Source organism: Flavobacterium maritimum (assembly GCF_040049085.1).
Classification (GTDB): domain Bacteria; phylum Bacteroidota; class Bacteroidia; order Flavobacteriales; family Flavobacteriaceae; genus Flavobacterium; species Flavobacterium maritimum.
Map to the genome: position 1 here is coordinate 57,672 of NZ_JBDLZY010000005.1, position 105,138 is coordinate 162,809.

Genomic DNA, 105,138 nt, shown 5'->3' on the forward strand with positions numbered 1-105,138 from the left:
GTTTTTTTTATACGACTCAAAAACTGGTAGGTACTGGTATGTATTATCGAACAATATTTTTTAATTTTGGTTTTCACATTTGACAAAAAAACAATGAAATTAAAACGTATATCACATTTAATAATCGATTCTATAATGGAATTATTTGGGACAATGCCTGATGGGGAAGTTGTGAATTCCTATGAATTAACGAATAAAAAGGGAGCAAAGTTGAAAGTTATCAATTATGGTGCTACCGTTACATCCTTAAAAATGCCATTGAAAAATGGAGAAATGGTTGATGTGGTTTTAGGTTTTGACACTTTAGAAAATTATATAAACTCCTTTGATTTAGCGAGTGCACCATATCTTGGAGCTACTGTTGGCCGCTATGCCGGCCGAATTAGCAATGCTGTTTTTAACCTGAATGGAGAAACCATCCATTTAGATAAGAACAACAATGGGCATTCTTTACATGGTGGAAAGAATAATTTCAGTCAAAAAGTTTGGGAGGTAAAAAATCTAAAAGAGGGTTTCAGTCCATCTATTACTTTTAGCTGTTTAAGTCCTGCCAATGAAGGGAACTACCCCGGAGATTTGTCTGTAGAATTGACCTATACTTTATCTGAAAACAACGAGTTAATCATAGAGTATAATGCGCAAACAACCGAAGATACGGTACTGAATTTAACCCACCACAGTTATTTTAATCTTGATGGTCATGATTCAGCTGTCTCAGAACAGGAATTAATTGTGAATTCTGATAAGATGTTGGAAACTACAACCGAAAATATCCCAACTGGTAGGGTTATAAATTTAGAAAATAATGCTTTTGATTTTAATCAGCCCAAACCCTGTCCTTCAAAAATAGACAATACGTTTGTTATAGAAAAGAAAAACGAATTGGCAGCTTCACTCTTTAATAAAAAGAATAATTTGCGAATGTCGGTGTATACCAATCAACCGGGTGTACATATTTATGTTGGGGGTAATTGCTTCAATGCCATAAAAGGGAAAGAAAATGCAGATTATCATTCTTTGAGTGGTATTTGTTTTGAAACCCAAAATTTCCCGGATGCACCTAATCACGATCATTTTCCATCTTCGGTTTTAAGAAAAGGGGAAATTTACTTTCACAAAACCATTTATAAATTTCAATCTTTCTAGTATGAAAAAATACATTTCAGTTTTGGGATTATTTGTTCTGCTGGGAATGTTTTTTTCTTGTTCAAGCAGTGACACAAATGAAGTGCCTGTTGTTGAGCCGCCAGTTGCGGAAGATACTTTTATTAGAGCTGCAGATATTTCTTTTTTACCTGAGATAGAAAGTTTAGGTACCATTTTGTACAATAACGCTAAAGCGGAAGGGATGCTGACGACCCTGAAAAATGCAGGTTGTAACACTGTCAGAATTCGTCTTTGGAAAAACCCTGTCGGCAGTCATTCAGGTATGGCTGAGGTAAAAGCATTGGCACAAAGGGTAAAATCAGCCGGAATGAAAGTATGGTTGACGGTGCATTACTCAGACACATGGGCCGATCCTGCCGTTCAAACTACACCGGCCGAATGGAAAAATTTATCATTCGCTGATTTGAAAACAGCGGTTGCAGGCTACACATCAACTATTATATCAGAAATTAATCCGGATATTATTCAGATCGGAAACGAAATTAATAGTGGATTACTTTGGCCAGAAGGACATTTAATTAATCAGGAAACACAATGTCTCTCAATACTGGCAACGGCAAGTGCCACGATTCGTTCTAAAGCGCCGAATGCTAAAATAATGATTCATTACGCAGGTGTTTCTGCTTCAGATACCAACTGGTTTTTTAATAAACTTAAAACTATCGATTACGATTATATAGGATTGTCGTATTATCCTATTTGGCACGGAAAAGATTTGACAGTCGTAAAAACTACTATCAATTCATTAGGGAAAACTTTCAATAAAAAAGTACTGATCGCCGAAACAGCTTATCCGTTTACGCTAGGGTATAATGATTGGACGAACAACATTATGGGCCTAGAGTCGCAATTGGTTTCAGGTTATCCGGCGACTCCTGAAGGTCAAAAAAGTTTTGTGTTAGCGATTAAAGAAATAGTAAAATCATCTGCATACGGACAAGGTTTTGCGTATTGGGGAGGTGAATGGATTTCTTTCAAAGGCAATGAAGCTACAAACGGTTCTACTTTCGAGAACCAGGCTTTTTATGACTTTAATAACAAAGCATTACCTGTTCTGCAGGCCTTTAATAACTAATTGAGCTATGAAAAACAGACCAATACAATTCCGATTCGTTTTAATATCCATAATGGTATTGCTAATGTATTCCTGCGGTAATACCAAGAATATTAACCAATCTTCCCCAAAGAATTCTTTTGCAAAAGGAGCTGATGTAGGATGGTTACCACAGATGGAAGCTACAGGATACAAATTTTATGATACTGATGGTTCCCAAAAAGACTGTTTGCAATTATTGAAAGACAGAGGAATGAATACCATTCGTCTTCGTGTGTGGGTAAATCCAAATGATGATAAAGCTAGCGGACACTGCAGTAAAGAAGAAACAGTTGAGATGGCTTTATGTGCTCAAAAAATGGGAATGCGTATCATGATTGATTTTCATTACAGTGATTCGTGGGCAGATCCCGGAAAACAATTCAAACCAAAAGCATGGGAAAACCATTCTTTTCCAGACTTGTTAAACGATGTGTACAGTCATACTTACGATGTTTTGAATGCATTGAAATCGGCTGGAGTAACACCGGAATGGGTGCAAGTTGGTAATGAAATTCCGGGAGGCATGATGTGGCCGGAAGGCAGTACATCAAATTGGGGACAATTAGCACAATTGCTTAATAAAGGATATGAGGCGACCAAAGCAATTGATAAATCAATCAAAGTAATCGTTCATCTGGATGAAGGAAATAACAGTGAAAAATTCAGAACTTTTTTTGACAATGCAAAAGCAAATAATGTAAAGTATGATGTAATTGGAATGTCCTATTACCCTTTTTGGATCAAGAAAGACTATACCGAAACTATTGCAGATTTGGCAAATAATATGAATGATATGGTTTCCAGATATAATAAGGAAGTGATGGTTGTAGAAGTAGGTGGTGAATATGACAAAGTGCAAAACACCTATGATATGTTGGTCGCAACAATTAAAGCGGTAAAGGCCGTACCAAATAATAAAGGCTTGGGTGTTATTTATTGGGAACCACAGGGAGAAAAAAGTTGGAGTCAATACTCGTTAAGCGCTTGGCAGTCTGATGGAAAACCTTCGCCGGCTTTGGATGCGTTTAAAGAATAGTTTTGATTAGTGAAACTTAATTGCATAGATATTAAATAATTATATAGGTTTAAAAATGAAGAAACTGATAAGTATTCTCGTTATATTTTTAGCATTTACACAAATGGCTTTGTCTCAAACACGAGAGGTTAAAGTGTTAGATACCAATTGGAAATTCCAAAAAGGTGATTTTGATGGGGCGTATAAAGTAAATTTTAATGATTCGAAATGGGAATCCGTAACCGTTCCGCATGACTGGGCAATTTACGGGCCTTTTGATAAAAATGTAGATATACAGAATGTGGCCATTGTTCAAAACGGAGAAAATATAGCTACCGAAAAAACTGGACGAACAGGGGCTTTACCTCATATTGGAACAGCGTGGTACCGCAATACATTTACATTGCCTAAAGATTCAAAAGGGAAAAAAATACTCTTGCTTTTTGAAGGTGCAATGAGCGAACCTCAAGTGTATTTAAACGGTAAAAAAGTGGGTGAATGGGCGTATGGCTACAGTTATTTTTACTTTGATGTTTCCCAATTTATTCAAGAAGGAGCCAACACATTGTCGGTAAAGCTAACAAATAAAGAATTTGCTTCACGTTGGTATCCTGGTGCTGGTTTATATCGAAAAGTAAGTGTTATTATAAAAAACAACGAAAGCATTGAGCAATGGGGGCAGTTTGTAACCACTCCTTTTATAAGTGAAGATGTTGCCAAAATAAATATTAAAACTAAAGCTTCTGGCGAAAACAGCCGTTTAGTCACTACTATTTTTGATGCTGACGGGCACAAATTAAATTCAGAAGAATCGACTATTCAATTCGGAAAGGAATTCGATCAAAATATAAAAGTTGAAAAGCCAAAATTGTGGAGTCCCGAAACCCCTTATTTGTATAAAGCGGTTTCGCAATTGTATGTTGGAAAAGAACTGAAAGATGAGATTTCCACACGTTTTGGAATTAGGGAAATAAAATACGAGGCCAATAAAGGCTTTAGTCTTAATGGAAAGGTAACCAAATTTAAAGGAGTTTGCCTTCACCACGATCTTGGTCCCCTCGGAGCTGCAGTAAATAAAGCTGCATTGCGCAGACAAATGGTGATACTAAAAGATCTCGGCTGTAATGCGATACGCAGTTCACATAATATGCCTTCTTTCGAGCAGCTTGAGTTGGCAGATGAAATGGGTTTTATGTTTCTAGCTGAGAGTTTTGATGAATGGGCAAAGCCAAAAGTAGAAAATGGTTATCATCGTTTTTTTGAGGATTATGCCGAAAAAGACATCGTGAATTTAGTGCAGGCAACAAGGAATCATCCTTCTATTGTGATGTGGAGTTCTGGAAATGAAGTACCCGATCAATGGGGGGAAGCTGGTGTAAAACGAGCCAAGTGGTTGCAAGAAATTTTTCATAGAGAGGACCCAACACGTCCGGTAACTGTTGGTATGGATCAAGTAAAAGCGACTATGGAATCTGGTTTTGGAGCGCTGCTGGATATTCCGGGATTGAATTACCGTGTGCATTTATATGATGAGGCGTTTAATAAATTTCCGCAAGGGTTTATTTTAGGTTCAGAAACAGCTTCGACTGTTAGCTCCAGAGGGATTTATAAATTTCCTGTGGTTCAGGAAAAAAACAAACAGTATCCAGATTTTCAGTCTTCCTCTTATGATTTGGAAGCCTGCAGCTGGTCTAATGTACCTGATGAAGATTTTGTGCTTCAAGATGATAAACCTTGGGTAATTGGCGAATTTGTTTGGACTGGTTTTGATTATTTAGGAGAACCGACGCCTTATGACGAAAGCTGGCCGTCTAGAAGTTCTTATTTTGGAATTAACGATTTAGCCGGTTTGCCTAAAGACCGTTATTATTTATACCGAAGCCGTTGGAATGCGAAGGAATCAACTCTTCACATCTTACCACATTGGAACTGGGAAGGACGTGAAGGAGAAACAACTCCCGTTTTTGTATATACGAGTTACAACAGCGCTGAACTTTTTATAAATGGCAAAAGTATGGGAGTGCAGAAAAAAAATAAAAATACACCTCAGAATCGCTATCGTCTGATGTGGATGGATGTGAAATATGAGCCAGGAACGGTAAAAGTTGTGGCTTATGATGACAATGGTAAAGCTGTTGCTGAAGAAGAAGTGCATACTGCCGGTAAGCCTTATCAAATTGTTCTAGACGCGGACAGGAAAACAATCACCGCCAATGGAGAAGATATATCCTTCGTAACAGTATCTGTAGTTGATAAAAATGGAATTCCTTGTCCTACGGCAACTAATCAGTTAAAATTTAAGGTTACAGGAGCGGGTACTTACAGGGCTGCCTGCAATGGCGATGCCACTTCACTCGAAATGTTTCATAAAGATACCATGAAACTTTTTAGCGGAAAATTGGTAGTGCTTGTAAAATCTACAACAACAGCCGGTGATGTAAAACTTGAAGTAAATGGTGCTGGGCTTAAGAGCGGTAAATTAAACTTGGTATCTACAAAATAATAAAAAGCTGAAGATGGAATCACAACCATCATCCTTGAAACAAAAAAATTAAAAACAAACATACAGCTTAGTGCTGCAACTGAAAATTTACAAAAGGGTACTCTTTTAATTCAAAAACAATGAACGATATTTTAATTAAAAAAACAGTCTCTTTCTTTAAAGAGAGTTTTGGTTCTGAACCAAAAAAAATTGTTCTTTCTCCGGGAAGAATTAACATCATTGGTGAACATGTCGATTATAACGACGGTTATGTTTTGCCTGCGGCGATTGACAAAATCATTTGTTTTGCTTTCGAAAAAAACTATACCAATACATCAAAAATAATTGCCATAGATTTGGATGATTCTTTTGAAGTTGATCTTACAACTGACATGGAATTAACCGATAATGTTTGGACAAACTATTTGCGCGGTGTCATCAACCAATTGAAAAGTAAGGGTTTTAAATTTGACGGATTCAATTGCGTTTTTAGCAGTAATATTCCTGTTGGTTCGGGATTGTCTTCCTCTGCAGCACTGGAATGTGGATTTTTGTTCGGAATCAACGAGCTTTTTGACCTGAAAATAAAACCGGTTGATATTGCCTTAATGGGGCAAAGCGCCGAGCATTGGGTAGGAATCAATTGCGGAATTATGGATCAGTTTTCGAGTGTCATGGGACAGGAAAACAAAGTGATAAAAATTGATTGCAGAACTTTAGAGTATGAATATCATGATGCTGATTTTAATGAGTATTCTTTGATTTTATTTGATAGTAATGTGAAACATTCGCTTTTTTCTTCGGCTTATAATACCAGAAGGGAAGAGTGTGAGGAAGGGCTTTCCATTCTAAAAAATAATTTCCCTGAGATAAACAGTTTTAGGGATTGCACAGAAAGTCAAGTACTCAGTGTAAAGGATAAAATGAGCGAGAATGTATTCAAGAGAAGTCTTTTTGCGGTAAAAGAGATTAAACGCGTAACCCTGGCTTGTGAGGCTTTGGATAAAGGCGATATTCAAACTTTAGGCAAATTAATGTTTGAAACGCACGAAGGATTATCGGTGGATTATGAAGTGAGTTGTGCGGAATTAGACATGATTGTCGATACACTTAAAAAGGAGGAAGCGGTAGTAGGTTCCCGATTAATGGGCGGCGGTTTTGGAGGTTGCACAATCAATTTGATTAAGAAAGGACACGAAGAGCGAATCAAAGAGCAACTTAAGGCACTTTATTTCGATACTTTTGGAATAGAATTAAAAATTTATGATGTTAAAATCGGAAACGGAACATCATTATATAAACCTGTAGGGTAAATAATAATTTTAACCGAAGGAACGCAAAGGCTTTTTTTTGAAAAGCGCAAGGAACGCAAAGCTTTGCGACCCTTGTGGGATATAAATAATAAGTAAAAATCATTGCGCGCTTTGCGGTAAAAAACATAAAATGAATAAGATGAAAAATTTTGATATCAACGAAGATCCACACAGACGTTTCAATCCATTGATTAACGAATGGGTTTTGGTGTCTCCGCACAGGGCAAAAAGACCTTGGCAAGGACAAAATGAAAAAATTCATACGGATGCGCTTCCACAGTACGATCCTACCTGCTATTTGTGTCCGGGGAATGTTCGTGCCAATGGGGAAACCAATCCAAACTATGAATCGAGTTTTGTTTTTGATAACGATTTTGCGGCCGTAAAACAAGAACCCATTTTGTTTGAAGAAGAGTCTAATCCTACTTTTTTCAAAGCAAAACCAGAACGCGGTATTGCCAGAGTGGTTTGTTTCTCGCCTAGGCATGATTTGACTTTGCCAGAGATGGAACTTCCCGCGATTGAGACCATTATCAGAACATGGCAAAAAGAATACACCGATTTAGGAAATGTAGACTACATCAATCATGTGCAGATTTTTGAGAACAAAGGAAGCGTAATGGGATGCAGCAATCCACATCCGCACGGACAAATATGGGCGCAATCTTCTTTGCCTACCCAAGTGGAGAAAACACAAAACAGTTTGAAAGCCTATTTCGAAAAGAATCAAAGCAATCTGTTGCAGGATTATTTACAGGAAGAATTAAAACTGAAGGAGCGTATCGTGATTGAGAATGATCATTTTGTGGCTTTGGTTCCTTTTTGGGCTATTTGGCCGTTTGAAACGATGATTATCAGCAAACGTCATATCTTGAGAATAACCGATTTTACTCCGGAGGAAGTTTCGGATTATGCTGCTATTCTTAAACTAATTACGATAAAATACGATAATCTTTTTGAGACTTCGTTCCCGTATTCTTCTGGAATTCATCAAGCACCAACGGATGGGGAATTGCATCCGGAATGGCAATTTCACATGCATTTTTATCCACCTTTGTTGCGTTCAGCTTCTGTAAAGAAATTTATGGTGGGTTACGAAATGATGGGAGAAGCACAAAGAGATATTACACCGGAGAAAAGTGCTGCCGTATTGAAAGCACTGTCGGACGTACATTATAAAAACAAATAGGATGAGTAAGATAGTTGTTACAGGAGGTTTAGGTTTTATAGGATCTCATACCGTTGTGGAATTGCAAAATCAAGGTTTCGAAGTAGTGGTAATCGATAATCTATCCAATTCTTCGATTGAAGTTTTAGATGGTATTGAAAGAATCACAGGAAAGAAACCTGTTTTTTCAGCCATAGATTTAAGAGAGAAAAAGGATGTTCAGAGTTTCTTTAAAGAGCATGCTGATGTGGCAGGGGTTATTCATTTTGCCGCTTCAAAAGCAGTAGGGGAAAGTGTCAAAGACCCATTATTGTATTATGAAAATAATATTGCGTCACTGGTTTATATTTTACAGGAATTGCAGCATAAACCAGAGGCGAATTTTATATTCAGTTCTTCTTGTACGGTTTATGGTCAGGCAGAAGTAATGCCAATTGCAGAAACGACACCTATTCAACCGGCTATGTCGCCTTATGGAAACACCAAGCAAATCGGAGAGGAAATTATTACGGATGTCACTAAAGTAAGTGGCCTGAATGCGATTTTACTTCGTTATTTCAATCCGATCGGTTCACATCCCTCTGCTGAAATTGGGGAATTACCTATTGGAGTACCTCAAAATTTGGTTCCTTTTATCACTCAAACCGGAATGGGCTTGCGAGCAGAATTATCAGTTTATGGAAATGATTATCCAACGGTTGACGGAACCTGTGTTCGTGATTATATCCACGTAGTCGATTTGGCGAAAGCCCATGTAATCGCCTTACAGAGGTTATTGGACAAAAAGAACGCAGAGAAATTAGAAATTTTTAATTTGGGAACAGGAACAGGAAGTTCGGTGCTGGAAGTGATTAACGCTTTTGAAAAAGTTAGCGGACAAAAACTGCCTTACAAAATTGTTGACAGAAGAGAAGGAGATGTTATTTCGGCTTACGCCAATACTGACAAAGCGAATCGTATTCTGGGCTGGAAAACACAATCAACTCTGGAAGAAGCCATGGCCAGTGCCTGGAAATGGGAACAAAAGGTTCGAGGAAAGGAATTGGTTTAAGAAAAAAGCTGTTAAAGGTAATGAAATCAGTTGATGAGGTAAAAAACAGTTGTGAAATCAAGCCCTAAATTAGGGACTTTTTGGCTTAGTTTTTAAGATTTAACTGATATAATGAGAATAAATGTAAAAAACACATTTATAAATGGTGTAAATAAATATTTTTATTTTACTTTTGACTTTAATAATTCATAAAATAATAATAAAATTAAAACACATATCATATTTTAAAACTAATTCCATTTGGAATTATATAGTTTCCTAAGAATGTTGATGTGTAGTTTTAAAGAATAACAAATAAAAAAACGGTGCAATTGCTTTATTAAAACAATGATAATACACGACAATCCCGTATTCATTAATATATTAATTTTCTAAAAAACCAAAAGAACCATGAGCCAAAACCTTGCTTTTGCAGATTATGCAGTATTTATTATCTATTTTATCGTGGTATCCGTTTATGGATATACCATCTATCGCAAACGTGAAAAAAATGAACACGACGCCAAAGCTTACTTCCTGGCAGAAGGAACACTGACATGGTGGGCTATTGGAGCTTCATTAATCGCTTCTAATATTTCTGCTGAGCAGTTTATCGGAATGAGTGGTGAAGGATTCTTTTTAGGAGTTGCAGTTGCCGCTTACGAGTGGATTGCTGCTATAGCCTTGATTATCGTGGCCGTTTGGTTTATTCCTGTTTATTTAAAAAACAAGATTTATACCATGCCTCAATTTTTAAAAACAAGATATAACGAATCGACCGCTTTGATTATGGCTGTTTTCTGGTTGTTCTTGTATGTGTTTGTTAACTTGACTTCAATTTTATATTTAGGAGCTGTAGCCATCAATGGATTAGCAGGCGGCGAATATTTGCACGCTATCATGATCGGTTTGGCAGTTTTTGCCTTATTAATCTCTTTAGGAGGTATGAAAGTGGTTGCTTATACAGACGTAATTCAGGTTGCCGTTTTGATTATCGGTGGATTGGTTACCTCTTATATTGCTTTGACTACCGTGGGACAATACTTTGGTGTGGGTCAGGACGCTATTGCAGGTTTCAAAGTATTGATGAGAGAAGCTCCGGAGCATTTTAAAATGATTATACCGGAACCAACGGCGACTTCTTCTCAAAATGATATTAATAAGTATTTAACTTTCCCGGGAATGATGTCTTATTTGGCGGGTATCTGGATTATCAACCTTAACTACTGGGGATGTAACCAATACATTACTCAAAGAGCTTTGGGAGCAGATTTACAAACAGCACGTACAGGTATTTTATTCGCTGGATTCTTGAAATTATTGATGCCGCTTATTGTTATGTTACCGGGTATTGCTGCTTACGTTTTGTATGAAAATGGACATTTACCTCAATTAGTTGGTGGAAAAGACGGAGCGTATTCTGCGATGTTAACCTTCCTTCCTACAGGTTTGAAAGGTTTGTCTGTTGCCGCTTTAACTGCAGCTATTGTTGCTTCGTTAGCTGGTAAAGTAAATAGTATCTCTACTATTTATACATTAGACGTACACAAAAAATACATTCAAAAAAGTGCTACTGACAGAGCTCAGGTAAACATCGGAAGATATGCCGTTTTCGCAGCGATGCTTTTGGCTGTTTTATTTACTTGGAATGACTTGTTAGGAATTGGTGGTGTAGGTGGATTCACTTACATTCAAAAATATACCGGATTTATTAGCCCGGGTGTATTTGCCATGTTCTTCCTTGGGATGTTCTGGAAAAGAACTACAGGTACTGCTGCAATAGTAGGGGTAATCGCCGGTTTCTTATTATCGGTTTTATTCAATGAATTTGCACCAGCTTTATTTGGAAATGAAACATTATTGTACACGGCTTACGCTAATGGAAAAGGTGGATTCGAAATACCATTCCATATTTGTATGGGATTGTCATTCATGTTTACAATGCTTATAATGATCGCGATCAGTATGGCAGGACCAAAAGTGAATCCTAAAGCATTCGAATTGGATACAGAAATGTTTAAATTAAAACCTCAAACGACTGTATTAATCGTAATCACATTGCTAGTTATTTTTGCATTGTATGCTAAATTCTGGTAATAGTTAGTAATTAATTTGTTTATTAAAAAGTGTGAAACTGAATTCGTTTGGTTTCACACTTTTTTATGATATAACGCGCCCGTTCCCTGGGGGATTTTGCGCTGAAAATTCATAGTTAAACTAAATATTTAAATCTTGTTAATGCGAATCAGCAGTTTAAATGGGTTGTTTGGAACTAAATATTGGTAGAAAAATAATTTCATCCGTATTTTTGTCCCGTTAGGGACTAAACGACTCTTCTCAATATCGCACAAAAAAGATTTCCAATTCTTGTTCGCATGAATAACATAAGTCTATGAAATCGACATTAACAACAAGTCTGCAAGCAAACATTAAAAAGGCGATAACATGCAGTACCCATAATAAATAAATTTACAGATATGAAGCTAATACGATTTGGAGAATCGGGAAAAGAAAAACCAGGTGTTTTAATTGGAGACAAACGAATAGATGTTTCCTCTATTGTTGCCGATTATAATGAAGCTTTTTTTGATAATGACGGTTTATCGCAACTAAAAGAAGAACTAAAAAACAGTGCTTCATTCCCTGAAATAAGTAATGAAATTCGGTTAGGGTCGCCTGTGGCAAGACCATCCAAAATTGTTTGCATTGGTCTTAATTATGTGGATCATTGCGAAGAAACGAATGCTCCGATTCCAGACGAGCCCATTATCTTTTTTAAATCGACAACCGCTTTGTGTGGACCAAATGATAATCTGGTAATTCCAAAAGATAGCCAAAAAACAGATTGGGAAGTGGAGTTGGCTTTTGTCATTGGTAAAAAAGCCAGTTATGTTTCAGAAGCCGATGCGATGGATTATATTGCCGGTTATTGCTTGCATAATGATTATAGCGAAAGATCCTATCAGCTGGAACGTGGTGGTCAGTGGACAAAAGGGAAAGGATGTGATACGTTTGCACCGCTTGGTCCCGTTTTGGTAACACTAGATGAGGTTGCTGATGTCAATAATTTGTCAATGTGGTTAACCGTAAATGGTAAAAAATATCAAGATAGTAATACCTCAAATTTGATTTTTAAAATTCCTTTTTTGGTTCATTATCTAAGTCAGTTTATGACCCTTTTACCGGGAGATGTGATTAGTACCGGAACTCCTCCAGGAGTTGGTTTGGGAATCAAACCAGAACCTGTATATGTTAAAGCTGGAGATGTAATCGAATTAGGAATTGAAGGTTTAGGGAGTAGTAAACAATTGGCGGTTGCTTATTTGTAAACGCAGAGGATGCGTAATTTCTAAAGAAGAAAAAAAATCTGCCGAATCTGCGTAGGAATAATTTTGGGGAAAGAATGCGATGCGTTTTCAGAATTCATAAAAAAGACCCGATAGTTCATTTAAACTATCGGGTCTTGCCGTTAAATGGGATTTATACCCAAAAATATTTGTTTAGACTAAAACTCAAAATTGAATCCTTTCTTGGTCAGCTTGTCATAAATTTCAGGGTCGAATTTATACAATTGAGCTGCCCTATGGGAAACATCTTGTTGTTTTTCGTCTAACGGAACTAACAATTTCATGTGTAGAATCTTTCTGCGGAAATTAGATTTATCCATCTCTATCCCTAATATTTCTTCGTAAAGATGCATGAGTTGCAATAAAGTGAATTTTTCTGGTAACAGATTGAAACCTATTGGCGCCTGACGCACTCTATTTCGCAGGTGCTGTATGCTGTAAGCAAGAATTTCATTATGGTCGTAAATTAAATCAGGTATTTCATTGATTTTATACCATTTTGCATCAGATGCCGTAAAACCGGCCTTAATATTATAGTCTTCTCTTTTTACTAAAGCATAATATCCGATGGTAATTACCCTTCTCAACGGAAAACGGTCTGGTTCTCCAAAAGCTTTTAGCTGCTCCAGGTAAATATTGTCCATTCCGGTAAGTTCTGCCAGCAAACGGTGCGCAGCATTATCGGTACTTTCTTTCTTTTTAATCCAACCTCCAGGAAGTCCCCATTTTCCTTTACTGATACCTTCAGCATGTTGCACCAAAAGTACTTCAAGAATTCCATTGTCAAAACCAAATATAACGCAGTCGATAGTAATGGCATTCATGGCAGATTGCTCTACAATTTGTATTAAATCCCTGTCAATTATTTTATCCCCCATAGCCTTACAATATTTAGTACTAAATTAATATTTTTTCAAAGAGTAGAATCGTGTTCAATAAGATATTTGTAAAATAATTGTGATTAAACCAAATCCTAGCTTCGAAATTCTGATTATTTTTTATTTTTTAATTTATTTATTTTCAATACGTTGAAATTCAATATTTTGAATCTTTTATACCCGCAAAAAACCGAATAAAAATCCTTTTTTCACATAGTATATTAATAAAAATATTTTCCATTTTTTATTGATTACAAATATTTAATTACAATTTTTTGTTAATATGAAAAATATGTTTTATACTTGTAGTCAAATTAACCATAACGTTATGGTTTGTTTGACCAAAAGTACAAAAAACAACAAGAAGTTAATCATATAATTACAAGAAGATGTATTTTTTAGGAATTGATTTAGGAAGCTCGTCTATAAAATTATCAGTATTTGATGCTGATAAAGGAATTACCGTTGCGGCGGTAACTGTTCCTGAATTTGAGATGGATATTGTGGCTCCTAAATTCGGCTGGGCAGAACAAGATCCTGCTAAGTGGTGGGAATATGTAAAAACTGGAATTCAATCTATAGGATCAAAACAGCAGATCGATTTAAAAAAGATTGCAGGAATTGGAATTGCCTATCAAATGCATGGTCTGGTATTAACCGATGAAAATTGTAATCCGGTTCGTTCTTCTATTATTTGGTGCGACAGCAGAGCAGCTAGTATTGGTAATGAAACCTATGACCGTATGGGTCAAGAGTATTGCCAGCAACAAATACTTGGAAGTCCTGGGAATTTTACAGCTTCCAAATTAAAATGGGTTCAAGCCAATCAACCTGAAATTTTTCAAAAAGCGGCATTCATGATGTTGCCGGGCGATTTTATTGCTGCCAAACTTTCAGGCAAAGCACAAATAAGTACTTCGGGGGTATCGGAAGCCGCTTTATGGAATTTTACCAAAGGTGGTTTGGCGACTGAAGTATTGCAAGCCATGGGACTTTCTGAAAAAATGATTCCTGAAATCGTGCCCAACTTTGGGTATCAGGCTACTGTAAGCGCTGATGTCGCGTCGGAATTAGGACTTAATCCGAATGTAAAAATAACCTATCGTGCCGGTGATCAACCTAATAATGCATTGTCTTTAAATGTTTTAAAACCAGGAGAAATTGCTACAACGGCAGGTACTTCTGCGGTGGTTTATGCAGTAAGTGATCAAGATATATATGACAAAGAAAACCGCATTAATACCTTTTTGCACGTAAATAATACTGAAGCTCAAAAAAATAATGGGGTAATGCTTTGCATTAATGGTTCCGGAATTTTATACCAATGGTTACGTAAAATAATGTCGGTTGGAAGCCCCGATTTAATTGCATACGAAAAATTAAATGCTGAAGCTGCCAAGGTCAAAGCAGGTAGCGAAGGCTTGCGATTTTATCCTTTTGGTAATGGGGTGGAACGTATCTTCAATAATAAAAATGTCAATTCCGGCATTCAAAATTTAAACTTTAATATCCATCAGTCGGGCCACCTTATCCGATCTGCCTGTGAAGGAATTGTATTTGCCATGAATTATGGTTTTGACGTAATGAAATCTGTGGGAGCATCAGGTAATGTAGTGCGTGCAGGAAATGCAAACTTGTTTCTAAGCCCTGTCTTTAGGGAAATTTTCACCAATACAACTCAAACGGTTTTGGAATTATACAATACTTCCGGGTCTGAAGGAGCAGCGCGTGGAGCAGCCTATGGTTATGGCTATTACGATTCGCTTGACCAAGCTTTTGAAGGCCTAAAGTGCATCGAACGAATCGAACCAAATCCTGCTTTGACTTCACAATATCAGGATATATATCAGGAATGGAAAAATCATATTAATATCGAAATATAATGAATACTACAAAACAAACTTATTTTAAAGACATTGATACCATAAAATTTGAGGGAAGAGAAAGTGATAATCCGCTTGCTTTTAAATGGTATGACGAAAACCGTGTGGTAGCAGGAAAAACATTAAAAGAACATTTGCGTTTTTCTATGGCCTACTGGCATACCCTATGCAACACCGGAGGAGATCCTTTTGGTAGTGCAACAGAAACTTTTTCTTGGAATAAAAACGAGAACGCTATTCTAAGAGCGCAGGATAAAATGGATGCCGCTTTTGAATTTATGAGCAAATTAGGGATGCCTTATTACTGTTTTCACGATGTAGATGTTGTGGACGAAGCACCAACTTTGGCAGAATTTGAAAACCGCGTGCAAGCCATGGTAGAATATGCCAAACAAAAGCAACAGGAATCAGGAATCAAACTCTTGTGGGGAACTTCAAACCTGTTCAGTAATCCACGTTACATGAATGGGGCTTCAACCAATCCTAACTTTGATGTGCTTGCTTATGCTGGTGGTCAAGCCAAAATTGCCATAGATGCAACGATTGCTTTAGGAGGTGAAAATTATGTTTTTTGGGGAGGACGCGAAGGCTATATGAGTCTTTTAAATACAGATATGAAAAGAGAGCTGGACCATATGGGACAATTCTTGACTACTTGTAAAGATTATGCACGCAAACAAGGTTTCAAAGGAACTTTTCTTATTGAACCAAAACCAATGGAACCGATGAAACATCAATATGATTTTGATGCCGCGACTTCATTAGGATTCTTGAATAAATACGGATTGCAAGATGATTTCAAATTGAATTTAGAAGTGAATCATGCTACTCTTGCTGGTCATACCTTCGAACATGAATTACAGGTGGCAGTAGATGCAGGCATGTTGGGAAGTATTGATGCTAACCGTGGAGACTACCAAAATGGTTGGGATACCGATCAATTCCCTGTTGATGTGTATGAAATTACACAAGCTATGTTGGTGATTTTGGAAGGTGGCGGAATTCAGGGTGGTGGAATCAATTTTGATGCTAAAGTGAGAAGGAATTCAATCGATTTAGAAGATAAATTCATATCACATATTGCCGGTATGGATGTTTTTGCCAGAGGTCTTATTTGCGCAGATCATATTTTACAAAATACAAATTATAAAAAATTACGCCAACAGCGTTACGAATCATTTGACAGTGGCAATGGAGCTAAGTATGAAAAAGGAGAACTCTCTTTGGAAGCGCTTAGTGAATTGGCACGTGCTAAAGGAGAACCACAAAGGATAAGCGGTAAACAAGAATTATTTGAGCAAATTATTGCAAATGCCTATTAACCTTAAAACTATTATTAACTAAACAAATTAACCAATTCCTTAATTATTATGAAAAGAAAATATTGTACTTCGACAATGCTTCCCTTTTGTATGACAATCCTGTTGAGCATTTTCATGATGCAATCAGGTTTTGCGCAACAGCGAACCCTTTCTGTAAGCGGAAAGATAACATCTAGCAGTGATGGCATGGGTATTCCCGGCACGAGTGTTATTGTAGAAGGGACTAACAGCAGTACCACCACAGATTTTGATGGGAATTATAAAATCGATGTAAAATCAGATGGCGCTTTAAAATTCAGCTTTGTGGGTTATAAAACGCAACGTATTTCAGTAAACAACAGAAATTCAATCGATGTTGTTATGCAAATTGAAACAGCTGATCTTAAAGAAGTAGTAGTCATTGGTTACGGAACTCAGAAAAAGAAAGTTTCCACAGCTGCCACTTCAGTTGTATCAGCCAAAGATATTCAAAATGTAGCCAGTGCAGATGTTGTTAATGCTTTGCAAGGACAAACTTCGGGGGTTAATGTTACTTCTACTTCTGGTCAACCGGGAGCAGGAATGGTCATAAACATCCGTGGTGTCGGGACAGCAGGAAACAATTCACCGCTTTATGTGGTGGATGGAGTTGTGGTAGATAACGGTATCGGATACTTGGATCCTTCCTCTATTGAGAGAGTCGATATCCTGAAAGATGCAGCTGCGGCCTCTATTTACGGAGCAAGAGCTGCCAATGGTGTTGTATTGGTTACAACCAGAAAAGGAAAAGACGGAAAAATGAATGTGGCTTTAAGCAGCTATACAGGTTACCAACAAATAGCAAAAAGATTAGATTTATTGAACACGCAAGAGTACACGACTATTGTGAATGAATCACGTGTAAATTCAGGCTTATCACCTTTGTACACACCGCAACAAATTGCTGCTTTCCCGAATCATGATTGGCAAGACGATTTGTTTAATGAAGGTGCGATGAAACAAAATCACTCTTTAATGATTACTGGCGGAGATAAAAAATCAACTCTTGCCACAGGATTATCTTATTATGGTCAAGACGGGCTTATTGGTAGTCAAACCAATCAATCCAAATACGAGCGTATTACTTTCAATGTGAATTCAACTTCTGAGGTTATCGAAGATCATTTAAAAATTGGAGAGAATTTTTCTTATGCCAATATCGAAAGCAGCGGTGTTTCTGATGATGGAATTTACAGTAACAGTATCAGAGGATTTTTAAATGCGGCTCCAATAGATGCAGCTTATGATGAAAATGGTGATTTTGCACATTCTGTTATTTCATCAGATATCAGCAATCCTTTAGGGTCTTTGTATTATAATAATTTCAATGAAAACAAAATTGACCGTTATGTAGGTAACATTTTTGCAGAAGCAAAATTTTTGAAAAACTTTACATTCAGAACCAGTTTTGGTGTTGATATTACAAATAGCACATACCGTTCTTATGTTCCGGTTTATTCTCTTTCTTCAAACACAAATAACACCGTATCCAATGTAACACAAAGTGCAAATAAAGGATTGGGTTGGTTATTCGAGAATACTTTACAATACAAAGCGTCTATCAATGATGCACATCATTTTGATGTATTGGTAGGTACATCTGCTAAAGAAAACACTTCAGAATACATGAGTGCTACTGGTAAAAATTTGAATTTTGATGATTTTGCACATGCTTATTTGAGCAATGCTACAGACCAAACTTCAAATACGGTATCAGGAAGTCGTTATGACTACTCGATTCAATCTTATTTTGGACGTTTATTATACGATTACAATAATAAATATTTGTTCTCAGCTACAATACGTAGAGACGGTTCTTCGAACTTTGGACCAAATAATAAATATGCAGTTTTCCCAGCGTTTTCTGCTGGTTGGAATGTTGACCGTGAAAGCTTTTTCCCAGAAAACAATGTTGTCAAAAGTCTTAAAATTAGAGCGAGTTGGGGACAAAACGGAAATGACCAATTTGCGGAACAATTTGCTTATATGTCAACAATAAGTTCTTATGATAAGAGCTACCATTTTGGTACAACTGATGAAACATTACAAGTTGGATCTAGTCCGGATGCGCTTTCTAATCCAGATTTAAAATGGGAAACTTCAGAACAATTGGATTTAGGTTTTGATCTTACTTTGTTTTCTTCTTTGACTTTCACATTTGACTACTATGACAAAACGACCAAAGATTGGTTAGTACAAGCTTCGGTTCCGGATATTGCAGGAGCTACAGCGCCTTTTATCAATGGTGGTGATATCAATAACAAAGGGTTAGAATTTGGTTTAGGTTACCGAACAAATTTTGGAGAAGATTGGACTTTCTCTGCAAATGCCAATGCATCTTTCAACGAAAACGAAGTAATTCGAATTGCGAATGCAGAAGGAATTATTCATGGGGATACAAACTTGTTGTTCCAAGGTTTGGATGAGATGAACAGAGTAGAAGTTGGACAACCGATTGGATATTTCTACGGATTAAAAACAGACGGAATTTTTCAAAATGCATCTGAACTTACTTCTGTTCAGCCTAATGCACAACCGGGAGACGTTCGTTTTGTTGACTTAAATGGTGATGGAAAAATTGATGCTAATGACAAAACTAAAATTGGGGATCCAAATGCTGATTTCACATATGGTTTCAATTTAGAAGTTTCTTATAAAGCTTTTGATTTCTCTTTATACACTTATGGTGTGGCAGGAAGCCAAAATGCTTTTGGAGTTCATGATTATACCCGTGCTTATAATAACTACACGACAAGTATCTTAGACAGATGGACTACTGAAGGTACTTCAAACTCAATTCCAAGAGTTACTTATGGTACAGATCCTAATGGAAATTATACTAAATTCTCTGATTTATATATTCAAAATGCTGATTTTTTCAGAATTAAAACGGCTACTTTGGGTTGCGATTTGACAAAATTGACAAACAACCTTGGGTTCTTCAGCAAATTCAGACTTTATGTAGCGGCAAACAACTTGTTTACGTTTACACAATACCAAGGAATGGATCCTGAGATTGGATTTGGAAACTCAAACCAATCATGGGCAAGAGGTATTGACGTAGGATACTATCCACAGCCTAGAACATACATGATGGGTCTTAATGTTAACTTTTAAAAAATGATAACGATGAAAAAATATATAAAATTATTTGCAGTTTCGACCTTATTCGTACTAGGGGCATGTTCCGATGAATTTTTGGAAAACGAACCTTATACTGAAAAAGTAACCGAGAATTTTTATAAAACGCCAAAGGACGCCTATGAAGGACTCGTGGCAATTTATGACATCTTACAACGTGAAGCGTATGGCGGGCCTTTATTGATCAGTGAGCAAGCTTCGGATGATTGTTTTGGAGGATATGGAATTGCTGATGGTCAAGGAGATTTAGAATGGGACCGTTTCTTATATGTTTCAGACAAAGACATGAATAAAGAGGCTTGGAAAACACCTTACCAAGGGATTTACAGAGCGAATATTCTATTAGAAAATTTAGACAAAGTAGATTGGGGAACAGATACCGCCCTTAAAACAAAATTCGAAGCAGAAGCCCGTTTTTTGAGAGCCCATTTTCATTTTCAATTGGCTAAAATGTTTGGAGATGTGGTAGCGCTGGACAAAACACTTACTTCAAACGAATTGTATTCTCCGAGAGTTGCTCCAGAAGTAACCTATGCTTTAATTGCTAACGATTTAAAATTTGCTGCGGATAATTTGGGTAATGAAAACTACTCGCAAGCAGGAAATGCGAATTACGGGCGTATTACAAAATGGGCTGCGGAAGCATACATAGCGAGAGCTTTTTTATTCTACACGGATTATTATGGTAAAGAAGATTTAGCAGGTGTTATCAGCAAAGCAGAAGCAGTAACTTATGTAAATGATGTGGTTAGTAATAGTGGCCACGGACTGGTTGCTGATTTTTCTCACTTGTGGCTTGCCGCTTCTCTGGAAGACTTTGCAGGCGAAGATAATACCGAAATGGTTTGGGCGATTCGTTTTAACGGATCGGGTAAAGGGGATTGGAATCTTCATGAAGGAAACCGTTTCCAAGTACTTATTGCTCCTCGTGGAGGAAGTATAGGACGCTACGCAACAGGATGGGGTGGTGCTACGGTTAACCCGGATTTGTATAATGCTTATGGAGTAGGAGATACTCGTAGAGACGCTACAATCATTGATTTCGAAGGAGAAGGTTTAGATTTTGATCCACTGACCAGAGAGCAACGTCAATATACAGGTTATGCTTGGAAAAAATATTGCCCAATTACCAATGAAGCAGGGACAGCAATTGTGGAAGCCAATGGTGGGAATTTCCAAATAGATAATTACCAGGATTTAGCTGTAATTCGTTTTGCGGATGTACTCTTAATGGCTGCGGAACTTAATTTAGGAACTAATGACGGACTTGCTCAAACTTTGCTTAACAGAGTGCGTGACCGTGCTTATCAAGATGCCACACACCGTGTGACAGTTTCTAAAACAGCTATTATGAATGAGCGTCGTTTAGAATTAGCTTTAGAAGGACAACGTTATTTTGACCTGATCAGACAAGGTACTGATGTGGCTAAAGCGGCTATTGATAATGTGGATAGTGATTCTCAGTTTAATGTGACTTTCAGAACAGAAACATTGGGTTGGTTCCCATTACCTCAATCTCAAATCATACTTTCAAACGGGACGATGTCACAAAACCCTGGTTGGTAATTTTAACTATTAAAAAGGAAAACTATGAAATCGCCTCTCACATCAAGTTTGCGCAAGCAAACATCAATAAATAAAAGGGCGATACCATATATGACCACTAACAAATAAATTTAACATATATGAAACGTAAACTATATGCACTTGTAGCAGTAATAGCGCTAGGGACACTATTTTCCTGTGAACCTGTAGAAGATCGTAATAGCCTTCCTGAGTTGACATTAACTCCAGAAACGCTTAAATTTTCGGTGGTACAAAATCCAGAGAAAAACAACGAAGTAAAATTGACAAATTTAGACCCTACGGTTATTCCGTATTGGTCCTATTCTGATGCAAATGGAGAATTGGGGCATTATAATACGAATGAGCAAATACTTTTTTTTCCATTTGCAGGGACTTACACGGTTGACTTTACTGCATTTACAAGAGGAGGGGCAGTATATGCAGATCCTGTAACAGTAACAGTAGATCAGAATGATCCAACCTATTTTAGCGATCCTACATGGGCAAAACTTACCAACGGTGAAGAGGGGAAAACCTGGGAGTTAGATATGAACGACCCTATTGCTTGGGCAGCTTTGAATTTTGTTGGTCCGGCACCTTACTCAGGAGACTGGTGGTGGATTCCAGGATCGTATCAAAGTTGGTCTATGGCAATGAAAGATTGGGGTGAAATGACTTTTGATCTTAATGGCGGATACAATGTGAAAGTGGTGCAAACAGCTTTAAACAGTATGGAGCAAACTACTAAAACTGGGGTTTTTAATTTAGATATAGCTAAGGATGCATTAGTTTTTAGTGGAGGACCTGAATTACTTTACGGTGGAGATTATCATCCGGATGTAAGTAACTGGACAAGTATTAAAGTTATTGAGATTAATGACAATCAAATGCGACTTTCAGTAGTTAGAGACCAAAGTAGAACGGGAGAAGGAAATTGCCAAATTATTTTTAATTACAAAGTAAAGCCAGTTTCAAATTAGATTAATTTGTGAATGAAATTTAAAATTAGGTTAGTTATTTTAAGTTTTTAAACAAGGTTTGCGTGTCGAGAGTCAGTTTGTTTTTTAAGACGCAACTGCTCTCGATACCATTTCCTTAAAAGGAATAAGTTTAAAAGCGAGAATGAGGCTTATCGGATAAATAAAACTTAACATACCGGTAGGGAGAGCTTTGCTCCCGGTGCACTTATCGGTATATTTATAGTATTTCACAAATCATCTATAAACTATAAAAAAATGAAATATTTAAGCAATTTTATACAAACGTTGGCACTGTTGGGAATAACAATCTTAGTAATGTCCTATACTGGAAAAGAAAAGGAAACTATATTCAATTCCAGAAAAGTGGCATTCAATTCGGGTTGGAATTTTCATTTGAACGACAGTATAAAAGACAAGGATACCATAAATGCTTCTACTGAATGGAGAACACTAAATTTGCCACATGATTGGAGTATTGAAGGTAAATTTGATGAAAAAAGCCCAGCAGGTTATGGAGGTGGTGCTCTGAATGGCGGCTTAGGATGGTACAAAAAGACTTTTAAAGTAGCGCTTGAAAACAAAGAAAAAATTACATCAATAGTATTTGATGGTGTTTATAGAAACAGTGAAGTTTGGATTAACGGACATTATCTTGGCAAACGTCCAAATGGATATATAGGTTTTCAATACGACCTTTCTCCGTATCTGAATTATGGAGATAAAAGCAATGAAATTATCGTCAAAGTTGACAATTCAAAACAGCCTAATTCACGTTGGTATTCCGGATCGGGAATATTTAGAAACGTATGGTTGGAAACAACAGACAAACTCCATGTTGACCTATGGGGAACTTATATTACGACGCCAAAGACCAGCTCTGAAAGCGCAACCATTAATCTTGAAACTACAGTAAAAAACCAATATGCAACTGCAAAAGATGCTCTGGTGATTACTACAATATACAGCAACGGTAAAAAAATCACCTCGGTTAATCAAAAGATTAGCATCAATGCCAATGCAACTCAAACCATCAAACAAGAAGCAACGGTTAATAATCCAATACTATGGACTGTAGAAAAACCGGAATTATATACGGCTGTCACAGAAATTAGTTTGGATGATAAAATTGTGGAGGAATACAAAACCACTTTTGGAATTCGAGATTTTAAATTTGACCTTAATAAAGGATTTATTTTAAACGGAAAACAAGTCAAAATTAAAGGTGTTTGTTTGCACCATGATTTAGGACCATTGGGATCGGCGATTAATACCAGAGCCATTGAACGCCAATTGCAAATCATGAAAGACATGGGAGTAAATGGTATAAGAACCTCTCACAATCCTCCAGCCTCGGAGCTTTTAGATCTTTGCGATAAAATGGGTTTCATTGTCATGGACGAAGCTTTTGATATGTGGAAAAAAGCAAAAACCAAATACGATTACAGTCTTGACTGGGATCAATGGCATGTCAAAGACTTGGAGGATCAAATTCTTAGGGATCGCAATCATCCGAGTATATTTATGTGGAGTATCGGAAATGAAATTCCAGAACAATGGAGCGATGAAGGCGTAGTAATAGCCAAAGAATTGGCCGCCATCGTAAAAAAATTAGACACTACACGTTTGGTTACTGCTGCAATGAATCCGGCCGTTAATATGGATATTGATGCGGTCACTCTGCAATTTGAAAAGTCTAAAACCTATTTCAATAAATTAGCAACTTCGGGAGCTTTGGATATTATTGGTTACAATTATGCCCATCAAACTTTTGAACACCATCAAAAAAATTTCCCTAATGTACCTTTCATAGCAACCGAAACCACCTCGGCCCTAGAAACCCGTGGATATTACGATGCCGTTTCGGATGTCATTAAGAAATGGCCGGTAAGATGGGATCTTAAATTTACGGATGGAAATCCTGGCAATACAGTATCTGCTTACGATCAGGTTCAGGCACCTTGGGGTTCTACCCACGAAGCGACTTGGAAAGTGATGAAAAAACACGATTTCCTTGCGGGAATGTACATCTGGACAGGCTTCGATTATATTGGTGAACCAACACCTTACGAATGGCCGTCAATCAGTTCTTATTTTGGGATTGTAGATTTAGCCGGTTTCCCAAAAGACGTTTATTATATGTACCAAAGTGAATGGACTGATAAAACGGTGCTGCACCTTTTTCCACATTGGAACTGGACAGCAGGTCAAAACGTGGATGTTTGGGCATATTACAACAATGCCGATGAGGTGGAGCTTTTTCTTAACGGAAAATCATTGGGTACCAAAAAGAAAGAAGGAGACGATTTGCACATTATGTGGAGAGTTCCGTTTCAGGCAGGAACTTTAAAAGCAATTTCTCGTAAAAATGGTAAAACAGTTTTAGAAAAAGAAATCAAAACAGCTGGAGCTCCTGCAACTTTAAAATTGTCCGCAGACAGAAAAACAATCAAAGCAGACGGGAATGATTTGTCTTTTGTAACGGTTGATATTACCGATGCAAATGGGGTGCTTTCGCCAAATGCCAATAACGAAATTCAATTTTCATTAAAAGGGAACGGAAAAATTGTAGGTGTTTGTAGCGGTGACCCAGTAAGTCATGAATCCTACAAAGGCGACAGACACACAGCTCTTAACGGAAAATGCCTCGTTGTAATTCAGGCAGGAGAAAAAGCAGAAAAATTGGAATTGACAGCCAGTGCCAGTGGTTTGAAAAGCAGTACAACAATAATTACGGTTAAATAAAGAGATGTTCAAACCCGATAGGTTTCTAAAATCTGTCGGGTTTGGCAAATCAACTAAAAAATAAAAACTAACAACGATGAAAAAACGACAATTAATACCACTTTCCATATTCATGGTGTTTGGCCTTTTTGTAACTCCTAAGGGGTTTGCCCAAATACAAAATGCAGATGTTTTGAATGCACCGATCGATATCAGTAAAGATTTTCAGAATTATCTGAACACCTTTTATTTTGCTGATGAACTTACCAATTTTGACCCTCAAACAGGAAAAGGAACAGTAAAATACATTAGGAATACTTATCAAACCCGCCAGGCTTTTAACAATATGATGATGAAACCGGGGGTAGTTCCTGCCAATGAGTTTCCGGCGACCGAATATGCGGTTTCTCCCGAATTGCCTTTCCAAATTCAATTTGTTTCAGACCGAACTTTGAGAATAAAAACTACTTCAGGACCGCAATTTCGCCCTGAAAAAGAATCCTTAATGTTGGTTGATGGAGTGGCTCCTAATCACCCGGAGTTATGGAAATATTCTAAAATTGAAGGCGGTTATAAATTTACCAGCAAACATGGCTCGGTTGAAATTCAAACAAAACCTTGGCACGTAAAAATTTACGATGAAAAAGGGAAATTGTTAACCGGTACATTACACGATTCCGATTTTAAAAATACCTACACACCAACACTTCCATTTTCCTATGTGCGCAGAAACAGCGATTATTCCAGAAGCATGGGAGCCGCGTTCAGTTTAGAGCCGGACGAAAAAATATTTGGTTGTGGGGAATCATTCACCCAATTCAATAAACGCGGACAAAAAGTGGTTTTATGGACAGATGATGCCAATGGAATCCAAAACGAAACCATGTACAAACCTGTTCCGTTTTATATGAGTAGCCGTGGTTATGGGGTGTTTATGCATCATTCTACTCCTATCACTGTTGATTTTGGAAGATATTACGCTAGTGCCAATGAAATGTATATTGGTGATGATGAAGCCGATTTGTTTTTCTTCATTGGTGAACCAAAAGAAATATTGGATGAATATACCAATTTGACAGGAAAAGCTGCAATGCCACCACTTTGGTCATTTGGTTTTTGGATGAGTCGTATCACTTATTTTTCGGAAAATGAAGGGCGTCAAGTAGCTAAAGATCTACGTAAATATAAAATCCCAACTGATGTCATTCACTTTGATACTGGCTGGTTTGATGTGGACTGGAGAAATAATTATGAATTTTCTAAAGAGCGTTTCCCGGATGCAGTGAAAATGATGTCGGATATGAAAGATGATGGTTTCCATGTGTGTTTATGGCAATTACCATATTTTTCTCCAAAAAACACCTTGTTCAATGAAATCATGGACAAAAACCTGGCGGTAAGAGACCGTAAAGGAAATTTGCCTTATGAAGATGCTGTTTTGGACTTCTCGAATCCAGCGACAGTTATTTGGTATCAAGCCAAATTGAAACATTTATTTGACCAAGGAGTTTCTGTATTCAAAGTGGATTTTGGAGAAGCTGCACCACCAGACGGAATTTACAATTCTGGTCGTACTGGTTTCTATGAGCACAATTTATACCCATTGCGTTACAACAAAGCTGTTGCCGAAATTACCCAAAAAGAAAAAGGATATACTTTAATCTGGGCAAGAAGTACTTGGGCAGGTAGCCAAAGGTATCCATTACATTGGGGTGGTGATGCCGAAACAACGAATGGTGCAATGTCAGCCGAATTAAGAGGAGGACTGTCATTAGGATTAAGCGGATTCAGTTTCTGGAGTCATGATGTAGGAGGATTTGCAACCAAATCACCTGAGAATTTATACAGAAGATGGGCACCGTTTGGGATGTTAACCTCACATGTGAGAAGTCATGGTGAGCCTCCAAGAGAACCTTGGTTGTACAGCAAAGACTTTTTGGAAGGATTCAGAAACGCCGATAATATGCGTTACGAATTAATGCCTTATATCTACGCGCAAGCCAAAGAAAGTTCTCAAAAAGGATTGCCGATGATGCGTGCTTTATTTTTGGAATATCCAAATGATCCAGGCGCTTGGTTGGTTGACAATGAATACTTATTTGGATCCAGCATGTTAGTCGCTCCTTTATTCGAAGAAGTAACCGAAAGAGATGTTTATCTTCCTGCGGGAACTTGGATTGACTACCAAACTAAAAAAGTATACCAAGGCGGATGGCACAAAATCAAAGCAGGCGATATTCCAATCGTAGTTTTGGTTAGAGACGGTTCAGCAATTCCTCATATTGGATTGGCACAGTCTACAAAAGACATGGACTGGAGCAAATTAACTTTAAAAGTGTATGCTACAGATGCGACGACAACGGCTACTGCAAAAGTATTTTTGCCAGAAGGAGATGCAGTACAAACGGTTACAGTTTCTAAAAAAGGAAACAATTTTGAAACAACATCAAATCCATTAACTGGAAAAACCACTTTCAAAACCGAGTGGATAAAATAAATGAGTTGAGTTAGGTTAGTTTTTTAATCGGGGATTTAGAAAAGTCTGGCCCCCGATTAATTAAAATGAATCAAGCCATAAAAATAAATTACAATGATAAAGAAACTAATACTTCCCGTTCTATTACTATCCATAAGTATAAGTAATGCTCAAGGCAAAAAAACAAAAACCTACGAACTGGCTTCTCCCGAAGGGAAAAACAAAATTCAGTTTCAACTGGTGGATAGCGCACCAAAATATGCGGTTACTCATGGAAAAACTCAGGTGATTACGCCATCCGATATGGGTTTTATGCTTAAAAACAATGATGATTTAAGCAAAAATTTTGAGGTTGTTAAAGTTGAGAATTCCACTTTTGATGAGACTTGGGAACAGGTTTGGGGAGAAAAGAAAAAAATTAGAAACCACTACAATCAAATGGTGGTGAAATTGCAACAAAAAAACAAAGAAAAACGTCAACTCGAAATTCAGTTCCGTGCTTTCGATGACGGTGTTGCCTTTAGATATGTGTATCCTAAACAAGGGACAAAAGACAGTATTTTTATCATGGATGAAAAGACGACTTTTAATCTGAAAGAAGAAGGAAAAGCATGGTGGATTCCCGCTTACAGAGAAAATCGTTATGAGTACTTGTATCAAAATTCAAGTATAAATGCCATAGACACTGTTCATACACCATTGACAATCGAAAGCAAAAGCGGTTTGAAATTGAGTTTTCATGAAGCAAATCTGATTGATTATGCCAGTACAACATTGGTGAATAACACGGGAACACAATTAAAAACTGACCTAGTGCCTTGGGCAGATGGAGTTAAAGTTCGTGTCAAAGATACCTTTACTTCTTCTTGGAGAACCATCCAAATAGGTGAAAAATCAGGTGATTTAATCGATTCTTATTTGATTTTAAATCTGAATGAACCGAACAAAATGGGGAATCCATCTTATGTAAAACCGTATAAATATTTCGGAATCTGGTGGGCAATGCACATCGGGAAATATACTTTTTGGGAAGGGGATAAACAAGGAGCAACAACCGCTCATGCAAAAGAATATATAGATTTTACTGCCAAAGAAGGTTTACATCATTTATTGATCGAAGGTTGGAACAAAGGTTGGACACCTGCTTGGTATGAAAACCGTATGCACATGTTTAGTTTTACACAACCTGCTGATAATTTTGATTTGGAAAAAGTGGTTGAATATGGTAAAGAAAGAGGTGTTGAACTTATAGGATATCATGAAACAGGATCGAATTTAATTAACTATTTGAAACAAATTGATGAAGGTTTTGCTTTGTACAAAAAATTAGGAATTCACACGGTGAAAATTGGACACGTGGGTTCAAAATTAAATATGAAAGAATGGCACCATGGACAGTTTGGAGTAAACTATTTCAGATATGTTTTGGAAAAAGCTGCACAATATGATTTGGCCGTTTTCTATCATGAGCCAATAAAAGATACAGGAGAAAGAAGAACCTATCCAAATATGTTGGCCAGAGAAGCTGCTCGCGGACAGGAATACAATGCATGGAGCGAAGGAAATCCGCCAAATCACGTAGTTATTTTACCATTTACAAGAATGTTGTCCGGGCCAATGGAATATACACCTGGGGTTTTGGATGTTGAAATCAAACAAGGTTATCCGGGGAAAAGAGTACACGGTACAACTGCACAACAATTAGCAATGTATGTGTGTTTTTATTCGCCAATTCAAATGTTGGCTGATCTTCCAGAAAATTATAACGTTCCTGCTTATCAATTCTTAAAAGATGTTCCTGCAGATTGGAGAGACACCAAGGTGTTGAATGCAGAAATTGGTGAATACCTAACCACAGTTCGTAAAGATATAAACAGTGAGGATTGGTATTTAGGAAGTATGACTAATGAAAAAGGCAGAGAATTGACAGTTTCATTATCATTCTTAGATCCAAAAGCAACTTACGAAGCTCAAATTTATGCTGATGCCGAAGGAACCGACGAAACACACAATCCATCAGCGGTTGCTATTTCCAAAAAAACAGTAAAAGCCTCGGATGTATTGAAATTGCATTTGGGCGGGGCAGGAGGAACGGCCATCCGATTCAAAAAACTTTAGAGTTTGGGCGTGCCCCAAGGGTCGGGCTGTACGTTCCCGCTTTTTTATTGTCCCATAAAAAATGGGACAATAAAAAGAGCTCCACTGCCATCCCTCACGCAATTCTGCATTAATCAAGACTATTTGTGTTTTCAAAAAGATACCTAGCCAGTAATTAAGATGAAAAATTTTATATTTTATTTATTCTTTATATTATCTGTTGTTCCAGTTTTGGCACAAAAAAAACAGCAATACCCTTTTCAGAACTCCAATTTGGAAACTGAAAAGCGTATTGACAATCTGTTGTCGTTAATGACTTTGGAAGAAAAAGTGGCGGTATTAAGTACCAATCCTTCCGTTCCCAGATTGGGAGTCGTTGGCACAGGACATGTCGAAGGATTACACGGTTTGGCTTTGGGAGGTCCTGCCGGTTGGGGAGGAAAAGGAAAAGAACCAATTACCACAACCACTTTTCCGCAAGCTTATGGTTTGGGAGAAACTTGGGATGTCGATTTGATTCAGAAAGTCGCACAAGCGGAAGGTTACGAAGCACGTTATGCGTTTCAGAAATACAATCGCGGAGGCCTGGTCATTCGGGCCCCAAATGCCGATATTGCCAGAGACCCACGTTGGGGACGCACCGAGGAAAGTTACGGAGAAGACGCTTTTTTTAATGGAACGATGACCGTCTCTTTTGTAAAAGGACTTCAGGGGAATCATTCTAAATATTGGCAATCGGCTTCTTTGATGAAGCACTTTTTGGCCAACAGCAACGAAGATGGCAGAACCTACACTTCATCCGATTTTGATGAGCGACTTTGGAGAGAATATTATTCCGTTCCTTTCAGAATGGGGATTGTCGAAGGCGGTTCGCGTGCCTACATGACGGCTTACAACAAAGTAAACGGAATTCCGGCAATGGTACATCCAATGCTGAAAGAGATTACAGAAAAAGAATGGGGGCAAAACGGAATTATCTGTACCGATGGCGGTGCTTTCAAGTTATTACTTTCCGACCATAAATATTATGCCGATTCGTATTTGGGAGCGGCTGCAGCCGTAAAATCTGGAATCAATCAGTTTTTGGATGACTATAAAGAAGGTGTTGATGGCGCTATTGCAAAAGGCTATCTCAAAGAAAAAGACATAGACGAAGTGATTAGAGGTGATTTTCGGGTGATGATTAAACTGGGAATGTTGGACGCGACGGAAGCCAATCCCTATGCGAAAATAGGAACCGGCAAAGACACTATTGATCCTTGGAAATCCGATGCCCATAAAAAATTGGCATTGGACGCAACCTTAAAATCCATTGTTTTATTGAAAAATGATCCTGTCAAACAGTTATTGCCTTTGGAAAGAGAAAAAATCAAAACCCTTGCTGTAATTGGCCTCCATGCCGATGAGGTACTTCTGGACTGGTACAGCGGAACACCTCCCTATACGATTACTCCTTTGCAGGGTATTAAAAATAAATTGGGTTCGAATGTCGAAATTTTATACGCCAAGAACAATGCCGACGGAAAAGCAGCCGCAATTGCCAAAAAAGCAGATGTGGTTATTGTAATAGTGGGGAATCATCCGGTTTGCAATGCCGGTTGGGCCGATTGTCCCGTTCCGAGTGAAGGAAAAGAAGCTGTCGATCGCCAGTCTTTGACATTGGAACAGGAAGATTTAATCAAAATTGCATATCAGGCCAATCCCAAAACGGTAGTAGCGCTTATTAGCAGTTTTCCGTATGCGATTAATTGGACACAAGAAAACATTCCCGCAATTGTGCATTTGACACAAAATAGTCAGGAATTGGGAACTGCTTTGGCTGATGTTTTGTTTGGGGATTATAATCCTGCAGGCCGATTGACACAAACTTGGGTAAAAGACATTACGGATTTACCTGATTTATTGGATTACAATATCCGCAACGGAAGAACCTACATGCATTTTCAAGGAAAACCTTTGTATGCTTTCGGTCACGGATTGAGTTACACCAGTTTTGCGTACAATTCGATAAAAACAAACAAGGAAATTTTAGAAAAAGATGCAGCCCTAACAGTTTCGGTTTCGGTTACCAATACCGGAAAACGAGATGGGGAAGAAGTAATACAGTTGTATGTGAAATCAATCAATTCGACTATTCAACAACCCATAAAAGCATTGAAAGCTTTTCAAAGAGTAGCATTAAAAGCAGGAGAAACCAAAACAGTTGCCCTGACTTTAAAAGCTAAAAATTTAGAATATTGGAACACCAACAAACAACAATTTGAACTCGAAAAAGGACAAATTGAAATACAGGTAGGAAGTGCTTCCGATGCAATTCACCTGACCAAAAAAATAACTATGAAATAATTGCAATGAAAAAATATTTATTAGTACCAATTATTCTATTATCGCTAATCAATGTCCCATTGTTTGGTCAAGATACGAATTGGAAATTAGTTGCTGCAGATCGAATTATAAAAGTCGATTATAATAAATCAGCGGGGGAACTGAATACCATGTTCAAAGAGTGTATAGGAGCAGGAAGAGCCAATGAAGGATTGCGTGCCGATTGGCAACAGCAACTGGCAATGGTCAAAAAAGAATGCGATTTTAAATACATTCGGATGCATGGTTTGCTAACAGATGACATGGCCGTTTACCGTGAAGACAGTAAAGGAAATCCAGAATACAATTACCAATATATTGATGCTTTGTATGATTTTATTTTGAGCATCAAGATGAAACCTTTTGTAGAATTAGGCTTTATGCCTTCGGCTTTGGCAAGTGGCAACCAAACTATTTTTTGGTGGAAAGGAAACGTAACCCCTCCCAAAGATTATAAAAAATGGGAAGACTTAATTCGCAACTTAACACAACATTTTACAGAACGTTATGGTGCCGATGAAGTAAAAACCTGGTATTTCGAGGTTTGGAACGAACCTAATTTATCCCCAGGTTTTTGGACGGGTACTCAAGCCGAATATTTCAAACTGTATGATTATACCGCAAGAGCCATCAAAAGTGTAAATGCAGCTTATAAAGTGGGAGGTCCTGCAACAGCCGGAGCTGCCTGGGTTCCTGAAACCATCGAATTTTGCAGTAAGAATAATGTGCCTTTGGATTTTATTTCGACACATACTTACGGAGTGAAACAAGGTTTTTTGGATGAGTTCGGAACTTCGGGAACCGTATTGAATAAAGACGATTCGAGTGTTAGTGGAGAGGTGATCACTTCTCGTCAGCAAATTTCAAATTCGGCTATGCCAAAATTGGAATTACATTATACCGAATGGAGTTCGTCGTATACACCGGCTGATCCAATCCATGACAGTTACCATTCGGCTGCTTATATTCTTCAAAAACTAAAACAAGTGGGGAATGCCGCAAACTCCATGTCGTATTGGGTTTTTACCGATATTTTTGAAGAGCCAGGCCCACGATTTACACCTTTCCATGGAGGTTTCGGATTGTTGAATACACAGGGAATCAAGAAACCAGCGTATTTCTCCTATTATTTGCTGAACAAATTAGGAAAGACAGAACTTCAAAACAACGACACTTCCTCTTGGGCAACCAAAAATGCAAAAGGAGATGTACAATTGCTGTTTTGGGATTTTACCCATACGCTTCCAGATGCTTCCATCAACAATCAGCAATACTACATTAAAGACTTGCCATCTAAACCAAAAGGCAGTGTAAAAATTGAAGTAGCAGGATTACAAAAAGGAAAATATAATTTGGAAATATACAAAGTGGGTTACAAAGTGAATGACGTGTACACCGATTATTTGGGTATGAATAAACCAAATCAGTTGACATTGCAACAAGTAAATACCCTTAAACAAAAAAATAATGATGCTCTGATTGCAACGGAAAAAGTGACAGTCGATTCTAAAGGGATGTACAGCAAGGATTTTAATATAAATGAAAATGATGTTTTACTGCTGAATTTTGTAAAGCAGTAACGGCAATTAAAAGCGCACGGAAAGTGTTTCAGACTAAATCCTATTTCACTAAAAAGAACAGTAAATAAATATATTAACACCCAGAAATTATCGATTTTTTAGAAACCTTAAAATCGTTAAAGTCTAAAAATCTAACTATCTAATTATGAAAAACAAATTAATATACCTGTCAGTGGCAATGGTTTTTGCGGTCTTTACTTCTTGCAAGAATGAAGTGAGTACTGATTCAGGTTCAGTTGAGCCAAAAGTCTATGAAGGAAAAGAAATAAGTTCAGAATTTGATGCTGAAATTGATAAGTTGATTGCTCAAATGACAATTGAGGAAAAAATTGGAATGCTACATGGCAATAGTATGTTTACCAGTGGTGGCGTGAAACGCTTGGGTATTCCTGAATTAAAAATGGCGGATGGTCCATTAGGAGTTCGTGAAGAAATTTCTCGTGATAGCTGGGCTCCAGCAGGTTTAGACAATGACTTTGCTACGTATTATCCGGCCGGAGGTGGGTTGGCTGCTACCTGGAATGCTGATTTAGCGTACACCTTTGGTAATAGTGTCGGTCAGGAATTGCGTGCCAGAGACAAAGATATGTTGCTTTCGCCTGCGATTAATATTATCAGAACGCCGCTTGGAGGGAGAACATATGAATATTTAACCGAAGATCCATTTTTGAACAAAAAAATCGCGGTGCCTTTAATTGTTGGTTTACAGGACAATGATGTTATGGCTTGTGTCAAACACTTTGCGGCCAATAACCAAGAAACCAATCGTGATTTTGTCGATGTACAAATTGACGAACGTACCCTTCGTGAAATTTATTTGCCGGCATTTGAGGCTGCAGTAAAAGAGGCTAAAGCATATAGTATCATGGGAGCTTACAATAAGTTTAGAGGAGAATATTTATGCGAGAACGATTATATGCTAAACAAAGTATTGCGCGACGAATGGGGGTTTAAAGGGGTTGTGGTTTCAGACTGGGCAGCTGTTCATACGACAGTAAAAACTTTAAAAAACGGACTGGATATTGAAATGGGTACACCAAAACCTTTCAATGAATTTTTCTTGGCCGATAAACTAATCGCTGCTGCTAAGGCCGGTGAAATTTCAGAAACAGAAATCAATAAACATGTAAAAAGAATTTTACGTGTTTTGTTCCAAGTAAAAGCAATGGGAGGTAAGGATCGCGCTAAAGGTAGTATTGCAACCGAAGCACATTACCAGGATGCCTACAAAATTGCATCAGAATCAGTGGTTTTGTTAAAAAACGATAACAATGCGTTGCCTTTAAAATTAGATGGAGTGAAGTCTATAGCTGTAATTGGGAATAACGCAACCAAGAAAAATGCCTTGGGCGGATTTGGTGCTGGGGTTAAAACCAAAAGAGAAGTCACACCTTTAGAAGGTTTAAAAAATAGATTGCCGGGATCAATCAAAATTAATTATGCAGAAGGATATTTAGAGCGTTATGATGAAAAAAATAAAGGAAAATTAGGAGATATTACCTTGAACGGCCCTGTAACTATTGACCAATTAGATCCAACTAAATTACAAGAAGCTATAGATGCTGCTAAAAAATCAGATGTAGTAATCATTTTTGCGGGTTCTAACCGTGATTATGAGACCGAAGCTTCTGACCGCAGAAACTTAAAGTTACCGTTCGGCCAAGAAGAATTGATTAAAAAAGTAATAGCAGTGAATCCAAAAACCATTGTGGTTATGATTGCCGGAGCTCCTTTTGATATTCAAGATTTAAGTAAAAAAACCTCGGCTTTGGTTTGGAGCTGGTTCAATGGTTCTGAGGGAGGAAATGCCTTGGCAGATGTGTTGTTAGGAAAAATAAATCCTTCAGGGAAATTACCTTGGACCATGCCTAAAAGCATTAACGATTCACCGGCTCATGCTACAAACAGTTTCCCAGGAGGAACTTCAGTAAACTATAGTGAGGGAATTTTGGTGGGTTACCGTTGGTTTGATACTAAAAAAATTGAACCACTTTATCCTTTCGGATACGGATTGTCCTACACCACTTTTGCTTTCGATAATGCTAAAACAGATAAAAAAGAATATGCAGCAGAGGAGACAATAGCCGTTTCAGTAACAGTTAAAAATACCGGTAAAGTGGAAGGGAAAGAAGTGGTGCAATTATATTCATCAAAATCCGATTCGAAAATTACCCGTGCTGACAAAGAGTTAAAAGGTTTTCAAAAAGTAATGGTTAAAGCAGGAGCTTCAGAAACGGTAACGATTAAAGTTCCTGTAAAAGAGTTGGCGTATTATGACGTAAAAACTAAAAAATGGATTGTGGAGCCAGGAAATTACACTTTGAAATTAGGAAGTTCTTCCAGAGATATCAAAAAAGAAGTTGTTGTGACGATTAAATAGATACTAAGATACTGAGATTCTAAGTGACTAAGACTTAAGGAGTCAATTTTAAAAATGATAAAATAATTATAAACGAGGAATTAATATACTGAGTTAAGAAAATAGCATATGACTTTTTTTAAACTTAGAATCTTAGTCACTTAGAACCTTAGTATCTAAATAAGAGTATTGAAATATAACAACTAACCAAAAAACTAAAATTGTGGAAATGAAAAAAACAGTAAATAGTCGCCTACTCAGTGTTCTTTTATGCTTAGCTTTTTTAGGTATTTGGGCCTGTAGTTCTGATTCAGGTACAGAGGAGGAAAAACCGGCAGCAATAACGCTTATTGCAGATACCAATAAAATCGATTTTCAGAATAAAGGAAATGTTGCCAATGTAAAGGTTACTACTAATGCAAATGCTTGGACGGTTACTACTTCGGATGCTACTTGGATACAATTGAGTCAACTCTCAGGAGGTACCGGAACAACGACATTCAATATAACTGCCTCGGAGAATACCACTACAGCAACAAGAACCGCAATCATCACTATCAGTTCTAACCAAGCGGCTTCTGTAAAAATTACCGTTTCTCAGGTTGGAGCTACTCCAGTTGTCAGTTTGTACCCAAGTTATAATACGAATCCTCTTCCCGCTGATGCAACAGGAATGAGTAGTAGTGCGACAGCTTTGGCTGCCAAAATAAAATTGGGCTGGAACATTGGGAATACGCTAGAAGCTACTGGTGGGGAAACCGCTTGGGGAAATCCAAAGGTTACCAAAGCATTGATTGATTTGGTTAAAGCCAATGGTTTTAATGCGATTCGAATTCCGTGTTCTTGGAACCAAAATTTAGCAAACTCAACTACTGCACAAATAAAACAAGAATGGCTGGACAGAGTAAAAGAAGTGGTTCAGTACTGTGTCGATAATGATATGTATGTGATTGTAAACATACATTGGGACGGTGGATGGCTCGAAAATAATGTTACCGAAGCTAAAAAAGAAGCAAATAATGCCAAACAAAAAGCATTTTGGGAACAAATAGCGACTCATTTACGTGGCTTCGATGAACATTTACTTTTTGCCAGTGCCAATGAACCAAACGTAGACAACGCAACTCAGATGGAGGTTTTAACATCTTATCATCAAACGTTTGTTGATGCGGTTCGTGCCACTGGAGGTAAGAATGCCAATCGCACATTGATAGTTCAAGGACCGTCAACAGATATCGAAAAAACAAACAAATTAATGTTGACTTTGCCTACTGATAAAGTAGCGAGTCGTATGATGGCTGAGGTTCATTATTACACACCTTATCAGTTTTGTCTTTTGGACAAGGATGCTGATTGGGGCAAAATGTTTTACTATTGGGGAGCGGGTAATCATTCAACGACCGATACCGCAAGAAACCCTACTTGGGGAGAAGAAGCAGATTTAGATAAACTTTTCACATCAATGAAAACTCAATTTGTTGACAAAGGAATTCCGGTTGTTCTTGGTGAATTTGGGGCTATTCGACGTTCTGATTTAACAGGTGATGATTTGGCTCTACATTTAGCATCAAGAGCTTATTTCTTAAAATATGTTGTAAAACAAGCTAAGGCTAATGGTCTGATTCCGTTTTATTGGGATGCGGGTAATATGGGAGTAAATACGATGTCTTTGTTTGATAGAACCAATAATACGGTTTATGATTTGCAAGCATTAACTGCTTTGCAAGATGGATTGAAGTAACTTCAGAGTTGCTCAATTGCAGGGATTTTAAGTTTGGTAAGAATAAGTATCTTAGAGTCTCAGTAACTTAGAGGCTTTTTAAAAAATAAAAAAATGAAAAAAAGTATTGTATTTCTTTTTCTGATTTCTTGTTTAATGGCAAATGCGAATGTCCGAATGCCTTTATTGTTTTCGGACGGAATGGTTTTGCAGCGCAACAAAGAAATTCCGGTTTGGGGTTGGGCTGATGCCAATGAAAAAGTTGAGGTCCATTTTAACAAACAAACCAAAACCATCACAACTGATGCAAGCGGAAAATGGATGGTAAAATTAGATTCCGAGAAAGCAGGAGGACCTTTTGAATTAACCATTACAGGTAAAAACAAAATCGTCATAAAAGATGTTTTAGTGGGAGAAGTTTGGATTTGCAGTGGACAATCGAACATGGAATTTCAAATGTATAAAACGATGAATTCCGAAAAAGAAATTGCCGATTCTGATTATCCAATGATTCGTCATTTTGGTGTTGCACAAGATTTGAGTGGTTCGCCAAAAGAGGATTTAAAAGAAGGTAAATGGGTAATTTCTAATAAAGAAAATGTAAAAGATTTTACAGCTGTTGGTTTCTTTTTTGCCAAAAAATTATATGCTGAGTTAAAAATCCCAATCGGAATCATCAATACATCTTGGGGCGGAACTTGCGTAGAAACTTGGACTAGCCGTGAAGCATTCGAAAAAAGCGACGACTTTAAAGCAATGATTGCTGAAGTGCCTTCGGTAAATATGGATGCGATTTTTGAAACTTACAAAAAATCACTTTTAGACAATATTCAAAAAATTCAAGGTTTTGAAGTAACTGATGTCAATCAGGACCAATTTAAAAATTCAGATTTTAAAGACGCCAACTGGCCGGAAATAAAAGTGCCTTCTCTTTGGGAAAATCAGCAAATTGGAAATATTGATGGGGTGGTTTGGATGCGAAAAACGATTGTTTTGTCTGCGGAGCAAGCCAAAAAAGAAGCCGTTTTGTATTTGTCCAAAGTTGATGACGAAGATGTAACCTATGTTAATGGTGTGCAAGTTGGAACCAACAATATTTGGGAAGCAAAAAGAATTTACAAAATTCCTGTTGGTGTTTTAAAAGAAGGATCAAATGTAATTGCGGTTCGAATTGGAGATTATACTGGCGGTGGCGGAATATATGGAGACCCAGCCGATTTGAAAATTGATTTCAAGGATTCGATTGTACCGCTAGAAGGACTTTGGAAATTTAATGTGGTAAATGTGAAAATTTCGGTTTCGCCAAACAGTTATCCTTCATTACTGTACAATGCAATGGTCAATCCATTAATTCCGTATGCTTTTCAAGGAGTTTTATGGTATCAGGGCGAAGCCAATGTGTGGAGAGCCAAACAATACAAAAAAGCTTTCCCTTTGATGATTACTGATTGGAGAGCCAAATGGAATCAGGGTAATTTTCCTTTTTACTTTGTGCAATTATCAACTTTCAATGAGTTCAATGGGAATAGTAAAGTAGGCAGCAGATGGGCAGAACTTCGTGAAGCGCAAACCCAAACTTTGCAATTACCAAACACAGGAATGGCTGTGACAACCGATATTGGTAATGCAAAAGACATTCATCCTACCAACAAACAAGATGTTGGGAAACGCCTGGCCGCTATAGCTCTGAATAATGTTTATGGTAAAAAAAGGGTTTATAGCGGACCCATGTATAAATCAATGGAAATCAAAGCAAACCAAATTATCCTCACTTTTGACAACACTGGAAGCGGATTATCAAGTTCTGATAATGGTGAAAATCTAAAAGGATTCGAGATCGCTGGTGCCGACAAAGTTTTTTATTCCGCGAAAGCGATTATCAAAAATAATACAGTAATCGTTTCCAGCGAAAAGGTGTCAAATCCTGTTGCGGTTCATTACGGTTGGGCAGACGATGATACGGATATCAACCTTTTCAATAAAGAAAAATTTCCTGCATCACCTTTCAGAACGGATGATTGGGACATGATTACAGCAAATGAAATCTATAAAGTCAGTAAGTAGTTCAGACCTAATCTGACAATTAAATTATGAAAAAACGTATTCTTTTATTTATATTTTCTTTGTCGCTTGCAATTAATGCACAGCAACAAAGCGGTAAGGTGGGCAATGGATTGTACCAAAATCCAATATTTGCGGGAGATTATCCAGATCCATCAATAATCAGGGATGGAGAAGATTATTATATTGTGCATTCCTCATTCAATTATTATCCGGGATTGCTAATCTGGACTTCCAAGGATTTGGTGAACTGGAAACCCGTTACGCATGCTCTTAAAAAAAGTGTTGGATCGGTATGGGCTCCTGATTTGGTAAAATACAACGATAAATTTTACATCTACTTTCCGGCAAACGAAACCAATTATGTCGTGTGGGCAGATGCTATAAACGGTCCATGGAGTGATCCGATAGACTTAAAAATAGGCAATATTGATCCGGGACATTTTGTTGATGAAAAGGGTAGTCGATACCTTTATTTTAGTAATGGGAATTATGTTCCGCTATCCAAAGATGGACTTTCTGTTGCTGGTGAAGGGAAACATGTTTATGATGGGTGGAAAATCCCAACAGACTGGTCTATTGAATGTTTTTGTATGGAAGGACCAAAAGTTGTAAAGCATGGGGAGTATTACTATCTTACTGTTGCCGAAGGTGGAACTGCAGGTCCGGCAACAAGTCATATGGTGATATCCGCAAGATCCAAATCGCCTTTGGGACCTTGGGAAAATTCACCATATAATCCGATTATCAAAACAAAAGACAGTTCCGAAAAATGGTGGTCGAAAGGTCATGCAACGTTAATTGATGATGCTAAAGGAAATTGGTGGATGGTTTTCCATGGTTATGAAAATGGGTATTATAATATGGGGCGTCAGACGCTTTTGCAACCTGTAGAATGGACAAGTGATGGTTGGTATAAAAGTCCTGTAGGTATTAAAACCGAAGAACCAATTAAAAAACCAGCCGGTCAGATGGTGCAAAATAATTTTTCACTTTCGGATACTTTTTCGAATAAGGAACTTAAACTTCAATGGCAATTCTTTAATGAATATGATGCTAAAAGATTTAAATTTGTTAAAGGTGGATTACAAATTAACGGAAAAGGTAAGAGTATAGGTGAAAGTTCACCACTATTATGCACTCCTTCCGACCATTCCTACACCGCTGAAGTTGAAGCCGAAATAGAAGGTGACGCTACAGCAGGACTTATCCTTTTTTATGATAACAAGCTTTATACAGGTATAGCTGCTGATAAGGAGAATGTGTTGGCAATTCTTAGATCATGGCAATTTCCTACTCAAAAAGGGCTAAACAAAACACATCTGTTTCTTCGCTTGGAAAAGAAAGAACAACTGGTGAATATGTTTTACAGTATTGATGGTAAAGAGTGGGTAAAAATTGAAAATTCTGCAGAAGTTTCCTCATTCAATCATAATGTGTTGAGTGGTTTTATGAGCCTTCGTTTAGGTCTTTCTGCTGTTGGGGAGGGTCAGGTTACTTTTAAAAATTTTATCTATAAGCCTGAAAATTAAGTTACATTCAATTCATTTTTTAAAGTTATAATAGTCATATATGAACTCAAAAATTTCAAAAGAACTACTCATAGTTTTCGGTTTTTTCTTATTTAGCATAAATATGAAAGCGCAGTCTAGTCATGTCCTCTGGTACAGACAGCCAGCCGATTATTTTGAGGAAAGTCTGGTTTTGGGTAATGGAAAGATGGGAGCAACTGTTTTTGGCGGTGTCAATTCAGATAAAATTTATTTGAATGACATCACACTTTGGTCAGGAGAACCGGTAAATGCTAATATGAATCCGGAAGCGTATAAAAACATACCCGCCATTCGTGAAGCACTGGAAAATGAAAACTACAAGCTGGCCGACGAATTAAATAAAAAAATTCAAGGCAAGAATTCCGAATCCTACGCGCCATTAGGAACTATGGAAATTAATAATCATAATGCCGGAACGCTTAGCCATTATTATAGAGAACTGGATATTTCGACTGCAATTTCTAAAGTCAGTTATGAAATTGATGGAGTGAAATTTACCCGTGAATATTTTGTTTCGGCGCCAGACCAAATTATGGTCATCAAATTAACAAGCAGTCAAAAAGGAACCTTAAATTTTGATATTAAGTCGAATAGCTTACTAAAATCTAATGTTGAGGTAAAAGATAATATACTTGCCATGAATGGTGTTGCGCCAATTCATGAAAATCCGGGGTACCAAGTTGTCCCTTCGTTTCTTTTGGAAAAAGACAGAGGAACCCGATTTACAAGTTTAATGAGAATCAAAAATACAGATGGTACAATTGTAAGTTCGAATACAAGTTTGGGTTTGAAAAACGGTACGGAAGCCATAATTTATGTGTCAATTGCAACCAGTTTTAATGGTTTTGACAAAAATCCTGCTTCTCAGGGACTAAACGACAAGGCCATTGCAGAAGAAAATTTAAAGAAAGCATTTTCAAAATCATTTGAGAAATTAAAGCAATCGCACATTACGGATTATCAAAAATTCTACAATCGGGTTAGTTTAGATTTAGGAAAAACTACCGCTCCCAATTTACCTACAGACGAACGTTTGTTGCGTTACGCAGATGGTAAAGAGGATAAAAATTTGGAAATTTTATATTTCCAATATGGACGCTATTTGCTTATCAGCAGTTCCAGAACCAAAGCAGTTCCTGCCAATTTGCAAGGGCTTTGGAATCCTCATCTCAACCCGCCATGGAGTTGTAATTACACAATGAATATCAATCTGGAAGAGAATTATTGGTTGGCCGAAAACACCAATCTTTCAGAAATGCATTTGCCACTTTTGAGTTTTATAAAAAATCTTTCAGAAACCGGTAAAGTGACTGCCAAGACTTTTTATGGGGTCAATGGTTGGGCGGCAGCACACAATTCAGATATTTGGGCGATGACGAATCCAGTTGGGAATTTTGGAAAAGAAGACCCAAGCTGGGCGTGTTGGCCAATATCTGGAGCTTGGTTAAGCACACATATTTGGGAACATTATGTTTTTAGTCAAGATAAAAACTATCTGCAAAACGAAGGATATCCTATCATGAAAGGAGCATCTCAGTTCTTTTTAGAGTGGATGATTACAGACAAGAACGGATATTTAATCACATCCCCATCAACTTCTCCAGAAAATAAATACATAGCTCCTGATGGTTTTATTGGTGCCACGATGTATGGCGGGACTGCTGATTTGGCTATGATACGAGAATGTTTTGATAAAACCGTTAAAGCCTCAAAAGTTTTAAATGTCGATGCCGAATTTAGAGCGAAACTAGAAACAGCACTTTCAAAATTCTATCCGTACCAAATTGGTAAAAAAGGAAACCTGCAAGAATGGTATTTTGATTGGAATGATGAAGACCCAAGGCACCGTCATCAATCACATTTGTTTGGACTTTTTCCAGGTGACCATATAACGCCATTAAAAACACCTGAGTTGGCCAATGCTTCCAGACAGACTTTGGAGATTAAAGGAGATGAAACAACAGGTTGGTCTAAAGGCTGGCGTATTAATCTTTGGGCAAGGCTTTGGGATGGCAATCGTTCTTATAAAATGTTGCGTGAGTTACTTAGGTATGTTGACCCGGATGGAAAGAAAACAGAAAAACCAAGAAGAGGAGGGGGGACTTACCCTAATTTATTCGATGCACATCCGCCGTTTCAAATTGATGGGAATTTTGGGGGAGCTGCAGCTGTTGCAGAAATGCTGGTTCAGTCGAATGAGAACGAAATCAGATTGTTGCCTGCTTTACCGGATGCTTGGGAAACTGGAAACGTGAAAGGGATTTGTGCCAGAGGAGGATTTGAGATTTCGATGGAATGGAGGAATAAAACGCTAAAGAAAGTTACTGTATTTTCTAAAAACGGTGGAAAATCAATACTGATCAGCGGCGATAAAAAACAGAACATCACTTTGAAAGAAGGACAAAAAATGGATATTCTTTGGTAATTTTTTAATCGGTTAATTTATGCAAAAAGTGTGAGGAGCAATCTTCGCACTTTTTTATTGGAGATATATTCATTTTTGTAAAAATTATTTTTTAGTAGTTAATTTCGCTTGTTTTTAAGTGTAACTATCAAGTTTACAACTTCTTAGTTTTGTTGTGAAGGGTGTTGGCGTCGATACAATATTGTCATTTTTTAACCTTAAACGTTTTCGTAAAAGGTAAAATAGCACACAAATTGGAAAAAACTGTACCCTATAGTGCCTGCCAGTTGCGTTAATTTTGTAAAAGAAATAAAGGATTATAAATATAAAGAAGAATGATTATGAAAAAGATTTTAAAATTTAGTTTGATAGTAGTTGCAGTGTTAACAACGATGAACATAAGCGCTGCCGAAGGAGATATTTCACTTTTTGTAAGAAAAGGAAAGGGTAAGAAAGTGAGTTTCGCTATGAGTGAAGTTAAAAATATGAATTTGTCGATCTACGATTCTAAAGATAAACTTATTCATACTGAAATTGTAAATTCAGATAAAGCAATAAACAGAACTTATGATTTGGCTGCTTTACCAAATGGAACCTATTTTCTAGAAGCGGAAAGTTCTTCGAAAGTTGTGAGATATGCAATTACGGTTGCAGGAGAAACAGCATCTTTGTCCGCAACTGTTTCTTCAGAAGTTTTCAAACCGGTTTTGATAAACAAAAATGGAGCAATTTCACTTAGTATCCTGAACTTGGATAAATCACCAGTTACCATCAAAATATATGATATCTATGATAACGAATTGTATACCACTACTGTATCGGATGAGCAGGTGATACATAAGTTTTTTGATATTAAAAATTTCCCTAAAGAAAAGTACACCTTCGTAATGTCTTATGATAACAAGGTTTTTTCAAAAATAGTAACTTCGAAATAGTTATTAAATTAATTGATTGATTGTAGTAATTGAAACAGCTCCTTACAGAGCTGTTTTTTTTGTCTATGTATTTCCTGTAATTTTATCCATTACCCAAGCGGTATGCGCGCCCGTGAAACCGGTAGAAGGATGGGAACTATTACCCAATAGGTGTTCTCTCATTTGTTTTACATGATACAGTTGAATGTTTTCCGGATGTTCAATAGTTAGGGCTGTCTCTCCAAGTTCATTAGAAAGTATGATTGGATCATTGTCAAAAATGGAGAAGGTTATTTTGCCTTTGCTGCCATAAATAGTTACTTTGTCTTCCCTTTCAAAGCAACCAAAGTTCCAACTCCCGGTACCCGTTATTCCTGATTCGTGCAACCAGCAGGCAGTCGCTGCATCTTTAGCAGTATACAACCCTTGTTGATTTAGACTGATCCCGTTTACTTCTTTTATAGGTCCTAAAAGATGTGTAAATAAGTCCAAACCATGACTGGCCAGATCATCAAAATACCCGCCAGCAGCAATTTGCGCATCTGTTCTCCAATTATAATCTCCTGATAAATCTTGAGCAGATGTTGGCTTGCTCAAATGCCAGCTGATGTGTCTTACATCTCCGATACTAGCTGTTTCAATCCATTTTTTTACTTGCTCGAATCGCGGAAGACTGCGTCTGTAGTAGGCAACAAATAAGGGGATTTTTTTTGCTGCAAATGCTTCTGCAATAGCCAGACTATCGCCGTAATTTGGAGCTAAAGGTTTTTCGATACAACAGATTTTTCCGGCGGCAGCGACTTTAAGTCCGTAGTATTTATGCACGTCTGGAGGGGTAGCAATATAAACCGCATCAATTTCCGAATCATTAATTAAATCATCGGCATTTGTGTAATATTTGCTTATTCCGTGTCTTTTGGCGTAATCTTTTGCTTTTACAGGATCTCTTCGCATTACTGCTGTGACTGCAAATCCGTCTGTTTTCTGATATGCAGGACCACTTTTTACTTCCGTTACATTTCCGCATCCAATGATTCCCCAACGAATTATTTTTGTATTTTCAGTCCTATTTGCCATTTTCCTTATTTTTTTGTCAAACTTATTTGTAGATAAACCACATCCTAAAAGTCAGAGTAAAATTAATTGTTTATTCACAAAGACACAGCCTCTCATCTGTGGTATTTAATAACAATTGGAAGTAAAACAACTTTACGTTTTAGTCACAATCATTGCTATCACAACTATTTTTGGTTGCCCAATTCCGTAAAATCACAAGAAAAAATATCGTCAAATCGGAATTGCATTAAAAAAAACACCTAAATATCCGACTCTGTAGAAATTATTATTATTTATTTTTAAAAATGCAATCCATTTATTTGTAGAGTTTTAAATAAACTTAATCAATCAATAATCTAAAACACAAAACGAAGAATCAATTTTTTGGCATGTTACTTGGATATCCCTAATCAAATAAGTAAAAAAGCGAAAGCCGAAAAGCTCAAGAGTAGGCAAAACTCAAATTATATTGATTATGAAAAAAATTACCCTTTTAGCAGCTAGTATCTTTCTTTTTGGAGGTGTTGTAGCAAATGCAACAGAAAAAAATAATTTTTCTCATGAGAGAAGAATTCCTGTTGATTATAGAAATGCTGAGCCAATTGTGTTCACCGAAAGAGGAATTGAATTCTTTGTGTTTCCTGACGGACAATTTGATTTCAATACACGCCCATCAACGGGTAATAATAGTGACATGTATTATAAATCAAACAGAAGAAATAATGTAAATAAAAACTACGGTGCACCCTCCAATTTTCGAAACAAAAATTATGGTGTAAAAGTGGAACATGATGATTCCGGTAAAGTAAGACGTATTGGAAATGTATTTATCAACTATGATTCTAATGATAGAATTAAGCGAGTGGGTTCAGTATATATGAGTTACAACCGTTATGCTTTAGAACAAGTAGGTGGATTGCAAATTATCTACAACCGCCGTGGTCAGATTGTTGATATTATTGGATCGGTAAAGGGAGGCAGAGGTTATGAATATAACCAAAATAACGATGATTGCAACGATTATGGATATGGAAATGACCAAAATTCAAATAATCAAGAGGATCAATATTATTATAAAACTACTGCCCCAAAAGTAAAAAAAGAAGACACTAGAGTAACAGGAAGTGTCGCTATCAGAATAGAGAAAAGAATTTAATTTGTTTTTAAATGGTTGGTAAAGAAAATCCCGTCTCGTTCTAAAAGGAGGCGGGATTTCTATTTGAAGTTATTTTTGTTTTAGTCGCAACCGTTGATGTCGCAACTGTTTTCGCTAGTGGTATTCACCAAAGTAACTTTCGAATCAAAATTACCTTCTTGCCACACTTTTTCCAGAGTTTTTACAAAGGTTTCTGCATGTTGTGCCCCTGAAATCGCATATTTATTATCGAAAACAAAGAAAGGTACTCCTTGAACACCGATTGCTTGCGCTTCTTGTATATCTTGTCGCACTTCATTTGCGTAGGCGTTCGAATGCAATACTTGGGAAACTTCTTCTGTATCAAGTCCTACAGCAACTCCCAACTCGCTTAATGTGTTTAAATCATTGACGTTCTTACCGTCAGTCAAATAAGCTTTAAACAATAACTCTTCTAATTCATTTGCCAAATCGTGCTTTTTTGCCAATTGCAATAAACGGTGTGCATGAAATGAGTTGGCCAAAATTGCGTTTTCAAAATGAAAGTCCAATCCTTCTGTTTTGGCATTTTGGGTCATATTATCAATCATATTTTTGGCCCAGTCCGTATTTTTTTGATATTTATCGGCTAAATGTTCGATGATACTTTCTCCAGGTGTGGCTACGAAATTGGCATCCAATTGAAAACTTTTCCATTCTATGGATACAGAATCCTTATGGTCGAAATTTTGCAAAGCTTCTTCTATTCTTCTTTTTCCTATATAGCAAAACGGACACATAACATCCGACCAGATTTGTATTTTTAATGTATTCTCCATTTTTATTTATTTAATTAGCAATGAAATCATTTGTATATACAAATGTAGTAAAAACAGATGAGAACAGATCAGGCATTATATTTTTATTAGGAATTGGCAGTTACTTAAAAGAAAGATATTTTTATATAAAAAAACCATCAATCCCAATAGCTATCGGGACTGATGGTTTCAATATGATTTAGAAAAGTTCTTATCCCAATAAGTCTAATACTAAAGAAGGGAATAATCCTAAGATGATATTCAAGGCAATAGATACAACTGCAACCGCATAAATCAAGAAAGGTTTTCCTTTACGTTCTTCGTTTGGCTCTTTGGTGTACATTGCTAAAATCAGTTTGAAATAGTATCCAACACTTATGATAGAGTTGATCACCGCAATAATTACTAAAGCGATATAACCATCTGCAATCGTTTGGCTAAACAAAACTAACTTAGCGAAGAATCCTGCGAAAATAGGGATACCTGCCATAGAAAGTAAAGAAGCTGTAAGGATAGCTGCCAATAATGGGTTGGTTTTTCCTAAACCGTGGAAATTAGCAATATCTTCATTGTCTCTGTTTTTGCAAACGTATAATATCACACTAAAGGCGGCAATACCTGCTAAAGAATAAGCAGATGTGTAATACAATAAACTTCCCGCTGATGTAGATACACTCAATAAAGTCATCAACATAAATCCGGCATGAGAGATTCCTGAAAAGGCTAACATACGTTTTACGTTGGTTTGTCTCAAGGCCATGATATTACCAACAGTCATCGATGCAATAGAAATAATAACGGTGATGTTTAAGAAAGTCCCTAATAGATCTTGGTTTTCAAGAGACGGAATTAAATTCAATTCTGAAATTAATTTAAAAAGGGTAGCTATAGCAACTACTTTTGCCAAAGTACTCATCAGAGCTGTTGTTAGCGCTGGAGATCCTTCGTAAACGTCTGGTGCCCAAAAATGGAAAGGAACAGCAGCTACTTTAAACAGCATTCCAACAGTTAATAAAATCATTCCTATTGGGAACCAAATTGGCAATTCAGCAGATAATGAGCTTTCACTAATTTCAACAATATCAAAAGTACCCATAGCGCCATACACTAAACAGATACCAAATAGTAATATACCTGAGGCAAAAGAACCCATCAAGAAATATTTCATTCCGGCTTCGTTGCTTTTTAAATTCAATCGGTCGCTGGCTGCCAACACGTATAAAGAAATAGATAAAACCTCAATTCCTAAAAAGAACATCGCTAAGTTTCCAAAAGAAACCATGGCTACAGCTCCAGACAATAAAAATATTTTTATGGCAATATAATCTGAGATTTTGTTTTGGTGATTCTCATAGAAATTATGCCCTAAAGCAACCAAAAAGATGGTAAGCACAATAAACAAGGAAGAGAATACAGTCGAAAATTTACTAACCACAATCATGTTGTTGTAGTAAGCTTCCGGCGAATTATATTCCGATACCGTTAGTCCAAGAACAGCTAATAATCCGATAATGCTTATCGGAACAATGGCTTTTCTTAAATTAAGAATTTCAAATAAAAGGCATAAAACACCTAATCCTATTATAGCTATTAATGTATTCATTTTTTATTTGACTTAGTTAATTCTGTTTATTTGTGTTAAAATTTCTTCCAGACTCGGTGTGATCAAATCTACAATTGGTTTTGGATACAATCCAAAAAAGAAGAGAACGGCAATGATAAGTACCAATGTGATTCCTTCATTTACAGTTACATCTGCAAATAGTTTTGAATTGGTTTCACCCAACATTGCATGTTGAAACATTTTCAACATATAATATGCTCCTAGTATGATTGTGGTTCCTCCTAAAATGGCAAACCAGATATTGATTTGTGAAAGACTGTAGAGTACAGTAAATTCTCCAACAAAGTTAAAAGTTGATGGCAAGGCTACAGAAGCCAAGACCAAAATTAAAAACATCGAAGTGAATTTTGGTGATTGCGAACGGATACCGCCCATTTCAGCAATTGCTCTTGTTTCATATCTTCTGAAAATAATTTCAGCAACATAAAACAATCCAACCACCACGAAACCGTGAGCAATCATCTGTAAAACTGCTCCGCTTAATCCGTCTAGGGTTAAAGTGTAAGTTCCTGCAGCAATTAATCCAACGTGCGCCAAAGAAGAATAAGCCAATAATTTTTTCAAATCTTTTTGTCTTAAGGCTACAATTGATCCGTAGATAACTCCGGCAATCCCTATGGCGATGAAGATGCACATATATTCTTTAGCGGCAAGCGGTGCCAATGGTAATTGCCAGCGAATAACACTGTACAATCCCATTTTAAGCATAATTCCTGATAAAAGCATGGTTCCAACTGTTGGTGCTTTTTGATAAACAGTGGCCTGCCAAGTATGGAACGGAATTAATGGAATTTTGATAGCATATGCTAAGAAAAAACCTAAGAATATCCACAACTGTTCTGCTGCCGATAAGTTTAGTTTGTATAGATCTTCCAAAAGGAAACTACCTGCTTTTTGGTATAGGTAAACAAAAGAGACAAGCATAAATAATGAACCTGCCAATGTGTAAATGAAGAATTTCACTACTGCTTTTTTGCGATCTTCTGCATCTCCGTTACCCCAAATTAATGCGATGAAGTAAATAGGAATTAATGATAACTCCCAAAAAATGTAGTATAAAAGTCCGTCTGAAGCTAAGAATGTTCCCACCATTGCAAACGACATGAACAAAATTAAAGCATAAAACGCCTTAGCATTTTTATAATCATTTCCAAAAGAGGAGAATATAATAATTGGAGTTAATGAAGTAGTCAATAAAAGCATGGCTAAGGATAGCCCGTCTGCTTTTAATGAAAAAGAAATATTCGGTTTACTGATCCATTGATTGATCAAACTGATGTTTTCGCCCAAATTGTAGTGGTTCAACAATACAACCGAACAGCCTAAAGCCGCTAAACCAAAGAATAAAGCAACTTTTGACGCCAACTTGTCACCGGCAAGAAAGGTTGCAAAGGCACCAACCAAAAGTATAATTAATATAAGAGATACATTCATAGTACTAAATTATTGAGCTAAAAATAAATAGGAAATAATGGCACAAAGCCCTAAAACAAAAGCAAAAAGATATAATCCAATACTTCCGTTTTGTATTTTTTTACCTTGATAACTGATTTCATTGGTTACTTTTCCTAATCCAAAAATCAAAGCGGATAAAGCGGTTTCCACAGTATCTCTAAAGAATCGGGATAAAACGTTTATAGGTTGCACAAACAAAGCATCATAGATTTCATCTACATAATATTTGTTGTACAATACTTTTGAAAATCCTGAAATTTCAGCATCTTCACAAGGAAGTGTGTTTTGTTTGATGTATTTCACATAAGCGATAATGATACCCAACAATCCTCCAGCAACAGCAATACCCATTAACATGTATTCAGTTGTCCCTAAATGGTGTTCAGCGGTAGCTAATTTAGGTAAAATAGGAGTTAAGTACTCGTTTAACCAACTGTGACCAGGTAAGCTGATTACACCTCCAATAGTAGCTAGTATAGCCAAGATAATCAAAGGGAAAGTGATTAAAGCAGGACTTTCGTGTAAATGGTGTTTTTGTTCTGCCGTTCCTCTGAATTCCTTGTAGAAAGTTAGGAACATTAATCTAAACATATAGAAAGCAGTCAATATTGAAGCAATCGAAGCAATAACATAAAGTGGGATGTTATGGTGGAAAGCTGTCATTAAAATCTCGTCTTTTGAGAAGAATCCTGAAAATACCGGAATTCCTGAAATCGCTAGTGAGGAAATTAACATCGTGATAAAAGTGATTGGCATAGCTTTTTTCAATCCACCCATTCTGCGCATGTCTTGTTCACCATGTAAAGCGTGAATTACAGAACCAGAACCCAAGAACAAACAAGCTTTAAAGAAAGCGTGAGTGATTACATGGAATACAGCTACTTCATACGCTCCTAAACCTAAAGCCAAAAACATTAATCCCAATTGAGATACAGTGGAGTAGGCCAGTACTTTTTTAATATCGTTTTGAACCAAACCAATCGTCGCAGCAACCAAAGCGGTAATCGCTCCAACAATCGCAATGATGTTTTGAACATCTGGTGTTAAATCAAATATGAAATTCAATCTGGTGATCATGAAAATACCCGCAGTAACCATGGTAGCCGCGTGAATCAATGCCGAAACCGGTGTTGGTCCCGCCATCGCATCAGGTAGCCAAGTATATAATGGGATTTGTGCTGATTTCCCGCAAGCTCCAATGAATAAAGCGAAGGCAGCAGCAGAAAGCCAGTATACATTAAGGTCAGTTGCACCTGAAATTGCTGTTTTTAAAGTAGCATAATCTAAAGTGGAGAATAAATGACCCAGAATAAATATTCCGATTAATAATCCTAAATCCCCAATTCTGTTCATGATGAATGCTTTTTTGGCAGCATCATTAAATTCTTGGTTTTTATACCAAAATCCAATTAAAAGGTAAGAACAAAGCCCAACGCCTTCCCAACCAATGAACATCACCAATAAGTTACTACCAACAACCAAAGTGATCATAAAGAATACAAAAAGATTTAAATACGCAAAAAACTTATGCATATTCTCATCGTCGTGCATGTAACTGATAGAGTATAAATGAATCAACGAACCGATACCGGTTACAAAAAGCAACCATAAAATTGATAATTGATCCAAAAGAAAACCGAAGTCTAATTTGAAATTACTGATTTGAATCCATTCGAAAAGTGCAATTTGAATCCCTTCCGGATGAGATTGAATTCCCATGAAGAAAGAAAGAGTGGCAATAAAAGAAACCACAACTGAAAGCGTTCCGATAACACCTGAAACCGACTTGCCTAAACTTTTTCCGAAGAAAACATTGATTAAAAATCCTAAAAAAGGAGCAAGAACTAAAACTAAAGCTATATTGGTATTCATTTCCATTTATCCTTTTAAGTTTTTTAAATTATCGATAGTAATCATACCTGTATTTTTGAATATCGATACTAAAATTGCCAAACCAACGGCAACTTCTGCAGCAGCAACAGCCATAGAGAAAAACACGAAAACCTGTCCTTGTGCGTCTTGGTGATACGTTGAAAAAGCCACGAACAATAAGTTTACCGCATTCAACATAATTTCGATAGACATAAAAACAATAATGGCATTTCGTCTGTATAAAACTCCGAAGATCCCAATACAAAAAAGTATTATACTCAGGAAGATATAATTTTCTATACCAATTTCATTTAAAATATTTTCCATATTATTTCTGCAATTTTTCTTTTTTAGACAATAGAACAGTACCAATCATCGCTACCAAAAGTAAAATTGACGCAAATTCGAAAGGAACCATATACTCGTTCAATAGTATTTTACCAAGAACCTGAATAGATTGATAATCTTCACCTGTTGCAATATATTCTCCAACAATTGGTTTAGAATTGATGAATATGGCGATTAAAACCAAACAAATCAAACAAAATGAAACAATAGCTCCCAATCGGGTGATTCTCGGTTTGTGCACTTCATCTTCTTTATTCAGGTTCATTAACATGATGGTGAATAAGAACAAAATCATAATTGCACCCGAATAAACAATAACATGAACGATAGCTAAAAACTGTGCATTCAATAATAAATAATGTCCGGCAATCGAAAAGAAACAAATCACAAGATAGATTGCACTGTGAATTGGATTTCGACTAAAAATCGTCAAAAATGCCGTTGATAATGTGATTGCAGATAATACGCAAAAAAGTATAAGAAATATTGACATTAGTTAGCGTTTTTAAGTTGAGCATTTTTTATTGCCATTTCCAAAGGCATGACCAATTTATCTTTTCCAAAAATAAAATCTTCTCTTTCATAGCTTGCAGGAACCAATACTTTTGAAGTCGTCAAATAAATGGCATCTTTCGGACAGGCTTCTTCACACAATCCGCAAAAAATACAACGCAACATATTGATTTCATATATTTCGGCATATTTTTCTTCTCTGTACAAGTGTTTTTCGTCACCTCTGCGCTCAGCGGCTTTCATAGTAATCGCTTCAGCGGGACATGACAAAGCACACAGACCACAAGCAGTACAGTTTTCACGACCTTGTTCGTCGCGTTTCAACATGTGTTGACCACGATAAATTGGACTCATCGTACGTACTTGTTCCGGATAATGTATAGTCGCTTTTTTCTTAAAAAAGTGCTTGATGGTAATCATCAAACCTTTGACAATCGCTACAAGATACATGCGCTCCAAAAAAGTCATCTCTTTATTGGAGACTACCTTTTTTCTACCCGATAATGATATAGTTTCTATTGACATTTTTTATTTTTTATTTGTAGCTAATCCTGCTATCCGCTGTATCTTTTATTTTTTATACTTCGACAAGCTCAGTATAAAAATAAAAGGATGCCGCTGCTATCAGGGCTAGAGCTTTTCGTATATAATTAGAATCCTAAATAAGCAGCGATATCGCTTCTTAAAATTACAATTCCCGTAATCATGATATTAATAATGGAAAGTGGAATTAAAATTCTCCAACCCAAATGCATCAATTGATCGTATCTGAATCTTGGAATGGTCCATCTTACCCACATATAGAAAAAGATGAAGGCACAAATTTTTGCAAATAAAACAACTATTCCTAAAACATTACCAATATTTACTCCCCAGTTTTCAACAACCCAGCTCATTCCAGGATAATTGTATCCTCCAAAGAATAAAATGGCCAAAATGGTAGAGGAAATAAACATGTTGGCATATTCAGCAAACAAGTAGAATCCCATTTTCATCGAAGAATATTCCGTATGATATCCTCCAATTAATTCACTTTCGCATTCTGCTAAATCGAATGGTGTTCTGTTGGTTTCTGCAAAAGCACAAATCAAGAAGATTAAAAAGGATAATGGTTGGTAAAAAACGTTCCAGTTCATTCCTGCTTGTTGCGCTGAAATCTCTCTCAAGCTTAAAGTTCCTGTCATCATCAATAAAGCAATCATCGATAATCCCATAGCAACTTCATAAGAAACCATTTGTGAAGCGGCACGAACAGCTCCCATCAAAGAGAACTTGTTGTTAGAAGCCCAACCACCAATCATGATACCATAAACTCCCACAGAAACAACTCCGAAGAAATATAGTAATCCAATATTTAAATCAGTAGCCTGTAATAAAATATCTCTTCCAAATAAATGCAATTTATCTCCCCAAGGAATAACAGCACTGGTCATCAAAGCCGTACTCATTGCGATGGCTGGACCTACGAAAAATAAAAATCTATTAGGAGTATTCGGTTCAAACTCTTCTTTTGAGAATAATTTTAAACCATCGGCAAGTGGTTGTAATAAACCTCCCCAACCTGCACGATTGGGACCAACTCTGTCTTGCAAATAAGCAGCTACTTTACGCTCTGCCCAAGTAGAATACATTGCCATAATCATTGTAATGGCAAATACCACTACTATAACAACACTTTTTTCTATAATAAACGTACTATCCATTTTTAACAGGTTTGGTCATTAGGTTTCAATGGAATTTCAGCCATACTAATTTTTTTACGGTCTTCCTCTCTACCCAAAAGAATGGTTTCTTCAGTTTTGATGATTACTTTCTCTAATTTACGATTGTATTTGTTTTGATTGATTACCGAATCTTTTTCAAATGCTCTCGGTCCTTCAATGGTCCAATCTTCAACATCTTTATGATCAAAACGACAACCGTTACAAATGAATTCTTCTACTTCATGGTACTCATCTTTACGACCGGTAACACGTTGTATTTCCCCACCAAACATCCAAACAGTTGTTTTTCCGCAACATTTGTCACAATGTCTGTGTGCATTATAAGGTTTGTTGAACCAAACTCTCGATTTGAATCGGAAGGTTTTGTCTGTCAAAGCACCTACAGGACAAACGTCAATCATATTTCCAGAAAATTCATTGTCAATAGCTTTGGATATGCAAGTTGAAATATTAGCATGATCACCACGATCCATAACACCATGAACTCTGTTGTCCGTCAATTGATCGGCCACTTGCACGCATCGTTGACATAAAATACAACGATTCATGTGTAACTGAATGTGTGGACCTATATCTTCCGGCTCAAATGTTCTTTTTTCTTCAATATAACGACTTTGTGGTTTTCCGTGCTCGAAACTTAGATTCTGTAAATCACATTCTCCAGCCTGATCACAAATCGGACAATCTAAAGGATGGTTTATTAACAAAAATTCTGTTACGGCTTTTCTGGCTTCGGTTACTCTTTCAGAAGATTTGCTGTTTACTTCCATTCCGTCCATACAACCGGTTACACAAGAAGCCATTAATTTTGGCATAGGTCTTGGATCGGCTTCACTTCCTTTAGAAACTTCGACTAAACAACAACGGCATTTTCCGCCGCTTCCTTTTAGTTTAGAGTAATAACACATTGCTGGCGGTACAACATCTCCACCAATCATACGTGCTGCCTGAAGGATGGTTGTTCCTGGTTCTACTTCTATTGACTGACCGTCTATTGTTACTTTCATTATTTACTAATGTTTAACTCTTATGAGTACTTTAATTCTGAAATCTGAAATCAAAAATCGTTAATCTTATATCAACTGTTTTGCTACCAAATGTTTTACCTTCTCAAAAGGTTCTTCGACAAAATGGTCTCTGTGTTTTATTTTTTCCGGGAAACGAATATGATATTCAAATTCATCTCTAAAATGACGAATTGCAGCAGCTACTGGCCAAGCGGCAGCGTCACCTAATGGACAAATTGTATTTCCTTCTATTTTGCTTTGAATGCTTAAAAGCAAGTCAATATCTTCTTCACGACCGTGACCGTTTTCGATACGGTGCAATACTTTCTCTAACCAACCTGTACCTTCACGACAAGGAGTACATTGGCCACAACTTTCGTGGTGGTAAAAACGAGAGAAATTCCAAGTGTTGCGTACAATGCAAGAAGTGTCATTATATACAATGAATCCACCTGAACCCAACATCGATCCGGTTGCAAAACCACCATCACTTAATGACTCGTAAGACATCAGACGATCTTCACCGGCAGCTGTTTTGTAGATTAAATTAGCAGGCAAAACAGGTACGGAACTTCCTCCAGGTACAAATGCTTTCAAAGGTCTGTCTGAACTCATTCCACCTAAATATTCGTCAGAGTTCATAAATTCGTATACACTCAATCCCAATTCAATTTCATAAACTCCTGGGTTTTTAATATGTCCGGAAGCAGAGATTAATTTGGTTCCAGTGGAACGACCAATACCAATTTTTGCGTAATCAGCACCAGAGTTGTTTACGATCCATGGCACTGTGGCAATAGTTTCAACGTTATTGACAACGGTAGGATTAGCCCAAAGACCTGATACTGCAGGGAATGGTGGTTTGATACGTGGGTTTCCACGTTTTCCTTCCAATGATTCAATTAATGCTGTTTCTTCACCACAAATGTAAGCTCCGGCACCACAATGAACATGAAGTTCTAAATCGTAACCGCTACCTAATATGTTTTTACCCAACCAACCTGCGGCTTTTGCCTCAGCAATGGCTCTTTCTAATATTTTGTAAACCCACATGTATTCTCCACGGATGTAGATGTACGAGCGGTTGGCACCTAATGCATAACTGGAAGTAATCATTCCCTCAATCAATAAGTGAGGAATAAATTCCATCAAATAACGATCCTTGAAGGTTCCTGGTTCGGATTCATCGGCATTGCAAACTAAATGTCTTGGTTTTCCTGATTTTTTATCAATAAAACTCCATTTCATTCCTGCAGGGAAACCAGCGCCTCCACGACCACGCAATCCAGAAGTTTTCACTTCTTCGACTACTTCGTCAGGAGTAAGGGTTTTTAATGCTTTTTCTACAGAAGCATAACCGCCGTTTTGACGATACACTTCGTAGGTTTTGATTCCGGGAATATTGATTTTATCTAATAATATTTTTTGTGACATCTTATTTATCGTGTAATATTATTTTATTGTTTTTGCAATCTTCAATCAATTGATCGATTTTTTGTTCGTTCAAATGTTCTTTGTAAAAATCACCTAATTGCATCATTGGAGCATATCCACAAGCACCTAAACATTCCACTCCAACAACTGTAAAGTTTCCGTCTTCTGTAGTTTCTCCAAGGTTGACTCCTAGTTTTTCACAAGTATAATCCATCAGGTTTTCGGCTCCGTTCAAACAACAAGGAGAAGTTTGACAGAATTCGAACATGTATTTTCCAACAGGTTTTTGATTAAACATGGTATAAAAGGAAACGACTTCATATACCTCAATTGGTTTTATAAGAAGAATTTCGGCAACTTTGTTCATTAATTCAATACTCAACCAATTGTCATGAGCATCTTGCACTTCGTGTAAAACGGGCAATAGAGCTGATTTTCTTTTATCTTCTGGATAATGACTGATTAATTCATTGATGCGAGTCATCAATGCTTCGGTCATATTTATTTCTTGTTTGTGATAAGTACGTTCCATTTTTTATTATTTTAAATTTTGAATTATAAATTTTAAATGTTCAAGCTGGTCATTCATAATTTAAAATTCATCATTTATAATTTTTTTAAGCGTCTAATTCTCCGGCAATAACATTTAAACTTGACAAAATAACAATCGCATCCGAAAGTAAAGATCCTTTAATCATTTCAGGATATGCTTGATAGTAAATAAAACAAGGTCTGCGGAAATGCAACCTGTATGGAGTACGACTTCCGTCCGTTACTAAATAAAAACCTAGTTCTCCGTTTCCACCTTCTACAGAATGATATACTTCAGCAACTGGAACAGGAACTTCTCCCATAACAATTTTAAAGTGATAAATCAAAGATTCCATATCATGGTATACATTTTCTTTTGGAGGCAGATAATATTCAGGAACATCGGCATGATATTCATTTCCTTCCGGCATTTTTGCCAAAGCTTGTTTGATAATACTCAAACTTTCCCAAACTTCTGCATTACGAACGCAAAAACGGTCGTAAGTATCACCTGATTTTCCAACAGGAACGATAAAGTCAAAATCTTCGTAAGAACTGTATGGGTGTGCTACACGAACATCATAATCAATACCGGCAGCACGAAGGTTTGGACCTGTAAATCCATAAGACATGGCCTGTTCTGCAGAAATGGCTCCTACATTAACTGTTCTGTCAATGAAAATTCTGTTTCTTTCAAATAAGTTTTCGAATTCTTTCCATGCAATCGGGAAATCTCTCAAAAAGTCATCTAATTTGCGGAAAGCTTCTGGTGACCAATCTCTTTCGAAACCACCAATTCTTCCCATATTTGTTGTTAGACGGGCACCACAAATTTCTTCATAGATTTCGTATACTTTTTCTCTAAATTGGAAAACATATAAAAATCCCGTATAAGCTCCAGTATCAACTCCAAGGATTGAATTACAGATTAAGTGATCCGTAATTCTGGCCAATTCCATTACAATGACTCTTAAGTATTGTGCTCTTTTAGGAACTTCAACACCCAGTAGTTTTTCTAAAGTCATCCACCATCCCATATTGTTAATAGGAGAGGAGCAGTAGTTCATACGGTCAGTAAGAGGAGTAATTTGGTAAAAAGGACGATTTTCTGCTATTTTCTCGAAAGCTCTGTGGATATAACCGATGGTTGGTTCCGCTTCGAGAATTTTTTCACCATCCATCAATAGGATATTTTGAAAAATACCGTGTGTAGCTGGATGCGTAGGACCTAAATTCAGAATAGAAAGCTCGCTTCCGTCTTCATTGTGTCTCTCCTTGATTATTTTAGCATAGCGATGCTCTGGGGGTAATAATAGTTCTGACATTTATTGAATGTGAAAAATTATATATTGTTTTTTTAGCAATTTGATGGTGTTCTTCCGAAGAAACGGTCGTCTTTGTCCGTTCTTCCGCTGTCTTCCATTGGGAACTCTTTTCTCATTGGAAAAGATACCATTTCATCCATATTCAAAATACGCTTCAACTGAGGATGTCCTATGAAATTGATTCCGTAGAAATCATAGGTTTCTCTTTCCATCCAATTTGAACTTAAGAAAATATTTGTGATGGTTTTTATTTCAGGATTTGAACCATTAATGAAAGCCTTTATTTTGATTCGCTTGTTTTCATACCAGTTGTGCAGATGATAAACGACTGCAAATTGTCTGTCTGCTTCATTGTCCGGATAATGAACTCCGCATAAATCAGTCAAAAAATGAAAACGTAAGCTTGGGTCATTTTTCAAAAAAAGAATAACAGCTGTGATCTTGTCAGCTGCTACCTCAAATGAAAATATATCTTTTTCTTGATTGAATTGAGAAACGGCTGAATCAAATGTTTCAACTAATTTCTCTTGAATGTCGATTGTTTCTAAAGCCATCTTGTTATTTGATATTATAAGAAGCTAATAATTCTTGATATTCAGGAGAGCTTCTTCTTCTAACCGATTCGTTTTTAACGATTTCTTGTAATTTCATAACTCCGTCAACGATTTGTTCCGGTCTTGGCGGACAGCCTGGAACATATACGTCCACTGGAATTACTTTGTCAATTCCCTGTAAAACGGAATAAGTATCGAAAATCCCTCCGGATGTTGCACAGGCACCCACTGCTATTACCCAGCGAGGTTCTGACATTTGTTCATAAACCTGACGTAAAATTGGAGCCATTTTTTTTGAAATAGTTCCCATTACCATTAGCATATCAGCTTGACGAGGAGAAAAACTCACACGCTCGGAACCGAATCGCGCTAAATCATAATGCGACGCCATTGTTGCCATGAATTCAATCCCGCAACAAGAAGTTGCAAAAGGTAAAGGCCAAAGAGAATTAGCACGAGCCAAACCTACTACGTCATTTAGCTTTGTAGCGAAGAAACCTTCACCGACAACACCTTCTGGCGGCTCAACCATATTTATATTTGAATTGCTCATTTTTATAAAATTATGAATTATGAATTATGAATTATGAGTTCATAATTTAAATTTAAAAACATTCTTATAAATACTTTAGAAATCTGAATTTTCAATTCGTAATTTCTAATTTGTAATTAATTTTTTATTCCCATTCCAAAGCTTTCTTCTTGATGATGTAGAAAAAACCCACCAAAAGTAAAGCCATGAAAATAATCATTTTAACCATTCCTTCCATTCCTAACTCCTTGAAGTTAATTGCCCAAGGGTAAAGAAAAATAACCTCTACGTCGAATAAAACGAATAAAATGGCTACCAAGAAATATTTTACTGAGAACGGAATACGTGCATTTCCAACGGATTCTATACCGCATTCGAAATTTTTATCTTTAGTTTCAGAATTTCTTTTAGGACCTAATTTATCTGAAACAAATATTGTCCCTGCAACAAATCCTACTGCTAAGATTAACTGCATTAAAATCGGAATATAATTTAATTGTTCGGACTGCATAATTTATTTATTGTTTTTGCATAAAAATTAGCTACAAAGATAGGCTTAGTGTATTTAAAACACAAGTCTAAAGGAGGATTTAGTCTTTGATAAAATACAAAAAAACCCTTATTTTTATTGATTACAAATAAGAGTTGTTTTTTTTGTTTTTAAAACATAAATTTTGACCGTAAAGCAAAAAAAAACGTCTCGAAATTAATCGAAACGCTTTTTGCATTCGTAGGCAATAAAAATAAATTTTTATTCCTTAGATCACTGCTACTTTCGCAGCAACTTTCCCTTTTCTTCCTTCTTCTTCTTCATAGCTAACTCTGTCACCTTCACGCAATTCTTCTGCGTTGATTCCTGATGCATGAACAAAAATGTCTTTTCCTGTTTCTTCGTCTGTAATGAATCCGTAACCTTTAGATTCATTGAAAAATTTAACTGTACCTGTACGCATTGTAATAGTAATAATAATTTATAATAAGGCAAATGTAATATTTAATATAATACGAAAGACGTTCTTGTGTTTTTATTTTGTAGAAATATTGATATTCAACGTTTTCGGGTAAATTAAATCGACGAACTACGCAATATCTAATTTTATGTGCAACTCGTTTAGTTGTGACTCATCAATTACGGATGGTGCATCAATCATGACATCTCTACCTGAATTGTTTTTTGGGAATGCAATAAAATCTCTGATCGTTTCCTGACCTCCCAAAATAGCTACCAATCGATCCAGTCCAAATGCTAAGCCCCCATGCGGTGGTGCGCCAAATTGAAAGGCATCCATTAGGAATCCAAATTGTGCTTTAGCTTCTTCTGGAGTAAATCCTAGATATTTGAACATCAATTGTTGAGTTGCTTTGTCATGGATACGAATGGAGCCTCCGCCAATTTCATTTCCGTTCAATACCATATCGTAAGCATTGGCACGAACTTTTCCCGGATCGGTTTCTAATAAATGCATGTCTTCCGGTTTTGGAGAAGTAAAAGGGTGGTGCATGGCATGGTAACGGCCACTTTCTTCATCAAACTCCAATAAAGGGAAATCGACTACCCAAAGCGGTGCAAATTCTGCTGGATTTCTTAATCCCAGACGAGTTGCAATTTCCATACGTAACGCGCTCAATTGGCCTCTTGTTTTATCAGCCGGACCAGAAAGAACAAAAATCATATCGCCGGCTTTTGCTCCGGTAGCTTTTGCCCAATTGGATAAATCATCCTGATCGTAAAATTTATCTACAGATGATTTATAAGTTCCGTCGTCGTTGCATTTTACATAAACCATTCCGCTTGCGCCAACTTGAGGACGTTTTACCCAGTCGATTAATGCATCGATTTCTTTACGGGTATAATTTCCTGCGCCCGGAACGGCGATTCCTACTACTAATTCAGCAGCATTGAAAACCGGAAATTCTTTATGTTGTGCTACTTCGTTTAATTCTCCGAACTCCATTCCGAAACGAATGTCCGGTTTGTCATTACCATATGTTTTCATGGCATGTTCGTAGGTCATTCTTGGGAATTTTTCTACTTCAATACCTTTTATTTCTTTTAATAAATGTCTGGTCAACCCTTCAAAAACATTCAAAATATCTTCTTGCTCCACAAATGCCATTTCACAATCGATTTGTGTAAACTCAGGCTGTCTGTCTGCACGTAAATCTTCATCACGGAAACATTTCACGATTTGGAAATATTTATCCATTCCGCCCACCATCAATAATTGTTTGAAAGTTTGTGGTGACTGAGGCAAAGCATAAAATTGTCCTTCGTTCATTCGGGAAGGAACAACAAAATCTCTGGCTCCTTCCGGAGTAGATTTTATCAAATAAGGGGTTTCTACCTCACAAAAATCCAAATCAGAAAGATATTTTCTAACTTCCATGGCTACTTTATGACGGAAAAGCAGACTGTTTTTTACAGGATTTCTTCTAATGTCAAGGTAACGGTATTTCATACGGATGTCTTCACCGCCATCAGTCTCATCTTCTATAGTAAAAGGAGGTGTAAGTGCTGCATTCAAAACATTTAGCTCACTAACTAAAATCTCGATTTCACCCGTTGGGATATTTTTGTTTTTAGCTTCACGTTCAATAACGGTTCCTTTAACTTGAATTACAAATTCACGACCTAAAGTTTTGGCTAATTCAAATACTTCTTTCTGAGTTCGGCTTTCGTCAAAAATTAATTGCGTGATTCCATAACGGTCTCTTAAATCGACCCAATTCATAAAACCTTTATCGCGAGATTTCTGAACCCAACCCGCTAGTGTAACTTCAGTATTAATGTATGAGGCGTTCAATTCGCCACAGTTATGACTTCTGTACATGATTTAAATTTTAGACTGCAAATTTAGGACTAATTATGAATAATGAATTGAGAATAGTAAAATTTTACACGATTGTTTTTTAAGGTCAATTTATTTTCCAATGTTAAGTTTTCATCTTACGTTACTAAATTGTTATGTAAAAGTTTTTTTAATGTAAACTAATACCTAAATTTGAGAAAGAAATGTCAAACATAATAACTCAAGATATGAAAAAGTGTATAATTTTAGCAGCTCTATTGTTCTCAGGAATGATGTTTGCGCAGGAAGCAAAACCAGTATTGGAACCTTTTGGAAAAAAAGTTAAAGCAACTTACTTTTATGAAAATGGACAGGTACAGCAAGAAGGGTTTTTTGAAAATGGAAAATTAGAAGGGATTTGGGTTTCTTACAATGAGCAGGGAGAAAAAACTTCATCCGGAGAATATAAAGATGGTCTTAAAACCGGAAAATGGTTTTTTTGGTCTCAAAATGGAGACAATGGATTTACGAATCTAAGTGAGGTTGATTATTCTGAAAACAGAATTGCATCCGTTAAAAACTGGAAACAGGATACTTTAGTGAATAGAGATTAAAAAGCAGTTCATAGTTAATTCAGAAAAGGAGAAAGTCTTTATTGATTTTCTCCTTTTTTGATAGCAAACAATTTTAGAAACTAAATTTGTTTTTGTGTTTTCAAATAGGATGCTAAATTGTAGCTAATTGGTTGTAGTCAAAAACCCCATCCCAAATTTCATCTATTCTAATAAGAGCCTCGTCTAATGGAATGACTTCCCATTTCCCATTGGTTTCTGATCCGAGACCAGTGTTTTTTAATTTCGACAGCGCCTCTTTTACATCAAAATCAAGGTCAGTATTGTGTTTGGTTTTAAACCAGGATTCAATCTGATGATCAAGTTCTTGCTCTGTTAAGGGAGTTTTACTTCTGTTCAAAAAGGAATAGGCCAAGATGGTTTCCTTAAGGACTTCCTCTTCTGAAGAGTTTATCAAAGAATAAAAGGCACCGCTATTATTCCCTATATTTTTAAAATAAAGACTATCCGAAAGCATTTTCGAATATTTTATCTTTTTGTTTACAAAGTTATTGTATTGACGGAACAGATATGCACCCAATATTCCAAGGGCAATCAAACCTTGATTTAGTGAGGTTTTGCTGTTTAGCAAGTCTATTGCTTCACCGGTTTTGTAGGCTGCATACATACTAATCAACGCTGGAATTACTTTAGTGCTCAATAAGGAAACGCCACCCACAAGCCCAGGAATCCATAATAATAGTTTGTCGGTTGTGGACATCATTGGGATCGCATTCGGGAATATCGTCTCTATATCGTTTTTAGGAACGCGTTTGAAAATTTTTAATACGATTGATCCGGGATCGATCGGCATTTTGTCTAATCGGGCTTTCTTTTCTTTATAGTAATCGGCATCATGATAATTAAGGTAAATCATGACGCGATCATAGTATTCAATCTCTATTTCTTTCTTCCAAAAGAAGAGTTTGCTGACCTTCTCTTTTGTTTTATGTTGGCCTCGAACATATAATCCATATTCTTTATAATCCTGAATATTAATGGCCAATTTCAAACCAATCAAATCCGAATCTTTGAAGGCTTTGTCCAATGTCTCTTGATTGACACGGCTATAATTGCCTCTATTCAGCACTTTAAGCAGGGTTTCTTTGAAAAGGGAAAAGTCACTTTTGCCCATAAATGCTGCCCGTTCTTTTGGATTTATATCAGGGTCAAATAAGGCATAGTTTTGTTTTAAATTACGGATTAGGTTGAATGCTTCGTAATGGAAATAATGTTCAATGATATCGAATAGCTTTTTGAAATCCTCAAGCTGTTTTTTATCTCCTGTATATTCTGCTAGTTGTTCTTCGAGTAAGAATTCCTTATCAAATGGGATATAGTGTTCTCGTTGCATATTGAATTCAGGGGCTTAAACTTTAATGGAAATGTTCTTTTTAAAAGTTTGGCAAAGGTAAAGTACAAAAAGGGAAATTTTTTATTTTTTAAATATCAATTCTATTTCAATAACAAACTTTTTTGACATCTAAAGTTCTGGATAAAATACCTAAACCCTTTGAAAACCTGTTAGGATTGATATCCGAGAGGTTTTTGATTCCCGAATGCTGCGTAAGGGATAGCAGTAGCTACCGAAGTAGCACGAATAGCCCGACCGCATTAGGGAAAGAGGCCGAATCACTACAAAGTAGGGTAGGCCTCTTTTTCTAATGGGGTTACGCCCACAAGAGCTTTTGCGAACTGAAACAGTAAAATGTAATTATGAGTTCTTTTTAAAGCAAAAAACCATACCGTTCTTAAATTAGCGCGGTATGGTTTTTTTATATTGAGTTATATCGGAATTTATTCTTCTATTGCGATTCTTTTGTTTCTTCGGTCTCTTAACCAATATTTGGTTCGTTTTACCAGATAGAACATAACAGGCACCATTACTAGGGTTAATACAGTCGCATAGGTCAATCCGAAGATGATGGTCCATGCCAATGGTCCCCAAAAGATAACGTTGTCTCCTCCCATAAAAATGTGTGGATTCAAGTCGGTTATTAAAGAAAAGAAGTCAAAATTCAGTCCAATGGCCAATGGGATTAGTCCCAATACGGCAGTTAAAGCCGTAAGTAATACGGGACGCAGCCTTGATTTACCAGACTCGATGATTACTTCTTTGATTTCATCTATGGTTAAATCGTCATGGCTTTCCAAATGGTTATCGGCAACTTTTTTGTCCAATAATAGTACAAAGAAGTCCATTAATACGATTCCGTTTTTTACCACAATACCCGCCAGGGAAATGATTCCCATCATGGTCATTAAGATTACAAAATCCATGTTGGCAATCACGTAACCATAAAATACCCCACTAAAACTTAGGATTACCGTAAACAGGATGACCATTGTTTTGGAAACCGAATTAAATTGTAAAACGATGATGATGGTGATTCCGGCCAAGGCCAAAAATAAAGCGTACAGCAGAAAGCTTTGGTTTTTACCCTGTTCTTCCTGTACCCCTGAGAAGGAATAGGTAACTGTTTTTGGTAATTGATAGCCTTTTAAATCAGCAGCAATTTGTTTGGTAATTTCATCTCCGTTGTAACCTGTCAAGACGTTAGAATAAACCGTCATGATACGTTTCTGGTTTTTTCTTTTGATTTGGTTGTAGGTCGTCGTTTTCTCTGTTTCGGAAACAGCAGAAATGGGCACTTGCATCATTTGTCCGTTAGCTGGATTTCTAAAAGTCAAAGCTTGATTGAACAATATGTTTTCGTTCTTGCGTTGATCATCCTGCATACGCATGGTGATGTTGTAATCGTCATCACCTTCTTTGTAAGTCGAGATTTCTTGTCCATATACGGAACGGCGCAAATTGAAACCCAATTGTCCAGTCGAAACCCCTAAACTTCCTGCGCTTACACGGTCCACTTTTACCTCAAGTTCCGGGCTTTCTTTGTTGACATCAATACTCAGTCGCTCAATTCCGGGAATGTTTTTGGAATTAATAAAAGTGATCATCTTGTCTGCTTCTTTCAGCATTTCATCATAATCAATTCCAGTCAACTGAATACTGATTGGGTAACCGGCAGGAGGTCCATTGGCGTCTTTTTCGACTGTTACGGTAGCGCCAGCAATTCCGGTTACTTTGCCTCTGATTTCTTCGAGGACATCGGCCGTGTTGATTCCTCTTCTGAATTTAAATTCGGAGAAATTTACCGTCACTTTTCCTTTAAAAGGAGTTTCAGAAGCCGATCCGGCATCTACGTTTGGATTTCCTGCTCCAACACCCACTTGCGATACTATGGATTCAGCCAAATAGTTTTTGTTCGTTTTTGGATCTACGTATTTGCTCAAAACTTCAATAACTTGTTTTTCTACAAATAGCGTAGCCTTATTGGTCTTTGCGATATCAGTTCCTTGTGGGTATTCGATATAAGTAATTACCTGATTCGGGATGTTATCCGGAAAGAACAATACTTTTCTAGGGAATATTCCCAAAAGCATGAACGAGAAAAATAACAATCCAATAATTCCAATCAGGGCGTACCAAGCTCTTCTTTTAGTCAAAATTTTAGCTAAAAAGTTTTTGTATTTGTTTTCCATTCTCGGAAAAAAGTTGTGCTGAAAATCTTGTGTCCACTGGTATAACTTCAATTTGTACAGCCACATCAAACCAAGGGAGATAATGGCCAGGTGACCAATAGCTTTGGCGAATTTTGAATCATAAATGTTTCCAAGAATCACAAAAATAACTGCAATAATCGTGAAAATTATGGAATATGTTTTGGCTGATTTTTTAGAGACATTTTTATCTTCAATATCCATAGAGCCTCCTGTCATTGCTGCATTGACAACCATTGCAACGAATAGAGAAGCGGTTAGCGTTACCGTTAAAGTCATTGGGAAATACTTCATGAATTTCCCCATAGTTCCAGGCCACAGTGCAAAAGGCAAGAAGGCCATTAAGGTTGTTGCAGTAGAGGAGATTACAGGCCAAGCGATTTCGCCAATACCTATTTTAGAAGCTTCTACACGGCTCAATCCTTTTTTCATATTGGCAAATACGTTGTCAACCACTACGATACCGTCGTCCACCAGCATTCCCAGTCCCATTACCAATCCGAAAAGAACCATAGTATTCAAGGTTAGTCCAAATGCTGAGAGAATACTAAACGCCATTAACATCGATAATGGAATAGCTGCTCCAACAAATAAAGAGTTTCGGAGTCCCATGGTAAACATCAATACAATCATTACCAACACAATTCCGAAGATGATGTGATTGGACAATTCATCAACCTGGTGTTCTACACGAGAAGATTGGTCGTTTGTTAATTCAATTTTTAAATTGGATGGCAAGTAGGAAGCTTTGGCAGCTTCTATTTTTTCTTTTACCTGTTCAATGGCCGAAATCATGTTTTGATTGGAACGTTTTTTTACGTTTAGCATCACTACCTCGGATCCTTTCTCACGGGCGTAAGTTGTTTTTTCTTTTTCTTTGAAACTAACTACAGCAATGTCTTTCAGGTAAACGGTTCCTCCACTGTGTTTTACAATGATGTTTTCCAGTTCTTTGGGGTCTTTGATTTCACCTACGATTCTGATGTTGTTTCTAGAACCTTGTGAGATCAAATTTCCGCCTGAAAGGGTCATGTTTTCGTATTTCACCGCATTTTGAATGTCGTCAAAAGAGACTTGGGCAGCCGTCATTTTGAAAATGTCAACGGCAATTTCCACTTCTTTATCATCAACACCCAGTATGTCTACTTTTTTTACTTCAGGAATTTCCTCAATATCGTCCTGAAGTAACTCTCCGTATTTTTTGAGTTGTTGAGTCGTGTAATTTCCTTGTAGATTGATGTTCAGAATTGGCACTTCCTCCGAAATGTTCAATTCAAATACGCTAGGTTCTACTTTACTTCCATTGTCAAGATTAGGCCAGTCTGTATCTGCTTTTACGATATCTACCTTGTCCTTAATTTTTGTTTTAGCATCCAAAATGGTGACTTTGTCATCAAACTCGACGATAATCATTCCGTAATCTTGGAAAGAGCTAGACGTAATTTTATCTACGCCACTAATGTTCTTGATTTCCTTTTCAAGAGGTTTGATGATTAATTTCTCTACATCCTCGGCTGAGTTTCCAGGAAAAACAGATGAAATGTAAACCTTGTTCTCTATAATTTCCGGAAAATCTTCCCGAGGCATAGTAACGTAAGCAATGACTCCTGTGATTACAATCAGTAAAGTCAGGATATATACCGTGACGCGGTTTTCGACAGCCCAACTTGATATTCCGAATTCTTTATTTTGATGTGACATATTTGGCCCCCTAGCCCCCTAAAGGGGGAACTCCTATTAGGGGTCAATAGGAATTTAAAGTTAATAAAAAAGTCAAAAATGGTATTCTAGCTTAATTAGCTCCTAAGCTTTCCCCTTTAGGGGTTAGGGGCTTAAAAATTCAATTTCATACCATCCGAAATGGTGTTCATACCCTCGGTAACGATAATAGTGTTGGCATCTAAACCGCTTAAAATTTCGGTTACATTGTCTGAAGACTGACCTGTTGTAACAATCACTTTTTTAGCAATGCCCGTTTTTCCATTAGAGTTAGCTACGGTATATACAAAACTGTTTTTCTTAGAATCTTGTTGAATCACATTAGTCGGAACAACAATAGCATTTTTGCTCACATAATCAATTACTTTCAGTTTGGCCACTTGGTTAGGGCGCAATAAGTTTTCTGGATTGGGAACGCTTACTTCGATTCCGAAACTTCTGTTGTTTGGATTGATGAAATTACCTATTTGGCGTACTTTTCCTTTGTAAGTTTTGTCTAATGAAGTTAAGAATACATCTACCTCGGTACCTATTTTTAGTTTTCCGATATACGTTTCCGGAATAGAGGTAGAAACATACATATTCCCAAGGTTCACTATTCGCATTAATCCCTGAGGACTGGCAGCAACAACTTCTCCTTTTTCCACAAAAACTTCGTCAATAGTTCCTGAAAATGGCGCTCTGATTACGGTTTTTGCGATTTGGGCTTTGATTTGCGCTACTGCTTTTTGTGCTGAAATCATTTGGGTTTGAGCTTGAAGATACTGTATTTCAGATCCTATTTTTTGATTCCATAGGTTTTTTTGACGCTCAAAAGTAGTTTTTGCCAATGCATATTGATTTTCGGCACTAGCCAATTGCTGACTCATACCGCCATCATCGGTACGTCCTAAAACTTGGCCTTTGCTTACTTTTTGTCCCGCTTTTACATTCAATTCCACTAAGTTTCCTGGGAATTCCGGTTGAACCAATACATTCTCATTGGTGTTAATACTTCCCTGTACTTCCAGATAATGGTTAAACAAAGTGTCTTTAATTATTGCGACTGTAACCAATGCTTCTACTTCTTTCTTTACATCCAAAGTAGCCAGTGCCTCTTCGATTTGCGTAAGTTGCGATTGCAGTTCGGCTTTTTTAGCTGTTATTGCTTTTACATCTTTGGAGGCAATAATGGTCTCGATGGATTGGTTTTTTTCTGATGAATTGCAGGAAATCAATACAATTGACAGGGTGGTTAAGATAAATATTTTTTTCATTTGGTTCTATTTTTATAGGAATCGTTATTTAGTGATAATTTTTTCTAAACTGGCTTTTTTATTGATGATGTTGATCATCGTTTGCAGGTATTTTTGCTGGGCGGTGTACAATTGGCGTTGTGCATCATTAAAATCAAAACTGGTTGAAAGTCCTTCAGTGAATTTGATTTGCTGTTTTTTCTCAATTCTTTCAGCGAGATTCAAATTGCTTTTGGCAGTTTCATAATCGGCGATACTATACTCATACTCACTTTTGGCGGTAGCATATTGCAATTTCAATTTTTGTTCGGTTTCGCTTAACTGTGTTTTGGCTTGATCCAAAGCAATTTTGGCCTGCTGCGTTCTGGAACTTCTGGCTAAACTGCTGAATATGGGAATATTTAAATTCACTCCAATATTAGAATAATTAAACCAGTTTTGGTTTTTACTAAAAAAATCAAACTCGTCTTTAAAAGCGGTGTACCCAAAGTTTAAATCGGCCGATAGTGTTGGCAAGGCTTTACTTCTTTGAAGTTTGTATTCTAATGTTCTTTGTTCCTCAAAATTGGAAGCAATTTTATAGGTGATATTGCTGTTTACTTCAAAGTCCGTTTTTGAAAAGGCTAAATCCATATTTTGAATAGTCAAGTCATCCAATTTGTCAGTTAAGGCAATTTCATCATTAATATCAATACCCAGATTGATTTTGAGCATTTTATAGGTAATATCCAGTAAACGGTTGTTGTAGTTTAAGGTGCTTTCTAATGATGCCAATGTGATTTCCAGTTGCTCGACACTTTCTTCCTCAATCAGACCATTTTTGTAAGTGGCTCTGGTGTCGTTTAATGTTTTTTGCAGCGAAGCAATATTTTTTTCCAGAATGGCTATGTTTTCTTTGGCCAATAATACATTCCCATACGAATTGATAACCATTTCTTTGATGTCGATATCGGTTCTTTGTTTGGCGTTTTCGTAATATCTCAAATAGGTTTTGGATGCCTGAAGCGCAACGATATAGGATCCGTCAAAAATGAGTTGGCTTAAAGTAGAGTGAGCCACCATGTTGTATTTGGTTCCAAAAGCTACTTCGGCATAAGTTCCCGGTTCTCCGCCAAAGAATTCTGCTGGAACAACCGATTTTTGTAACACAAAATTATCGGTAAAATCGACTCCGGCATTTATTTGAGGCAATCCCATTGCGGTAGTTTCCCATTTTTTCTCTTTTGCTGCTTCGATATCACGACCTGAGTTAATGACTGAGTAATTGTTTTCCAGCGCATGGTCTATCGCCTGCTGTAATGAAAAGGAATAACTCTTCTTCGTGTTTTGGGCATTAACGCTCAAGGCAAAAAAGGTAAGGGTCAATATGAATATTTTCTTCATTATATATTGAATTTAAGTAATTGTTTTTCAAGTTCAGCTATTCCTTTTGGAGTTGCCATGGCTCTGGTGTGGTACTCCAAGGCTTGTAATTCTAGTTTCGTTGATTCTCGTTCGGATATAGTGTTCTCCTTGATGCTAAAAATTAGCGAGTAATAAAATTTGACATAGGCATCAACATTGAGATTTTTTCTATACAAATCTTGCGCAATCCCTTTTTCTATATTTTGTTTGAAGCACATATTGCATTCGTTCAATTCTCGATTCATTACCTTTTGATATATTTCGGGATAATGCTTTTTTAGTTGGTATAATGGAGAGGTATCGGTAGCCTGAAACATTTCTTTGAACATTTTTCGGATTTCAAAGTTCTCTTCAATCGCGTTATAACCTTTGGCTACAGTTATATTTATAACATCATGAACGGTTTTATGAACCATCTCCGTACTTTCTTCGATTAATACTTCTTTGTTGCAAAAGTATTTGTAAATCGTTTTTTTGGAAATACACATCTCGCCGGCAATATCATCCATAGTGACACTTTTAAAACCGAGTTTTAAAAATAAATCACTTGCTTTAGATATGATTTTTTCTCTCATGTTGTGTTGTAACTTGTTATTAATTAATTGCTTACTGTAAATATAGAAAAGAAATGCCTTCCGTCAAAAGTGATTCTTATTGATTTTATTGATGGATAAATTCCAAATGGGCTATAAGTTTTATAGGTTCCTTGAATTTTTTTTTGGGACCAGACAGGTAGTCAATATCAAAGAATGTCTTGATTTATCAGAACCTCTGATTCGTTGGAATCAACTTCCTATTTATTTTTCATATTTTGTTTTTTTTTGTAATAATTTTGTAGTACAAATATAGAAAGGAAACTTTAAGAACAAAATTAGTTCCCAATATTTTTGGTATATTGTATTTAAAACGAATTAATTAGCTGTAGAAGAATCATGAGTCTCATTGTGGGCTATTGCGTTCAATGGGGATAAAAAAGCCAATAAAAAAAGGACTTCCAAAATATTTGAAAGTCCTTTTTTGTTATTTCTAAAAAACTATTTAAACCGTATGTTTCGGGTTAAAACCGTCTTCGCTTAATTCTTTGTGGTCATAATCGGCAATCATTTCGGCTTCATAATCCACTTTTTCTTCTTTAGAGAATTTGTCAATTATTTTTTCCATAATTTCATAAATCACCGGAACAATAATCAAGGTTAGGAATAATGATGAAATTAATCCTCCAATGATTACCCAAGCCAAACCGTTTTTCCATTCAGCACCTGCTCCAGAAGCCAATGCAATTGGGAACATACCGAAAACCATCGCAATTGTGGTCATCAAAATCGGACGCAAACGAGCGTGATTGGCTTGAATCAATGCTGTTCTGATGGATTCACCGGCAGCTCTTCGCTGGTTGGTGTAATCCACAAGCATAATTGCATTTTTACACACCAGACCAATCAACATAATAATACCCAAAATGGTGAATATATTCAACGTATTATTGGTTAATGCTAAGGCGAGCATCGCTCCAATGAACGAAAGCGGAATAGCAAACAATACCACAAATGGGTGTACAAAACTATCATAAAGTCCAACCATTACCAGATAAACCAAAATAATAGCGGCTAATAAAGCGATTCCTAAAGTTCCAAAACCTTCGCTTTGATTTTCTTGGTCTCCACCCCAAATATAATTTACTCCAACCGGTTTTTTAAGTTTGTCCAGTTTTGCTTGCCATTGCGTAACAATTGTTCCTGAGGCAACCCCTACGTTTTGTCCTTGTACGGTTACCGAAGCAGTTTTGTCTCTACGCTCTAATTGACTAGGTCCAGAACCTTCAGTGATTTTTGCGAATTGTGACAATTTGATTTGTTGACCAGCACTGTTGATGAAAATTAAATTACTTACATCGGTAATGTTTTTTCTATCAAAAGCATTGTACTTAATGTTGATGTCATATTCGTATTCACCTGCTCTAAACTTCCCATCTGTGTTACCGCTATAAGCAGTTTGCATCGTCATACCTACTGTTTGCAGTGTTAGGCCTAAGGCAGCCATTTTATCACGGTCTACTTGTACGTTGATTTCGGGATTTCCATCTTCAACAGTCAATTTAATTTCAGTTGTTCCCGGAATAGTACGTAATTCAGCTTCTGCTAATTTGGCAAATTTCATAGCACTTTCTACTGAAGGTCCTGTTACAATTAATCCCAAAGTAGCATTTTGTGCCGTTCCCAAAATACCTACCGGAACTGTTTTTACTTTGGCTCCAACCAGTACTTTCTCCAATTTACGTTTGATTTTGGCCGCATATACTGAAGCATCATCCGAACGTTCTGATTGATCGATCATTTTCACGTCAATCTCCGCTTTATATGCGGTGGCTTGAGCAGCACCCATACCTTCACTGGTTTGTCCTACAGTAGTAATCTGGCTATGAACATACTCTTGGCTTTTCAAAAAGGCTTCTGCCTTTTGTGTCATAAAGTTGGTTTGTTCCAATGAAGCGTCTTTTGGCATTTCAATTTGAACTAAAAACTCCCCACTATCCGAAGCAGCAAAGAATTCTCCTCCGATAAAACCTCCTCCAAGTAATCCGATTGTTGAACCAAAAAACAAAATTAACACCACACCAATCGTTTTGAAATAATGATCTAAACACCAGTTCAACAATTCAGTTACCCAGTTGGTAAAACGAGTTAAATAACTTTCGAACCCAAGAATCGCTTTTCCGAACAAGTTTTTTCCTTCAATGTGTTCCAGTTTTCCAAAACGAGAAGACAACCACGGGATAATTGTAAACGAAGCCAAAAGTGAAAATAATGTTGAAATAATTACTGTCACACAAAACTGTGTAATAATATTAGATACCAGTCCAGAGCTCATCGCGATTGGTAAAAACACTACTACAATTACTAAGGTAATCGAAGTTACAGTTCCACCAATTTCGGCTGTTCCGTCAAAGGCGGCACGTACACGGCTTTTACCCATTTCCATGTGCCTGTAAATATTTTCCAATACCACAATCGCATCATCGACCAGAATACCAACCACCAGCGAAAGTCCTAATAAACTCATTAAGTTTAACGTATATCCTAAAAGATAAATCCCTATAAAAGTGGCTATTAACGAAGCCGGAATCGAAACCATTACGATCAACGAGTTTCGAATACTGTGCAGGAAGAACAACATGACAAAGGCCACCAAAACTACCGCAATCAATAAATCGTGAATTACAGAATCCGCGGCTTCTAATGTGTAAACCGTACTGTCTTTAGCTACTTCTAATTTTAAATCGTTGGTTTTGTAATCTTTTTCTAATGCATTTATGCTTTTAATCAATTGCTCACTTACTGCAACAGCGTTGGCATCTGATTGTTTAATAACCTGCAAAATAATAGCACTTTTTTGATCGACACGCGAGATTTTCTCAGCGATTTTTTGTGCATCTTGTACATCAGCAATGTCTTTCAAACGAATTTCAATTCCACCGTTAGAGGATACAACTAGGTTTCTTAGTTCTTCAACATTTTTGTATTTTCCAGCCAAACGAATTAAGATCTTTTGGTCACGTGTTTGGATGTTTCCTGTTGGGAAATCCAAGTTGGATGCCAAAATAGTTTGCTGTACTTGTGGAACCGAAAGTCCGTAGCCTTGCATTTTTACGGCATCAAGATTTACCTGTATTTCACGTTCTTGCCCACCAATGATATTGACTTGCGCCACACCTTGAACACGGGATAAAACTGGAGCAATTTTTTTGTCAATCAAATCATAAAAAGTAGCTTCGTCCATTTTACCATTGGCACCAATGGTCATAATTGGTAAGTCACTTAGCGAGAATTTGGTCAATGCTGGCGTTTCGGCATCATCGGGTAAATCACTGATAAGGGCATTGATTTTTCGTTGAGCGTCATTCATCGAAACATCAATTTTTGCTTTTGTTGTCAACGTAATTGAAACCACAGACAAACTTTCGTATGATTTGGAATCAATTTTTTTGATGTTTTCTAAGGAGGCGACCCCATCTTCAATTTTTTTGGTAACCGTATTTTCAACCTCACTTGGAGAAGCTCCAGGATAAACAGTTGAAATGGTGATTACGTTTTGTTCGAATTTAGGAATCAATTCATAGCCTAACTGGCTATAACTGAACAGTCCACCAAGGATTAAAATTGTAAATAATACAATAATTAACGACGGACGTTTTATGGATATTTCTGCTAATTTCATATGTTTTTCTTTATGCTTTAGGCAGTAAGCTTTCGGCTTTATGCTTGTAAATTGCATAAAGCTTATTTCTTACGGCTTACAGCCTGTAATTATTTAATAATTTCTACAGTATTACCGTCTTGCAAGTTAATTTGCCCTGTAACAATTACAGTTTCTCCATCAGATAATCCATCAACTATTTCTACTTGTTCTCCTAAAATTCTTCCAGAAGTAACTTTTTTCAATTTAGCAATTCCGTTTTCAACAACAAAAATCTCATTACTGCTTACACTTCCAACAAAAGCATTTCTAGGAACTACTTTAAGTTGTTGTTTTTGTTTAGAGCCAAAATTGGCAGTTCCGTACATCCCTGCTTTTAAGCTGTTATTGGCGTTGTTTTCGATTTCAAGTTCAACTGGGAAATTCAAACTTTCATCTGCTTTTGCAGCAATAAAAGTAATTTTACCTGCAAATGTTTTATCTGGAAATACGCTGGAAGTAACATTTATGGTATTTCCTAATTTTAAGCTAGCCACTTGACTTTCGTTTACGGTAACTTTTAATTTAAGTTTAGAAACATTCACAATGTCAAACATTGCAGTTGCCGGCATTCCTGCTAAAATCGAACCTGGCTCAATGTATTTTTTATTAATAAATCCTTTAATTGGAGCTTTAACTTTTGTGTCACCAACGTTGATGTTTGCTTGCTTCAAGTTAGATCCGGCATTAGTCAAAGCTAATTTTGCCTGATCCAATTGTTGTTTGGTAACACCACCAGATTTAAAGGCGTTTTCATAACGGTCATAATCAGATTTTGCATTGTCATAAGCTGCTTTTGCCGTTTGAGCATTTACATTTATAACATCGCTTCTAACGATTACCAATGTTTGTCCAACGCTTACATAATCCCCTTCTTTCACCAAAACGCTAATTACTTTACCTGATTTTTCGGCAGAAAAAGTCAATTCCTGAATAGGTTCAAAATTTCCATTGGCTAAGAAATCCAGAGAAACTTCTTCGGTTTTTACTTGCGTTGTTTTAACGGATACGGCTGCATTTTTTTCGGCAACGATGTCTGTTTTCGCTTTGTTTTCTGTTTTGTTCTTATTCAAAGTAAAAGCGATAAGCGCTAATGCTCCTAAAATTACGGCTACGGTTATTATATTTTTTTTCATCTTGTTTTTAGTTTAATAGGGTTTTAAGTTCTCCTTTTGATTTGATTAATGTTATTTCTGCAATTTTATAAGCTAATACGGCTCTGGTGTAATTGTTTTGTGCTTCAAGTGATGCATTCTCAGCATCTAATAAATCTGTTAATGAGGCTAATCCTTGAAGATAATTGTTTTTGGTATTTTTTAAAATATCTCCAGCCAAGCGCATATTTTCTTTTTGATTTCCAATGGTTATAATGTTATTCTCAATTTGAGTTTTTGCATTTCTGTAATCTAAATCAAGGGAAAGTTGTGTGTCTTTAATGTCTTCTTGAAGTGTTCTGATGTCAACATCTGCCTGTCTTACCTTGGCACGGGTTCCAAAACCTGTGAAGATTGGGACTTTCAAATTCAGTCCAATTGCAGAATAATCAGACCAATACACTCCATCGGCAGGTTTTGCAAAAAGAGGCATTTCTGGCCCTTGTCCTAGATAATTGTATCCTGCCACTAATGAAAGTGTTGGGTAATATTCGGCTTTAACAGCTGTTTTTTGAAATTCTAATAATTGTTCTTGTTTTTTCAAAAGCAAATATTCAGTTCTGTTGGCTGTATTTGGTGCTTCTGTTAATGCTTGTGGTGTTACTTCAAATTCGGTTTTTGGAATCTCAATTTGAGTTTCAATAGGCATTCCCATATAAAACTTTAAAGCATTTTCCTGTAGTTGAATTTGATTGATGATTTGTTGACGCTCTGTATCAATGTTAGACATTTTTACGATGATTCGGTCTAAATCAATTTTCTTGGCCAAACCATTATCAAATTGTCCTTTTACGATGTCGCGAACTTTAGAAGTATTCACATAATTGCTATCCAACAAAATCAATCTTTCACGTTGAACATATACAGAGTAGTAATTGTTAGCCACTCTTTCAATAACTTGTTCTTCTGTTAACTGATTGTTTATTTGGTAAAACTCACGAGTGGTTTTTGCTGCTCTCAATCCTGTAAAAACAGATTGATCAAAAATCGTTTGGCTTAATGAAACGCCGGCTCCTGAAGTCCATTTTTGTCCAAAAGAAACTTCTACGGATTGTCCAGGTTGTCCAAACATAGCGCCATCAAGTACGTTTGTTTGTAATATGGGGTTATAGGTTAAACTTCCGTTTGCGGAGATTTGTGGTAAAGCTCTTGAACGAACCTCTTCAATTTGGTATTCGCTGTTTTCAACACCTAATCTAGCTTTTTTAGCATCAGCTTTGTTCTCAAGTGCATAGGTAATGGCTGCTTTTAGAGTAAGGGGTTTTGTTGCTGTTGTGCCTGCGCTTTGGGATTGTGCAGTGAGAGCAAAAGTTAAGAATGTTAATAAAAGTATTCTCTTCATGATAAAGTTGGATTTTGTAATTGTTTTTCTAATTCGGTTATTCCACTTGGCGTTGCCATTGCCCTAGTATGATATTCTAATGCTTGTAATTCTAATTTTTGCGATTCTTTTTCAGAACTCGTCATTCCGTGAATGCTGAAAATAAGGGTGTAATAAAATCCAACATAGATGTCAATATCTAAATTTTCTCGGTACAAACCCTGTTGAATTCCTTTTTCAATATTTTGTTTAAAGACCGTGTTACAACCGTTTATTTCTCTTGATATTACTTTGTCATATATTTCAGGATAATGTTTTTTCAATTGATGAGCAGGCGAGGCTTCTCCTGATTTAAACATTTCTTTGAACATCTTTTTGATTTCAAAGTTTTCTTCGATTGCATTATAATTTTTTGCTGCGATTGTCTCAATGCTTTCATGAATTGTTTTATGAACCATCTCTGTGCTTTCCGCGATTAGAATTTCTTTGTTGCAAAAAAATTTGTAAATCGTTTTTTTAGAAATACACATTTCACTTGCAATATCATCCATGGTGACACTCTTAAAACCTAGTTTTAAGAATAGTTCCGTTGCTTTTGAAATAATTTTCTCTTTCATTTTATGGGTAACTTATTGTTATTGAATAATACAGTAAAAGTTAGTTATCAAATGAGTTTTAGTTTGTTGTTATGCTTTATAAGAACTGGTTATTCTTAATGTGAAAATTCTAAATTGGCAATTAGTTTTATGTCTTTGCCTATCGGATGACCTCCATTTAGTGAAAGAACATTGTAGTTCAGTCCAAAATCCTTACGATTAATGTTTCCTGTAACTTCAAATGAAGCTTTTTGAACACCATTGTAATTATTGAATCCAATAAACTCAGTATCCAATTCAACCACTTTAGTTATGTTCTTGATGGTTAGAAAACCTTTCAAGAAATTGATGTTTTTATTTATCTTCTGAAAAGAGGTCGATTTGAATTGAATAAGCGGAGCTTCGTCTTCATCAAAAAGATCAATGAATTTCAAGTCTTTATTTTTTTGAATCGAATTGGCTTCTTTGTCATTCACATTTAGTGAAAATTCAATGGAAGCGTCTTCCACTTCGTCGTTTTGTATAGCTACGTGTCCTTTGAAATTGTTTTTGTTTCCAGGCATGTAGCTTATTAGAGAATGTCTAGATTTTATTAATACGTCTGATCCGTTTGAATCAATTGCCCATTCATTTTCCATGGTTCTTATTTTTAGTAGTGATGTATCCTTGTGTTTTTGTTTTTTGATGATGCAAAATACATTTAGGAAACTTTAGATACTGATAAAGTTTCTAATGTTTTGCAAATGTAAGAGGGAAACTTTAAATACCAATAAAGTTTCCATAGTATTTTTAATTATTTAACATTTCGTTAAGAAACGTAGTTTGTTATAAAGGGTGAATGCTGTAAATTAGCCAAAAATTAATTTATGCATACCATTTACCAGTATCAGGAATTCATCTCCGATTATTTACAAGCTCAGTACAGTGTTAGAGAACCTAAAAATTTGTATGATCCCGTGCGTTACATACTAAGTTTGGGAGGAAAAAGAATGCGTCCTGTTCTTACATTAATGAGTACAGAAGTTTTTGATGCCGACTATAAAAAGGCACTACCTGCTGCTTTGGCTGTGGAAGTTTTTCATAATTTTTCTTTGGTTCATGATGATATTATGGATGATGCTCCGCTACGAAGAGGCAATGAAACGGTTCATGAAAGATGGAATATTAATACTGCTATTCTTTCGGGTGATGCCATGTTAATTTTGGCCTATCAGTATTTTGAGCAATATCAGCCGGAGGTTTTTAGGGATTTGGCTAAACTATTTAGTAAAACAGCATTGGAAGTATGTGAAGGTCAGCAATTGGATGTTGATTTTGAAATCCGTGATGATGTTACTATTCCTGAATACCTGAAAATGATCGAATATAAAACGGCAGTTCTTGTTGCCGCTGCCATGAAGATGGGAGCAATTGTCGCTCAGACATCTTGTGAAAACGCTGATTTAATTTATGATTTCGGACTTAATTTAGGCTTAGCATTCCAGTTACAGGATGATTATCTGGATGCTTTTGGAGATCCAAAAACTTTTGGAAAACAAGTTGGTGGAGATATTATTGAAAATAAAAAGACGTATTTGTATCTTAAGGCAGTTGAATTTGCAACAGCAGAACAAAAAGAAAGATTGATGTATTTATTCTCGATTCATCCCTCAGAAAGCGTTGATAAAATACAAGAGGTAAAGGAAATTTTTGATGCGACCGGAGCTTCAAAAGCGACGCAGGGAGCTATTCAGGAGTATACTTTGAAAGCTTTTGAAACCTTGCGTAAAATAAGTATCGACAATGAGAAAAAAGATATATTACAGTCTTTTGGCGAGAATTTAATGGGGAGAAAAGTTTAGTTGGCAGTGTTCAGTATTTTTAAAATCTAAAGTTTAAATTCGTTAATCTGCAATCTAAAATCAAATGTTTATAGCGCCTAAAAATACAGACCTGTTACTTGTCGAAGCGCAAGGAGAAAACTTATATCTGAAATTGGTTGAACAGATCAATAAGGACTTTAATCTGGCGAACGAAGGAGTCGATTTTCCATTGAGTATTTCGCCTGAGGAACTAAAAATCCAGCTTCAGGAAAAGATATACCGACTCATCCAATATAAGTTTGCCGAATACCTTAATTTACTTTATATCATTGATGTTTCGGAATCTGAAGTAAAAAAGTTAGATGGGTCTGATTTAGTAATTTTGGCAGGACAGGTTGCTTTTTTGATTCTAAAGCGAGAATGGCAAAAAGTATGGTTCAGAAATAAATACCGTTAATTTTTGGGTGTTGTTAAAATAAAAAAAAAGCACCGTAATACGTTCCTTATAATATAGAGAAGGTATTGCGGTGCTTTTTTTTGCTAAATCAAATAGAGGCACTCTTAATTGTATTTCATCAGGAACGCAGTACTTTTTGAAGTAATTATTTTTTCTGTTCAATAAACACTTTGTTAATTTTTCCATTGAACTTGGAAGACTTTCCATAATCTGCCACATGCGTTCCGTCGTCAACGCCAATATCTGCCAAATCATCAACGGAAAATATACCGGGCTGCACACGGTTGATTCTGTTTTCGGCTACTTTATCACCATTAACCGAAATGGTACCCATTCCGCCTTTGCCCATTCCGCCTCCGTCATATTTGAAATCATATGTCAGTTTGTATTTACCAGGTTTTAATGTTTGTTTTGCCATGGTGTGAGTGGATTCCAAACCGAGATAATTATAGCTGAATGCAGGTTTACCCTCTTTCATATAGAAGGATAAACCGCCGAATCTTCCGCCTTGGCATACTATTACGCCATTTCCATCGGCACCTACCTCTACATCCGCAGTGATGGTGTACGATTTATTTCTTAGATCTATAAAGACATCAATTCCCATTCCTTTCATTCCTTCTCCATAGGTTACAGAGGTTCTGTCGCCCATGACTGTCGGTCTGCCCATCATTTCGGCATTGGTTCTTTCAAGAAGGCGGTCATCAATTGGAAGTACATAATATTTAGCCGCTTCTTTCATGAATAAATCTTCCATTGCTTTTAACTTTTCAGGATTCTTTGCGGCTATATTGTTTGCCAAACTGAAATCATTCTTAGTGTCGAATAATTCCCATTTGTCTTCCTGCAAGCTGTTGAAGGGTTTTTGCATCCATGCTGCACGGTGTATGGTGCGGCCAAACCAGCCGTCTTCATAAACGCCCCTGTTGCCAAACATTTCAAAATATTGGACCGTGTGTTTTTCAGCAGCTTTTGCATCATTAAAGGTATAAACCAAGCTGGTGCCTTCAATTGGGTCCTGTTCGATACCATTTACCGTTTTTGGAGCGGGTATGTTGGAAACTTCATATATGGTTGGCGCAATATCGATAACGTGACCAAACTGGGAACGCATTTCTCCTTTTGCTTTTATTCCGGCAGGCCAGTGAATCACCATACCATTTCTGGTGCCTCCAAAATCGGATGCTACTTGTTTGGTATAGGCAAAAGGGGAGTCCATTGCAACAGCCCAACCGGCTGCAAAATGTGGGTAGGTGCTTTCGGTACCCCATTCATCATAATGTTTCAACATATCCGGAACGGTTTCTGCGACCCCACTGAAGTACGTCATTTCTTGGTACATTCCGTTCATTTGACCTTCAGCGCTGGCGCCATTGTCACCTGCAATAAAAATAAAAAGAGTATTATCCATTTGCCCTAAATCTTTAATGGCTGCTACGAGTCTTCCTACTTCGTAATCTGTTTGTTCAGCAAAGCCAGCATATACTTCCATTTGACGGGTGAAAAGTTTTTTCTCGTCTGCGGAAAGGGTGTTCCAGTCTTTTATATCAGTCGGTTTAGGAGCGAGCTTTGTATTTTGCGGAACAATTCCCAGTTTCTTCTGACGCGCTAAAGTTTCTTCGCGAATTTTATCCCAGCCCTGATCAAATTTTCCTTTGTATTTATCGACCCACTCTTTCGGAACATGATGCGGTGCATGTGTTGCTCCAGGCGCAAAATAAATAAAAAATGGCTTTTCAGGAGATAGTGCCTTTTGATATCGTACCCATGAAACCGCCTGATTGGTCATGTCTGTCGTAAAGTGATATTTAGGATCTTTAGAGGGTTCAACTAATGTAAGTCCATCATAAATCAGTGGTGCCCATTGATTGGTTTCACCGCCAATAAAACCGTAAAATTTCTCAAAGCCTGAACGGGTTGGCCAGCGATCTTGGGGGCCTGAGTTGGATATTTCCCAAGGCGGAGTTTCGTGATATTTTCCAAAGGCAGCGGTATTATAGCCGTTTTGTCTCAGTACTTCTGCCATAGGTGTTATAGATTGTGGACGTATCGCATTATTTCCCGGAAACATCGTAGCGGTTTCCATAATAGAACCTGCATTGTTACTATGATGATTGTAACCAGTAAGCAAAGCCACTCTCGTTGGTGAGCAAAGTGCTGTGGTATGAAAACGGTTGTATTTTACACCGTTCTTAGCAAGGCCATCAAGTGTTGGTGTTGAGATGGGACCTCCAAAAGATTCGGTAACTCCAAAACCCATATCGTCTATCAGAACAACAACAACATTAGGGGCTCCTTTTGGGGCCTTCACTTCAAAACGGGGTGGAGGAGTGGCGTTCCGGACATCAAGTTCCGTGTATTTTTTTCGGGCAGGCTCCTTTATAGGAAGCGATGTACGATCTAATTCTTGTCCGAAAACAGTTCCGGAGAGCGTTAATGCTGTCAAACCGATAAACAGCATCGAGATAACCTTACTTTTCATAGAATTGTTGTTAAGTGGTTAAACGTAATTTCAAAAATAGGTTTTAGTAAATCGTATCTGTAAGAAAAGGGTGTTAAAAATAAATAAAAAGTCCCTAACAAATTTAACGAATTTATCATGGTATTTCATGATAAATATCATTAAATCAGAGTTTTGTGATAATTTTTAATTAGTTGCTGAAATCAAGGGTTATCCTTTCCTAATACAAATGATTGGCTGCGTTTTGATAATACCTTATGAGTAAAAAAGGAAGTCTTTGTTTGGAACGTTTTTATAAAGAGTATAATGTCGGTTCGTTTGGATGTGTCAATGTGTTTCGTGGAAAGTGTTTTTGGGAAAACAGGATGGGTAGTGCGCCGAATGAAGGATTGTCGCTGTTCGATTTTAGATATATAAAATCTTTAGAGCATCCCTCTGTAATCATTCGTTCTGTATTTTTTTTAAAAATATACCCTTACAAAAGGCATAAAAGGTTCGCTGTAAATACTCTTGTTCTCGTCATACAAAACATCATAACGAAGACCGATAGTCACATTTTGAGCTCTGTACCCTACGCCCAGATACAAAGCGGTATTCCAATAATTATCTGAATGTCCCCCATTTGCATTTATTGGATAGTCATATTCTGTGTTAAATCGTAATTGTTCCAATTCTGCAGAAAGTTGAATTTGAGGGATGGGATTGACTAAACCAATCAAACTACCACCGTAAGTAAAGGATTCGTAATAGTTGTCTGAGGAAATGTATCCAAACTGTAATGAAGTTCCTAAGGCTACGACCGGATTGAAATTATAGATGGCACTTGGAGATACATATATATCAGTGTATCCTGAACCAAAGCTCAAACCCAGGCCACCACCAAATTGTACATGGTCCCAAAAATCGTTTGATCTGTTTGGATTAAATGTTTGTTGTTGTGCAAACAAAGATCCTGAAAATAATAAGCTCATTAAAATTAAAAAAAAGCCTGAAACAGTCAAAAAACGATTTTTTCTCATGATTGTGTGGTTTATTTAACAATTTTTTACGTAAAAGTACGTAAAAAAATGATTTAAATATATTGGTTTATTGTACTTTTGTCAATCTATTAAATAAAAAGCACATTAATCAACATTATGGATAGGTTTTCATTTTTAAACGCAGCACATACAGAATTTTTTGCACAATTATACGATCAGTATTTAGAAAATCCAGACAGCGTAGAGCCAAGTTGGAGAAGTTTTTTCCAAGGTTTTGACTTTGGGATGACAACTTATAATGACGAAAACCCAGTAACATATATCGAAAATGTTGCGTCAGGTAATGTTGAAAGTTCTCTGGTATCTGAAAAACTTCAAAAAGAATTTAAGGTTTTAAAATTAATAGACGGATACCGTTCCCGTGGTCATTTGTTTACAAAGACTAATCCCGTTAGAGAAAGAAGAGCTACCTTGCCTACATTGGCTATCGAAAATTTTGGTCTTTCGTCAGCAGATTTAAACACTGTTTTCGATGCGGCTAAAGCGATTAGAATTCAACCATGTTCGCTTCAGGAGATTATCATGCATTTGGAGAAAATCTATTGCCAACACATCGGGGTAGAGTACATGTATATTCGTAAACCGGAAATAATAGAGTGGATTCAAAGTAAATTAGGAGTCAATGACAATCAGCCTAATTTTTCTTCAGATGAGAAGAAAGTGATTCTTAATAAGTTAAATCAAGCGGTTTCTTTCGAGAATTTCTTGCACACTAAATATGTAGGACAAAAACGTTTTTCTCTTGAAGGAGGAGAATCTGTAATTCCGGCTTTAGACGCCTTGATTGAAAAAGCGGCTGAAAAAGGAGTAGAGCAGTTTGTAATGGGAATGGCACACCGTGGTCGTTTGAATGTTTTGGCTAATATATTTGGTAAATCTACCCAAGATATTTTTAGCGAATTTGATGGTAAAGATTACGATCAAGAATATTTTGACGGGGATGTAAAATACCATTTAGGTCTTACTGCTGATAAAGTTACCAGTACAGGTAAAAAAATCAATATCAATTTAGCTCCAAATCCTTCGCACCTGGAAACAGTAGGTGCTGTAATCGAAGGGATCACAAGAGCAAAACAAGAAAAATATTTCCCGGATGATTTCTCTAAAGTATTGCCTATTGCCGTTCACGGAGATGCTGCTATTGCAGGTCAGGGTATTCTTTATGAAATTGTACAAATGGCTCAACTGGATGGTTACAAAACCGGAGGAACCATACATATTGTCATCAATAACCAAGTTGGTTTTACAACCAATTATCTTGATGCACGTTCTTCTACTTATTGTACTGATGTTGCCAAAGTAACACTTTCTCCAGTTTTACATGTTAATGCTGATGATGCTGAGGCAGTAGTTCACGCCATGTCATTTGCACTTGATTTCAGAATGCAATTTGGACGTGATGTATTTATAGATTTATTAGGGTATAGAAAATACGGGCATAACGAAGGTGATGAACCTCGTTTTACGCAACCGGTATTATATAAAATAATTGCAAAGCATAATAATCCAAGAGATATTTATGCAGAAAAATTATTGTCAGAAGGAGTTATCGATGCTACTTATGTAAACGGATTAGAAAAAGAATACAAATCTAATCTTGAAGTAAATCTGGAGGCATCACGTAAAAAAGACTTGACTATTATCACACCGTTTATGCAAAATGAATGGCAAGGTTTTGAGCAGGTAACAGATACGCAGATGCTTGAAAAAGTAGCTACTGCTTATCCTAAAGAAGGACTTACGGAAATTGCCAATGTAATTTGTAACCTTCCTTCAGATAAAAAGTTTATCAGTAAAATTCAAAAATTAATAAACGATAGAAAAACGATGTTTTTCGAAACCAATAAATTAGATTGGGCTATGGCTGAGCATTTGGCTTACGGTTCCTTACTAAAAGAAGGTTTTGATGTTCGTATCTCAGGTCAGGATGTAGAGCGTGGAACGTTCTCTCACCGTCATGCAGTTGTAAAAGTAGAAGATTCTGAGGAAGAAGTAACATTGTTAAGCAATTTAGAAAATGCAACAGGGAAATTCAATATTTACAATTCCCTATTGTCAGAATATGGTGTTTTAGGTTTTGATTATGGGTATGCCTTGGCAAGTCCAAAAGCACTTACTATTTGGGAAGCACAATTTGGAGATTTCAGTAACGGAGCCCAAATCATGATTGACCAATACATTTCTTGCGGTGAAGACAAATGGAACAACCAAAATGGAATTGTTATGTTGTTGCCTCACGGATATGAAGGACAAGGAGCGGAGCATTCTTCTGCCAGAATGGAGCGTTATTTACAACTTTGCGCCAGACATAATATGTATGTGGCAGATTGTACAACGCCAGCCAACTTCTTTCACCTGTTAAGAAGACAAATGAAAACGACGTTCCGTAAACCACTTATTGTGTTTACACCAAAGAGTTTGTTGCGTGATCCAAGAGTAGTTTCACCTATCGAGGATTTTGCAACAGGTAGTTTTCAGGAAACATTTGATGACGAAACAGTAAATAAAGCAGAGGTAAAAACATTGGTTTTCTGTACAGGAAAGTTCTATTACGATATTACTGCCGAAAGAGAAAACAACGGTCGAAAAGACGTAGCCGTAGTAAGAATCGAACAATTGTTTCCCTTGCCAGTAGAACAATTAAAAGCGATTATTGCAAAATATCCAAACGCTGATGATTATGTTTGGGCACAGGAAGAACCTAAAAACATGGGAGCTTACAGTTATATGTTGATGAATTTCAACTTGGTAAAATGGAGATTAGCTTCGTTAAAAGCTTATTCTGCTCCAGCTTCAGGAAGTTATACCAGAGCAAAACGTCGTCAGGCAGATGCTGTCCGTATGGTTTTTGATAAGGATTTATTCCGTTCATAATTAGGAGCTGTTTAGCTTCGCTGAATCTAGGATGTCCCGTTGTGCGCTATATCTTTTTATTCTGAAAAAATCAGTATAAAAAGGATGCCTCCCGAAGTTTAGGGGCCATCAGAAAAAAAATAAAGTATATAATAACAAAAGTTATTTTCAAGATAATTTAAAATTCATAATTTAAAAGAATACGAGATGATTTTAGAAATGAAAGTCCCATCACCAGGGGAATCCATAAAAGAAGTAGAAATTGCAACTTGGTTAGTAAAAGATGGCGATTATGTTGAAAAAGACCAAGCGATTGCTGAGGTTGATTCAGATAAAGCAACATTAGAATTACCTGCAGAAGCTAGCGGAACCATTACGCTAAAAGCTGAAGAAGGAGACGCGGTTGCAGTTGGTGCAGTGGTTTGTTTGATTGACACTGGTGCGGCAAAACCTTCAGGTTCAGCTCCAGTAGCAGAGAAAGCTCCAGTTGCTGAAGCTCCAAAGGCTGAAGTTAAAGTAGAGGCTCCAAAAGCAGCTCCAGTTGCAGCAGTAACTTATGCTTCTGGAACACCATCTCCGGCAGCCAGAAAAATATTAGACGAAAAAAACATCGAGCCTTCTGCTATTACAGGAACAGGAAAAGGTGGAAGAATTACTAAAGATGATGCTGTAAATGCGGTGCCTTCTATGGGTACTCCAACAGGTGGAAATCGTGGTTCTGAAAGAGTAAAACTTTCAATGTTGCGTAGAAAAGTAGCCGAAAGATTGGTTGCTGCCAAAAATGATACTGCCATGTTAACTACTTTTAATGAAGTAAACATGACGCCTATCAATAACTTGCGTAATGAGTATAAAGATGCTTTCAAAGCAAAGCATGGTGGAGTAGGTTTGGGATATATGTCATTCTTTACTAAAGCAGTTACAAGAGCATTGCAATTGTATCCGGATGTAAACTCTATGATGGATGGTGATTACAAAATCGCGTATGATTTCTGTGATATTTCTATCGCTGTTTCAGGTCCAAAAGGATTAATGGTTCCAGTTGTTCGTAATGCAGAAAACTTGACTTTCCGTGGTATTGAAGCGGATATTAAACGATTGGCTTTAAAAGCACGTGACGGACAGATTACTGTTGATGATATGACAGGAGGAACATTCACAATTACTAATGGTGGTGTTTTTGGAAGTATGTTGAGTACACCAATTATCAATCCTCCACAATCAGGAATTCTTGGAATGCATAACATTATCGAGCGTCCTATTGCTGTAAACGGAAAAGTGGAAATTCACCCAATGATGTATGTGGCACTTTCTTATGATCACAGAATTATCGATGGTCGTGAGTCTGTAGGATTCTTAGTAGCTGTAAAAGAAGCTTTAGAAAATCCAGTAGAATTGCTTTGTGACAACAATCCTAAAAAAGCATTTGAATTGTAGATTTCAAATCATATAAATTTTAAACCCCGTTTAGTTTTGCTAAACGGGGTTTTTGTTTGAGTAGGAAGTTATTCTTTTATAATTTTTACTGTTTTTTCCGCTCCTTCTGATTTTACTTTTAGAAAGTAAATACCATCTGATAGGTTTGATAAATCAATTTCTGCATGGAGACTTTTTATCGTTTTAGTCAAAACAGTTTTACCTGTAATCGATAAAAGGATAACTTTATCAATGGTTGAGGTATTTTGGATCGTAAGATTGTTTTTTACTGGATTTGGGTATGATTTAAAATTTGTCAAAACAAAGTCTGGTGTTGCTAAAGCATTTAATTGTACGGTTACTGCAAGTCTTTCTGTGCTTTCAATTCCGTTTATGGTTTGGGAAGCATAATAAGTGGTGTTATCAACTAAAACCGTAGTAAGTGGTAAAGGGGTTTCTCCAGCTTTTTTGACTGTTTGTTTTATTTTTCCTGTTGAAATTCCGGGAGTGCTATACCATTTTATATTCTCTCCTTCTACTATAATGTCTGCCAGTGTTTGTCCGGGTACCAGACTTAGCGTAATAGTGTTACTGTCATTTATTAATGGGGCTGGTGCATTAATAACAAAATCCAATGATGCAATACAGCCATTAGTATCTTTTGCCCAACTACTGTATGTTCCGGTAGCTAGATTGCTAAAAGTATTTTCAGTGCTGTAAATTGTCCCGTCTAATGAATAGACATAAGGAGGTGTTCCACCTGTTGCATTTGTAGTTACAGTTTGATCTGTAATGGTTATTGCAGTTGAAAACAAGTTAGGTTGTGTTATGACTACAATACTAGATGCTGTGCAGCCATTATCATCTTTTACCATTACATTATACGTTCCAGCTGTTAGATTGGAAAAATAATTTCCAGGTTGATAAGGTAAATTGTTTATTGAATACGTGTATGGAGTTTGCCCTCCAGTAGCATTTATTGTTACGGAGCCATCATTACTACCATTACAATTTAAATCTGTAACTGTTGCTGTAGTTGTAAGTAAGGAAGGTTGTGTTATAACTACAATAGTAGATGTTATGCAGCCATTACTATCTTTTGCGATGACATCATATGCTCCAGCTGATAGATTAGAAAAGTAATTTTCAGGTTGGTATGGTGAATTATTTATTGAATAAGTGTACGGAGAGATACCTCCTGCCGCAGTAAGGGCTATAGTAGCATTGCTTATGCAATCAATAGGTTTTGTTATAGCTGCCGTCATTGATAAAACAGTTGGCTGAGCTATCGTAGTAAGCATAGGTACTATACAGTTCGAAGCATCTTTTATTATTACATCATAAGTGCCAGCTGCTAAATTTGTAAACACATTAGAAGAAACATAATTTACTCCGTTATCAAGTGAGTAAGAATAAGGTAATTGTCCTCCTATAGGCGTGATGGTAATTGAGCCATCATTAAGCCCATTACAACTCACATCAGTTCGTGTAACTGTGGCGAATAGTGGCGATAACGGATTTATAGTTATAGAATTGGAACTAGTAGTACAACCATTAGCATCTTTTACATAAGTGGTATAAGTTCCGGCAACTAAATTATCAAAAACATTACTTTGTACAAAAGTAAATCCGTCTTTTGAATATGTGTACGGAGAGGTGCCTCCTGTCGCAGAAAGAGTTATAGTAGCATTGTTTACACAATCGATAGGTTTTGTTATAGCTGCAGATGCTATTATTGGAGATGGGGCTTCTATCGTTGCGGCTGTCAAAGAAAAGTTGTTGTTCGCATCTTTGACTTCTATGGTATAAGTACCAGCACTCAAATTAGTAAAAGTATTATTGCTTTGATATGTTGGGCTAGGAAGTATTCTATAGCTATAAGGTAATGTTCCACCAGTTGCCATAACAAATATCTGCCCAAAACTGGTACCATTACAAGAGGTAGGAGTAGTCAAAGCGATTGCTGTAAGAGCTTGTGAATAAATAGTAAGAGACGTTAAAAGTATTAAGGAAAGTAAAAATTTCTTCATAAGAATACATTTGTTAAAATAATAGAGATTTAACAAAAGTATGATTTTTTTATTTCAGTAAATACAAATAATGATTGTAATAATCCACAATGGCTTTGCCTTTCAATAAAACATCGGCGCCTATGATTCCGTGAACCGGTTTTGACTTATGCTGAATTAATGCTTCATTAACATGGGATAAATCGAAAATCACAAGGTCGAAAGTAATGTCCTTCCAGGTGCCCAATTGCAGTTGGTTTTTTGTGGCAATTTGTGTCGTCATTCCGGTTGCTCCTGCTCCGGAAGCTTTGGTTTTTGATTTTTTAGCTTCCAATAAAAATAACTCGACACTTTCAAATCCCACACAACTGCTGGAAGCACCTGTGTCCAGAATAAAATTTCCTTTAACGCCATTAATTTTGGCTTTAATCAAAAGATGTTGCGTTTTGGTAATCTTAAATTTTACTTTTCTGTAATTTTCTTTTTTAAGAATTTCGTGTAGGTTTTTCATGGTTACTAACGTAAAGACGCAAAGTTTAGCGCAAAGTTCGCAAAGTTTTATGGAAAAGCTTCTTTTAAATTGTAATTTTGCCTTTTAAATTTTTAGCATTGAAATCAAATAGAATTATCACCGATACGCATACCCATTTATATTCAGAAGAATTCGATCAAGACAGAAAAGAGATGATGCAAAGGGCTATAGATGCTGGTGTTTCACGTTTTTTTATCCCGGCTATCGATTCTACCTGCACGGATGCTATGTATGAATTGGAAAAAGACTATCCTGACCATGTTTTCTTGATGATGGGTTTACATCCCACTTATGTGAAAGACAATTATCTCGAAGAATTGAAACATGTGGAAAATGAATTGGCAAAAAGAAAGTTCTATGCCATCGGAGAAATTGGGATCGATTTGTATTGGGATAAGACTCATTTGAAGGAACAGCAAATTGCTTTCAAAAGACAAATACAATTGGCTAAACAATATAAGTTACCTATTGTGATTCATTGCAGGGAAGCTTTCGACGAAATATTTGAAGTTTTGGAAGAGGAAAAATCAGATGATTTATTTGGGATTTTTCATTGTTTTTCGGGGACTTATGAGCAGGCTTTACAGGCGATATCTTATAATATGAAGTTAGGAATAGGTGGGGTCGTTACTTTTAAAAACGGAAAAATTGACCAGTTTCTAAATCAAATTGATTTGAAACATATTGTTCTGGAAACGGATTCGCCCTATCTGGCTCCAATTCCTTTTAGAGGAAAAAGAAATGAAAGCAGTTATTTGGTAAATGTTGTTTCTAAGTTGTCACAAATTTATAACCTTTCAGAAAATGAAATCGCGGAGAGAACAACTGAAAATTCTAAAGCAGTTTTTGGGATTTAATACAGAATCTACTTTATTTTCACTTTTTTTTTGTTCATTTGCCCTTACAAATATAGAAATATAACAATGCAAAGATTTGACGCTATTCGGCCGTTTTACGATTCTGAAGTAAATGAAGCACTTCATGATGTTATTCATCATCCGATGATGAAGACATTGATGAATTTTACTTTTCCGGAAGTAGAAGATGATGTTTGGAAAGAACAACTCAAGAAAACACACTCTATCCGTGATTTCCAATGTAATTTCATTTATCATTCGGTCCAAAAAATACTGGAAAGAAGTTCGGAGGGATTGACAACTTCAGGTTTTGAACATTTAGAAAAAAACACCGCGTATTTGTTTATTTCTAATCATAGAGATATCCTGTTGGACACCACATTATTGAATGCCACTTTATTTGAGCATGGTTTTGTGATGACTGCTTCGGCAATTGGAGATAATTTGGTTAAAAAGTCATTTTTAAAAATACTAGCCAAACTAAATAGAAATTTTTTGGTTCAAAGAGGTTTGACACCAAGAGAAATGCTACAAAGCTCAAAATTATTGTCTGAATACATTGGACAATTATTATTGTACGAAAACCGTTCCGTTTGGATAGCTCAAAGAGAAGGAAGAACCAAAGACGGAAATGATGCGACAAACCCAGGCGTTTTGAAAATGGTTGGTATGGCTTCTGATGAGCCTAATTTGATGGACTATTTTAAGAAAATTAAAATTGTGCCGGTTTCTATTTCCTATGAATATGATCCAACCGATGTTTTGAAAATGCCTCAATTGATGGCAGAAGCCAATAATGAAATTTACGTCAAAGAAAAAAATGAAGATTTCATGAATATTCTTAGCGGCGTATTAGGGCAAAAGAAAAGAATTCACATTCATGTTGGGAAAGTTTTAGACCAGGAAATCGATACAATAGTCGCTGAAAATGACAATGCAAATAAACAAGTACTTGCTTTGGCGCAGGTTATTGATGATGCAGTATTGAGCAATTACAAACTTTGGCCAACAAATTATATCGCTTATGATATGTTGCATAAGACTGATAAGTATACGCATTTGTACACAGAAAACGAAAAATCGCTTTTTATGCGCAGATTGGAAATGCGAATAGATCATGACAATCCGGTAGCAATGGAAGGGTTTTTAGCAATGTATGCCAATCCTGTTGTAAATAAATTGAAATATGTCAATGTCATCTAAGGCTAAAATACTTCTTATATATACCGGTGGAACCATTGGGATGAAGAAAGATTTTGAAACGGGTGCGCTTAAGGCTTTTAATTTTAGTAAGTTATTGCAAAGGATACCGGAATTAAAACTATTGGATTGTGAGATTGAAACGATTTCTTTTGACAAGCCAATTGATTCTTCAAATATGAATCCCGAAAAGTGGGCCAAAATTGCGACCATTATCGAGGATAATTATAATTCTTTTGATGGATTCGTCGTGCTGCATGGATCGGATACCATGTCTTATTCGGCATCTGCTTTGAGTTTCATGCTCGAAAATTTAGCAAAACCCGTGATTTTTACCGGATCTCAATTGCCAATAGGAGACTTGCGTACAGATGCGAAAGAAAACCTGATAACGGCCATTCAAATTGCCTCTTTACGTGAAAACGGGAATGCTGTTGTGAGTGAAGTGTGTCTTTATTTTGAATACAAATTATACAGAGGTAACAGAACGACAAAAATAAATGCAGAACATTTTAATGCATTCACATCTCCGAATTATCCTTTTTTAATTGAATCTGGTGTACATTTAAAAACAAATCCCGAATTATTTTTGCTTCTTAAAAAAGGAGCACCACTAAAGGTTCATAAAAATTTGGATAAGCATGTGGTTATTGTAAAACTGTTTCCCGGAATCAGTGAAACAGTTTTAGCAGCTATTTTCGATATTCCGGATCTTAAAGGAATAGTATTAGAAACCTATGGCGCCGGAAATGCACCAACTGAAGAGTGGTTTTTAAATCTATTACAAAAAGCTATAAAAAGAGGATTGCATATTGTTAATGTTACCCAATGCTCTGGTGGAAGTGTACACATGGGACAGTATGAAACCAGTACGGGGATGAAGGAAATTGGCATAATTTCGGGAAAAGACATCACAACTGAAGCAGCAATTACCAAACTGATGTATTTATTAGGGCAAAATATAGATCAAGAATCGTTTAAAAATGTCTTTGAAACATCATTGCGAGGAGAAATAACATAATAATCGAATTTTACTTTTGTAACTCAATTTTTTTTAAGTTATTTGCAAACCAAAATAAAATAGAGAGGTGTCCGAGTGGTTGAAGGAGCTAGCCTGGAAAGCTAGTATATGGGTAACTGTATCGAGGGTTCGAATCCCTTCCTCTCTGCAAAAATAAAAATGCTTCCTGAAAGGGAAGCATTTTTATTTTTATACTCTCGGCTGTTTGCATAATTGATTCGGGAGATTAATTTACAATTAGGTTGTCATCATAAATTGTTTCATCATCCTCGGTCCTTACCAGAACATGATAACTGCCTATTGGTAACTCAAGATTAATTTCATTGTTTTTAGGTGTCTTAAGATAACTTTCAATTGGGATAGCCAGATTTTTTATCAAAGCAAATTCTTTTGAATCAATTACTTCAACCAAAACTTCTTTGTTTTTATATTTCGAAAAAACCGTATTCTTAATTTTTGTTTCTTTGAAAACTGCATTTGGATATATTTTTTTCAGACTAGGTTTTCTATTATTGATCAAAAAATAATCAGCAGTTGATTTTGTTTTTGTTGTATCGTTAAGATATGTGCGAGGAATTAGTAATAGTTCATTTTTAGTGTCGGCGCAAACAACAGTCTGATTAATAGTTATAGGGTTGATTTTAGATAATTCTATAAAATGCTCGGCCATCAATTTTCTTCCTTCATATTTCTTTTCGAGATGGCCATGTCCAACAAAAACAAAAATTTTAGCATTAGGGTCTTTCTCCAAAATTTTTAAGATATTTTTTGCTTGGCCTATTTCTCGGTCGATGTTTCTGTCGTGGTTTTCATGTCCTGAAACGATAAATCCCAGTGCTATTGCTTTTCTGATGAAATGGGCGAAATAAGGTTCGTCTGTGTAAATTCCGTTGTGGTAATTGGGTGTAAAATTAGTTTCTGAATCTGCGACAAATGCTTCTAATGAAAGATAAGTATATCCATTGGCTTTCAATGTTTCTAGTAATTCCATGGCAAACAATCTGTGTTTGGGGTAATAATGATCTTCATTGAGCATAATTACTTGGTTCTCTTTTGCTATTTCTGCAATCTTACCCAAAACTGCATTGTCTTTGTAAACATCCTCTTTATTAGATAAATCAGCAATCATTGGATTGAATTTTTCTTTTCGCTTTTTTTCGTAATCAACAATTAAGGAGTCATAGGTTCTATTATTGGACATAAGAGAATTTACCGTTGACAGATATTGAAATTTTGGATTGTTGTCCCCTTCAGCTTTTAAAGGTGCAGTTTTTAATTTTTTACTGGCATATAAACCATTTGGATGGATGGAAGGAAAATATTTGATGAATATTAAAGGGAATGACAGTTTTTTCTCATCCAAAGAATCAATAGTTATTTTATTTAATAAGTCATTAGCTTGTGATAAAGACGATTGATTGTCTTTTGCTGAGATGATTTTTAGCAATCCCGTAATTTTTCTTTTTCCTTTTTGTTTTTCAAAAAGGATAGTATGGGTTATAGTGTCATGAACAATAATTTTTGCAACAGCTAAACTATCATTTGATGTTTTTATGTTTTGATAGAAAAAATAGCTTTCAGTTCCTTTTTCTTTTGAATCAGCAACTAAAAAAAGATCTTTTGAAGAAATGTTTTCTTTGCTCTTCAGGAATTTTTTATACTCTTTTGCTTTAACTTGAGGAGCTTTCCTGAATTCAATATTTTTATCAAAATCAATGCCTACTTTCAATGAATCATTGTAAAAGTAATTCTTAAGGAAATAGTTATTCTCAGATAGTTTACTTTTATGTGTGCTGCAGGAAATGATAAGAAATAATGAAAGTAACAAACTAAAAAGTCTCGATAATAATGTAAAGGTTTTCAAACGCAGCATATTATATTTTGTGTTGATTGAATGTGAAAAATTGATTTTTTTTCTTTGGATGGCATATTACCGTCTCAACAAATATAATTGAACTTGTACTATTTTGAAGGAATTTTTGTATTTTTTTATCAAGAATATATTTTCAGCTTTTTCGTTTTGGTATAAATGAAAATGAAAGAATTACAGGTCTTTTAGCAAAGGATAAACCTGTTTGAATTTCGCAAAATTGTGTTCGTAAACTGCCTTGTAATTGGTGTTTGGTAAAAAGGTTTTCTCTGTTTTGTTTTGAGAGAAGCTGTTAACTCCAATGGATTTCATACCAATTAGTACGGCACCCCAAGCGGAACCCTCTGTGGTTTGTGAGGCGGCCACCTTCATTTGGAAAATATCGGCAACCATTTGCAGCCAAAGATCACTTTTTCCAAAACCCCCGCTGGCCATTATTGTGGTTTGTTTTCTTTGTTCGACATCCGGCAGTAAAATTTCGGTAACACTTAATAGTCCAAATAGAATACCCTCTAAGGTGGCTCGAATGAGATGCGCTTGGGTATGAATAATTTGGATTCCCAAAAGAGTACCTTGCGCTGATGCATCCCAAATAGGAGCTCTTTCGCCTAATAAGTAAGGAACAAAAAGTAAACCTTCGGAGCCTGCAGGAATTTTTTCGGCCTGCGCAAAAAGGGTCTCAAATGAATCATCTGTTTTTAGAAGTGATTCTTTTAACCATTGTAAAATAATTGCGCCATTGTTCACTGCTCCTAAAGTCAGGTATTGATCTTCTATCAGGTGATAGCATTGGGTTCGCATTTGGGAATCAACATAAGGCTTGTCAATGGGTAAACGTACGGCGCCGCTTGTTCCAATTGTCAGGGCGATGCGACCTTTTTCCATAGCTCCTGTTCCCAAGTTTGCCAAGGCACCGTCGCCACCGCCAAGGATATAAAGGAAGTCGTCCGAAACTCCTCTGCTCTGGTGAATTGGGCTTCGCATGGCAGAGAGCTGTTGGGGTTTTATTTGTAAATAATTTAGAATATCGGTGTCCCATTCTAAAGTATGAATATTCATTAATCCGGTACCCGAAGCCATCGAAGAATCAATAGCATATTCACCGGTCAGATGGTGCCAGACATATTCTTTTATACTGATAAATTTATATGCTTTTGAAAAAACGGCTGAATCAAATTCCTTAAACCAGATAATTTTAGTCATAGGGGAGAAGGGGTGAATCGGGATCCCAGTCTGCTGATAAAACTGTTTTCCCAGTTCCGAATTTTTCAGTTTTTCGGCTACATGATGTGCCCGGTTGTCTGCCCATAAAATAGCATCGGTCAACGGATTTCCGGTGTCATCAATAACCATGATACTTTGCATTGCCGAACTGAAGCTTATAAATTGGGGCTGAATTTCCTTTGTGATTTCTTGGATACAGGCTAAAACTGCAGATAAGATTTCTTTTGGTTTTTGTATGCTCCAATCAGGCTTTGGGTGATACATAGGATAGGATTGGGAGAATTCGCGAATCACTTTTCCGCTGTTGTCAAAACACACGGCTTTGGTTGCTGTGGTGCCAATGTCAATTCCGATGTAGCATGCTTCCATTTTCTTTTTTTAAATAATAATTACTATCCCACAAATACATTCAGCAGCAAGATACCAATTAGTCCCATAATTCCGATAATGGTTTCCATTACTGTCCAGGTTTTGAAAGTATCGGAAACACTGATTCCAAAATATTCTTTAAACATCCAGAAACCGGTATCATTCACATGGGAACACATTAAACTTCCTGCGCCAATAGTTAGTACCATCAATTCAGGACTAATACCCGAACTAAGCACTAATGGTTGCACAATTCCTGCTGCGGTCAATCCTGCTACTGTTGCAGAACCCAAGGCGATGCGAATAATAGTTGCGATTAGCCAGCCTAAAATTAAAGGCGAAAGGGTTGACTCTTTAAAAAAAGAGGCCAGGTCGGTGCCAATACCACTATCAATTAATACTTGTTTGAACGCGCCGCCGGCAGCAATAATCATAATAATCATGGTGGCAGAACTCAGTGCCGATCCTGATTTGTCCATGATGTCCTGCATTTTTCTGCCACGATTGATGCCTAAAACAAAAATGGCAAAAAGCACCGCTATTAACATGGAAGTGGTAGGATTTCCTATAAAACCAAGGATGTGTCTCAGAGCGGATTCCTCAGCTAAGGCTAATTCACTAATGGTGGCCATTCCCATTAAAATTACTGGAACCAAAGCGGTCAGAAAACTAATCCCGAAAGCAGGCATTTCTTGGTCACTAAATGTTTTGCTTTCGAATAAACCTTTGGGTGGATTAGCGACAATTTTTTTTATAAATTCAGGAAAAATAATCCCGGCAATCAATAAAGCAGGAATCGCAACGATAAGTCCGTAAAGCAAGGTTTTACCAATGTCAGCTTTAAAAATAACGGCAATGGCCGTTGGTCCCGGATGAGGAGGCAGAAAACCGTGTGTGATAGAGAGCGCTGACGCCATGGCAATTCCTAAATAAATAATGGGCTGTTTAGTGCTTTTGGCGACAGCAAAAACCATAGGAATCAATATCACAAAACCGGCATTGTAGAACATCGAAATTCCTACTGCAAAACCGGTGAGTAACATCGCCCACTTGATGTGTTTGATTCCAAAGAATTGTATTGTTACGGAGCTAATTCGTTGTGCCGCGCCACTGTCAGATAGTAGATTCCCCAAAATAACACCTAAAGCGATAATCAGGATCAAAGAACCTAAAGTGCTGCCAATTCCTTGTTGCAATGAATTGATGATGTCGGGAAAATGCATTCCTTTTGTAATCCCAACAAAAAAAGAAGCAATTATCAATGAAATAAAAGCATTGAGTTTTACTCCCGAGATCAAAACAAGTAATAAAAGAATGCCTGCAATCAGAATCAGTATGGACATAGATGAAAATGGGATAAATTAGAAATCATACAATGGGTGTCAAATCGACTGCAGTCAAGAGTATTTCAATTTTGATAAAGTAAAAAAAAATCACTTATTCGTTTTTCTCGACTGCATGTCCGCCAAATTCATTACGAAGCGCAGCCACTACTTTTCCGGAAAAAGTATCCTGCATTTGGGATCGGTAGCGCATCATTATCGAAAGGGCGATCACCGGGGTTGGAACACCTAGGTCCAAGGCAGTTTCGAGCGTCCATTTTCCTTCACCGGATGAATGCATAATTCCTTTAATACTGTCTAATTTTGGGTCTTTCGAAAAAGCATTTTCTGTTAATTCCATAAGCCAACTGCGTACAACGGAGCCATGGTTAAAAAGTTTGGCTGTTTTTTCGAAATCAATATCGAATTCAGAATGTTCGAATACTTCAAAACCTTCGGCGATGGACTGCATCATGCCGTATTCGATACCGTTGTGAACCATTTTGGTAAAGTGTCCACTTCCTGCTGAGCCGGTATAAAGATGTCCGTTTTCTACAGAAATAGCTTTGAAAACTTCGGCTACATATTCGAATACATCTTTATCTCCGCCAATCATTGTACAAGCACCGTTTAACGCACCGGAAGTACCTCCCGAAGTTCCACAGTCCAAAAAGTCAATACCGAGTTCCTTGAGAAAGGAGTAGCGACGTTTGGAGTCTTTATAATTAGAGTTTCCTCCATCTATAATAATGTCATTTTTTTCTAAAAAAGGAAGTAAAGATGTGATAACAGTGTCTACAATTTCGCCGGCAGGTACCATTAACCAGATCACTTTTCTATGAGTTAATTTTTCGCATAATTCTTTAGTAGAATATGCTGTGTTAATGCCTTCCTGAGCTATTTTTTCTATGAAGTCCGCATTGACATCATTGGCTATAACATCGTAACCATTTCGTTGTAAGTTAAGGGCAAGGTTGAACCCCATTTTTCCTAATCCTATAATTCCAATTTGCATTATTATTTTGGTTTTACTTTTGAATAAATTGCCGTTTGTTTTTGTAAAAATATCGTTTTTATTCTTTTGTATTGCTGTGTTCAGCATAAATAATTAAATATTCGACAATTGTTTTGTTAAATTATTTAATTTATGGAGGTGTCTTTTTTCGAAATGGCAAAAGGAAATTCTGTTTTTTTTAGAACTAAAAAATTCAACTGTTTTTTTGTTTGTTATGGGACTGTTTTTAGTAGGTAATCAATTAATAAAGACGAAAAAATTAGTTCTGAAATTTTGTTTTATTTTGGGTTGATTTATTTTTTTTTGCCATTTTAATTATGCGAATTTTTTTATTTTTTTAAATCTATTATGGCTTAGTAAACAGTTCGTTATGTAGGGTTATTTGTTCCTTTTTTTTGGAATTTTTAGGATTTGTATTTAATCTTTTTTTAAGATTAGGGGACTGATTTTTAACTTTTTTTTTAAATCATAAGGTAAAAAGTGTATTTTATCGACATAAATTACATTTCGTCGAGTAAAATTAGTAAGTTCTTTCCGTTTATCTATGTTTGTCGTCCCAGGTCCTACAAATGAATTTAGCCGCTGACGAACATGCATAACTTTACTTTTAGAAAGCTTATTTTTTATAAGCTATTATTTATTGATGTTTTATTTTTTGCCATTATTCCCTTTAAGGCAAAATCACGATTTGAAAACACTTCAGTTAGGTCATTCTCGCGTGGAATTTTATTTAGAGATTCGACCCCAATTTTTTTAGCAAATAAAACGATAGTAGTTAGAACATATGAAAATAGTGTTACTAACATTTCCGTATATACAATTGTATCAAGTTTAAAAACTGTCCTGAATTTTAATTTAGGACAGTTTTTGTTTTTAAGGCGATTCAAGCCATTTTCAATTCAGTTCGTTGAATGAAATGAAAATAAAAAAAATAATTTAAGGTAGTATTCCTAATTCCTCAGTAAAAGTATTCCAATGAAATTCTTTCCACATAGTTCCCGAAATCTTATGTTAAAAAAAATAGATTGTTTTAAAATAAAGTCTTCAACGACAAAAAATATCTGGCTGATTACGCTGCTCGTGCTTTTAAGTTTTAGTAGAGTATCTGGTCAAACTCCCGGAATAATCTATCAGCCTGCAGCAACACCAGGGAATTCTGTTTTGGATCCTAATGGGGATGGTTATACTTCGGCAACAACTGGGGGTTTTATTTCTGATGATCAGCTTGAAAGTGAGATTCCTTATTCGTCTTTGATTTTTCCTATGGTGGAGCCAAATAGTGATCTTAGTGCAGGCCCAAGTTGTAGTTTTACGGACTTTGTTGATCAGGGAGATCAAGATCCCGTTCAATCATATCTTGATGCTAACGGGAATTGGCTTTTTAGAATGCGAATGGGGACTACGGCACCTAACTCAAAAAGTTATAGTATTCTGATCGATACTGATGGTTTATTTGGAGGTAGTGGTCCAAACGCAGATCCGCAATATTCAAGTTCCAATCCTGGTTTTGAAATAGAAATAGTGCTGGCCACGAATTTTGGTGTTTATGTTTATGACGTTAATAATAGTAATTGTAGTCCGGTTATTTCTTACGCAGGAAGTACAAACTATCAAAAATCACTAGCACTCACAACGAGTTGTGGAAACCCGGATTATTTTTATGATTTCTTCGTAAAAATGAGTGATTTGACAACGCAGTTTGGAATGACTTCGGCAACACCGGTTCGTATGGCTATTGTTGATAATATGGGAGCTCAAAAATCGACGGTGTGCAGTCCTGCTTCAGCTTCTGATGTAGCTGGTGTAGATTCCACTTGTGGAACTCTTGAAAATTGTTATACGGTAATAATTGATAATTATACACCTTGTGCTCCAGGACAGGTATGTCCGGATCGTTCGTTATGTCCTACTATTAATGGACCTATTGCTACAGGTGCAACATCTGTCAGCATCACAACTACAGAAGCAATAGGAACAATTATAAAAGTATATAATGGAAACACATTAATAGGGACTTCAGCAGCGACTACCACTAGCCCACAAACACTTAGCGTGTCTGTGTCAGCTTTGGCTACCGGAAGCGTTATATATGCTACTGCTCAAGCACCCGGAGAAGGTGTTTCGATTGGGAATTGTGATGCGGAAACTGTAAAAGCCGTGGTTGTTTCATGTTCAAGTCTTTCGCCAACTTTCGTTTTAAATAATGGTAATCAAATTACCGTTACGACAAATCATCTTGCGGGGACAATTCTTAGACTTTACCAAATGGTTGGTTCTACCCCTACTCTTTTAGCATCTCATACAACAACAAGCAGTCCTGAAAGTTATACTTTTACCACAACAGGAAACGGGTTTACGGGTAAAACCTTGTATGCCACAACAGAGGCTCCTGGATCTGGTTGTGAATCTCCACCTTCTAATTGCACTACATCTGCTACTCCCGCATTAGGAGCTACACCAATAACTACGTCAACTAGCTCAATTTCTGGAACTGGAGTTAGTGGTGCGACAGTTTATTTATATGCCGATGGGGTTCAGGTAGGAACAATTGTTGCTAGTTCTACTAGTTGGACTATTCCAGTTTCGGGTTTGGTAACTTGCCAAAGCATAACGGTAAAGCAAATTGAAGCAGGTAAATGTATTTCAGAAAGTAGTGCAGCTCTTAAAGTAGAAAATGTCGCAAATAAACCGAGCATTATACAAGAACCTTGTATAAGTGCTTCCTTGACTTCAGTTAAAGTATCTTCTTCTGAATCTAGTACTGCTAGTGTAAAATTATATTCCTTTAATGGGTCAACTTATGCGCCAATTACAGGTACAAGTTCATATGCCTCTGGTGTATGGACTTTTACACCAGATAGCCCTATTGCTGCTGGGACTACCATTGTTGCTACTATAGCTGATGCATCCAAATGTAAAACGGAAAGTGTTTATTCTAATGCTATTTCATTAACAACAGCACCTTCTATAAATGGATCGACAACGGTAAATGGACCAGTATATGAAAATTCAACTTCGATTTTTGGAACTGGAATCAATGGGGAGTGGATTCAATTATACGTTGATGGTTCTATTCCTTATAAAAATGTTGCGGGAACTCTAACTCCTATTGGTCGTGTTCAGGTAGCCGGTGGTGCTTGGTCTGTAATTGTAGATCAAAATTCCATTTACTTAGGTGCGGTTTTAAAAGTTACTACTGCTTCCGCTTCAACAGGCGGTTGTGAAAGTGCTTTATCGGCTTCATCGGTAATAGTACAGTGTACGCCTCCAGCGCTTCAAACCTATGCAGGGGGCAGTCACAGTTATTGTTTTGGGCAGGCAGGATTTATAACTTTAGATGCCTCTGAATCGGGTGTTATTTATGAGCTGGTTAATGGAGCCGGAACCAAAGTAGGGCCTTCTGCTGTAGGAACGGGAAGTGCAATAAATCTATATACGAATGCATTGACAGCTCATTTAACAAATGTATATGTTAAAGCATATAAATTATTAAACCCGAGTTGTTCAATAACTTCTACGGTACAAATTAATTTTGATGTTCAAACACCTTCTCCTGCTATTACTTTAACAAGTACAAATGTTTCTGTTTTACAAGGGGCAACGTCAGCGCCTTTTGCATATTCAAATCCTTTAAATAGCCCAACAAATTATAGTATTGCTTTTTCAATAGCAGCCAAAAGTCAAGGATTTTTAGATGTTAGTAGCACAGCGCTGCCAGCGAGTTCAATTAATGTAACGGTGCCGGCTGCAGTAGCGGTTGGTACTTATTCAGCGGTTTTAACAATAACTGGGGCAGGAGCATGTTCAAGCACCTATCCGATCTCAATAACAGTTTATACAAATACAAGTCCACCAGTTATAACTACACAACCTATTGCTCAAACTATTTGTAGTGGTACAGGGACTACTTTTACCATTGCTGCTACAAGTTCAGGTGCTGTTAATTATAATTGGCAATATAGTACAGATGGAGGTGTTAATTGGTTACCTAGTTCTACTACCTATATTGCAGATGGAGGTATTTATTCCAATGCAACTACAGCTACATTGTCTATTTCAAATGTAGCTGGCTTAAATGGTTATAAATATAGAGGTGTTGCTACAAATGCGAATGGTAGCACAATTTCTAATCCGGCGACCTTAACTGTTTTGGCTAATCCTGCTATTACAAGTCAGCCTGTTGCACAAGTGAAATGTGCAGGAACTAGTGCAAGTTTTACTATTGTTCAAACTAATGGAACTTCAATTCAGTGGCAGGTTGATAATGTTGATATTACAGATGGAGGTGTTTACAGTGGAGCAACTACTGGGACATTGTCTATTAGTAATGTTACAGGATTAACTGGAAAAAATTATAGAGCTGTGGTTACTAATAGCTGTTCAACTGTGACTAGTAATTCGGTTTTGTTAACAGAACAAGCCCAACCGGCGAGTGCAGGAACAAACGGAACATTAACGGTATGTCAAGGAACAACACCAAGCAATGCGCAGTTATTTGCAGC

General features: G+C 36.7%; 72 protein-coding genes and 1 tRNA gene. 36 read left to right on the forward strand and 37 right to left on the reverse strand.

The annotated features are described in order from the left end of the window. Positions 1-93: 93 nt before the first annotated feature. The 9 genes from ABEB23_RS11665 (at position 94) to ABEB23_RS11705 (ending at position 12,600) form a co-directional block, all read left to right on the forward strand. Positions 94-1,146 (forward strand): aldose epimerase family protein, encoded by a 1,053-nt coding sequence (locus ABEB23_RS11665; protein WP_348812781.1) that lies wholly within the window; start codon positions 94-96, stop codon positions 1,144-1,146. A 1-nt stretch (position 1,147) separates the two neighbouring features. Next, a complete protein-coding gene (locus ABEB23_RS11670) occupies positions 1,148-2,242 on the forward strand; it encodes a glycoside hydrolase family 53 protein (protein ID WP_348812782.1) in 1,095 nt (364 codons plus the stop codon). A gap of 7 nt (positions 2,243-2,249) precedes the next feature. Continuing rightward, a complete protein-coding gene (locus ABEB23_RS11675) occupies positions 2,250-3,299 on the forward strand; it encodes a glycoside hydrolase family 53 protein (RefSeq protein ID WP_348812783.1) in 1,050 nt (349 codons plus the stop codon). A gap of 55 nt (positions 3,300-3,354) precedes the next feature. Continuing rightward, positions 3,355-5,781, forward strand: a complete 2,427-nt coding sequence (locus tag ABEB23_RS11680) for a DUF4982 domain-containing protein (RefSeq protein WP_348812784.1) — start codon at positions 3,355-3,357, stop codon at positions 5,779-5,781. A 119-nt stretch (positions 5,782-5,900) separates the two neighbouring features. Beyond that, entirely contained in the window at positions 5,901-7,073 is a 1,173-nt protein-coding gene (gene galK / locus ABEB23_RS11685) for a galactokinase (protein ID WP_348812785.1), read from the forward strand. Positions 7,074-7,212: 139 nt separating this feature from the next. Continuing rightward, positions 7,213-8,262, forward strand: coding sequence for a UDP-glucose--hexose-1-phosphate uridylyltransferase (locus ABEB23_RS11690; protein ID WP_348813089.1), 1,050 nt, complete (start codon positions 7,213-7,215; stop codon positions 8,260-8,262). Between the two features lies 1 nt (position 8,263). After that, positions 8,264-9,292 (forward strand): UDP-glucose 4-epimerase GalE, encoded by a 1,029-nt coding sequence (galE, locus tag ABEB23_RS11695; protein ID WP_348812786.1) that lies wholly within the window; start codon positions 8,264-8,266, stop codon positions 9,290-9,292. A gap of 390 nt (positions 9,293-9,682) precedes the next feature. Continuing rightward, complete coding sequence (locus ABEB23_RS11700; RefSeq protein WP_348812787.1) at positions 9,683-11,368, forward strand: sodium/sugar symporter; 1,686 nt, start codon at positions 9,683-9,685, stop codon at positions 11,366-11,368. Positions 11,369-11,748: 380 nt separating this feature from the next. Further along, on the forward strand, positions 11,749-12,600 hold the full coding sequence (locus ABEB23_RS11705; RefSeq protein ID WP_348812788.1) for a fumarylacetoacetate hydrolase family protein: 852 nt from the start codon (positions 11,749-11,751) through the stop codon (positions 12,598-12,600). A 176-nt stretch (positions 12,601-12,776) separates the two neighbouring features. Here ABEB23_RS11705 and ABEB23_RS11710 read toward each other — a convergent pair whose 3' ends face one another. Continuing rightward, entirely contained in the window at positions 12,777-13,496 is a 720-nt protein-coding gene (locus ABEB23_RS11710) for an NUDIX hydrolase (protein ID WP_348812789.1), read from the reverse strand. Positions 13,497-13,885: 389 nt separating this feature from the next. Here ABEB23_RS11710 and ABEB23_RS11715 point away from each other — a divergent pair, with 389 nt between their 5' ends. From ABEB23_RS11715 to ABEB23_RS11790, 16 genes are all read left to right on the forward strand, one after another. Continuing rightward, positions 13,886-15,379 (forward strand): xylulokinase, encoded by a 1,494-nt coding sequence (locus tag ABEB23_RS11715; protein WP_348812790.1) that lies wholly within the window; start codon positions 13,886-13,888, stop codon positions 15,377-15,379. After that, a complete protein-coding gene (xylA, locus tag ABEB23_RS11720) occupies positions 15,379-16,701 on the forward strand; it encodes a xylose isomerase (RefSeq protein WP_348812791.1) in 1,323 nt (440 codons plus the stop codon). Before ABEB23_RS11715 ends, xylA begins: the two co-directional genes overlap by 1 nt. 48 nt (positions 16,702-16,749) lie before the next feature. Further along, positions 16,750-19,836 (forward strand): SusC/RagA family TonB-linked outer membrane protein, encoded by a 3,087-nt coding sequence (locus tag ABEB23_RS11725; protein WP_348812792.1) that lies wholly within the window; start codon positions 16,750-16,752, stop codon positions 19,834-19,836. Positions 19,837-19,848: 12 nt separating this feature from the next. Then, positions 19,849-21,426 carry a RagB/SusD family nutrient uptake outer membrane protein gene (locus tag ABEB23_RS11730; protein WP_348812793.1) on the forward strand — a complete coding sequence of 526 codons (1,578 nt, stop codon included), beginning with the start codon at positions 19,849-19,851 and terminating at the stop codon, positions 21,424-21,426. A gap of 119 nt (positions 21,427-21,545) precedes the next feature. Further along, entirely contained in the window at positions 21,546-22,406 is an 861-nt protein-coding gene (locus ABEB23_RS11735) for a hypothetical protein (RefSeq protein WP_348812794.1), read from the forward strand. 255 nt (positions 22,407-22,661) lie between these two features. Beyond that, a complete protein-coding gene (locus ABEB23_RS11740; RefSeq protein ID WP_348812795.1) occupies positions 22,662-25,148 on the forward strand; it encodes a glycoside hydrolase family 2 TIM barrel-domain containing protein in 2,487 nt (828 codons plus the stop codon). Positions 25,149-25,224: 76 nt separating this feature from the next. Further along, positions 25,225-27,624, forward strand: a complete 2,400-nt coding sequence (locus ABEB23_RS11745; protein ID WP_348812796.1) for a glycoside hydrolase family 31 protein — start codon at positions 25,225-25,227, stop codon at positions 27,622-27,624. Positions 27,625-27,717: 93 nt separating this feature from the next. After that, positions 27,718-29,721, forward strand: coding sequence for a glycoside hydrolase family 97 protein (locus ABEB23_RS11750; protein WP_348812797.1), 2,004 nt, complete (start codon positions 27,718-27,720; stop codon positions 29,719-29,721). A 159-nt stretch (positions 29,722-29,880) separates the two neighbouring features. Next, entirely contained in the window at positions 29,881-32,046 is a 2,166-nt protein-coding gene (locus tag ABEB23_RS11755) for a glycoside hydrolase family 3 C-terminal domain-containing protein (protein WP_348812798.1), read from the forward strand. A gap of 5 nt (positions 32,047-32,051) precedes the next feature. Further along, positions 32,052-33,644, forward strand: coding sequence for a GH39 family glycosyl hydrolase (locus tag ABEB23_RS11760; protein WP_348812799.1), 1,593 nt, complete (start codon positions 32,052-32,054; stop codon positions 33,642-33,644). A gap of 145 nt (positions 33,645-33,789) precedes the next feature. Next, entirely contained in the window at positions 33,790-36,024 is a 2,235-nt protein-coding gene (locus ABEB23_RS11765; RefSeq protein ID WP_348812800.1) for a glycoside hydrolase family 3 C-terminal domain-containing protein, read from the forward strand. A gap of 208 nt (positions 36,025-36,232) precedes the next feature. Beyond that, on the forward strand, positions 36,233-37,744 hold the full coding sequence (locus tag ABEB23_RS11770; protein WP_348812801.1) for a cellulase family glycosylhydrolase: 1,512 nt from the start codon (positions 36,233-36,235) through the stop codon (positions 37,742-37,744). Positions 37,745-37,837: 93 nt separating this feature from the next. Continuing rightward, complete coding sequence (locus ABEB23_RS11775; protein ID WP_348812802.1) at positions 37,838-39,787, forward strand: sialate O-acetylesterase; 1,950 nt, start codon at positions 37,838-37,840, stop codon at positions 39,785-39,787. A 26-nt stretch (positions 39,788-39,813) separates the two neighbouring features. Then, positions 39,814-41,316, forward strand: a complete 1,503-nt coding sequence (locus ABEB23_RS11780; RefSeq protein WP_348812803.1) for a family 43 glycosylhydrolase — start codon at positions 39,814-39,816, stop codon at positions 41,314-41,316. Positions 41,317-41,419: 103 nt separating this feature from the next. After that, positions 41,420-43,762, forward strand: coding sequence for a glycoside hydrolase family 95 protein (locus tag ABEB23_RS11785; RefSeq protein WP_348812804.1), 2,343 nt, complete (start codon positions 41,420-41,422; stop codon positions 43,760-43,762). Between the two features lie 320 nt (positions 43,763-44,082). Continuing rightward, positions 44,083-44,676 carry a T9SS type A sorting domain-containing protein gene (locus tag ABEB23_RS11790; RefSeq protein WP_348812805.1) on the forward strand — a complete coding sequence of 198 codons (594 nt, stop codon included), beginning with the start codon at positions 44,083-44,085 and terminating at the stop codon, positions 44,674-44,676. Positions 44,677-44,739: 63 nt separating this feature from the next. On the opposite strand, the gene ABEB23_RS11795 is transcribed toward ABEB23_RS11790, so the two are convergent. After that, complete coding sequence (locus tag ABEB23_RS11795) at positions 44,740-45,732, reverse strand: Gfo/Idh/MocA family protein (RefSeq protein ID WP_348812806.1); 993 nt, start codon at positions 45,730-45,732, stop codon at positions 44,740-44,742. A 454-nt stretch (positions 45,733-46,186) separates the two neighbouring features. On the opposite strand from ABEB23_RS11795, the gene ABEB23_RS11800 reads away from it, so the two are divergent. After that, entirely contained in the window at positions 46,187-46,867 is a 681-nt protein-coding gene (locus ABEB23_RS11800; protein ID WP_348812807.1) for a hypothetical protein, read from the forward strand. Positions 46,868-46,947: 80 nt separating this feature from the next. Here the strand turns inward: ABEB23_RS11800 and ABEB23_RS11805 are convergent, their stop codons facing one another. The 17 genes from ABEB23_RS11805 to aspS all read right to left on the reverse strand — a co-directional run bounded on the left by ABEB23_RS11805 (position 46,948) and on the right by aspS (position 63,393). Next, positions 46,948-47,664 carry a DsbA family oxidoreductase gene (locus tag ABEB23_RS11805; protein WP_348812808.1) on the reverse strand — a complete coding sequence of 239 codons (717 nt, stop codon included), beginning with the start codon at positions 47,662-47,664 and terminating at the stop codon, positions 46,948-46,950. Positions 47,665-47,854: 190 nt separating this feature from the next. Then, complete coding sequence (locus ABEB23_RS11810) at positions 47,855-49,246, reverse strand: NADH-quinone oxidoreductase subunit N (RefSeq protein ID WP_348812809.1); 1,392 nt, start codon at positions 49,244-49,246, stop codon at positions 47,855-47,857. Between the two features lie 12 nt (positions 49,247-49,258). Continuing rightward, on the reverse strand, positions 49,259-50,701 hold the full coding sequence (locus tag ABEB23_RS11815; RefSeq protein ID WP_348812810.1) for a complex I subunit 4 family protein: 1,443 nt from the start codon (positions 50,699-50,701) through the stop codon (positions 49,259-49,261). A 9-nt stretch (positions 50,702-50,710) separates the two neighbouring features. Beyond that, complete coding sequence (nuoL, locus tag ABEB23_RS11820) at positions 50,711-52,594, reverse strand: NADH-quinone oxidoreductase subunit L (protein ID WP_348812811.1); 1,884 nt, start codon at positions 52,592-52,594, stop codon at positions 50,711-50,713. Positions 52,595-52,600: 6 nt separating this feature from the next. Next, positions 52,601-52,921, reverse strand: coding sequence for an NADH-quinone oxidoreductase subunit NuoK (gene nuoK / locus ABEB23_RS11825; protein WP_348812812.1), 321 nt, complete (start codon positions 52,919-52,921; stop codon positions 52,601-52,603). Between the two features lies 1 nt (position 52,922). Next, positions 52,923-53,435 carry an NADH-quinone oxidoreductase subunit J family protein gene (locus ABEB23_RS11830; RefSeq protein ID WP_348812813.1) on the reverse strand — a complete coding sequence of 171 codons (513 nt, stop codon included), beginning with the start codon at positions 53,433-53,435 and terminating at the stop codon, positions 52,923-52,925. Further along, the gene (locus tag ABEB23_RS11835; RefSeq protein WP_348812814.1) at positions 53,435-53,980 is read right to left on the reverse strand and encodes a NuoI/complex I 23 kDa subunit family protein; all 546 of its coding nucleotides are present in this window, start codon (positions 53,978-53,980) and stop codon (positions 53,435-53,437) included. Before ABEB23_RS11835 ends, ABEB23_RS11830 begins: the two co-directional genes overlap by 1 nt. Positions 53,981-54,105: 125 nt before the next feature. Then, a complete protein-coding gene (nuoH, locus tag ABEB23_RS11840; protein ID WP_348812815.1) occupies positions 54,106-55,158 on the reverse strand; it encodes an NADH-quinone oxidoreductase subunit NuoH in 1,053 nt (350 codons plus the stop codon). 2 nt (positions 55,159-55,160) lie between these two features. Continuing rightward, entirely contained in the window at positions 55,161-56,186 is a 1,026-nt protein-coding gene (locus ABEB23_RS11845) for an NADH-quinone oxidoreductase subunit G (protein WP_348812816.1), read from the reverse strand. Positions 56,187-56,252: 66 nt separating this feature from the next. Then, positions 56,253-57,620 carry an NADH-quinone oxidoreductase subunit NuoF gene (gene nuoF, locus ABEB23_RS11850; protein WP_348812817.1) on the reverse strand — a complete coding sequence of 456 codons (1,368 nt, stop codon included), beginning with the start codon at positions 57,618-57,620 and terminating at the stop codon, positions 56,253-56,255. A 1-nt stretch (position 57,621) separates the two neighbouring features. Then, positions 57,622-58,152: an NADH-quinone oxidoreductase subunit NuoE family protein gene (locus ABEB23_RS11855; RefSeq protein ID WP_348812818.1), complete on the reverse strand. Its 531-nt coding sequence runs from the start codon at positions 58,150-58,152 to the stop codon at positions 57,622-57,624. A gap of 85 nt (positions 58,153-58,237) precedes the next feature. Continuing rightward, positions 58,238-59,476 (reverse strand): NADH-quinone oxidoreductase subunit D, encoded by a 1,239-nt coding sequence (locus tag ABEB23_RS11860; RefSeq protein ID WP_348812819.1) that lies wholly within the window; start codon positions 59,474-59,476, stop codon positions 58,238-58,240. A 32-nt stretch (positions 59,477-59,508) separates the two neighbouring features. Next, a complete protein-coding gene (locus tag ABEB23_RS11865; protein ID WP_348812820.1) occupies positions 59,509-60,030 on the reverse strand; it encodes an NADH-quinone oxidoreductase subunit C in 522 nt (173 codons plus the stop codon). Between the two features lie 4 nt (positions 60,031-60,034). Then, positions 60,035-60,583, reverse strand: a complete 549-nt coding sequence (locus ABEB23_RS11870) for an NADH-quinone oxidoreductase subunit B (RefSeq protein ID WP_348812821.1) — start codon at positions 60,581-60,583, stop codon at positions 60,035-60,037. A gap of 124 nt (positions 60,584-60,707) precedes the next feature. Then, a complete protein-coding gene (locus ABEB23_RS11875) occupies positions 60,708-61,073 on the reverse strand; it encodes an NADH-quinone oxidoreductase subunit A (RefSeq protein ID WP_348812822.1) in 366 nt (121 codons plus the stop codon). A gap of 247 nt (positions 61,074-61,320) precedes the next feature. Continuing rightward, the gene (locus tag ABEB23_RS11880) at positions 61,321-61,515 is read right to left on the reverse strand and encodes a cold-shock protein (protein ID WP_007137066.1); all 195 of its coding nucleotides are present in this window, start codon (positions 61,513-61,515) and stop codon (positions 61,321-61,323) included. A gap of 126 nt (positions 61,516-61,641) precedes the next feature. Then, positions 61,642-63,393, reverse strand: coding sequence for an aspartate--tRNA ligase (gene aspS / locus ABEB23_RS11885; protein WP_348812823.1), 1,752 nt, complete (start codon positions 63,391-63,393; stop codon positions 61,642-61,644). Between the two features lie 206 nt (positions 63,394-63,599). Between aspS and ABEB23_RS11890 the strand changes: the two genes are divergently transcribed. Beyond that, complete coding sequence (locus ABEB23_RS11890; protein ID WP_348812824.1) at positions 63,600-63,965, forward strand: toxin-antitoxin system YwqK family antitoxin; 366 nt, start codon at positions 63,600-63,602, stop codon at positions 63,963-63,965. 112 nt (positions 63,966-64,077) lie between these two features. Here ABEB23_RS11890 and ABEB23_RS11895 read toward each other — a convergent pair whose 3' ends face one another. The 10 genes from ABEB23_RS11895 to ABEB23_RS11940 form a co-directional block, all read right to left on the reverse strand. Beyond that, positions 64,078-65,316, reverse strand: a complete 1,239-nt coding sequence (locus ABEB23_RS11895) for a TMEM143 family protein (protein WP_348812825.1) — start codon at positions 65,314-65,316, stop codon at positions 64,078-64,080. 443 nt (positions 65,317-65,759) lie between these two features. After that, positions 65,760-69,227, reverse strand: coding sequence for an efflux RND transporter permease subunit (locus ABEB23_RS11900; RefSeq protein ID WP_348812826.1), 3,468 nt, complete (start codon positions 69,225-69,227; stop codon positions 65,760-65,762). A 131-nt stretch (positions 69,228-69,358) separates the two neighbouring features. After that, a complete protein-coding gene (locus ABEB23_RS11905) occupies positions 69,359-70,501 on the reverse strand; it encodes an efflux RND transporter periplasmic adaptor subunit (protein ID WP_348812827.1) in 1,143 nt (380 codons plus the stop codon). 24 nt (positions 70,502-70,525) lie between these two features. After that, positions 70,526-71,863, reverse strand: a complete 1,338-nt coding sequence (locus ABEB23_RS11910; protein ID WP_348812828.1) for a TolC family protein — start codon at positions 71,861-71,863, stop codon at positions 70,526-70,528. Then, entirely contained in the window at positions 71,863-72,459 is a 597-nt protein-coding gene (locus tag ABEB23_RS11915; RefSeq protein WP_348812829.1) for a TetR/AcrR family transcriptional regulator, read from the reverse strand. Before ABEB23_RS11915 ends, ABEB23_RS11910 begins: the two co-directional genes overlap by 1 nt. A 463-nt stretch (positions 72,460-72,922) precedes the next feature. Beyond that, on the reverse strand, positions 72,923-76,099 hold the full coding sequence (locus ABEB23_RS11920; RefSeq protein WP_348812830.1) for an efflux RND transporter permease subunit: 3,177 nt from the start codon (positions 76,097-76,099) through the stop codon (positions 72,923-72,925). A gap of 89 nt (positions 76,100-76,188) precedes the next feature. Further along, positions 76,189-77,253, reverse strand: coding sequence for an efflux RND transporter periplasmic adaptor subunit (locus ABEB23_RS11925; protein ID WP_348812831.1), 1,065 nt, complete (start codon positions 77,251-77,253; stop codon positions 76,189-76,191). Between the two features lie 7 nt (positions 77,254-77,260). Then, entirely contained in the window at positions 77,261-78,613 is a 1,353-nt protein-coding gene (locus ABEB23_RS11930; RefSeq protein ID WP_348812832.1) for a TolC family protein, read from the reverse strand. Beyond that, positions 78,610-79,209: a TetR/AcrR family transcriptional regulator gene (locus ABEB23_RS11935; RefSeq protein ID WP_348812833.1), complete on the reverse strand. Its 600-nt coding sequence runs from the start codon at positions 79,207-79,209 to the stop codon at positions 78,610-78,612. Before ABEB23_RS11935 ends, ABEB23_RS11930 begins: the two co-directional genes overlap by 4 nt. A gap of 95 nt (positions 79,210-79,304) precedes the next feature. Continuing rightward, the gene (locus ABEB23_RS11940) at positions 79,305-79,826 is read right to left on the reverse strand and encodes a YceI family protein (protein ID WP_348812834.1); all 522 of its coding nucleotides are present in this window, start codon (positions 79,824-79,826) and stop codon (positions 79,305-79,307) included. Between the two features lie 228 nt (positions 79,827-80,054). Here ABEB23_RS11940 and ABEB23_RS11945 point away from each other — a divergent pair, with 228 nt between their 5' ends. Together ABEB23_RS11945 and ABEB23_RS11950 are read left to right on the forward strand one after the other, a co-directional pair. After that, complete coding sequence (locus tag ABEB23_RS11945) at positions 80,055-81,029, forward strand: polyprenyl synthetase family protein (RefSeq protein ID WP_348812835.1); 975 nt, start codon at positions 80,055-80,057, stop codon at positions 81,027-81,029. A gap of 64 nt (positions 81,030-81,093) precedes the next feature. After that, positions 81,094-81,447: a hypothetical protein gene (locus ABEB23_RS11950; RefSeq protein ID WP_348812836.1), complete on the forward strand. Its 354-nt coding sequence runs from the start codon at positions 81,094-81,096 to the stop codon at positions 81,445-81,447. Between the two features lie 145 nt (positions 81,448-81,592). Here ABEB23_RS11950 and ABEB23_RS11955 read toward each other — a convergent pair whose 3' ends face one another. Next, positions 81,593-83,929, reverse strand: coding sequence for an arylsulfatase (locus tag ABEB23_RS11955; RefSeq protein ID WP_348812837.1), 2,337 nt, complete (start codon positions 83,927-83,929; stop codon positions 81,593-81,595). Positions 83,930-84,369: 440 nt separating this feature from the next. Further along, positions 84,370-84,879, reverse strand: coding sequence for a hypothetical protein (locus ABEB23_RS11960; RefSeq protein ID WP_348812838.1), 510 nt, complete (start codon positions 84,877-84,879; stop codon positions 84,370-84,372). Positions 84,880-85,044: 165 nt separating this feature from the next. On the opposite strand from ABEB23_RS11960, the gene ABEB23_RS11965 reads away from it, so the two are divergent. Continuing rightward, on the forward strand, positions 85,045-87,822 hold the full coding sequence (locus ABEB23_RS11965) for a 2-oxoglutarate dehydrogenase E1 component (protein ID WP_348812839.1): 2,778 nt from the start codon (positions 85,045-85,047) through the stop codon (positions 87,820-87,822). A gap of 186 nt (positions 87,823-88,008) precedes the next feature. Next, positions 88,009-89,238 (forward strand): 2-oxoglutarate dehydrogenase complex dihydrolipoyllysine-residue succinyltransferase, encoded by a 1,230-nt coding sequence (odhB, locus tag ABEB23_RS11970; RefSeq protein ID WP_348812840.1) that lies wholly within the window; start codon positions 88,009-88,011, stop codon positions 89,236-89,238. Between the two features lie 68 nt (positions 89,239-89,306). Here odhB and ABEB23_RS11975 read toward each other — a convergent pair whose 3' ends face one another. Continuing rightward, the gene (locus ABEB23_RS11975) at positions 89,307-91,247 is read right to left on the reverse strand and encodes a T9SS type A sorting domain-containing protein (protein ID WP_348812841.1); all 1,941 of its coding nucleotides are present in this window, start codon (positions 91,245-91,247) and stop codon (positions 89,307-89,309) included. A gap of 49 nt (positions 91,248-91,296) precedes the next feature. Next, positions 91,297-91,737 carry a retropepsin-like aspartic protease gene (locus ABEB23_RS11980; protein WP_348812842.1) on the reverse strand — a complete coding sequence of 147 codons (441 nt, stop codon included), beginning with the start codon at positions 91,735-91,737 and terminating at the stop codon, positions 91,297-91,299. Between the two features lie 98 nt (positions 91,738-91,835). Here ABEB23_RS11980 and ABEB23_RS11985 point away from each other — a divergent pair, with 98 nt between their 5' ends. From ABEB23_RS11985 to ABEB23_RS12000, 4 genes are all read left to right on the forward strand, one after another. Beyond that, a complete protein-coding gene (locus ABEB23_RS11985; RefSeq protein ID WP_348812843.1) occupies positions 91,836-92,615 on the forward strand; it encodes a TatD family hydrolase in 780 nt (259 codons plus the stop codon). Positions 92,616-92,681: 66 nt separating this feature from the next. Further along, entirely contained in the window at positions 92,682-93,818 is a 1,137-nt protein-coding gene (locus ABEB23_RS11990; protein WP_348812844.1) for a 1-acyl-sn-glycerol-3-phosphate acyltransferase, read from the forward strand. Beyond that, a complete protein-coding gene (locus ABEB23_RS11995) occupies positions 93,808-94,836 on the forward strand; it encodes an asparaginase (RefSeq protein WP_348813090.1) in 1,029 nt (342 codons plus the stop codon). The genes ABEB23_RS11990 and ABEB23_RS11995 overlap by 11 nt, the downstream gene beginning before the upstream one ends. 61 nt (positions 94,837-94,897) lie before the next feature. Continuing rightward, positions 94,898-94,984 (forward strand) — tRNA-Ser (locus ABEB23_RS12000). A 78-nt stretch (positions 94,985-95,062) separates the two neighbouring features. Here the strand turns inward: ABEB23_RS12000 and ABEB23_RS12005 are convergent. The 4 genes from ABEB23_RS12005 to gnd all read right to left on the reverse strand — a co-directional run bounded on the left by ABEB23_RS12005 (position 95,063) and on the right by gnd (position 100,636). After that, positions 95,063-96,700, reverse strand: coding sequence for a hypothetical protein (locus ABEB23_RS12005; RefSeq protein ID WP_348812845.1), 1,638 nt, complete (start codon positions 96,698-96,700; stop codon positions 95,063-95,065). A 180-nt stretch (positions 96,701-96,880) separates the two neighbouring features. Continuing rightward, complete coding sequence (locus ABEB23_RS12010; RefSeq protein ID WP_348812846.1) at positions 96,881-98,299, reverse strand: gluconokinase; 1,419 nt, start codon at positions 98,297-98,299, stop codon at positions 96,881-96,883. A 23-nt stretch (positions 98,300-98,322) separates the two neighbouring features. Then, the gene (locus tag ABEB23_RS12015) at positions 98,323-99,642 is read right to left on the reverse strand and encodes a gluconate:H+ symporter (RefSeq protein ID WP_348812847.1); all 1,320 of its coding nucleotides are present in this window, start codon (positions 99,640-99,642) and stop codon (positions 98,323-98,325) included. A 94-nt stretch (positions 99,643-99,736) separates the two neighbouring features. Next, positions 99,737-100,636, reverse strand: a complete 900-nt coding sequence (gene gnd / locus ABEB23_RS12020; protein WP_348812848.1) for a phosphogluconate dehydrogenase (NAD(+)-dependent, decarboxylating) — start codon at positions 100,634-100,636, stop codon at positions 99,737-99,739. 975 nt (positions 100,637-101,611) lie between these two features. On the opposite strand from gnd, the gene ABEB23_RS12025 reads away from it, so the two are divergent. Continuing rightward, positions 101,612-105,138: immunoglobulin domain-containing protein (locus ABEB23_RS12025; RefSeq protein ID WP_348812849.1), on the forward strand; the 3,527-nt coding region annotated here is incomplete at its 3' end.

What these genes read in the sequence shown, in the direction of transcription:
- ABEB23_RS11665 (WP_348812781.1), top strand. Translation starts at nt 94, where the DNA reads ATGAAATTAAAACGTATATCACATTTAATAATCGATTCTATAATGGAA.
- ABEB23_RS11670 (WP_348812782.1), top strand. Translation starts at nt 1,148, where the DNA reads ATGAAAAAATACATTTCAGTTTTGGGATTATTTGTTCTGCTGGGAATG.
- ABEB23_RS11675 (WP_348812783.1), top strand. Translation starts at nt 2,250, where the DNA reads ATGAAAAACAGACCAATACAATTCCGATTCGTTTTAATATCCATAATG.
- ABEB23_RS11680 (WP_348812784.1), top strand. Translation starts at nt 3,355, where the DNA reads ATGAAGAAACTGATAAGTATTCTCGTTATATTTTTAGCATTTACACAA.
- galK (WP_348812785.1), top strand. Translation starts at nt 5,901, where the DNA reads ATGAACGATATTTTAATTAAAAAAACAGTCTCTTTCTTTAAAGAGAGT.
- ABEB23_RS11690 (WP_348813089.1), top strand. Translation starts at nt 7,213, where the DNA reads ATGAAAAATTTTGATATCAACGAAGATCCACACAGACGTTTCAATCCA.
- galE (WP_348812786.1), top strand. Translation starts at nt 8,264, where the DNA reads ATGAGTAAGATAGTTGTTACAGGAGGTTTAGGTTTTATAGGATCTCAT.
- ABEB23_RS11700 (WP_348812787.1), top strand. Translation starts at nt 9,683, where the DNA reads ATGAGCCAAAACCTTGCTTTTGCAGATTATGCAGTATTTATTATCTAT.
- ABEB23_RS11705 (WP_348812788.1), top strand. Translation starts at nt 11,749, where the DNA reads ATGAAGCTAATACGATTTGGAGAATCGGGAAAAGAAAAACCAGGTGTT.
- ABEB23_RS11710 (WP_348812789.1), bottom strand. Translation starts at nt 13,496, where the DNA reads ATGGGGGATAAAATAATTGACAGGGATTTAATACAAATTGTAGAGCAA.
- ABEB23_RS11715 (WP_348812790.1), top strand. Translation starts at nt 13,886, where the DNA reads ATGTATTTTTTAGGAATTGATTTAGGAAGCTCGTCTATAAAATTATCA.
- xylA (WP_348812791.1), top strand. Translation starts at nt 15,379, where the DNA reads ATGAATACTACAAAACAAACTTATTTTAAAGACATTGATACCATAAAA.
- ABEB23_RS11725 (WP_348812792.1), top strand. Translation starts at nt 16,750, where the DNA reads ATGAAAAGAAAATATTGTACTTCGACAATGCTTCCCTTTTGTATGACA.
- ABEB23_RS11730 (WP_348812793.1), top strand. Translation starts at nt 19,849, where the DNA reads ATGAAAAAATATATAAAATTATTTGCAGTTTCGACCTTATTCGTACTA.
- ABEB23_RS11735 (WP_348812794.1), top strand. Translation starts at nt 21,546, where the DNA reads ATGAAACGTAAACTATATGCACTTGTAGCAGTAATAGCGCTAGGGACA.
- ABEB23_RS11740 (WP_348812795.1), top strand. Translation starts at nt 22,662, where the DNA reads ATGAAATATTTAAGCAATTTTATACAAACGTTGGCACTGTTGGGAATA.
- ABEB23_RS11745 (WP_348812796.1), top strand. Translation starts at nt 25,225, where the DNA reads ATGAAAAAACGACAATTAATACCACTTTCCATATTCATGGTGTTTGGC.
- ABEB23_RS11750 (WP_348812797.1), top strand. Translation starts at nt 27,718, where the DNA reads ATGATAAAGAAACTAATACTTCCCGTTCTATTACTATCCATAAGTATA.
- ABEB23_RS11755 (WP_348812798.1), top strand. Translation starts at nt 29,881, where the DNA reads ATGAAAAATTTTATATTTTATTTATTCTTTATATTATCTGTTGTTCCA.
- ABEB23_RS11760 (WP_348812799.1), top strand. Translation starts at nt 32,052, where the DNA reads ATGAAAAAATATTTATTAGTACCAATTATTCTATTATCGCTAATCAAT.
- ABEB23_RS11765 (WP_348812800.1), top strand. Translation starts at nt 33,790, where the DNA reads ATGAAAAACAAATTAATATACCTGTCAGTGGCAATGGTTTTTGCGGTC.
- ABEB23_RS11770 (WP_348812801.1), top strand. Translation starts at nt 36,233, where the DNA reads ATGAAAAAAACAGTAAATAGTCGCCTACTCAGTGTTCTTTTATGCTTA.
- ABEB23_RS11775 (WP_348812802.1), top strand. Translation starts at nt 37,838, where the DNA reads ATGAAAAAAAGTATTGTATTTCTTTTTCTGATTTCTTGTTTAATGGCA.
- ABEB23_RS11780 (WP_348812803.1), top strand. Translation starts at nt 39,814, where the DNA reads ATGAAAAAACGTATTCTTTTATTTATATTTTCTTTGTCGCTTGCAATT.
- ABEB23_RS11785 (WP_348812804.1), top strand. Translation starts at nt 41,420, where the DNA reads ATGAAAGCGCAGTCTAGTCATGTCCTCTGGTACAGACAGCCAGCCGAT.
- ABEB23_RS11790 (WP_348812805.1), top strand. Translation starts at nt 44,083, where the DNA reads ATGAAAAAGATTTTAAAATTTAGTTTGATAGTAGTTGCAGTGTTAACA.
- ABEB23_RS11795 (WP_348812806.1), bottom strand. Translation starts at nt 45,732, where the DNA reads ATGGCAAATAGGACTGAAAATACAAAAATAATTCGTTGGGGAATCATT.
- ABEB23_RS11800 (WP_348812807.1), top strand. Translation starts at nt 46,187, where the DNA reads ATGAAAAAAATTACCCTTTTAGCAGCTAGTATCTTTCTTTTTGGAGGT.
- ABEB23_RS11805 (WP_348812808.1), bottom strand. Translation starts at nt 47,664, where the DNA reads ATGGAGAATACATTAAAAATACAAATCTGGTCGGATGTTATGTGTCCG.
- ABEB23_RS11810 (WP_348812809.1), bottom strand. Translation starts at nt 49,246, where the DNA reads ATGAATACATTAATAGCTATAATAGGATTAGGTGTTTTATGCCTTTTA.
- ABEB23_RS11815 (WP_348812810.1), bottom strand. Translation starts at nt 50,701, where the DNA reads ATGAATGTATCTCTTATATTAATTATACTTTTGGTTGGTGCCTTTGCA.
- nuoL (WP_348812811.1), bottom strand. Translation starts at nt 52,594, where the DNA reads ATGAATACCAATATAGCTTTAGTTTTAGTTCTTGCTCCTTTTTTAGGA.
- nuoK (WP_348812812.1), bottom strand. Translation starts at nt 52,921, where the DNA reads ATGGAAAATATTTTAAATGAAATTGGTATAGAAAATTATATCTTCCTG.
- ABEB23_RS11830 (WP_348812813.1), bottom strand. Translation starts at nt 53,435, where the DNA reads ATGTCAATATTTCTTATACTTTTTTGCGTATTATCTGCAATCACATTA.
- ABEB23_RS11835 (WP_348812814.1), bottom strand. Translation starts at nt 53,980, where the DNA reads ATGTCAATAGAAACTATATCATTATCGGGTAGAAAAAAGGTAGTCTCC.
- nuoH (WP_348812815.1), bottom strand. Translation starts at nt 55,158, where the DNA reads ATGGATAGTACGTTTATTATAGAAAAAAGTGTTGTTATAGTAGTGGTA.
- ABEB23_RS11845 (WP_348812816.1), bottom strand. Translation starts at nt 56,186, where the DNA reads ATGAAAGTAACAATAGACGGTCAGTCAATAGAAGTAGAACCAGGAACA.
- nuoF (WP_348812817.1), bottom strand. Translation starts at nt 57,620, where the DNA reads ATGTCACAAAAAATATTATTAGATAAAATCAATATTCCCGGAATCAAA.
- ABEB23_RS11855 (WP_348812818.1), bottom strand. Translation starts at nt 58,152, where the DNA reads ATGGAACGTACTTATCACAAACAAGAAATAAATATGACCGAAGCATTG.
- ABEB23_RS11860 (WP_348812819.1), bottom strand. Translation starts at nt 59,476, where the DNA reads ATGTCAGAACTATTATTACCCCCAGAGCATCGCTATGCTAAAATAATC.
- ABEB23_RS11865 (WP_348812820.1), bottom strand. Translation starts at nt 60,030, where the DNA reads ATGGCTTTAGAAACAATCGACATTCAAGAGAAATTAGTTGAAACATTT.
- ABEB23_RS11870 (WP_348812821.1), bottom strand. Translation starts at nt 60,583, where the DNA reads ATGAGCAATTCAAATATAAATATGGTTGAGCCGCCAGAAGGTGTTGTC.
- ABEB23_RS11875 (WP_348812822.1), bottom strand. Translation starts at nt 61,073, where the DNA reads ATGCAGTCCGAACAATTAAATTATATTCCGATTTTAATGCAGTTAATC.
- ABEB23_RS11880 (WP_007137066.1), bottom strand. Translation starts at nt 61,515, where the DNA reads ATGCGTACAGGTACAGTTAAATTTTTCAATGAATCTAAAGGTTACGGA.
- aspS (WP_348812823.1), bottom strand. Translation starts at nt 63,393, where the DNA reads ATGTACAGAAGTCATAACTGTGGCGAATTGAACGCCTCATACATTAAT.
- ABEB23_RS11890 (WP_348812824.1), top strand. Translation starts at nt 63,600, where the DNA reads ATGAAAAAGTGTATAATTTTAGCAGCTCTATTGTTCTCAGGAATGATG.
- ABEB23_RS11895 (WP_348812825.1), bottom strand. Translation starts at nt 65,316, where the DNA reads ATGCAACGAGAACACTATATCCCATTTGATAAGGAATTCTTACTCGAA.
- ABEB23_RS11900 (WP_348812826.1), bottom strand. Translation starts at nt 69,227, where the DNA reads ATGTCACATCAAAATAAAGAATTCGGAATATCAAGTTGGGCTGTCGAA.
- ABEB23_RS11905 (WP_348812827.1), bottom strand. Translation starts at nt 70,501, where the DNA reads ATGAAAAAAATATTTATCTTAACCACCCTGTCAATTGTATTGATTTCC.
- ABEB23_RS11910 (WP_348812828.1), bottom strand. Translation starts at nt 71,863, where the DNA reads ATGAAGAAAATATTCATATTGACCCTTACCTTTTTTGCCTTGAGCGTT.
- ABEB23_RS11915 (WP_348812829.1), bottom strand. Translation starts at nt 72,459, where the DNA reads ATGAGAGAAAAAATCATATCTAAAGCAAGTGATTTATTTTTAAAACTC.
- ABEB23_RS11920 (WP_348812830.1), bottom strand. Translation starts at nt 76,099, where the DNA reads ATGAAATTAGCAGAAATATCCATAAAACGTCCGTCGTTAATTATTGTA.
- ABEB23_RS11925 (WP_348812831.1), bottom strand. Translation starts at nt 77,253, where the DNA reads ATGAAAAAAAATATAATAACCGTAGCCGTAATTTTAGGAGCATTAGCG.
- ABEB23_RS11930 (WP_348812832.1), bottom strand. Translation starts at nt 78,613, where the DNA reads ATGAAGAGAATACTTTTATTAACATTCTTAACTTTTGCTCTCACTGCA.
- ABEB23_RS11935 (WP_348812833.1), bottom strand. Translation starts at nt 79,209, where the DNA reads ATGAAAGAGAAAATTATTTCAAAAGCAACGGAACTATTCTTAAAACTA.
- ABEB23_RS11940 (WP_348812834.1), bottom strand. Translation starts at nt 79,826, where the DNA reads ATGGAAAATGAATGGGCAATTGATTCAAACGGATCAGACGTATTAATA.
- ABEB23_RS11945 (WP_348812835.1), top strand. Translation starts at nt 80,055, where the DNA reads ATGCATACCATTTACCAGTATCAGGAATTCATCTCCGATTATTTACAA.
- ABEB23_RS11950 (WP_348812836.1), top strand. Translation starts at nt 81,094, where the DNA reads ATGTTTATAGCGCCTAAAAATACAGACCTGTTACTTGTCGAAGCGCAA.
- ABEB23_RS11955 (WP_348812837.1), bottom strand. Translation starts at nt 83,929, where the DNA reads ATGAAAAGTAAGGTTATCTCGATGCTGTTTATCGGTTTGACAGCATTA.
- ABEB23_RS11960 (WP_348812838.1), bottom strand. Translation starts at nt 84,879, where the DNA reads ATGAGCTTATTATTTTCAGGATCTTTGTTTGCACAACAACAAACATTT.
- ABEB23_RS11965 (WP_348812839.1), top strand. Translation starts at nt 85,045, where the DNA reads ATGGATAGGTTTTCATTTTTAAACGCAGCACATACAGAATTTTTTGCA.
- odhB (WP_348812840.1), top strand. Translation starts at nt 88,009, where the DNA reads ATGATTTTAGAAATGAAAGTCCCATCACCAGGGGAATCCATAAAAGAA.
- ABEB23_RS11975 (WP_348812841.1), bottom strand. Translation starts at nt 91,247, where the DNA reads ATGAAGAAATTTTTACTTTCCTTAATACTTTTAACGTCTCTTACTATT.
- ABEB23_RS11980 (WP_348812842.1), bottom strand. Translation starts at nt 91,737, where the DNA reads ATGAAAAACCTACACGAAATTCTTAAAAAAGAAAATTACAGAAAAGTA.
- ABEB23_RS11990 (WP_348812844.1), top strand. Translation starts at nt 92,682, where the DNA reads ATGCAAAGATTTGACGCTATTCGGCCGTTTTACGATTCTGAAGTAAAT.
- ABEB23_RS11995 (WP_348813090.1), top strand. Translation starts at nt 93,808, where the DNA reads ATGTCATCTAAGGCTAAAATACTTCTTATATATACCGGTGGAACCATT.
- ABEB23_RS12010 (WP_348812846.1), bottom strand. Translation starts at nt 98,299, where the DNA reads ATGGAAGCATGCTACATCGGAATTGACATTGGCACCACAGCAACCAAA.
- ABEB23_RS12015 (WP_348812847.1), bottom strand. Translation starts at nt 99,642, where the DNA reads ATGTCCATACTGATTCTGATTGCAGGCATTCTTTTATTACTTGTTTTG.
- gnd (WP_348812848.1), bottom strand. Translation starts at nt 100,636, where the DNA reads ATGCAAATTGGAATTATAGGATTAGGAAAAATGGGGTTCAACCTTGCC.